This window comes from Colwellia sp. BRX8-5 (assembly GCF_014077325.1).
Taxonomy (GTDB): domain Bacteria; phylum Pseudomonadota; class Gammaproteobacteria; order Enterobacterales; family Alteromonadaceae; genus Colwellia_A.
Map to the genome: position 1 here is coordinate 1 of NZ_JACGVR010000004.1, position 115,343 is coordinate 115,343.

A 115,343-nucleotide genomic window follows, 5' to 3' on the forward strand; every position below is an offset into this window, starting at 1 on the left:
GAAAATATAGGAAAAATTTTTTATGTTCATTTACGTAAATCACACTAAAAAGACCTTGGCAGTAGTACATAAAAATGGTCGGTAAATTAATTATCTAAGGCTCACTAATGCCACAGAGCAGACCTAATTTAGACACGTATTTATCACAATAAATAGTCCGCTTTGTTTGGCGGTCATTCGACAGAATGTTTTTGGGCTAAAACTATAAACTAGATACAAAAAAAACACCAATCATTACAATTGATGTTTTCTAGGATAAACAATTTTAAATGGTTAAGATTGTTTTTTAAATCGACGCGATGCTAAACCAATAATTCCTAACGCAAAAATAGCAAGTGTTGATGGCTCTGGAACCTGTACACCTACGTCAACCGCATCGAAACTAAATAAGTGTGCATTGAGGTGAGAAAATGCGAATCCCGAACCGTAACCAGCTCTTCTAATTACGGTTTGAGTCGTATTGAAATTTGAGGCTGCATCGGCCCATGTCACATTTGAGAACGCATTTTGCACATCCGTTAGACTAGCGTTGTATGCTCCTGCCGCTACTGCTGAGGCGTTGTAACCACTAAGGTATGATGTGAGGTTAGAGCTCATTGAAACTGATACGGATGTCATATTCACACCGTTAACCAAACCACTAATGTCCTCTTGACCACCACCTCCCATCCCTAAAACATAGAATTTGTTATCACCGGCAGCAAGAGTAAAGCTGAGAGTGGATAAATTTCCTATTTGGGCACCCCAACCAACGTTGTTTTGATACAAAATGTTGTTGATATTTGTGCCGTCTCCACTAAACACTGCAAAGTCATTGTCAGCCACAATTGACATTTCAAAGGTGATAAGGGAGGCATTTGCAGAACCAATCGACATAAGTCCGGCAAGCAAAGTGGCCATTGTCATTTTTAATAATTTAAATTTCATTCGTTGTTCCTTTTTAATCCCTTTCCATTAGTTTTGGTAGGTAATCGTTAAAATAAATATTTATCAACTTTTGTAACTAAATACAAAAAATGTGCCAAGCTTTAAATGTCATTTTATTTCAATGTGATGGGGATTCGATGGAGTTTATATGTAATCATACTGTAAAATATCCTGACACAAAAAAAACTCATCAACCACTTGATTTTATAATATTATTTTTGGCTTCTTGAATTTATGTGAGCTTTAAGCAATAAGTGAACTAAGACCGTTTAATTTATAAGGTTGTGTAGGTAAATACCTAAGAAACTGGATAGTAATAGTCAGTAAAACTAGCCTTCATGATGATAAATTAGTTAGAACTAATCTTATTATCCTTAGTAACCAACCACTAGAGTGAGGGGCAGTAATGAGCTTGCCGCAGTCATATATATTGTTCTCGTTCTATAACTGTATTTTGATTTTTTGATTTTTTGATCATAATATTAGTCTAAAACCAATTTGGGGAACGTCGGCTATGCCAATGATTATCAAGTTAGCTACCTACATGCTTAGGTCAACTAACGGTGTGCTGTTGACCTCGATAAATACTCAAAACTTCAAATGCTAACTTCTTCAATGCACACACAGAAGACGTTAACACCGTCATTTCAGGATGTGCTTTGAATGATGATTAAGGTTCACTTATGCCAGTTGAAGTCAGGTTCCAACTTTATTTGGAGTGTTTCTGGTACTTTATTAATAAATAAAAACTTACTACCCCCATTTGTTTCGATCTTTATTTAGCTTATTCAGATACTCATAAAATTAAATCGTTGCAGGCCAAACACCGCTAATTAATGATAAAAAAGTAACGTCGGTAGCATGGACTTATACCTAAATCATTAAGATAGAATTAAAATGTTATGAGTATATTCATTTAAATCGTAATTATTTATTGACAGATAGAGCAAAACATCTTAAAAATAGGGGCATAAATAACTTTTCTTCGGATTCAATTTACAATGAATGTTACATTTTTACTCATTACACTCCTCTCTGTCGTCGTGGTCATTAAACCATTGCGGAGTTGGTGTTATGTGTAAAAAAAGTTATTAAATAACAAATACAATAAACCCTCGCTCTGCACAAGACCGAGGGTTTTTTTATTGTTGAAACTTAGTTTAACCATACTTTATAGAAGGCAAGCTCATGACAAAGAAGCAATTCACTGGTGCACAGATGGTAGTAAAAGCATTAGCGGCACTCGACGTGAAGTACATTTTCGGCTACCCAGGTGGTACTGTTTTAGATATTTACGATGCCTTATTTCAGCAAACAGACGTTGAGCATATCTTAGTACGTCATGAACAAGCGGCAACCCATATGGCTGATGGGTTTGCTCGGGCCACCGGCGAGGTAGGTGTCGTGCTTGCCACATCAGGTCCTGGGGCAACAAACTGTATAACGGGTATTGCTACCGCTTACATGGATTCAATTCCTATGGTGGTACTTTCAGGACAAGTACCGACCACACTTATTGGCGATGATGCCTTCCAAGAAACTGATATTGTCGGCTGCTCTCGTCCCATCGTTAAGCACAGTTTTAACTGCCGGGTGGTTGAAGATATCCCTAATATTATTGCTAAAGCTTTTTATATTGCTAGTACTGGAAGACCGGGACCTGTGGTTATTGAGCTGCCCAAAGACTTATTAATGCCAACCAGCATGGGCGAATTTCATATTGAAACTGATGTTAAGATGCGTTCATACAATCCAAGCATTAAGGGTCACCCTAAACAAATAAGAAAAGCCGTTAAAGCAATGACTACGGCTAAAAAGCTGGTTGTTTATTCGGGGGGTGGTGTCATTATCGCCAATGCATCAGGCTTGTTAACAAAACTTGTTGAAAAGTTAGATGCCCCAATTACTAATACCTTAATGGGTTTAGGTGGCATTTCAGGCACTCATAAAAACTATATTGGTATGTTAGGCATGCATGGTTCAGTTGAAGCCAACAAAACGATGGCAAATGCTGATGTCATTCTTGCACTTGGTGCTCGCTTTGATGATCGTGTCACAAATAATGTTAAGAAATTTTGTCCCGATGCCAAGATAATTCATGTTGATATTGATCCGACTTCTATTTCGAAAACCATAAATGCTCATATCCCGGTTGTTGGCCAACTTGAGGTCGTGTTACAACAGTTATTAGATGAATTAGCGGCAACAGACTTCGAGCCTAATAAAGAAGAAAGAATTCAGTGGTGGCAAGAAGTTAATAACTGGCGCGACATTAACCGCGTAGCTTATGTCCAAGAAGGAGACCAAATAAAACCCCAGCGTGTTATCGAAGCTATGTATAAAATTACCCAAGGTGAAGCATATGTTTGCTCTGATGTCGGTCAACATCAGATGTTTGCCGCACAATACTACCCGTTTGCTAAACCTCGTCAATGGATAAACTCTGGTGGTCTAGGCACAATGGGCTTTGGCTTACCTGCTGCTATGGGGGTTAAATTAGCCTTCCCTGAAAGTCATGTTATTTGCATAACGGGTGATGGCTCTATTCAAATGAATATTCAAGAGCTTTCAACGTGCCTACAGTACAACTTACCTGTGGTTATTATTTCATTAAACAACCGCTCATTAGGTATGGTTCGCCAATGGCAGGATATGGTTTATGGCGGTCGTCATTCATCTTCCTATATGGAGTCGCTTCCTGACTTTGTAAAACTTGCTGAATCATATGGTCATGTAGGTATGCAGATAAACCATTTAGATGAATTAGAAGATAAGCTAACCGAAGCCTTTGCGATTAAAAATCGTTTAGTTTTTGTAGATGTATTAGTTGACGAAAACGAACATGTTTACCCAATGCAGATAAGATTGGGCGCAATTGATGATATGTGGATAAAAAAAGGAGTAAAAGCATAATGCGCAGAATTTTAGCTGTTTTATTAGAAAACGAACCGGGCTCTTTATCACGTATTGTTGGCTTATTTTCTCAACGAGCCTTTAATATTGAAAGTTTGACAGTGGCTCCCACTGAAGATCCAAGTTTGTCGCGTATTACTATAGCAACACGAGGCGACGATAGAGTACTAGAGCAGATCGTCAAACAAGTTAATAAACTCATTGATGTCATCAAAATTACCGACTTAACCGAGCGTAGCCATGTTGAACGTGAACTACTGCTGATCAAAGTTTTGGCGATGAATGATAAATCACGCACTGAAGTTAAGCGTATTACCGATATTTTCAGGGGTTCAATTATCGATATTGGTAAGCAAGTTTATACCATTCAATTAACCGGCGATGCTGAAAAGCTTAATGCTTTTATCACGACACTCGCCAATGAAACAGAGATAATTGAATCGGTGCGTTCTGGCTGTGTCGGTATTGCCCGTGGTGAAAAAGCGCTTAGGATATAACGAACACTGAAGTTTAAAAACCAAGCAACCTGCTTGGTTTTTTGTTTTATAATAAGCAGCCAATCATCAAAAGACAGATAATGAAAACGACTTTTTCTCTCGCAACTAAAAGTGATAAAAAATCACTGATGCGTTTTTATAAACAGCAAAATTACAGCGCAGGCCTAATGGGTTTAGACAACGCTTACTTGCTTAAGTGCTCATCAGAGATTATTGGCGCGGTTATAATTTCAACGCTGTCAGAAAATAGCCAACAATCGTTTTTACATGCATTGGTTATTGAACGGGCCTTTCGACAACAAACGTTAGCCTCACAGCTATTAACCTCTGCTTTCACTCAACACCAACACCAAGAAATCTTCTGTTTTGCTGATGAAACGCTAAATCACTTTTATCTGCAAAATGGCTTTGAAAAAATATCTGAACAACAATTACCTGAGCCACTGCTAGGAAGATTTCTAAGAGTAAAGAAAGCTAAAAAAAATTTATTAGCTTTCACTTGTAAGCCGCTTATTTTATAGAAAATTAACCATTAGTGCTTGCGGCTATAAGGGTGTTTTTTAATAAGCAGGCAATGGTCATTGGGCCAACGCCACCCGGTACCGGTGTTATCGCACCACAAACCGGTGCAACATTAGCAAAGTCGACATCACCAACAAGTTTAGCTTTGCCGTTCTCATCTTCTATATGGTTAATACCGACATCAATAACAGTTGCGCCTGGTTTTACCCAACTGGCTTGAACAAAATTAGCTCGGCCAACCGCCGCAATTAAAATATCGGCTTGCTGACAAATACCTGCTAGGTTTTTAGTGCGGGAATGAGCAATGGTTACTGTGCAATTTTCTTGTAGAAGTAACAAAGCAACAGGCTTACCAACGATATTAGAGCGACCAATGACAACCGCATGCAATCCTGATAAGTCTTCGCCTAAATGTTGTTTAACCAATATAATGCAGCCTTGCGGCGTACAAGGCACTAATGCGCCTGGCTCGCCATTTAACAAGCGACCCGAGTTCATCGCATGAAAACCATCAACATCTTTATGTGGAGCAATAGCCGCAATAATAACGCTTTCATCAATGTGCTTTGGCAAGGGTAATTGTACTAAAATACCGTGCACCGCATCATCACTATTTAACTGTTGCAGCTCGGCTAATAATTGTATTTGGCTAGTGTCATGAGGCAATTTAATTTCGTTAGAAATCATGCCGACATCACGTGTCTGCTTTATTTTATTACGCACGTAAACTTCACTTGCTGAGTCTTCCCCAACGAGTACCACAGTTAAGCCTGGTACAATTCCCTTATCTTTTTTAAGGTGGGCGACTTGAAGCGTTAGTGTTTTTCGTAAATCAGCAGCTGCCTGCTTACCATCAATGATCATCTATATTTCACTTTATTAGAATTATAATTAGCGTTGGAACCATGGGCAACGAGTCACGACTCAATTAAGCGTTAGCCGTCAATCCTTGTTGCTATCACTCTTTGCACTTACCTTTTAGATAGAGGAAAGCAAAGCATAAAATTAATCGATATCATTTAGCGGCCATGAAACAATAAAATCTTCAAAATATTCTATCGCAACATCGTCATCTTTAACTATTTTTCCTCGAACCGACATCCCCGCTTTATGCATGGCTGTCTTTTTGCCGTTGTTAAGCAGTGGATGCCACGAAGGCATGCCACGTCCCTCTTTTAGACGACGATAGGTACAACTAGGCGGCATGAAAAAAACACCGTCTAAATTTTCTTGTGTTAAGCGCACACAATCAGGCACTAAAGTGGTACGTTGTTCGTATTTTGAACATTGACAACTTTTTTCATTCAGTAAATGGCAAGCAATATTGGTGTAATGAATCTGCTCACCTTCGTTGATATAAGTGGTTGGCAGTAACTCAGTTTCCTGGGTTGTTTCATCATCATCAATAAATTTGTTTAGACAGCATTTAGCACAACCATCGCAAAGAGACTCCCACTCAGGTCGACTCATTTCTTCTAATTTTTTGGTTTGCCAAAAAGGAGCTTGTTCGCTCATAAATATCTTCTCTTTTATTTTCTCTGGTGAATCGAATGAATTTTACTGAATAGGTGGAAATTTTATTCTGTCTGATAAATGACCGACCGAGCTAACAAAATAATAAGATAGATTCCAATGCATTAGACTCTTATAATTATTATAAGCTAAATAAACACGGCCATTTTCGTCATCAGGAAACACTAGTGCAGCCTTAATATCGACTTTAGGTAAGTGAGTACCATCGGCACGCCTAACACCTAAAGCTTGCCACTGTGCTAAGGTTTTTTCTGTTTTTTCCCAAGCTTTTAACCAGTTTGCTCGACTACCCGTATTTTTAGGAATAGCCAACGACTTATCGAAATCTGCTGGTAATTTAACCTGTCTACCCCAAGTTAATTCGTCGCTCCAACCTTCTTTTTTAAGATAGTTAGCCATAGACGAAAACACATCGTCTAAATTACCCCAGATATCTTTCTTGCCATCGCCATCTCCGTCGACCGCAAAAGCAACAAACGAGGTTGGCATAAACTGATTTTGCCCCATAGCACCCGCCCAAGAGCCTTTCATCTTTTCAACACTGATATGTCCTTGCTGAACAATAGTTAACGCAGCCCAAAGTTGTTTCTTAAAAAACACTTCACGGCGGCCTTCATACGCAAGCGTGGTTAATGCCGAAATAACATTATAATTACCCATGATTTTACCGAAGTTTGTTTCTAACCCCCATAACGCCACGATAAAACGGGGTTGAACGTTATATTCTTTACCAATTTTTGTTAACAAGGGTAAATGTTCTTTATACAGTGCACGCGCTTTATTAACTTTCCAGTCAGGAACACGTTTTGGTAAATAAGTATCTAAAGTTTCAACAGTTTCTGGCTGAGAACGATCGGCTTTTACCGCACGCTGGTGAAATTTGACCTGTGAAAAGGCGTTATTAACAAGTGCCGTGTCATAGCCCTTGTCCAGCGCTTCTACTTTGAGTTCGGCAACATATATCTCAAAACCCGCTGCGCTTAGATTTTTTTTTGCCGCTTGAGCAGAGCTAGTTAAACAAAGCAAAATACAACAACTCATTAGCACACTATATTTTTTAATATCAAAGCAAAACGACATGTAACACTCCTTAATCATCATTATTATTTTTTATTTTCATTTCCGTTTTATGTTGGTCAAGTAAGTTTTCTACGGGTGGTGGAAGCTGTAAGTAAAACCCTTGCTCATTTAAATTTGCTTTTACTTTTTCAATGTCTGCTAGTGCCAGCTTTTCTTTTTTTGCTAAATTCATCACAGTAACAAGTGTTGGCGTACCAAAAATCGACATCAAGGGTGCCGGTACTGATGAGAAATCATTACGTTGTTTAACAAAAAGATATGTTTGCGCTTTTTTAGTACTTTTATAAATGGTACACAGCATAAAGTAGACCTATGTTTTTAGTTGTAGTGTTTTAAAATGCCTAATAGACAGTTTATTTAAAATCATTTTTAGCGAATAAATTTAATTGCTCACCGAATAAGGTTTTACGCCAGCCCGACAATATATCAATTGATTCACTATACTCGGGCGCATTATGTAATTTAAAATGCCATGACAAAAATTGATTAATTTGTTTTTTCGAGGCTAAATTTTCAGGGGTAAGTTCAGCGTTTAGCGCTTGTTCAGCGACAAAGTTTTTCACTTTCTTAAAGATTTGTTTATAACCCGGATATTCATCAAGACGAAAAATTTTCTCTGGGTATTGACCACAATCTTCTTGCTCAGCCTTTTTTAAAACCATCAACATTGTTTTGCCCTTGTGGCGAACATCAAGCATTTCGACGCCTTCAAGGTTGGCCATAACCGCAACGTTATCAGGGTTATGAACCGCTAAAGCAAATAAGGTGTGATCTTTGGCAATGAAGCCTATCGGCATATCACGACTCTTCGCTTGCTGAAAACGCCAACTGGCTAAGTGTTGCAAGATGTAGAGTTGCTTGGCGCTGAGTTTCCAGCTTAACTTGATATTACGATATAATTTACTTTCATCGATAGGCGTAAATTTTTTCTCTATCAGTAAATCACTTTCTTCCTGCGCAGCATCGAGCCAGCCTTTTTGCTCAAGTTCATCACGAATACGCGGGTAAAGTTGAAATAGATACTCGACGTCTGCTTGCGCATAATCAAGCTGTTTAGCACTTAAAGGACGCTTCATCCAATCGGTTCTAGACTCTGACTTATCAACTTCTATATCAAGATAATGGTTGACCATTGCGGCATAGCCCATTGATAAACCATGACCAAGAAACGACATCATTATTTGACTGTCAATTAAGTTAACCGGACGACAATTTGCCGCAGTCAGAAAAACTTCTAAGTCTTCTGAGCAAGCATGCAGTACCTTGCAAATTTTTTCATCGGTTAGTAGCTGCCAAAAGGGTGATAAATCATCTATCGCAACGGGGTCAATTAACGCTAAATTTTCCCCGTCGTTCACTTGAATAAGACCTAATTTAGGATACAAGGTACGAGTACGAACAAATTCGGTATCTATTGCCAAAAAGTCTGCTTGCGCAAGTTTCTGACAAAGTACAACCAATGAGGCATGATCTTCTACGTAAGTTTTATTCAAGTTTATCCCTTAAAAAATTAATGACAGCTTATGCAACAATATCAACAAAAGACTAACGGCGACGACGCGTTGCTTGTTGACTTCTTTGTTGATGTTTTTTCACTGAGCGGCGAATACGACGGCTTTTGGCATTATCCATCACTTTTTCGTCCACTTTTACTTTGCTTTGTGTTTCAACAGGCAAACCCACTAATTTACGGTAGTAATTGACTTCAGGTAAAGCTAACTCAGTCCAACCACCATTAGGTAATTGTCGTTTCATTTCCATATCGCCATAGCGCACACGAATTAGACGGCTGACTTGAACTTCTTGGCTTTCCCATAAACGGCGAACTTCACGGTTACGCCCTTCAGAAAGTACCACATGAAACCAATGATTACGGCCTTCACCACCTTTGTAAGTGATCTTTTGAAACTTCGCCGGTCCATCTTCCAATTTAACACCCGCACGCAATGTTTGCAGCATGGCTTCATTGACTTCGCCAAAAACACGCACTGCATATTCACGTTCAACTTTTTGTGAAGGATGCATTAAGCGATTAGCAAGCTCACCATCTGTGGTAAATAACAGCATACCCGAGGTGTTAATATCTAATCGACCAACAGCAACCCAGCGACTATTCTCTAGTGGCGGTAAACGATCAAAAACCGTTGGACGGCCTTCAGGATCTTTACGGGTACACATTTCGCCTTCGGGCTTGTTGTACATAATGACACGACATAAATCGTCTTCTTTAGGTTTTAACTTAACGATGTGACCATCAAGACGAATTTGCTCACTTCCTTCGATGCGATCCCCTAAAAAAGCGGTTTTTCCATCAACACTGATACGACCAGCACTAATGAAGGTTTCCATTTCACGGCGTGAACCTTTACCGGCACGGGCAAGGACTTTTTGTAATTTTTCAGACATGGCTTTAACTCTCTTTACGTCAGTAACTTCACGGTGTTTTCCGCTACGTTGCTGTCTCTAAAATAAATAGTGTTTGTATATTTTTATTAATACGGGTGCTGTTGCTATAACTAAACCAATGCTTGCAAAGGTTTATCTATAGCGCCTAAATCAGCCATAGGCAATAATTCGGGTAACTGGCTTAATGAAGTTAATGAAAAATAATCTAAAAATACTTTTGTGGTCGCATATAACGATGGCCGCCCAGGCACTTCTTTATTACCAACCACTTTCACCCAGTTTCTTTCTAATAATGTTTTCATTATATAACTACTTACCGCTACTCCGCGAATCTCTTCAATTTCGCCGCGGGTTATTGGCTGTTTATAAGCAATAAGGGCAAGCGTTTCTAAAAGTGCTCGCGAATACTTAGGCGTTTTTTCTTTGGTGAGCTTAGCAACAAAATTAGCTAAGTCTTCATTAAGCTCACTAATCGTTTCAAATCGGTAACCTGAAGCAACCTGCACCAAGTTAACCCCTGAATTTTTATATTTTATCACCAATTCACCAATGACATCACGAATTTGCTGGTGATTTAGCTGATAATTAACTAATAACTCTGTTTTTATTTGCTTAACACTCAAAGGTCCATCACTAACAAAAAAAGCCGCTTCAATAAGTTTAGCTATTTTTATTTTTTCAACAGTTGTCATACTGGTAAACGCACTCTTAATTGACCAAAAATGGTAGTTTGTACACATTCTATCAAACTTTCTTTGATCAACTCTAAAATAGCTAAAAAAGTTACCACAACACCTTGTCTGCCCTCAACGACTGTAAACAAAGCGCTAAATTCAACAAAAGCTGAGCTATTTTCGGCAGCACACTTTAACTGCGCTAATATTGATGACATCCGCTCTCTGGTTGATAAAGATTCTTTTTCTATATGGTGATGTTCGAGTGCTTTGGTACGTTTAAGTACTCCTTGTAAAGCACTAACAAGTTCACTTAAGTCGACATCAGCCTGAAAAACGGCGGCTTGAAAATCTTCAGATAATTCAACATTCCCTTGAAAAAAGTCACGTTCAAGGCGAGGGATTTGATCAAGTTGTTGTGCAGCACTTTTGATCACCTCATATTCTTGTAAACGACGTACTAATTCGGCACGTGGGTCTTCATCCTCATCAGCTACCGCTTGTTTTGGTAATAATAAACGTGACTTTATTTCCATTAAAATGGCAGCCATGACTAGGTATTCGGCCGCTAATTCCATTTTAATTTCTTTCATCAATTCAATGTATTGCATATATTGTGTGGTAATGGGCGCAATAGGCATATCTAGAATATCAAATTTTTGCTTACGAATAAGGTAAAGCAATAAATCAAGTGGTCCTTCAAATGACTCTAAAATAACCTCTAAGGCATCAGGCGGAATAAATAAATCTTTTGGCTTATTAACCACCACTTCACCACGGATCAATGCCAGCGGTAATACTTGCTGAACCATCTCTCGTGGCATAGTTTTTTCTTTTGAATTAGCGGGCTGACTCACTCGTTATTAATCCATAATAAGTTGTAGTTATTCAAAAGGGCTTGGGTCGCCTTCACCGACTCGAATAACTTTCACTTCATCATCAGAAAAATCAATGACGGTGGTTGGGTGCTCACCCAAGTGCCCACCATTAATGATTAAATCAACTTGGTGCTCTAAAATATCGCGAATGTGCTCAGGGTCATACTCTGCTCGTTCTTCACCCGGCATAATTAGCGTTGTCGACATAATAGGCTCTTGCAGCTCAGCCAGTAAGGCTTGCACTATGGCATTATCAGGCACCCGAATACCTATGGTTTTTCTTTTCGGATTTAATAACCGTTTAGGTACTTCTTTTGACCCTTTAAAGATAAAGGTATAAGGACCTGGGGTATTACTTTTTAATAACCGATAGGCGCTGTTATCAACACGGGTATACTCAGATAATTCAGATAAATCTCGGCACACTAAGGTGAAATTATGATCTTTATCGATATTTCGGATATTACAAATACGTTCAAGCGCTTTTTTGTCGCCGATATGACAACCTAAAGCATAGCCTGAATCGGTAGGGTAAACGATGACACCACCTTGTTGAATAATAGCCGCCGCTTGCTTCATCAAACGACCTTGCGGATTATCTGGGTGTACATAAAAAAACTGACTCATAAATTTTCTCCACTAAGATGTTGATGTTAATTTCGGTGTTACTTTAGGTGTTACTTTAGGTATTAATACAGTTGTTAAGCTTACTACTCACTTACGACTAGCTCGGGTATACCTATCTTGCTCACTTAGTAACTCACTTAACGGCGTTAGGCCAAAGATCCCAAATGGGTTTCACCTGATCGGGCATACGTAAATTACGACCTAAATCACTCCATCGCGTTGGATAATGAAAGTCTGAGCCCATAGATGCATGTAAATCATATTCTAAACAAAAGCTTAGCATTAATTTTCGTTGTTCGTTAGCCATTTGCGGTAATACTATTTCTAAACCATCACCTTTTGCCGCTTTAAACTGCACCACTAAGCGGCGTAACCATTTGGTTGATAAGTCATATCTAACCGGATGGGCAATCACCGCATTACCACCGGCGTGATGAATCGCGGCAATCGCTTCTTCAATAGAACACCAGTTTGGCTTTACAAACGCGCGTTGGCCTTTGCCAATGTATTTATCAAAGGCTTTTTGCATATGATCAACATGGCCTTCTTGCAATAATATTTTAGCAAAGTGTGCCCGCGTTATAGAGCCTTGCCCTGCAAGCTCTTTCGCTTGCTCGTAGATGCCAGGGAAGCCACATTTGGTGAGTTTTTCACCCATGGTGGTGGCACGTAATTCTCTTGCTGCTTGCTGGCTGGCAATTAACGTTTGTAATTGTTCATTATTTTCATCGATGTTTAAGCCAACAATATGAATTTCAAAACCATGCCAGCTGGTTGATATTTCGATGCCATTGATGATGGTTAATGGATGATTTTTTTCTAGAATATAATCTTTAGCTATAGATAAACCTTTAAGCGTATCGTGATCGGTAATAGCTAAAACATTCAATTGGAAGTTAACTGCCCGTTCAACAAGCTCTTGCGGCGTCAGTGTTCCATCAGAACATTTGGTATGACTGTGCAAATCGACCCGTAGGCTATAATAATCAGCTAAATCAGAGGTTGACAATACAGTCATAATCGGTTCTTCTATAGGGGAATTAATTGCTAAGGCAATTTTACTGAGATGAAGACAATAATGATACAAGTAAAACAAACTATTTCGATGAATTGTTGGTGGCATAAATCTGCATAAGTGGGTTGTGATGTTTACTTGTACGTAAAAATTCAAAAAGCCTGCTTATTTCATAATGAGTGGGCTTTTTACTTTTTAGCTCAAAGCTAAAGTACTATGGCGAGAAAAACATGATTATTACGCGCGTTAAAAGTTGGTTTATATGGTGGCTATTGCCTATTTATGCAGGTTGACCATTAATTTAAATTAGACGTTAAAAGCTAGGAAAGAATATGAATCATCAGAATACGCTTACCATAGATAAGCAAACTGGCAGTGTTACCACACTATCAGAAACCGTTAAATATCAGACCGATCCCCTGGCGATATTTCACCAGTTAAGCCAAAACAGTGATAACAACTTATTATTAGAATCGGCTGAAATTGATAAAAAACATCAATTAAAAAGCTTATTACTTACCGATGCGGCATTAAAAATAACCTGTCATGGTAATCTTGTTACGTTTGAAGCGTTAACAAACAATGGTCAATCGGCCCTTGAGTTTGCTCAACAGCATTTAGCTGAACACGCTACGTTAAGCGTTAAAGATAAAACACTTAGCGCCATTTTCCCTGAACTGACTCAACAACTGGATGAAAAATCGCGCTTACTCGCTATTAATCCTTTTCAAAGTTTGCGCTTATTTAATAAGCTTAAAAATAGCAATAATCACCCTTTTGCGATATTTTTAGGTGGTGTCTTCGCCTTTGATATGATGTCGATGACCGAGCAATTACCGACAGTAAGCCAAGGTGATAATACCTGCCCAGACTTCGTCTATTATTTGGCTGAAACTGTTGTGGTTATCGATCATGAAGCGCAATCAACTGAAGTTATTGGTAATATTTTTTCAGGAGAAGCGGCCAATCATAATCTAGTGACAATTCGTCAACGGTTAGCCGATATAAAAAATATTTTGGCCCAACAATATATTGCTCAAGAAAGACCTTATGACAAGCCGATTGAAAAAAGTGAAGTTAGTAGCGACATCTCAGATCAACAGTTCTGTGACACGGTTAATCAGTTAAAAGAAAATATTCGCGCCGGTGATATTTTTCAAGTGGTACCTTCTCGTACCTTTACGCTAAAGTGCTCAAATACCTTAAATGCTTACAAAGCGTTAAAGCAAAGCAACCCTAGCCCTTATATGTTTTACCTAAAAGACAGCGAATTTTGTATTTTTGGTGCTTCTCCAGAATCTGCATTAAAATATCAACATAAAAATCGTCAAGTAGAAATTTATCCCATTGCCGGAACTCGTCCGCGCGGACTTAATAAAGACGGTTCAATTTCACTTGATTTAGACAGTCGTATTGAACTTGAATTACGATTAGATAAAAAAGAATTAGCCGAGCACACTATGCTGGTTGATTTAGCCCGCAACGATATTGCCCGCGTTAGTCAAGCAGGTACTCGCTATGTTGCTGACTTATTAAAAGTTGACCGTTACTCTCATGTTATGCATTTGGTCTCTAGAGTTTGTGGCACCTTAGCGCTTGATCTTGATGCTCTGCACGCTTATCAGGCTTGTATGAATATGGGCACTTTATCGGGAGCCCCCAAAGTAAAAGCGACACAATTAATTCGAGAAGTAGAAGGCAAACGTCGAGGGAGTTATGGCGGCGCGGTTGGCTATTTAACCGGTGACGGTGAAATGGATACCTGTATTGTTATCCGCTCTGCTTTTGTTAAACACGGTATAGCGCATGTTCAAGCGGGTGCCGGTGTTGTTTACGACTCAGATCCTCAGTCAGAAGCCAATGAAACCAAGCAAAAAGCACAAGCGGTCATTAATGCCATTCAACATGCAGAACGGTTTACTGTTGAGATCACCGCCGCACCGAGTAGCGACAGCGCTAACCTAAACACCCCGTGCAAGGAGAGTAATCATGCATAGTCATCAAGAACCCGCTATTAATGGCAATGTTAGAATCTTCATGCTCGACAACCTCGATTCTTTTACTTACAACTTGGTCGATGAATTTCAATGTTTAGGATTTGAACCGACCATTTATCGAAACACTCTATCGGCAGATTTTATCTTTGAACAAATGCAAAAATCCACAGAACGAGTATTACTCGTATTATCGCCCGGCCCAGGAGAACCCAATAAAGCCGGCTGTTTAATGGCATTAATAGCCAAATGTGCCGGTAAATATCCAATCTTAGGCATTTGTTTAGGCCATCAAGCCTTAGTTGAACACTATGGCGGTAAAGTTATCCGTGCACCTGAAATTGTCCATGGTAAAGCGTCGAGTATTACTCATCGTCAAACCGGTGTTTTTGACCAGATAAATCACCCCTTACCTGTGGCGCGCTATCATTCACTGATAGCAAGTGAAGTCCCTAATACCATTGATATTATTGCTGAATATATAACATCTGAACAAATCAGTTTACCAATGGCCATTGAGCATAAGACGGACGTAGCCTTAGGATTTCAATTTCATCCAGAGTCAATCCTAACGACTTATGGCGGCACGTTATTAGCGCAAACTATTGATTATTTACTGGCTTCACCACACAAAGCAGCGGAAGGTTCTTATGAGTAAAATTTTACAACAACTTGTTGATGGAAATGATATTAGTCAGACTGAAGCTGAAGATTTTTTTAAAAATATGATCAAAGGTGAAGTTGAGCCCGTACTGTTAGCAAGTGTATTAACTGCCTTAAAAATAAAAGGCGAAACGGCTAACGAAATTTCAGGTGCTGCCCTAGCAGTAAGAGGCTCAGCAACACCATTTCCACAGCAAGAGCATAACGTTGCTGACTGTGTAGGTACCGGTGGCGATGGCGCGAATACCATTAATATATCAACTACCGCGGCAATTTTAGCCGCGGCATGTGGCTTAAAAATGGCGAAACACGGTAACCGAAGTGTTTCTAGCATGTCTGGCTCCGCAGATTTATTGGAAGCCTTTGGCGTCAATTTAATGATGTCGCCAACGACAGCAAGTGCGTGTTTAGCGCAAACAAATTTATGTTTCTTATATGCTCCGGCTTATCACCCGGGTTTTAAACATGCAGCTCCGGTTAGAAAATCTATGGGTGTGCGCACTTTATTTAATATATTAGGGCCATTAGTAAATCCTGCTTCACCGAGCACTATGTTACTCGGTGTTTATACACCAGCGCTTATCGATGTAATGGCAAAAAGTTTACTGTTAACTGGGGTTAAACGTGGTTGGGTCGTTCACGGTAGCGGTTTAGATGAAATTGCCTTACACGGCGAAACGCAAATTAGCGAGATAGCCAATGGTCAGTGTACAAGCCGAACCATTTCTCCCGCTGATTTTGGTTTACCCAGTTACACATTAGAAGATATTAAGGGCGGTACGCCACAAGAAAATGCTGACTATATTCGCGCAATTCTTAGTGGTAATGGCAAGGCTGCTCATAATGCCGCTGTCATTATTAATTGTGCCGCATTATTGTACCTACATGATAAAGCAACTGATTTAAAAATAGCCGCTAACATGGCAAGAGAAGTATTAGCTTCAGGTAAAGCATTAACGACTTTAGAAAATATGGTCGTGATTTCAAACTCAAATTTAGACTCAAAGGCAATGGCATAACATGGCAAATGTATTAGAAAAAATTGTTGCTGATAAACGTATCGAAATAGCGCAACGTAAAATTGATTTTCCATTAAGTGAATTTATTGACACTTTAGTACCCACTCAAAAAGATATGTACGGTGCACTTGATAGAAAAAAAGGTCACGCGCATGCTGGCTTTATTTTAGAGTGTAAAAAGGCTTCGCCATCGAAAGGTTTAATACGCGAAAATTTTGACCCTAAGGCTATTTGCCAGATTTACGATAAATATGCTGCCGCTATTTCTGTTTTAACCGATGAAAAATACTTTCAAGGCACTTTTGAATATTTAAAAATAGTGACTGACTCGGTAAATTGTCCAGTACTTAATAAAGATTTCTTTGTTGATGCCTATCAAGTTTATTTGGCGCGATATTACGGTGCTGATGCGATTTTATTGATGCTAAGCGTTTTATCAGACCAAGAATATAAAGACTTATCTGCTATCGCTGAGCAATATAACTTAGCGGTCCTGACTGAAATATCTAATGATGAAGAGCGCGATCGAGCCATTGATTTAGGCGCTAAACTTATTGGCATTAACAACCGAGATTTACGCGACTTATCCACCGATATCGCTCGAACCTTTGACTATGCGCCGACACTGCCTGCTGATCGCATCGTTATATCTGAATCGGGTATTTATACCAACGAACAAGTTCGCGAGTTAGCGCCAGCAGTTGATGGCTTCTTAGTGGGTAGTTCAATCATGGCAGAAGATGATATTGATTTAGCTTGTCGTAAACTCATTTATGGCAATAATAAAGTCTGCGGCTTAACACAAGTTGACTATGCCCAAAGTGCTGTTGATGCCGGCGCACAATTTGGTGGCTTAATTTTCGCTGAAAAGTCGCCAAGGTATGTCAACGAACAACAAGCAAAAATGATTGTCGAGCAGGTTCCCTCTTTACGTTACGTTGGCGTGTTTGTTAATCATGCCATTGAAGAAGTGGCGAAACTTGCACACAAGCTAAACTTATTTGCGGTGCAACTTCATGGTAATGAAACTTCACAATATATCGCTTCATTGCAGCCATTACTTCCAAAAGGCTGCCAAAGTTGGAAAGCTTTGCCGGTCGAAAACGAAGTACCTGAGTTAATAAGTAATGCGCAGTTTTATGTCTTAGACGGCAAAAATGCCGGCAGTGGTGAAACCTTTAATTGGCGAGCGTTAGCCGATTCTGGGCAAGACTTAAGTCATTGTTTTCTAGCGGGCGGGTTGTCTATCGATAATATAGCGCAGGCGGTTAGCCAGAAAACAACACTAGATTTATTTGGTTTGGATCTCAACTCAGGCGTTGAAACAAGCCCCGGCGTTAAAAGCCGCGAAAAACTTCAACAAGTTTTCGCCGCCATTAGACACTATTAATAAGACCGAACACACAAATTAAGTGAATATTTATACGCTATAAATAACTCACTTAATTCATGTAACTCGTATAAAGCATTAGGAATAAAGAAAATGACAGATCAAACAATTAAACAAGAGACAACCCAAGTAAAAGCAACTTTACCAGCCTATTTTGGCGAATTTGGTGGTATGTTTGTTGGTGAATTATTAGTCCCTGCCCTTGAGCAGTTAGAGCAAGCATTTATTGACTCACAACAAGACGAGAGCTTTTTAACTGAGTTTAATGACCTACTAACAAATTACGCGGGACGTCCGACCCCCCTGACCTTAACCCGGAATTTATGTAAAAATCCATTAGCTAAAATATACTTAAAGCGCGAAGACTTATTACACGGTGGCGCGCATAAAACCAATCAAGTCCTTGGCCAAGCATTACTCGCTAAACGTATGGGTAAAACAGAAATTATTGCCGAAACAGGTGCTGGGCAACACGGCGTAGCTACAGCTATCGCTTGTTCACTATTAGGTTTGAAATGTCGAGTATATATGGGCGCATTAGACTGTGAACGTCAACAACCCAATGTATTTCGCATGAAATTAATGGGAGCAGAAGTTATCCCTGTTACTGCAGGCTCCGGCACCTTAAAAGATGCCGTTAATGAAGCTTTGCGTGACTGGTCTGCAAACTATGAAAACGCTCATTACTTGTTAGGCACAGCCGCAGGTCCTCACCCGTTTCCAACTATCGTTCGTGAATTTCAAAAAATGATCGGCGAAGAAGCTAAACAGCAAATCCTTAAACAAGAAGGTCGCTTACCCGATTATGTCATTGCTTGTGTGGGTGGTGGTTCAAACGCCATTGGTATATTCCATGATTTTATTAAAGAGAGCAGTGTAAAATTAATTGGCGTTGAAGCGGGTGGCAAAGGTGTTAATACCAATCAACATGGTGCAACTTTAGTTGCCGGTACAAAAGGTATGTTACACGGTAACTACACTTATATTATGCAAGATAAATCAGGACAAATAGAGGAGTCGTACTCGGTTTCAGCCGGTCTAGACTACCCAGCTGTTGGTCCGCAACATGCCTTTTTAAAAGATACGGGTCGAGCTCAATATGTGCCTATTAATGACGACGAAGCGTTATCAGCTTTTAAACTGTTAGCAATGAATGAAGGTATTATTCCAGCACTTGAACCATCACATGCCCTTGCTCACACGATTAAAATGGCGGAAGCGGTTACTGAGGAAACCGTATTTCTTGTTAATTTATCAGGGCGCGGTGACAAAGATTTAGCGCATGTGCAAACAGTGTTACAAGCTGAAAATGAAGCAAAAATTCAAGGAGAAGCAAAATGAGCTTAGACACAACGTCAAACAAGCAGATGACCACACGTTATCAGCAAACTTTTGCTGAATTAGCAAAAAAGAATCAAGGCGCTTTTATTCCGTTTGTGACCGTAGGCGATCCAAGTATTGAGCAGTCATTTGAAATAATCAAAGCTTTAATCGATGCTGGCGCAGATGCATTAGAATTAGGTATTCCATTTTCAGACCCAAGTGCTGATGGTATTACTATTCAAATGGCGGCATTGCGTGCACTCAACGCTGGGGTAGACACTGATGTTTGCTTAACTATTTTAGCAAAAGTTCGTGCTTACGCGCCTGAAATCCCAATCGGTTTACTACTTTATGGAAATTTAGTTTTTGCTCGTGGTATTGATGATTTTTATAAAGATATGGCTGCTGCTGGTGTTGATTCAGTGTTAATTGCTGACTTACCTTTGCGTGAAAGTGCCCCGTTCCGTGCTGCTGCACTAAAGTATGGTGTTGCGCCAATATTTATTGCTCCGCCTAACGGCAGCGAAGAAACATTAAAGCAGGTTGCAAAATATAGCTACGGCTACACCTACGTATTAAGTCGTGCGGGTGTAACGGGTGTGGATACGCCTAAAAGTGCATCGGTAGAAGCTACTAATCCTGCTATTCATTTAATTGAAAAGCTAAAAGCAAATAATGCCTCACCGGGCGTGATAGGATTTGGTATTTCTAACCCAGAACAAGTTAAAGCAGCACTTGCAACCGGTGCCGCTGGCGCAATAAGTGGTTCTGCCGTGGTTAAAATCATTGAAAATAATCTTGATGATAACCAAGCAATGTTAGCGGCATTAACACGTTTTGTTCAAGAAATGAAAGCAGCGACACGTTAATAATAAACGCCTGTTTATTATCTATAAAATTAAATAAAGCCAGCTGAATTAACATCAGCTGGCTTTATTTTTATCACTATGTTTTGTTAACTTGCTAATAAAATCTTATTAACTATCACGTTTAAATAATAAATATAACGCTATTGCATTATTTATCACTAGCGGACTTTTTAACTTCGTTAGTTTTTCAAAAATAGCTCGTCTGTTATCTAAACTTTAAAATCACACACCTAAATATATTAAGAATTACGATACCATTCAAAACAAGCTATATGATGAAAAAATTAAAGTATAAATTTAGATAAAAAAAAACCTTTATATACCGGTAAAATTCCAGTAAACAAAGGTTTTAAACGTAATTGCAGGGTAATTAGTTACCCATTTTAGCCCAAGTATCGCGTAAACCTACCGTGCGGTTAAATACTAACTTATCACCTTGTGAGTCTTTATTATCACGACAAAAATAACCTTGACGTTCAAATTGAAAGGCTTGTTCAGGTTTAGCATTGACCAATGATGGCTCTACTTTAGCGTGACTAATAGTAATTAACGAATCTTCATTCATCACACTCTGAAAATTTTCTGCAGCAGCAGGATTTGGTACATTAAATAAACGGTCGTATAAACGAATTTCTGCATCAATAGATTGCTGAGCAGCAACCCAATGAATAACACCTTTTGGTTTAGTACCATCTTCAGGGTTTTTACCTAAGGTATCGGCATTATAATTACAATAAACGGTCGTAACATTGCCTTCGCTGTCTTTGTCACAACGTGTGGCGGTAACAACATAAGCTCCACGTAAACGCACAGCTTTATCAAGTACTAAACGTTTATATTTTTTATTAGCTTCTTCACGAAAGTCTTCCGCTTCAATATAAAGTTCTGCGGCGAAAGGAACAATGCGAGTACCTTGTTCATCATCACTTGGATGATTTTTTACTGTTAATTCTTCTACTTGATCTGCTGGATAGTTTTCTATTACCAATTTAATCGGGTCAAGTACCGCCATAGCACGAGGTGCATTGTCATTGAGGTCTTCACGAATACAAGCTTCTAAAACTCCAATTTCAACGGTATTGTCCATTTTAGTAACGCCAATACGTTTAGCAAACTCACGTAATGAGCTCGGAGTGTAACCGCGACGACGAAAAGCAGCAATCGTTGGCATACGCGGATCGTCCCAACCATTTACAAGCTTTTCATCAACTAACGTATGAAGTTTACGTTTACTCATCACCGTATATTCAAGGTTTAAACGTGAAAATTCATATTGATGTGGTACAACATCAATCGATACATTTTCAAGTACCCAGTCATATAAACGACGGTTATCTTGAAATTCTAATGTACAAAGTGAATGGGTAATACCTTCAATAGCATCAGATAAACAATGGGTAAAATCGTACATCGGGTAAATGCACCATTTGTCGGCTGTTTGATGATGATGAGCAAAACGAACGCGATAAAGAATCGGGTCACGCAAACACATAAAGCTTGATGTCATATCAATTTTAGCGCGAAGAACACATTCGCCTTCTTTACATTTACCGTCTTTCATTTTGGCAAAAAGTGCTAAGTTGTCTTCAACACTCGTATCACGATACGGGCTATTTTTCCCTGGCGCTTTGAGCGAACCACGATGTTCGCGTGCTTCATCCGCATTTAAGAAACAAACGTATGCCAAGCCTTTCTCAATTAATTCAACAGCAAAACCATGCAATTGATCAAAGTAATCAGAGGAGTAATGAACCTTACCCGCCCAATCAAACCCTAACCATTTTACGTCTTCTTGAATTGAGTTAACGTAATCAATGTCTTCTTTTTCAGGGTTGGTATCATCGAAACGTAAATTACATAAGCCTAGGTAATCTTGAGCAATGCCAAAATTTAAACAAATTGCTTTCGCATGGCCAATATGTAAAAAACCATTGGGCTCAGGTGGGAAACGAGTTTGTACACTCGAATGTTTACCACTTTCAAGATCCGCATCGATAATTTGACGAATAAAATTTGTTGGGCGTTTTTCAGCTTCCGACATCCACAAAACCTCTAAAAAGAATTTAAACTACGTTATTTTTCGGCATTATAACAACTGTTAATCAAAGGGAATAGCGCTTATCTTGGCAAATTATAAATTTTACGCATTAAGGGCAAAAGTTGCTTAATAATTAAATAAATATCGGCTTATTCCTAGAAAAATCAATTAACGTCTGATTATCATCAATAGGTATTTACCTAATCCCCATAAAAAAGAGAAGTACCGAACGGCACTTCTCTTTTATAAAGATTTTTTACTGCAATAAGACTTTAGCTTAAGCTTTTTTATTCGCTATTTTTTATTCGCTATATAGGTATCAACTAATTGAGCTAAAACATTTAAGGGTACTGGACCATTACGAAGTACCACATCATGAAACTCACGAATATCAAATTTCTCAGCAAGTTCGACTTTAGCGTGTTCACGTAGCTCAATAATTTTTAACATGCCAATTTTATATGCGGTTGCTTGTGACGGCATAACAACATGGCGCTCTACCATTTTTACAGCGTCAGACTTAGCATTTGGCGTATTTGCGACATAATATTCAATACCTTGAGCTCGCGTCCATTTTTGTGTATGGATACCGGTGTCAACCACTAAACGACAAGCTCTCCATAACTCCATAGCTAAACGACCAAAATCAGAATAAGGGTCTTGGTATAAACCAATTTCCTTCGGGATCATTTCTGAGTACAAACCCCAACCTTCGGTGTGTGCGGTATAACCACCAAATTTACGAAATTTTGGAATATTTGTTAGCTCTTGTTTTATCGCTATTTGCATATGATGACCAGGGATCCCTTCGTGATAAGCAAGCGCTGCCATTTGATAAGTTGGCATCGCTTGCATATCGTAAAGGTTAGCGTAATAAACTCCTGGACGAGAGCCATCAGGTGCAGGCTGTTGATAAAAAGCTTTACCTGAAGATTGTTCTCTAAAAGCTTCAACCGCTTTAACCTTTAGCTTAGCTTTAGGTTTGGTTAAAAATAAACTGTCTAAACGTCCTTCCATATCATCAATTAAAGCAACAGCTTCATCTAAGTAACGTTGTTTACCCGCGTCATCAGCAGCGTAATAAAATTGTTTGTCATTTCGCATGAATTCAAAAAACTCGCCAAGTTCGCCTTCAAAGCCAACCTTTTCCATAATTACGCGCATTTCACCGTGAATTCGAGCCACCTCACTTAAGCCAGTTTGGTGAATTTGGTTAGCGGTTAAATCTGTTGTGGTGGTGCGTTGTAATGCATTATTAAAGAATGCTTCACCTTCTGGGAATTTCCATGCGCCGTCTCTGTTGTCTGCTTTTTTTGCTAGCGTTTCTAAATAACTGACTAATTGCTGATATCCAGGCTTTATGCTGCTCATTAATGCGGTATTAACCTCTGCTAACAGCGTGCTTTTTTCAGCGGCATTGATCTCAAGTTTATTCACCTTTTTAGTGAAGTCAGCTAAAATCGTACTGTCTTTTCCTTCTTCAAATGGAGCACCTGCAAGAATATTTTGAGAGTCACGAATAACGTGAGGAAAAACAAACTTAGGGGCGATAATACCTAAGTCTTCACGCAATTTTAGTTGTGTCGTTAATTGTTCTAAAAGTACTTTAGCACCCTGCACTCGAGCAATATAATCTTGTGCTTCTTTGACATTGCTAATGGAATGCTGATTAATTAAAAATGCAGGTAAACTTGAGTGTAAGCCACGCATTTGATTTACAGGATAGTTATGAAAACGCCACTTATGGTCAGCAATTGTATTTTCTAATTTTTGTACCAATAAGTGATAGCTGATCATTGTCTGCTCATCGAGTTTTTGACTATCGATGGCTTTAACACGTTGGAGGTTTTCATGAGTAATCGCTAATTCTTTTAGCGTGTTTTCTTCTGAAATATCATCCCATTTATCATAATCTGTTTTTATGCCTAAATAAGTTTGCATCATCGGGCTTCGTGCAACACCTTCATCAAAAATAGCATCAAATATTTGGTTAGCTTTTTCTGATTCAGACAGTGCTTTAATCGCACTTTTTTTCTCAGCTTCCTTTGAGCTTGTTTGTGGTGTATCAATACCTTTTTGTTCTGTGCAAGCGGCAAGTAATGAGCTAGAAATAGCCACTACCAGTAATGTACTTTTGAAAGTCATAAGTATCTCTTTTTATAGGAATATATAGTTACATTACAATAACTGTAAATGTTCTGAATTTAAAATGCTTTTATCTAGTCTTGATCAAAAATGATAGTGTTGGCAATAGCTGTTCGACAAATCGCATTGTAATTACGATAAAAGGAACTTTACCTTTTTTATTTTTTATAAGACATAAAAAAGAGCTTATACCGAGGTAAAAGCTCTTTTCAATTAGAGTAGAATTTATATTTTTATGATTAACAAAGGAAAATTTATTCTCAAGAATTACTGAATATAAATAACCACGCCTAAAACCTAATTTTTATAAATATCTGAAGGCTTAAGTTTTAACACTGTTCTTTTAGGTTTATCATCGTTATCTGTTGCTTTAGTGGCATTGGGGTTTATGTATATTTTGCTCACTTTAGGCTTAGCTGTTTGATAGTCTTTTTTTGGTAACTCAGGTTTTTTTACCGTTTCAACTTCACGCTTTGGGGTGAATTTTTCAGGTCGATTAACATGATATTTGGTATCAATGGCTTGAATAAAGTTTCTCAAAAACTGATCTTTACACTCGCGGTAATGTTTGTGATCGGGCTTACGAAAAAATGCACTTAATTCAGGTTTAGTCATACGTATACCTGAGGTAGACATCATATCGAGAACATCTTCTGCGCGCAGCGCTAATGCTATTTTTAATTTGTTGAGCACAAGATTGTTATTCATTCGTTTTTCAGCTGGCGGTGTTTCACCATCACGGGCGCCACGTTTGTCAATAATTAAACCGTTCAAAAAAGTTGCTAGCTGAACATCGGTGCAGTTAACAACTTGTGGATCATCTTCTTTTTTCAACCAATAACTGATTTGTTCACGACTTACCGTTAACTTTGCTAAATTAAATAGGTCGATCATCTTTTGATCATTAAAATTAAAGGTATATCTTAAACGACGTAAAACATCATTATTGGTCACGAAACTCTCCAAAAAACACAGCAGGCTCTACCCAATGTAAAGCTGGGCCTTATTATATCACTATAGTTTTTTAAACAAAAAAGTATTTACTCGTTCTTAAAATTTAACCATAACTCATGTTAAGATAATGCGCTGTTTTAGACGCCTTATTAACAATCATTATTTGATAGAGAAATCATGAGTAAAACTGCTAGCTTATTTGAACCTGTATTAACTAAACGTCGTGGCAAACATGCTGATAAAAAGCATTGGACTAATTTACTAGGTAGTAGTGACACGCTAGCTATATACCATGGCGCCCTCAATGCCGACGCTCCGATGTTGTTATTAACCAATGACACCCAGTCAGCATTGCGTTTCGAGCAAGAATTAAAAAGTTTAAATAAAAAGCGGCAACTGCCTATTTGCTTATTTCCTGATTGGGAAACATTGCCCTATGATACCTTTTCACCGCATCAAGATATTATTTCCCAGCGACTAGCAACGCTTTACCAATTATCAAATATGAAAAGTGGCATTATTATTGTGCCGGTTTCAACATTATTACAACGCCTTGCGCCAACGCAGTATTTGCGTACGAATAGTTTGATCGTAAAAGTAGGTGATAAAAAAGACTTACATCAAATGCGACAAAATCTTGAAGCCAGTGGTTATCGCTGCGTAGAACAAGTAATGGAGCATGGTGAATTCTCGGCACGTGGTGCAATTCTCGACATATTCCCTATGGGCTGTAAAACTCCGTTTCGCTTAGATTTTTTTGATGATGAAATTGATGACATTCGCTTGTTCGATCCTGAAAACCAGCGTTCAAGTGATAAAATAGATGAAATAAATTTATTACCCGCACACGAATTTCCGACCGACGAAGCAGCAATAAATTTATTTCGTCGTCAATACCGAGAAGAATTTCCTAACACCATTCATAAAGAGTCAATATATCATCAGGTCAGTGATGGTATTTTGCCGGCAGGTATTGAATATTACCTCCCCTTGTTCTTTGAAGAAACGAGCACTTTGTGTGACTATTTAGGCGAAAACACACGGATAATGCTCAGTGGCGATATTGATAAAGCTATTGAACAGTACTGGCTTGATATTGATTACCGATTTGAAGAACGTCGTTATGATCTGACTCGGCCATTATTACCCCCCAAGAAACTCTTTTTAAATAGTGAAGAGTTTTATCGTGCCTTAAAACCTTTTGACCGAATTTCAATAGAAAAAGTGCCGGTAATAAACGCGTTACAAGAAACTGACAGTGACGACATTGAAAAGTCAAAAGCCGGTCATATCCGTTTTGATGTCACTCCCTTACCTGATGTTACGGTTAATCATCAACTGAAACAGCCTTTTGAATTAATCAATAATTTTATTCGCGACAAAGAAACCCCAGATAAGATTTTATTTGTTGCCGAAAGCCAAGGCCGTCGAGAAAGCGTTTTAGAGTTATTAGAGCGTAACCATATCAAGCCACAATATTTTGACGATATTGAAAGCTTTGTCGCAAGCCCGGACAAACTTGGCATCACAGTGAATACCCTCAACAGTGGTTTTATCTTTCAAAGTAAAGGCACCGCTAAGAAAAATGCGATAGCCCTAATCACCGAAGATGAACTTTTAGGAGAGCGGATAAAACAAAGTCGCCGCCGTACCAAACAACAAACTATTCAAGCGGATGCTATTTTTAAAAACTTAGCCGAGCTTTCAATGGGACAACCTGTTGTCCATTTTGAGCATGGTATTGGTCGCTACATGGGCTTACAAACCATTGAAAACAGTGGCATAACCACTGAGTTTCTAGTTTTAATTTACGCAGGTGAATCAAAGCTTTATGTACCGGTTGGCTCATTGCATTTAATTAGCCGTTATTCGGGCGCCGACGCAGAAAGTGCACCGTTACATAAATTAGGTAACGATACTTGGAGTAAAGCAAAACAAAAGGCCGCTGAAAAAGTGCGTGACGTGGCGGCTGAACTACTCGATATATACGCCAGCAGAGCCAGTAATAAAGGTTATCAATTCAAACGTGACAAAGCTGAGTATCAAGCTTTTTCAGACAGTTTCCCGTTTGAAGAAACCTTTGATCAAGAGCAAGCCATTAAAGCAGTAGTGTCTGATATGCTCAGCGATAAGGCCATGGACAGACTCGTTTGTGGAGATGTCGGTTTTGGTAAAACTGAAGTTGCGATGCGTGCCGCTTTTGTTGCCGTTAACGACGGCAAGCAAGTGGCTATCTTAGTGCCAACAACCTTGCTTGCCCAACAACATTATGAAAACTTTCGCGACCGTTTTGCTAATTTACCGGTTGCTATAGAAGTATTATCACGTTTTAAAACAGCCAAAGAGCAAAACGTTGTTATTGCCGATGTTGAATCAGGCCAAATAGACATTCTGATCGGCACCCATAAGTTATTGCAAAATAGTATTAAATATAAAGACCTAGGTTTATTAGTGGTCGATGAAGAACATAGATTTGGTGTAAAGCAAAAAGAAAAAATCAAACAATTACGCAGCAATGTTGATATTTTAACATTGACCGCAACCCCTATTCCACGGACCTTGAATATGGCGATGGGCGGCATGCGCGATTTATCGATTATTGCCACACCGCCGGCAAAACGCTTAGCGGTAAAAACCTTTGTTCGCGAACGTGACGACGCCCTTATTCGTGAATCTATTTTACGTGAAATCCTTCGTGGTGGTCAGGTTTACTTTTTACATAACAACGTTGATACTATCGATAAAACCGCTGCAGATATTCAAAAACTGCTGCCAGAAGCAAAAGTAACCACCGCCCATGGGCAAATGCGCGAACGTGAACTTGAACGCATTATGGGCGACTTTTATCACCAACGTTACAATGTATTAGTTTGTACAACGATTATAGAAACAGGTATCGATGTGCCAACAGCTAATACCATTATTATGGACAGAGCCGACCATTTAGGTCTAGCGCAACTCCATCAATTACGAGGCCGAGTGGGTCGTTCACATCATCAAGCTTATGCTTATTTATTAACACCACATGTTAAACGTATTACTAAAGATGCGAAGAAACGTCTTGAAGCTATTGCGTCTCTTGAAGATTTAGGCGCTGGTTTTACCTTGGCCACACACGATCTCGAAATTCGTGGCGCAGGTGAATTATTAGGTGAGGGACAAAGTGGTTCGATGAGCCAAATCGGCTTTACCCTTTATATGGAAATGCTCGATCAAGCTGTTTCAGCGTTGAAGCAAGGCAAACAGCTTTCGCTTGAAAATATGACCGCTAAGCAAACTGAAATTGAATTGCGGGTACCGGCGTTACTACCAGACGATTATATTTTTGATGTCAGCTTACGGTTAAGTATTTATAAACGTATCGCCAGTTGCGGCAATAAAAATGAACTTGACGAAATTCAAGTAGAATTAATTGACCGTTTTGGCTTATTACCGCAGGCTGCTAAAAATCTAGTCCATATTGCGAAGTTACGTTTAAAGGCCCAAAAAATAGGGGTTTCTCGTATCGAAGCAGGTCCAGCAGGTGGCTCTATTGAGTTTAGCGATGAGACAAAAGTTGATCCTATGCTTATTATTGGTCTTATTCAGCAACAGCCAAAAGTTTATAAATTAGTTGGCGCTAATAAACTCCAATTTAAAATTGCCACTGAAGACAGTAAATCACGCTTTATTTTAGTGACATCTATGTTAAATGATTTAGTAAAAACAAAAAAATAACCGTAAGATAACAGAGTAGACTCAATGCCTTAGTTTACAATAACAAGGCAGGTTATAACTCTTTGGATGATTAATGAATTTAAAACATTTAGCGCTGCTCTGTGCAGCCTTAATATTTTCACAACAAACCAGTGCCGCTGATAAAGATAATGACGACCGCTGGTTTGAAGTGGAAGTGATCCTGTTTAGTCAACTGGGCGATAAAGCGCAATTAAAAGAGAAGTTTCCAAATAATACGCTTTTACCCCAATACCGAAATATTATTGACTTGTTAGGCCCCTACCTTAACCCTGATATCGCCAGCTTAAAACAGCAATTACCCCGTTGTGATAATCCTACTTATGCTCAATCACTCCTTGAGCAAGCTATAACGGCCATAAAAGAACAGCCTTACTATGTTGCTAAAAGCTTAGCTGAATTACAAACGCTTTCAGCCCAAACGATAGACGAGTCGTTAACCGATCCATCAATATCAAAATTTAGCGATGGCACACATAGACAAGTGGCTTTAGACAATATCGATGATAGCCCAGCGTCGATAAATAATTCATTAAAAGCGTATGACAACAGCAGCTTAGCTATGCCATTACCAAAACAAGTGATGAGTGAAAAAGAATTAACGCAACGCTTAATGTTACTTGAGCAAGCAGCGGCTGAATTTTCAACTTTGCCCTTAACTTATACCAACGAAACTGCCTCATTTACCGACGGTATTTGTACTATTTCTGTAGAGGAATTTCAGCACTTTAATCAATCAACCGATGCTTATGCTTATCAAAGTTATAACGCTTTTAATATTGAGCAAGTACCGCCTACTATTAATAATATTGAAAATATCTATAGTGATGAAGACTACTTACTTAATAAAGAATCATTACAACTTGACGATATTGTTAAAGAAATAGCCCGCAGTCGAAATTTCAAACCATTACTGCATTTTGGCTGGCGTCAAAAGACAAAAACTAAACAATTAGCTGTGCCACTGAAAGTTATTGCCGGTGAAAATTTTGCTGAACAATACCAAAAAGAATTGCAACAATTTCAACAGCAACGCAAACAAGCACAAAGGCAAGAAGAGGCCCTGCATAGCGTATTATACAAAGATACTTCGGCCCAAATAGAAGGGTCAGATGAAACAGTAAAAGAAAAAATAATGGCAGAACGTTTACAAGAGCTGCTGATAAAGCTACCCAATTTACCTACTGAGACAAAAAGTTTACTCGCTGAAATAGAGCAAGATATAAACGACACAGCGGTAATATTGAATACTAACACAATGCAGGCAGCCCCAATAAAGCCTCCTCAAAATTGGACAGTAGAGGGTTTTATCAAGGTAGAAGTTGACTTTTATTTACATATTACCGCTGATCTTAATGTAATGAATATGTCGTTAGCCGAACAAGCAACGCAAAAGTTATTACCTGGTGATAAACAAAAGTCATCGGCAATTTTAAAAACGATAAACTTTAAACAAGACAGACGAGTCAGAAGCACAGAAATACACTATTTTGATCATCCTTATATCGGTATGATTATTCGTATTCTGCCTTATGACAAACCCACTAAGGAAGTTGAACAGTCAACTCCACTTAACTAAATAAAGAGATGAATATGGACAAAGAAATAGAAATACAAGCTGCTGTTTTTCGTCGATTACTGGCTCACTTAGACAGTAGAAAAGATGTACAAAATATTGAGTTAATGAATTTAGCGAGTTTTTGTCGTAATTGTTTTTCTAAATGGACCGTTGCTGAGGCTGAGAAGTTAGGTGTTGAAGTAGATATCGAGACCGCTCGTCAGCAAATTTATGGTATGCCCTATAGCGAATGGAAAGAAAAACATCAATTGCCAGCAACAGCAGAGCAAATGGAAAAATTTAATCAGTTACAAAAGAAGTAAACAATTTAGCGCAATTAAATTTTCACTGATATTGCATATTGAGTCGTTCGGCGATCATTTCTGTCGCGTGACTCTAACCAACGTCCGCGTTTATTTTTTAAATGACGTCGATCAGCAGATGAGCGGCGTTCAGGTCCTGTCCAAAGCACTTTTTTTATTCCCACTCCATTTTTCACATCATCTGCTACATCGGGCAGACTTGCTGCTGAGTTCATTTGACGATTATATTTATTAGCTTGGCGCTTATCTTTTTTTGATTGAGCGATTTTTACTTGATTGGCCGCAGGCAATAAATCTATCAGTACATCCACTTTACTTGTCCGTTCATCAGTAATTGTCTTGTTGTACATTTAATCGGCAACTAAGAATAAAAGTTTAATCTTTTATATAAATAGTACTGCTAGGCTAACTGACGATTATTTTCAGCCATGGTTTTGATACAAATCAAATAGATGTTCTTCAGCAAGCCATTTAAAAATATGCTCAGGTAAAATGCTGTTATCGTTATAAATAAGTAAAGACTCAGTATTATGGATAAAGCCACGCCATCAATAAAAAAATGGTTAGCATTTGGTTGGTCAAGTTTCATCAAAACTAAAACCATCAGTATAGTATTTAGCAGCTTTTTTTGCATTATCGCCGGTCTACTCTATTGGTTATTATTACGCATTGGTGCCGATTTAGTTATCTTTCCTTTTATCGCCGGTTTTTTCATTGTTGCTCCTATTCTTATTATTGGTTTTCAGCAAGTTGCAGGTCTATTAGAAAAAAATAAAATACCTACATTTAAAGACTTAATTGCGATTAAGGGACAAAAAAATAAAGGCATTTGGTTTTTAATCTTTATTCTATCCTTGTGTTATTTTATTTGGATAACCGATGCTTTAGTGATTTACGGACTGTATTTTGGCATAGAGCCCTTACCTTTAGACCACACTTTCATTACTGATCCAGCGTTAAGAGAATCATTACTTTGGTTTTTACTTTACAGCGGTTTAATCGGCTGGGTAACTGCAGTGATTGGCTTTTTACTCGGTGTGTTTTCTATACCCTTGATTATTCACCAACAGTTAAATTTTGTTGATGCGGTAAGTATCAGTGTTAAAACCGTATTTAAACATAAAAAATTAATGTTTAAATGGGCGCTAACCTTAGTCATGATAACGTCTTTAACTTTAGTGGTAGCACTACCGCTATTAATTATTGTCTTTCCTGTGTTGGGTTATGCAAGTTATGCGGTTTATGCTGACTTGTTAATCAACAAGGATAATAGCCCGTAATATTGTCAACACTCGAAAACAATACCTTGATAATTCAAGTAAAGCTATTTACCTCAGCATTCGCTAAATAGCGCCACTTGCCCACTTCAATACTCAATTAATTTTACCTGTTAATTGACGAACTAAACCAACCCCTTTATTAGCAACACCGGCAAATATTTGTTTAAGCTAATGGTGTTTACCTTCGGTGATAGTCGTTAATACTTATTTTTCATTTCCCCTTTATAGCTCGACATCTAAGTTAGTTGCTCATGTTTTTCAAGAGGCTTCAGGGTAAAGTGGTTAATTGGCTAAGCTGACTTGTCTGACCATATGGCCTTACGTAAATTGTTTGTCTTATAGTGAATAAGTAAAATAACGATGCTGCAGTTAATTGTTGATGCTAGGATATATGACACCCCATCAGAATTGTTTAATATAAAATAAAAATTCATAAAAATTAAATATTTTAAGTGTTTATTATGAAAGACTTAAAATTGTGTCTATACTTCTCAGGACATTAACTAACGGCGCGGTAATATCACTTGAGTCTCCTATCAAAGAATAAGAATCAAACTCATATTTTAATTATTCTCATTCTTATCTTCGTTGCCATTGGCTTTACCCAATTTTTAATTATGCAGTTCTTGCCTTGGATACAAACCTTATTTCCATTTTTACCTGAAGCGTTATTGAACGCTATATTACTGAGCCTATCGATTACACCGATTATTTATTTATTAATTAGAAAGCATATTATCGATGTATCATCTGACGAATCAAACATTCGTAAAAAGCTTATAATTTCTGCCGGCTTACCTCTTATTATTGCTATTACATTAATGCTAAATATTGTTCACAATAAACAACAAGATATTTCAATTTTACACAATACTGAAAGCATAATAGCGTTGGATAGTAATATTGCTAAGCTCATTGATGCCCTCAACAAAGAATTAGAACTCAGTGCGCTTTTTTTAATTAGTCTTGATGAAAAATCAGCAAAAATTTCGTCAAATACTCGATCACTAGATGACTTGAAAGTACTCCGTATCGCTGTTGATACATTGCTGTTGTCAATAAAGAAAAGCATGACATCTGAAGACATTGTTGTTGGCGAATTTAATCAACAATATGTTGCTGAGCTAAAGTCAGCGTTAATAACTCTTAGAGAAGGGATTGATGCTAACAATATATCTTGGCAGCAAATCATTGATTTTCATATTGATTGGAAAAATGATTTTTTATCAAAATTACAATCATTTTCAGATCAAATAAGAAATAAAAATATTGCAAAGATGCACAGTAATTTCCTTATTTTATTGAAGTTGAAATCTTTAAACCTGCTCAATAGTACTATTTTAACAGTGACCCTTGAAAATGAAGAAACAAATGATAATACCATTGACATACGTCCACTTAAGCTAAGTATCCGCCAACAAAATAGTCAAGAAAGACTGTATAATAATATATTTATCTCTTCACTATTTAAAGACAACGAAAGCCATGTAATTCAATTACTTGATAATAAAACAATAAGTGAAGCTAATCGACTTCAAAATGTTTTGCTCGAACGGAATACTGAGGAGCTTGTCGCTCAACTAAAAACTTCTATAGGCTATAATGGACTGATACATCAATTTAAAAATTATCTACTGCGTGATGATGAAAAATATCGAATCGCTTTTTTAACGCTTCATAGTGATGTAGAACAACTTATCAGTAAGTTACGAACGCTTAAACAATATAATCGTAAAGCCTTGTATCAGCTTGACAGTTTTTCAGCTGTATTGAATCAATATAAACAAACGTTGTCAGATATTTCTCAATATAGACAGCAAGGAAAATCGGCATCAGAGATTGACCAATTGGTTATTATTAATGATGACCCCGCCAATGAAGCATTAGAGTATTTGCAAAACCATTTATGGGAGAATGATCCTTTATACACCTTAGGGGTGCTTAAAAATAAAAACCTAATATTACAAAGTATTGAAAATCATCTCTCTGCACAAATACAAAAAACGCTCACCCATTTGTTGGTAGAAAAGCGAAATGATTCTTACATATCCGCAGTAACTGCACTTTTACTCAGCCTTTTCGTTATTGCACTTTTATTGCTTATTAGCCGAAATATTAATGACTCATATCAAGAAAGAATTGCTGCACTTAATAAAGCGGAAGAAGGCGCGAAATTAAAGTCAGAGTTTTTAGCAAATATGAGCCATGAAATACGCACCCCCATGAACGGTGTATTAGGCATGCTAGGTTTATTACTTAATAGTAAACTTGATGATGAACAAAAACACCGAGTTAATATCGCAAAATCTAGTGCTGACTCCTTATTAACTTTAATTAATGACATTCTAGATTTTTCAAAAGTTGATGCGGGTAAACTCGAACTTGAATACTTAGATTTTAATTTAAGAAACTTATTAGGTGACTTTGCTGAAGCTATGGCCTTACCTGCTCAAGATAAAGGTTTAGAAATAATCCTAGATCTTACGGGTATAAAAGAATCGATGATCAAATCAGATCCGGGCAGAATTAGACAAATACTGACGAATCTTGTCGGCAATGCAATAAAGTTCACAAATCATGGAGAGATAGTTATTACCGTAAAACTCATCACTAAAAAGAGTAATTATGGTGATGAATTAATATTACATTGTCAGATATCTGATACAGGAATCGGCATTCCGGCAGATAAAAAAGAAGGGCTTTTTTCAGCATTTAGTCAAGTAGACTCATCGACGACACGTAAATATGGGGGCACAGGGCTTGGGTTAACAATAACGAAAAAACTCTGTAATTTAATGCACGGCGATATTAATGTAGTTGATAAAATGGGTGAAGGTAGTTGTTTTGAATTTAGCTTATTAGTTGAGAAAAGTAAAAATTCGACCCTAGTTATACCCGAAATAGATATTTCGGCATTGCACATTTTAATTGTTGATGACAATAAAACCAATCGCGATGTCCTTCGCTCACAGTTACAGCTGTGGGGGGCAAATATTGAAGAAGCTGATAGCGGTGATGCAGCATTGGCTCTATGTAAAAAGCGATATGAAGATACCGGCACACCCTTTTTTGATATTGCCATACTTGATATGCAAATGCCTAATATGTCAGGAGAAACCTTAGCGAAAAAATTAAAAAACCAACAAGAATTTAAAGCAATGAAACTCGTTATGATGACCTCTATGGGTGAAAGAGGTGACGCAAAACATTTTGCAGATATTGGTTTTAGTGCTTATTTCCCTAAGCCAACAACAACATCAAATCTATTTAAAGCCTTATCTGTAGTTGCTCATGGAGGAGAAATACTAAAGCAAGCGTCACCATTAGTTACTCATGATTATGTTAATGCAATGAAAATAGTAACAACAGAGGATAAAAAACCATTATTCGTTTCATCTGCCAAAAATATAAGAATATTAATTGTTGAAGACAATCGCATAAACCAAATGGTCGCTTTGGGTGTTTTAGAAGAATTAGGATTCACAGCTGACGCAGTAGCAAACGGCTTAGAAGCACTGATAAGCTTAAAAGAGTCATTAAAAAGCCACCCTTACTCTTTGGTCATAATGGATTGCCAAATGCCAGAAATGGATGGCTATGAAGCAACACGACTTATTCGCAAAGGAGATGCAGGCCAAAAGAATAAAGTTATTCCTATCATTGCGATGACAGCAAATGCAATGCAAGGAGATAAAGAGAAATGTTTAATAGCAGGCATGGATGACTACTTAACAAAACCTATAGAAATAAATAAAGTTAAAGCTAAATTAAAGTTATGGCTTGGAGTAACAGCTGATAAAGAAGAGCGTTTCGATACTGATACCTTAAATTCAGACCACCTCACCTTAAGTAGTCAATCAATTGAAAAATCTAAAAGTGAGCATGATAGCCCTTGGCACAAAGCTCATTTATTAAAACGGCTGGGTGGAAACCCTAAAAAAATGACATTATTGGTAAAATGTTACCTAGATGATAGCGAAGAAAAAACACGCGAACTGCAAGAGTCAATAAAGGCAGAAAATTGGCAAAAGATAAATTATAACCTGCATTCAATTAAAGGTGCAGCAGGTAACTTAGGTGGAGCTCAAGTACAAAACTTAGTCACTAAGATAGAAATACTATCAAAAGAAAAGAATATAACGGCATTGAATGAGAGCATAAGTGAATTATATACCGCATTGGAGACGTTTAATTCATTACTTGCTGACCACTTAAAAGCGCATTAAATTTTCATCACTTAACTTGGTGAGAAGCACCATGAAAACTTTATCAGCTTGACTATTAATCAGAACAATTGATTACTGAGTTTCTGTATCACTAGTGGCTAAATCCGCTTTTATGTCCCAATAAATATTAAGCCAAGATAAGCCACTGTTTTACATAAATATATAAAAATCAGTTGCAGCCCTGATAGATAATTAATATGGAAAACGCTCAAAAAACGCCTAGATATCTTATTGCATTCTTATACTGTAAAACTTCCGGTGATGGCTATTTGGCTGACTTTTTCTTCATTTGAGATAGCTTTGTTACTCGAGGCAAAGACAAAGATAACAGTCAGTGAGGGTCACAACACCAAAGTAGCCAACTAAAAGCTATTTACCTCGGCATCCGTTAAGTAGCGCCACATGCCTAATTCAACATCTAAGTTAATTTCGCCGATTTGCTGGCGATGTAAACCAATCACTTTATTACCAACAGCAGCAAACATTCGCTTAACTTGATGGTACTTACCTTCGGTGATGGTCAGTAATACTTCTTTTTCATTGAGTATTTCTAATTTAGCTGGCAGAGTCAGTTGATCTTCTCCTTGTAACTGTAAGCCAGCTGTAAAGCGCTCAATTAGCTCCGCTGACTTTTCAGATAATATTGCATTACGTAAATTAACGCGGTAAACCTTGGCGCAGTTTTTTTTGGGTGAAATAATATTATGCGACCAACGGCCATCATCGGTAACTAATACTAAACCTGTGGTATCTGCATCTAAACGTCCAGCAATGTGAAGATCAAACACTTTATCCACTTCAATATAATTGAGTAAAGACGGATAAACTTCATCGATATTACTGCAAATAGTATCTAAGGGTTTATGCATCATGATATAACGAGAAGTGCGCGCCGTGAGCGCTTCACCGTTAACAGTAACGCTGTTATTTTCATGCACTTGTGTTGCTGCGTTCTTAATCACCTCACCATTAACTAGAACATCCCCCATTTTTAGCAGTTTCTTCGCTTCACTTCGGGTCAGTTCAGTGCTCTTACATATAAATTTATCAATACGCATGGTTAATTAGGTCAGTGTTTAGTCATTATAAGTATCGCTATTATCCTTCATAGTCAGTAAGAATCAACAAAGAAAAATAAAAAGCCAGTAAGCGAAATCAATTTAACCAATTTTAAAAAGCACTTGTCAGGTTAATAAATCAATATTGCTTTTTTATAAGCTTAAAAAGTGAGCTCAACTCATTAAACACTTACCCTTTTTTATCAGTATTGAAAGTTACGATTTACAGCATAAGATCAGATATCATGCTAACGACATGCCTGCAATTTTATGCCAGTAACCATTACATTCTTCAACACCATTTAGTGGATAATGTTTAGCTTGATTAAGCTGTTCTCTAAAGGTAGATATTTTAGTAAAGGCGTTCACACTGTCTGCACTTATACGGACAATATCGACGCCTATTTCCGCCATATTCGGTACTTCATTTATTAAGTTATATTGATAGCCCGACATTGTCTGTATGCCATTTAGTACAAAAACACGTTCACCTTCACGACTGTTCATTTTCCTGCCTAATGGGTATTTAATACAACAGAGCTCGCAATTGTCTTTAGCTTTGTCTTCAGAACGAGCGGTAAAACAACGAGCAGAATAAGCCAATGGCATATAACCCCAAGCAAAGACTTCACACTCAAATTGTGAACGAACATTATCTTCCTCTGCCTGTAGTAATAATGTTTTTAGCCAATCACCTGATAACTCAACAGGCATAACCCAACGACTCATCCCTTGCTTAATTAAGACTTTCAATGTTGATAAGTTATAACAATTGATTGCTGGACCCACAACAAATGGCATTTTCAACTGATGCATAATTTGTACAGCGCTAAGGTCATTCGCTTCAATAAGCAGGTCGCCATTATCACAAAGTTTTCGCATGGTTTGGATTTCAGCAGGTGATTCAAGTAGGGTCATGGTTGATAGAACGATTTCTTTATCAAGGTCACACGCCAAGTCTTTTGCTAAGCCAATCCAATCTTTAGCACGCAACTGGCGGCGTTTAGAACAGACTGTTTCACCTAAATAAATAATATCCGCTGCGCTATCTTTAGCTTGTTGATAATAAGTTTCAACTTCAGCTTTGGGCCAAAAAAACTGACTAGGTCCAAGAGAAAATTTCATAGTATTTCCAATTTTTATTATGCTGTTTAAAATAAGGCTATCGTGCAAAGTAAGTTCGTTTAACTGCCGTCATTAATGCCTATGCAAATAATGGCAAGCTACGAGCATGGATAAACAAATATTTAGCGCTAAGCGCTTACCTTATTGCCATTTACGATGGTAAGCGCCAAGTGTCGTCTGCGTGCCTTCTGAAAGGTTCGCTAAGGTGTTCATCCACGCACCTTCAACGGCAAAATTGTCTGGGTTTTGTTTAAATCGGTCAATGGCACTACGCCATGTTTTAGTAACCTGTTCAACATATGCAGGGCTTCGCTGTCGTCCTTCAATTTTAACTGAAGCGATCCCCATTTTACTGAGATCAGGAATAAGCGCTAAAGTGTTCAAACTGGTTGGCTCTTCAAGCGCATGATAAATATTATTATCAACCTCAAAACGTCCTTTACACAATGTTGGATATCCTGCTTTTTCATTGGGTTGATAACGGTCTATTAGCACACCATTTAAACGACTCTCTAAACCTTTTGTTGTTTCTTGCCAGCGAACATATTTTGCTGGTGAGCAAGCGCCCGCAGTATTTGGTGACTCACCCGTCATATAAGAAGACAAATAGCAGCGCCCTTCCGACATAATACATAAGCTACCAAAAGCAAAGACTTCAAGCTTTACCGGGCTTATTTTTGCTAATTGTCTAACTTGCCCAATCGAGAGTACGCGTGGCAAGACCACGCGTTCAACGGCGAAGTTATTGGCAAAAAAGTTTATTGCTTCAATGTTAGTGGTTGAGGCTTGCACAGAAACATGACGTTCAACATCAGGGTACTTATTCGCAGCATAATCAAGCACGCCCAAATCGGCGATAATCAAAGCATCCGTTCCAATAGCCACGGCGTTATCAACAGCTTTTCGCCATCGATGTTCACCGCCAGCATGAGCAAAAGTATTAATGGCAACGTGTAATTTTTTACCATGACGATGTACATAATCAGCAGCTTTTTCAAGCTTGCCATCATTAAAGTTTAATCCAGCAAAATGACGGGCATTGGTATCATCTTTCATCCCAATATAAACGGCATCAGCGCCATTATCTATGGCAGTTTTAAGTGCAGGCAGGTTACCTGCTGGGCATAAGAGTTCCATAAGGTAGACAATATAATTAATAAGAATAAATGTACGCGAAGTGTAGCGCTAAAAAATTTGTACTTTTTTGACCTGAAATAACTTCTTTGTTTTTAATGCTGTTTGATAATATTTGTCCCTAAACTTGATCTACCCCCAAATAATAAATAAACAATTAGGTAAACTTCTCTTATGACTCCTTTTAAATGTTGCCTCAATTTTGCTTAATATTACTGAATGTTCAAACTTACTTAGCGCTGTAAATATTAAAAGAATCCCGCTAGCCTTTAGGGCTACTGTAGTTACTTTAGTGCCTAAAATATTAAAACCAACGTTAAGTGTCGTACCTTACAGCCTTCAAAAAAAGTTATTGTTGACCGCACTACAATCGGTATTTAAAGAAGCCTTAGCCGACAATGACTTCGCGTTTTTAGAAGATAAATGGCTACATATTTCAGTAACCGACTTGGCATTAAATTGGTTACTCAGCTGTAACAACGGTCAATTAATTATGACCGAAGATAACCAAAGACAAACAGCTGACGTAAGCTTTTCAGCCAGTAGTGATGACTTACTATTAATTGCTGGGCGTAAAGAGGATCCCGATACCTTATTCTTTCAACGACGATTAAAAATTGTCGGTGACACTGAGCTAGGGCTTGAAATAAAAAATTTGATTGATGCGCTTGATCTTGAACATTTGCCCAGTATCGTTCATAACGTGGTTAACCGCCTTGCTATTATTGTCCAACAGACAAACAATAAAGTGATTTAATATAAAGACAAAAACATCACGTCAATGCCGAATACTCAAATACAGATCCAAGAGTAACTTTAAAGATACGGGTAAGTTTTTTCAGAAACTAAATAAACCTTAGTTACTCGGCAATTCATTACTTGCTGAACACGTCAAAGAACATTAAAGTTTCACTAATCATATCAATGAGAAACACTATGGAACTTTTACAAGGTTTACTGTTAATTAGTTCAATTCATTTATTAGCTGCCGCTTCACCTGGGCCTGATTTTGTTTTGGTGTCTCAACAAACACTAAGCCATGGCAAAAAAGCCGGTTTTATGTGCAGTATTGGCATTGCACTCGGTTTATCGATACACATAATTTATTCTGCTTTAGGCTTAGCTGCTGTTATCGCTAACTCAGCAACAACGCTATGGGTAATTAAGATCTTGGGGGGCTGTTACTTATTATATTTAGGTATTCAGGGACTCCGTGCAAAAGCCTCGACACAAATCAGTAACAAAGCGGATTCAAAACCCTCGATGAAACGTTCATCCCTCAAAAATATCGGTGTTGGTTTTCTATGTAATGCTTTAAACCCAAAAGCGCCGATTTATTTTGTCGCGCTTTTTACCGTGGTACTTTCTCCTGATTTACCGTTATTACACTTAGTTATTTATGGACTTTGGATGATGGCTATTCAACTCGCTTGGTTTTCGTCTGTGGTCGTTTTGCTATCTCAGCCAATAATAAACGAAAAATTTCAACGCTTGGGTCATTGGATAGACCGAATTTTAGGCGGAGCAATGATACTTATTGGCTTAAAAATATTGACCAGTAAAATTAATTAACATCACTGACGAGAGGAATAACTGATGGCGGTAAAAAAATACCAGACCTTTAGCGAGTTTTATCCATTTTATTTAAGCCAACACCAAAATATTATCTGTCGACGCTTACATTTTATCGGTTCGTCGTTAATAATATTACTGATTATTTATTGTATTAGCTATGCGCTATGGCAAGGCTTATGGTTTATTCCCGTGATAGGTTATGGATTTGCTTGGCTGGGACATGTTTTCTTTGAAAAAAACAAACCTGCCACATTTACCTATCCTTTCTATAGTTTACTCGGCGACTGGGTGATGTTTAAGGATATGTTGACAAGAAAAATTAAATTTTAACTGAATTAAGGCATAACGATAAACACTTGCATTCAAAAAATGCGATAACAAAACCTTAACAATCAGTTAAAACAGCGACTTAGCTATTTTAACTTTAATGTTTACTCCATATTAACCAAGAGTGAAATAGCCAATAACACTAATAACCTGCCTTTTATCGATATTGAACGAGAAGGCAGAAAGTTTTTTGAATGCACTTTATTATATCGCTAACTACCCTATATAATTATCAAAAAATTAAATTAAGATCCGCTAAGATCATTGCTGCCCTTCTCTGTATATAACAAAATGTAAAAAAAACCAATCATGATGTACAAAATATTTGACACTGAGTATGTTAAGTCTTATGCTAACTCATGTCAAATATAGTAGACACAGTGTCAAAATTATCAACCTAGGAAAGCTCATGTCTTACAGAGAAACCAGTATTTTAGTATCACTTTTAATTACCCTCGGTATTTGGAGCAATTATGCATTGGGTGTCGTCAATTTATATCAGCGGCAATTATTCTCAGTAGAGGCTATGTATGGCTTATTGTTTACTGCAGTAATTTATACGATTTTTTTAGAAGTTGTTTTACAAACTATTCTCGCTATTTTTAAGTATAGAGAAGCAAATGATAAAAGTGATGAGCGTGATAAAATAATTTCAAGGCGGGCAAACTCATATGCTTATAAGGTATTGTCCTTGGGTGTTTTCTGTGTGACCTTCTATATTCTATTCCCCGCACTATCAAAATTTACTTTTTCAATGCCTGGTTTAGCTAAAGAGTATGAAGTTATGCATTTAATTATTGCCTTTTCTTTGCTTGCCGAAATTGTTTGTTCGTCAGTTAAATTAGTTTCTTATCGTCGAGGCTATTAATATGGCTAAAGTTATTACCAATAACATTAGAAAATTGCGCTTTGAACATCAAGAAATGACTCAGCAAAAACTTGCTGATAGCGTTTCAGTCTCTAGGCAAACCATAATAGCCATTGAAAAAGGAAAATATTCTCCCTCTTTAGAAGTTGCTTTTAAAATTGCAGATATATTTGAACAACCGATAAACCAAGTGTTTATATATCAAGAGCAGCGTTAGCGGATGAAGACTAAGTGGAATAATCCTACCAAAGCACTTGGTCTATTTCATTAAGTAGGTTTTGCGCCGCTTCACTGATCAGCTGAGAAGAGCCAGTTTTAATATGTTTTTCTAATTTTATCGCACTCACTGAAACCAGTGAAAAACCAAACATTTGTGCGGCGCCAGCAATACGATGAGCCAATTCAGCAAGCTTCTCTAATTCATTATTTTTAATATGAAGAATGATATCTTGCTGTTCTAACACTAAATTCGATTTAAATTCTGTCACTAAATCGGACATATCTACGCTTGAAATGGCTTGTTCAGCTGCACTTTCATCCATTTGTTCACCAAAATATTTAGCTATGGTCGCAATAAATAATTTTCGCTCAATAGGCTTTTTTAAATGTCCATCGAAACCAAGCGCTAAATATTTGTCAACTTCATGAGACATGGCATTGGCAGTTAATGCGACTATTGGGCTAGCGCATCCTTTTTGTCGCAATACTTTAAAAGCCTCAATACCATCCATTTCTGGCATTTGTATATCCATAAGAATGAGTTTAGGTTTGTTTTTTAAACAAAGCTCAACTGCTTCTCGACCGTTTTTAGCTGACAATACCTCTAAGCCTAGCGATGTTAATAAACGAGCGATTAACCGGCGATTATCATCATGGTCATCGGCCAGTAATACTTGCCCTTCAAACTTAATATCACTAGCATCTGCAGTGAATGCAGAGGCGATAATTTTAGTGGGAGGAAACTCGGCTAATTGAATCGATTCGAGTTGCTTGCAAGGTAAGACTAAAGTAAAAGTACTGCCCTTATTTAGCGTACTGATAACGGTGATTTTTCCTGACATTAATTTGGCCAATTGCTCTGATAGACATAGACCTAAACCTGATCCACCAAATCGTCGGCTAATGCTGCTGTCGCCTTGAGTAAAGCTGCTAAAGACTTCCTGCAATTGTGTTTCACTCATACCAATACCGGTATCGCTAACCGCAATAGTTAACGCGGCGTTTTTGACCGATATATCAAGAGTAACTGAGCCTTTACTGGTAAATTTAATGGCATTGGAGCATAAGTTAATTAAGATTTGTTTTAAGCGAAAGCCATCAATGGTCAGCATAAACTTGTTTGGCAAGGTGTGTACTATCTGAAATTGTAATCCTTTGACTGTCGCTGATTTAATAAAAATATTAGCAATGTCATGCAAAATAACGTGTAAGTCTTGCTCGACAAGTTCTAACTCTAACTTATTGGCCTCAACGCGACTTAAATCTAAAATATTATTAATAAGCTCTAATAAATGTAAACTATTGCCGTGAATTATTTTAACTTCTTTTTGCAGGTAACTTTCATCAACATCACCATTTATTATTGCCTCTGCTTGGCCAATAATTGACGTTAAAGGGGTCCTTATTTCATGGCTCATATTGGCGAGAAATTGACTTTTAATGGCATTAGCTTTGACCAACTCGCTGGTTAGAAGCTCTAGCTCTTGAGTACGGTTTTTAACTCGCTCAGATAACTTTAATTTGGCGCGTCTTTCAACATTTCGGTTGAAAATAAATAAGGCCAAAACAATGATAAAACAAGCGGCTACTAAGCTAAAATTACGTTGTTGATCGGCTTGCTCTGTCTCTAATGCCTGAAGTTGCTCATTTTGCTTGAGCTGGCTAACTTCTTGTCTTAATTTATTAGATTCAAAGTCTGACAATTGACTATTGAGCTGATTGTTCGCTATTTTTCTTGTTCTTTTAATATATTTTTGATGTGTTTCAAAGGCCGCACTTTGCTTGTTTTGTGCCGAATAAATCAACGCCAGCAGCGCCATATTATTCGTCATTTGTTCTTCATGACCAGATTTTTTAGCTATTTCATCAGAGAGCTGCAAGCTTTCATAGGCTTTTTCAACATAGCCCAACGAAAACTCTGCTTGCGCTAGACTATACAAGCCACCCGCATAAGCGGTGTTATGATTTGAAGCTTTAGCCAAATTTATCGCTTGTGTTGCATACTTAATTGCATTTATTGGCTGGTTCATCATATTATAAAGACCGGCAATATTATGACTAAAAGACGCTAAATAATAGTCGTTATTAGATTGTTCAAAATACGCTATTGCCTGTGACAGCAATTTAAGAGATTGCTGATACTCTCCTGAATATTTATAAACAGTGCCCAATTCTCCCCTGGCTTTTGCTAAGGTGAGTTTGTCATCGACAAAAGCAAGCTGTGCAATAACATCGAGATAGAGTTCAATCGCGATATCGTATCTTTTTAAAGTTAAATATAAACCGGCAATGTTATAACGGACATCTATTTTATCTTGCTTAGTGCCCAATTTATTGTAGATGCTTTCGGCTAGTTGAAAATTGACTAAGGTTTTACTGGAATTACCCAGATTAATATAAGCCAAGGCAATATTATTATATATCCCAGCCAATGTAAGCGGCTCAAGTGAGTTTATATAATAACTTAATGCGGCTTGAGAAGCGGCTACAGACTCTGGATAATCACCAATTAAATAGTGATATATACCGATCATTTTATTAGCATTAGCGGCTATTTTTTTTAAGTTATTTTCAGTGGCAATTAATTGTATTCGTTGAGCGCTAGCTAATCCTAATCGAAGCTCGGTTAACTGATAGTAACGTTTTTGTTGAATATCTAAGATGTCAATAATTTGCTTGGGAATTAAAGCTGAGCGCGTTAATAATAAAATTGAGTAATCAACCGCTTCCTGATCATCTTCAATTTTTTTAAGAATTTCAATTTCTTGTGATATCTTTTGCTCATCACTGAGCAGGGTATTTTGATCAGCGGCAAGCGCCGCAGACGAAAAAAATGAAGCTTGAACAATAATAACGATAAAAAAGTAGAAAATTCGCTTGAAAGCAATCATTAAGAACAACCAAAACACTTGAATTAAATATGATTTTTATTTTATACCATCTTATTTAATTAAATCCCACAAGTGTTCGGTTATCTATAAAAATTAATCTCAGCGATGGTTGAGTTTTTCTTTGAGTAAAGTCTTAATTTCGGCAAGCTCACGCTCAAGGTTTTCAATTTGTGCTCGGCTAGCCGGCTCTCCACCTTCACCTGATTCGCCATGTTGTTCGGCGCGATAAATTTCATTTTCTTTGCCCATAACTTCTAGAATAGTACCGACCATCATGTTTAAAAAGATAAAAGCCGTTAAGAAAATAAAGGTCAGGTAAAAAATCCAGCTAAGCGGATAAATCGCCATCGTTTCATACATCACATCCGTCCAATCTTCAAAAGTGGCTATACGAAAAAGGGTCAACATCGATATTGAAACATCGCCCCAAAGCTCTTTATTAATATTATTAAAAACCATACTGCCAACTGCAGCATAAATATAAAAAATAACAAACATGAGTAAGGCGATATAGCCCATACGAGGAATAGCTTTGAGCAGCGAATTAATCAGCAGGCGTAATTCAGGTACCATAGAAACTAGACGTAACACCCGAAACACTCTCAACAGCCGTGCTAATAAGACACCTGAGCCACCTGTTGGTATTAAACTACCAATAACAATTAAGGTATCAAAAATATTCCAACCACTTTTGAAGAAATTCTTTTTATCTTGAAAAGCCATAAAACGTATTGATAATTCGATGACAAAAAATACCGTGATAACACTGTCTAAAAAAACCAATATTCTTAATGCTTGCGGGGGCAAGTTATGGGTTTTTGCGCCAATAAGTAATGCTGACATAATAATAACGGCAATAATTGACCATTGAAAAAACGGGCTAGCGTCAATTTTTTTTAGCCGTTCTTGGACACGCACCACATAGGAATTCATAAATAAAGTTCTCTCAAAATAACATTCAACCGTGTTAACGCCGACAAACGGGTTATTACAACGTTCTTATTAAAATAAACGTAGCTTCGGGGGATAATGTCCAAGCTTATCTTGATAACTTTAACAACACCCACACTTTTCATACGTATTTATAATGACATTAATTTAACTTCAACCTATATAGGGGTAATATTTTTGAAAGCAAGTTTATCAGCCATTAGTTGCTAGGTTTACAGTGTTTATATTTTATCAGAAACAAATTTTTAAAAAACCGTTGCTATATGATCTGAACTCGGTAAGCTCATCACCAAATAAAAATAATTTGCATTCAATACTATATGACACACACTAGAGATTCTTTTCATTCCCGTATCGGGTTTGTCTTGGCCGCTGCAGGATCAGCCATTGGTTTAGGCAATATTTGGGGATTTCCAACCCAAGCCGCTAATAATGGCGGTGGTGCTTTTTTATTCGTCTATTTACTCGTGACACTTTTACTCGCCCTCCCCGCTTTGTATGCAGAAATATATATTGGTAACCAGGCGCAAAAAAATCCGGTAGCCGCATTAAAAGAGGCCTGTAAAGACACTTGGCCCAATGTAGGTAAGTATGCCGGCATAATAGGCCTATGTGGCGCTATAATGATGTTAAGCTTTTACACTATCGTCGCTGGTTGGATGTTAGCGCATGCTCTATCAGCATTTACTGAGCTGTTAGGCCTAACTAATATTTCACAGTGGTTAGCCACATCAAGCACCGAACGTAATTTATTATTTACGCCACTTTTTATCTTACTCGGCGCCGCCATTATACATCAGGGCGTTAATGCCGGTATTGAAAAATGGTCAGGGCGTTTAATGCCGTTATTGTTAGTGATGCTAATTGGTTTAATCATTTATATTTTACGCCAACCCGGTGCAGAAAAAGGCTTAGCGTTATATTTAATTCCTGACTTTTCACAGGTGACTAACCCTAAACTCATCATATCAGCAATGGGACAAGCCTTCTTTTCATTGTCTATTGGCGTAGGCGGTATGATGGTGTACGGCTCGTACATGCAAAAAGGTAAAGATATCGGTAAATTAGCCATCTCTATCACCGCACTTGATACTTTTATCGCTTTTATGGCCGGTCTGTTAATCATACCGGCACTTTTTGTTGCTCAAGAAGCCGGAGTTGAAGTTTTCAGTAATAACGAGTTGATTGGTGAAGGACAGTTAATCTTTAAGATATTACCTGAGCTGTTCAATTCAATGGGTAATGTCGGCTTGATTGTCTCAAGCTGTTTCTTCTTGTTGTTATCCATTGCGGCATTAACTTCAACTATTTCTTCAACTGAAGTACCTGTCTCTTATTTAATGGAAGACAAAAGCTTTACTCGTTCAAAAGCGACATGGCTAGTCTCCTTCGTGGTGCTTTGTGCCAGCATGTTGTTAATTGCTTTTTTTGACGAATTATTTGGTTTAGTGATTCGAGCATTAACAACCATATTGCAGCCATTAAGTTGTTTATTCTACTTTATTGTGGTCGGTTGGTTATGGAATAGAGGTAATAAATTACGTGATAAAGCGCTACAAGAAGGCAGGAAGTGGCTACCCATTTGGGGAAATTACCTTCGTTTTGTCTGCCCACTATTGTTAAGTGTGGTTTTTGTTAACGTTGCGATATTAAATTAAGCGTTAATAACTGGCTTACCCAGCATTATTACAGCCTTTTAACATCAGCCCCTGAAGCAAGTTCAGGGGAGCCGGTACTTTGTGCTCGGTGGCGATTAATAATATCACTGGTCACGTTAACGTCAATAAACAATGCAAGGTTTGCTCAATAATGATGCTTTGCATGAGCGTGGTTCACCTTGCTTGTGAACGATGATTTTTACTGGTCCAGTCTTATACTTGCAAACAATCATCATATTTAGCCCGCTTTAAACACTAACGTTGTTTCGCCCTTTACTCTTAGCTTTGTATAACGCTTGATCCGAGCACTTTAACGCTTGTTCAAAGCTTTGTTTACTTTCCCGTACTGCAACGCCAATTGAAATAGTGACATTGACCGTTTTAAACTCACTATTTTTGCTTACTTTTTTAGCGTTTCGTTGTTGTTTTGTTTTTCTTTGTGGTTGACGAATGACAATTTTATAGGTTTCAATAGCTTGACGTACCGCTTCTAACTCAGTTAAGGCTTGCTCAATAGTTTTACCAGTAAATACGATGGTAAACTCTTCTCCGCCATAGCGAAATGCTTTCCCTCCCCCTTTAACGTTGCCAATTTTTTTTGCCACTAGTTTTAATACTTGGTCGCCAATATCATGGCCATAGGTATCATTAAACTTTTTAAAATGATCAATGTCTAGCATAGCAAGGGTGTAGTTTCGTCCAAGTGATAAGGCTAACTGATTGAGCGCCCGACGCGATGGTAAGCCCGTTAAGTCATCTCGATAGGCAAGAAAATAAGCGTCGACAACAATGACTAACACGAAATACAAACTGAGTAATGCCAGCGTTAAACTTAGCGGTAGCTCAATTAATTGATATTGATAACATAGCCAAAACAGTAAAGAAAGCGCAACCGCTGAAGTCACTAAATCCGCTTTAATCACTGCTCGCCAAACAATAACCATAGTGCATAAAGCTAGTGGTAACTCTAAACGAATAACCTTACTAAAGCCTGCAATATGGGGAAAGGTTTGTACAAAAATGATAATTGGCTCACTCATCGTTAACCAAGCATAACTAATGATAGCCACTAAGGCGATAGCGACTAATCGATAAAGACCATGAATTGAGATGACGCCACGGTCTTTTATCAAAGACAATAAAAGTAAAACACTACAGCCAAATAACGTTAACCAATCACCCTGCTGCAGTAACCAAGTTGACCAAGGCGGTGAAAAAGTAATACTGGCGTAATATAAAAGCCACAATAATGATAAGTAGGCTAACCTGCTACGATTAAAATAACTGGCAAAGACGATCACAACAGCCAAGAACACCACTAATAATTGTTCGACAATCACTACTTGCTTTAGCCAAAAAGCTTGGCTTTTCATCATCAAAAAATAAACTAAGGCAACTGTGCCTAAACTAATAAACAGAGTTTTTAGTCCTTTAATTCTTTGCAACAAGATTAACTCCTTAGATTAAGTTATCGCTAAAGGGTAGAGAAGCAATCAGGTTAAACAACAGGTAGAGCTTGCTCATTATCTATTTTACTGTCTGTACCAGTGGGCTTTTCATCACTTTCATTTTTCAACTCAACCTGTTCAATTTTATCAAAGCGTGACGATATTTTATCTGCAGAGGTATGTATTTGTTTTACGTCACTCGCCGCTTGGTCTATGTGCTTTGCTAAATTGGCAAAACGAGATTTAAAACGACTAAAGTCCTGAGATAAGTGTGAGAGATGCGCTTGAATAACATGTATTTGCTTACGGGTTGCTTCATCTTTTAGTACCGAGCGTGACGTTGTTAATATAGCCATTAACGTGGTTGGCGATGCCAGCCATACTCGCTTTTTATTGGCGTAATCAACTAAGTCACCTTGATGTGCATGAATTTCAGCAAAGATAGCTTCTGCAGGAATAAACATAATAGCGCCGTCGGCGGTTTCTTTTTCAATTAAGTATTTAGAACTAATATCGTTAATATGTTTTTTTATGTCGAGTTTAAACTGACGCTCTGCCGATTTTCGGTCATGTACCCCTAATTGGTTATCCAGCATTTTCTTATAGTTTTCTAAAGGGAACTTAGAGTCAATAACGACATTACCGGTTGGCTCAGGTAAAAATAAAATACAATCAGCAATTTTTCCATTTGATAAAGTGTGCTGTAAAGAAAAGTTTTGCTCGGGGATCACGTTGCGAATTAAACTGTTAAGCTGAACTTCGCCAAAAGCCCCCCGCGAACGCTTATCACTTAATACTTCTTGTAAGCTGACGACGTTTGAGGAAAGTTCCGTTATCTTCTTTTGCGCGTCATCAATCAAGGCAAGGCGTTGCAAAATATCATTAAAGGTTTTTGTTGTTTTCTCAAACCCTTCCGCTAAACGTTTCTCTACTTGCCCGCTAATTTCTTTCAAGCGGTTATCGGTAGAGACGGTTAATCCATCAATACGTTTAGCCATTTGCTCACTCGATGCTTGCAATGACTTAGTTAACTCTTCGCGGCTAATGTGCGTCACTCGATTTAGGTGTTCAACAAGTTGATCAACCGATTTTAGCTGATTCTGATTAAAAACGACTTGGTGCTCGTGTAATGCGCGGTGTAACTTTTCACTACTTGCATGTAAACTCGATGACTGCTTCTCACCTTGCTCAGCATGTTGATACAACAGCTTAATTTTAAAGTCAGAGATTTGTTGTTCAAAATAAGTCTTTAACTCAACTTGTTGGTTTGCCAATTGTTGATGATTAAAGCTAGTTTGCTGCTGTTGTTGCTGTTGATATTTATTTGAGACTTCACTATCAACGGTTAATTTTTCAAACAATAGCTGTAACTTTTCATGTTGCAAAGACAACTGTAGTGACATTTTTTTTATTTTAAAAAATACTATAAAACTGATTAAAAAACACAATACCAATAGAATAACGCTAAACAGCATAAAAATTTCGGTAGGGATTTTCTCTAAAAAAACAAGGAGTTCATCGATAGGCATAAAGTCACATCAGTAACACTGTAAATATTATCAGTATTAAACCATAGAAATATACTCAGGTTAAGTTTATTCTAAGCTTGTTCATTAACAAGTCCATATTTAATAATCATTAATAAGATGAATGCGATCGCCAACTTTATTAAGAATGGTTATTTCTCCATCACACACAGCAACAATCGATTTATCTTCTTTAAATTTTTCCGGAATAATGACCCGCCCACTGGCATTTTCTGCAAATTGTCCAACAAAGTGCATTAACTCAAGTGAATCTTCAATATAATAAATAATAGTAACAGTGCGCAGGTTAGTGTTAGTCATAGTTAATGTTTTCAAAACTTAATTTTATTAATGTTCTTTTAGTATAGACAAAATTTTCAACTTATTATCGTCAATAAAAAAGCGCCCTAAGGCGCTTGTTTTAAAATTATTTGCTTACACAAGCATCAATTAATTTTTTGATTTGGCATCTTGCACTTCAATCTTAGCTTTCCAAATAGCAGGACCCGTGACATGAGCCGACTCTCCTTGGCTATCAACAGCTACAGTGACTGGCATATCTTCAACTTCGAATTCGTAAATAGCTTCCATCCCCATATCTTCAAAAGCAACAACTCTTGCTTTTTTAATAGCTTTTGATACTAAGTATGCAGCACCACCGACGGCCATTAGATAAACTGACTTATGGTTTTTGATGGTTTCAACGGTCTCGGCACCTCGTTCAGCCTTGCCGATAGTGCCAAGTAACCCTGTTTCAGAGAGCATCATTTCTGTAAATTTATCCATGCGTGTTGCTGTCGTTGGGCCAGCTGGGCCAACTGCTTCATCGCCAATAGCATCGACAGGACCTACGTAGTAAATAAACTTGTCAGTAAAGTCTACTGGTAACTTTTCGCCCTTGGCTAGCATATCTTGAATACGTTTATGGGCAGCATCACGTCCGGTTAAGATAGTCCCGCTCAATAATACAGTTTCACCGGTTTTCCAGCTACTGATATCGGATTTTTTCAAGGTATCAACATTAACACGACGTACGTTTTCACCGACTTCCCAAGTTATTTCTGGCCAATCTTCTAATTTTGGTGGTGTTAAGTTAGCCGGACCAGAACCATCTAAGTGAAAATGAACATGACGCGTTGCCGCACAATTGGGTATCATCACCACAGGTTTTGATGCAGCGTGGGTGGGTGCTGACATAATTTTAATGTCTACAACCGTCGTTAAACCGCCAAGACCTTGTGCGCCAATACCTAATTTATTAACACGCTCGAAAATTTCTAGACGCAGCTTTTCTTCGGCTGTTTCAGCACCACGGTCAATAAGGTCTTGAATATCTACCGGTTCCATTAAACTTTCTTTGGCAAGTACCCCTGCTTTTTCTGCTGTTCCGCCGATACCTATGCCTAACATTCCCGGTGGACACCAACCTGCGCCCATTGATGGTAGTGTTTTAACTACCCAGTCAGCGATTGAATCACTAGGATTTAACATCACCATTTTAGATTTGTTTTCACTACCGCCGCCTTTCGCTGCGATCATGATATCGACGCCACCACCGGCAACCATATCGATATGAACAACAGATGGTGTATTATCTTTAGTATTAATACGCGCGCCAGCGGGGTCTTTTACAATAGAAGCGCGCAATGGGTTGTCTGGATTTAAGTAAGCTCTGCGAGTACCTTCATCAACCATTTGCTGAACTGTTAAGTCAGTTTTGTCCCACTGAACATCCATACCCACTTTAACAAAGCAAGTCACTATGCCGGTATCTTGACAAATAGGACGCTGGCCATGGGCTGACATTCTAGAATTAATTAAGATCTGAGCAATAGCGTCTTTAGCTGCGCTGCTTTCTTCTTTATGATAGGCTTTTTCAAGCGCTTGAATAAAGTCTAAAGGGTGATAATAAGAAATGTACTGTAATGCATCGGCAATACTTTCAATTAAATCTTGTTGTTTAATGATAGTCATGAGGGTCTCTTTTTATGCAGATCGACAGATGTAGTTCAACGGCATTTACCTACTTACCTGAAATTATAGATAAACGAGGGAAGCTGAAAATGGTTGAAAGTTATAAATTTGCAGATATCATACCCTTCTTGTTAACGAGCTTCCACAATATTATCGAGTAAAACCTGTCATGTTCACTATTTCTGCCCAGCATTTTACTGTAGAAAAATCTATCGATGTAAAAGCTTTATTTTCAGCTTTTAGTCATCAACCTTGGGCGATGTGGCTTGACTCTTGTGGTGAACAACAGTCACCTGCCCACGTTGATAGCAACTTTGATATTCTGGTTTGGCAACCCGAAATTACGCTAACTACTCGCGGCGATCAAACTGAAGTACGGTGGTTAAAAGAGGACAAAAAACAAATCAGTCATCAAAATCCATTAACGCTGTTAAAAGAAATTCAACAACAATGCTTCAACAACATAACCGTTGCCACCAGCCACTTACCTTTTAATGGCGGCAGTGTCGGTTACTTTTCTTACGATTTAGGCAGACGTTTTGAGAACTTGCCTCATCAAACAACGCAAGATATAGATTTAGCCGACATGTCGATAGGGCTTTATTTTCAGGCCTTAATCTTTGATCACCAAGCTCAACAGTTTTGGTTGGTTTGCCCGCAACCACAACGAGAAAGCCTAACAAAAGCAATAAATCAGCAGTTAGCTTTGATAAAGAAAGCCACACAAGTAAAAGAAAAGTTTTCATTAATGACCGACTGGCAGTCGAATATGAGTAAAGCGCGTTATGATGAAAAATTTAAGCGCATACAAGACTACTTATTGTCTGGAGATTGCTACCAAATTAATTTAGCACAACGCTTTAGTGCTCAATATCAAGGTGATGAATTCGAAGCTTATTGCGCGTTACGTGATAAAAATAAAGCACCGTTTTCTGCTTTTTTACGTTTTGAAAAAGCCAGTATTCTTAGTATTTCTCCTGAACGATTTTTACAAAAAGCAGGGCGTAAAGTACAAAGTAAGCCGATAAAAGGCACTAAACCGCGAAGTGATGATGCCGTCATAGACCAACAAAACTCAGTTGATTTACAGCACTCAGAAAAAGACCGTGCCGAAAACTTAATGATTGTTGATTTACTGAGAAATGATATCAGTAAAGTCTGTATTGCTGGCTCGGTAAAAGTTCCTAAGTTGTTTAATATTGAAAGTTTCCCTGCGGTTCATCACTTAGTTAGCACCGTTGAAGGTGAGTTAGCACAACCTTATCAAGCGACTGATTTATTAGCGGCTTCATTTCCTGGCGGTTCAATTACTGGCGCTCCAAAAATAAGAGCCATGGAAATAATTGATGAATTAGAGCCTCATCAACGAAGTATTTATTGTGGTTCTATTGGTTATATTTCTGCTTGTGGCAATATGGACACTAGCATTACTATACGTACCCTACTGTGCGAAAAAAATAACGCGACCAAAGCGAGTATCATTTATTGCTGGGCCGGTGGTGGCGTAGTAGCTGATTCAAAAGTTGACGCTGAATATCAAGAAACCTTTGATAAAGTAAACAAAATATTACCTGTGTTATCAGCGCTTTAACTTATTGTAGTTTTGGCTTTCGCCATTGATGGATTTATAATGAACAAGCATGATTTTTTACAAAACTTTCAATTTTCAACACTTGATGTTTCCCTCCATCAATACCAGCACCTTGGCGCACTAAAACCTGCAGCCGTGTTAATCGCGCTAATAGAAGAGAATAAACAACTCTCTGTTGTGTTAACAAAACGTGCTAGTCATTTAAAACATCATCCTGGGCAAATCAGTTTTCCCGGTGGAAAAATGGAAGACTTTGATACAAGCTTTATTAGCACCGCCATAAGAGAAGCTGAAGAAGAGATTGGTTTAAATAGTAACAACATTAATATTGTTGGCCAATTACTTCCTTATGAAACAATCAGTGGTTATGTGGTTACGCCCATCATTGCTTTTATTGATAAAAAACAAAATTATGTGATCGATAAAAATGAAGTTGCTGAAATATTTCAGGTGCCATTACAACATTTTCTAGATTTTAATAATCACTACATGGTGACCATTGAGCGTCATCGCAAACCCTTTTCAATTCACTTTATGCCTTTCGAACACCATAATATATGGGGCGCAACCGCGGTAATGCTGAAAGATTTGGCCATTCAATTATCTTGAACCTTTAGGTTTTTAATTAATATCAACTATAATTAAACTATTATTGTTTTTCATGGTGGTAGCTTTCAGTTACAATTACCGAAGATAATTCCATCTTTTGATAATTTTATCAAAATAAATTCAGGTTTTAGTATGATTAGTGTATTTGATATGTTTTCTATTGGCATTGGCCCGTCAAGCTCTCACACTGTAGGTCCAATGAAAGCAGCGAAATTGTTTGTTGAACAACTTAAAGATGAGCATAAATTAACCCAAACAACGCGGGTAAAATGTGAACTTTTTGGTTCGTTAGGGCAAACAGGTATTGGCCATGGTACCGGCAAAGCGGTAATTTTAGGTCTGTCTGGCGAAAATCCGGATACGATTGCCGTCGACGCTATTGATTCAATTCTAGAAGCCGTAGTGGCTAGTCAAAAAATTTCGCTTAATGGCGAGCACTTAGTATCATTCCCTAAAAATGATGCAATTATTTATCATCGCCGTAAAACGTTACCTGCTCATTCAAATGCCATGACTATTTTTGCCTTTGAAGATATCCCAGGAAAAGAAAGTACGTTATTACTAGAGCAAACATATTATTCAATCGGTGGCGGCTTTATTGTTAACGCCCGCGACTTTGAAAAAGAAAAAGATAAAGCATTATCTCTGCACAACAATATCAAACGTCCTCATTATTTCTCATCAGCGACTGAGCTTATCAACGAAGCTAATGAGAAAAATCTCAGGATCAGTACCATCATGATGAATAATGAGAAGTGCTTAGCCGATGAAGCCACGGTTAGGGCTAAACTAGTTAATATCTGGCAAGCAATGAAAGATTGTGTTGACCGTGGTATTAAAACAGAAGGTATTTTACCCGGTGGCTTAAAAGTTGCGCGCAGAGCCCCTGCCCTTTATAAAGCATTATCAGTTGAAAATAACAACGATCCGCTTATAGCGATGGACTGGGTTAACTTATTTGCTCTTGCAGTTAATGAAGAAAATGCCGCAGGTAGTCGTGTTGTAACGGCGCCAACCAATGGTGCAGCCGGTATTATACCTGCCGTATTATGCTACTACGATAAGTTTGTTAGACCTGTTGATGAAGATACCTGTGTACGCTATTTATTAACTGCCGCAGCCATTGGTATTTTATATAAAACTAACGCGTCAATTTCTGGTGCTGAAGTGGGCTGTCAAGGTGAGGTTGGCGTAGCTTGTTCTATGGCAGCTGGCGCATTAACTGAAATTATGGGTGGTTCGCCAAGTAAAGTAGAAAACGCGGCAGAAATCGGTATGGAGCACAATTTAGGATTAACCTGTGACCCTGTTGGTGGCTTAGTTCAAGTTCCTTGTATCGAACGTAACGCTATGGGCTCGGTAAAAGCGATCAACGCATCGCGTTTAGCTTTACGCGGCACCGGTAATCAAAAAGTCCCGCTGGATAAAGTGATTAAAACCATGTGGGAAACCGGCAACGATATGAAAACCAAATATAAAGAAACTTCTCGTGGCGGCTTAGCGGTCAACATTACTGAATGTTAAGACGTTTTTAATCCCAAAGCTGCAACGGACAAAGGGTTAATGGCTGAACATTTGTCGTTCCTTGCTATCGCCGTGCAGCGAAACACTTATGCTTTGAAATACAGGATGTCTGAGAAAGGCCATCCTGAACATTCGTCGTTCCTTGCCATACTTTACATAATTGCCACCACGACATACCCTTCATCCTGAACATTCGTCGTTCCTTGCCATACTTTACATAATTGCCACCACGACATACCCTTCATCCTGAACATTCGTCGTTCCTTGCCATACTTTACATAATTGGCATCACGACATACCGTTCATCCTGAACATAAAAAAGCGACTGATATCAGTCGCTTTTATGTGTTTATTGATTTATATCGCAGCTGCTTTAACGAACAGGCAACTTAATATTTGCAAACATCTCATCTATTTCAGCATTATTTTTCAATAAAACAGCTTTAGTGACTAAATCACGATTTAAATGAGGAGCAAAACGCTCAATAAAATCAAACATGTAACCACGTAAGAAAGTACCGCGTCTAAAGCCTATTTTAGTGGTACTTGAATTAAATAAATGACTGGCATCAATAGCCACTAAATCACTATCAATTCTAGGGTCGATAGCCATAGTAGCAATCACACCAACGCCAACACCTAAACGCACATATGTTTTAATTACATCAGCATCGGTGGCAGTAAAAGCAATTTTAGGCTCTACTCCAAGACTATTAAAAGCAATATCAAGCTCTGAACGTCCAGTAAAACCGAACACATAAGTCACTAATGAATACTTGGCTAAGTCTTCAATAGTAATGCCTTGTTTTTTAGCTAAGGGATGATCGGGTCGCACTATTATACTGCGATTCCAGTGATAACAAGGTAACATCACTAAATCGTTATACAAGTGTAATGATTCCGTCGCAATGGCAAAATCTGCGTCACCTTTGCCTGCGGCATCACTAATTTGCGCTGGCGTTCCCTGAGACATTTGCAAAGAAACTTTTGAATACTTTTTCATAAAGCCTTTGATCACTTCAGGCAATGCATATCGCGCTTGGGTATGCGTGGTTGATATACGTAATTTACCTTCATCGGGTTGAGTATGCTCACGCGCAACCGCTTTAATCGCTTCAACTTTAGAGAGAATTTCTGTGGCAATATTAATAACTTCATTGCCTGGGGCAGTAACATGGGTTAAATGTTTGCCACTGCGGCCGAATATTTGAATACCGAGTTCATCTTCTAGCATGCGAACTTGCTTGCTTATGCCCGGTTGAGAGGTGAATAAACTTTCTGCTGTTGCAGAGACATTTAAATTATTGTTGAGTACTTCAACAATATAGCGCAGTTGTTGCAGTTTCATAATTATACTTCAAAATTTTTGATGCTGATTGCTTATGCAAAAAATATATACTTAAATGAAGACTTATTCCATATTAATTTTCATTATTCTGCTTATATGCGAGATTTAATTTAAAAATGTAGGATTATTACAACAAAAACCACGTAACTAAGTTAAAAATGACTTTTATAGGATAAAATGAAGTTTTTTATTCAAAATAAAAAGTTATATAAATAGCCTTCATTAGTATCAGAGATAAAAGGTTGATATAAGGCTATGCTAATGTGTCCATTTTTTGTAGACTGCATAAAAGATATTTCTATTTTAACAGACGAGTAGTTAACATTATGGGCATTATCATTGCTTTAATTATCGCATTAATCATTATAGTTGTGAGTGTTGGCGCAATTCAACAGCACAAAGAAAAACAAGAAAAAGACAAACGCACAAAAGCGGCTAAGCAAAAAGCAATTATAGATGAAAGTGAAGACCTTATTCTTCATCTTGCTAACCTGCCCAGTAATCCTGGCATCGTCAACATTCTTAATCGACGCAGTTTAACCGCAGCAAAAGCGATGAGATCAATTTTACCTGATTCAAAACAAATTAAAGGTAAAGTGAATGAAATTGAGGCAAGGTTGAAGGCGTCACAAGAACTTGCGGCTTCAACTTCAGGACAAGAGGAACCATTCCTTCTCCCTGATAATGAACAACAACTCGTCAGTATTTTGCAATGTATTAAAAAATTACGAGCTACACTTAAGTCAGAGCAAGTAAAAGGAGCTTTAGACGCACAAACATTTACCCATGAAGATAAAAAGCTTGATGCTATGCAACTACAGATTGGTGTTGAAAGCCTGCTAAAACGTGGCAATATGGCTTACCAAAAAGAAATGTTAGGTTCAGCGCGCCAATATTTTGAGAAAGCTTTGCAAACATTGTCCGCTCATCCTTCGCAAACAGAATATACCGTCAGTAAAAAAGCTGAGGTTGAGATCCAACTTGAAGAAATAACCGATGCACTTAAAAGCACTAATGCTAAAGATGCAGCGAAAAAAGCCAAAGATCAAGAAGATGATTTAGACTTATTATTTCAACCGAAGAAAAAATGGTAATCAACTATTATTAGTAAACTGAAACCAGCATTTTGCTGGTTTTTTTATTCTCTGTTAACGTTACTCGCTCCTTATGAAAACATCGCCGAATCATATACCTGTCATTAATCTGCCCTCATTGCTTAGAAAAGTAATAAAAGCTTATGCGTTAAAAGCAGGAATAAGAGCTAGTGGCTGTGAGCTTTATAGAATTGGCCGTTCACGCAATTGGCAGCTCAAAGCTAGCTTTGAACAACTAGAACACGTTGTCGCTTTTATACAAGACTCAGAAGAGCCGAGTTGGCAGTGGCTAGTTAATTACTTAATGAGTCAAAGGCAGGCACTTAGTCACGATGAACTTATGCGTATTGCTAAATTAAAGTCAGACATTACTGTTAACCAATTGATGGCTCGCACTGATTGCACGATTGCTGAAGCCAGAAAAGTCATTGATGAATTAGAGTGGTTGGTCGAATAAAAGCACTTACCTGCTGTATTCCTTGATGTTATACGAGTATTATAAGCTGAATTAGCATTTCTTACTTTACGGATAATCATGGCACTAAAAGCAACAATAAATAAAGCCAGTATACAACTGTCAGATATGGACAGAAATTACTACGACACCCTCAATTTAACCATCGCCCAACATCCTTCAGAAACAGATATTCGTATGATGGTGCGCTTGTTAGCTTTTATTTTAAATGCAAATGAACATTTGCAGTTTGGTAAGGGTGTAAGTGACGAAGAAGAAGCGGCTCTGTGGCAAATTAATTACTCTGAAGTGATTGAGCTATGGATAGAGCTTGGGCAACTGGATGAAAAACGTCTCAAAAAAGCCTGTAATCGTGCCCAAAAAGTGATTCTTTATGCTTATGGCAGCAGTGCTGAAACCTGGTGGAAACAGTCGCAAAACAAATTACGTCTACTCAATAAACTTTCCATTGAGCTCATTAGCCAAGAAACCTGTGATGCATTAGCAAAACTTGCTGGTCGCTCTATGGACTTTCAGTGCAGTATCCAAGATGGCCAATTATGGTTAACTGCCGGTGATGAAACACTGTTAATTGAGACAACAAAATTACAATAATTAATACCAACATGGATAGGGAAATAATAAGCATGAAAAGTCACCTTACTAAAAGCCGCTTAACTTTAGCTCTTTTTACTGGCATTACACTCCTTTCGGCATGCAGTGAGCCTGAATCACCTAAAGCCAAAATTGCTGAAATGTCATCGGAACAAGTTATTAAAGATATTACTTATCTCGCAAGTGACGATTTAAAAGGCCGAGCCAGCTTCTCTGTTGGTATTGACCAAGCGGGTGATTATATTAGCCAAAGGTTTACCGAAATTGGACTAAGCCCAATGGTAGGCAATAAAGATTTCAAACAAACATTTAATGTAACCAGTATTATGCCAACAGCATTAACGGTGACCTTAAATGGTAAGACTATTGCTGACGCTAACTTAGGCATGGCAAGTACTATGGCCACGCTTTCATGGCAGAGCCTTGAAAATGTTAACACCCATATTATTGCTGAAGCGGATGATATGCGCGCGGCCCTTGGTAAAATGAATAATGACGGTGGCCAGCATCTGGTTATTATCCATAGCGCTCACGCTAAAACCTTTGCCGGTTACCGAGGTTACTTTCAACGAGGCTTAACTAAGCTTAACCTTGAGCACCAAGGGGCTATTGTTATGGTTTTAGCCGATGATAATGAAATTACCACGGTAGACGTTAACGCGAGTACTTCGATAACTGAAAAAACCTTAACCAATATTGTTGCGATACTACCGGGTAAAGATAAAAATCCAGCGACAGCAAAAGAAGTGGTTTTATATTCATCACACTATGATCATTTAGGTGTAACGGCTGATGGTAAAGAGGTTTTTAATGGTGCTGATGACGATGCGTCGGGCACCTCTGCTGTTATTAATCTGGCACAACACTATGCCCATCAAGGTGAGAACAAAAGAACCTTAATGTTTAGTGCTTTTACCGCCGAAGAAATTGGTGGCTTTGGCTCTAAATATTTTTCACAACAACTAGATCCTAACAACGTTGTGGCAATGATAAACATTGAGATGATAGGTAAACCTTCAAAGTTTGGCGCTGGTTCAGTTTGGATGACAGGAATGGAGCGTTCAAATTTAGGTGAATTACTTAACGTCAGCTTAGCGGCTAAAAACAGTGAGATTTACCAAGACCCTTACCCTGAACAGGGTTTATTTTATCGTTCAGACAATGCAACACTTGCCCGTTTAGGTGTTCCAGCTCACAGTTTTAGTAGTACCCAACTTGATAAAGACCAGCATTATCATAAAACGTCTGATGATATTAGCAGCCTAGACTTAGCGTCGATGTATCAGGTTATTGAGTCGTTATCAGTGGCTACGCAAGGACTAGTTGATGGCAGTATTACCCCAACACGTATTGATGTAAACACCGTTCGAGCGAGTGGTAAAATCTACTAAGTTTGACCGTTCATCCTGAACATCGTCACTCCTTGCCATCCATGGCATCGTGACATACCGTTCATCCTGAACATCGTCACTCCTTGCCATCCATGGCATCGTGACATACCGTTCATCCTGAACATAAGGTCAGTGATTTGTTAATTACTGGCCTTATTTTATTGTAACCAGCACATTTGATACTCAACTTTATTCTGGCCAGTGACAACAAAACCATGGCGTAAATATAAAGAAATAACCGGATTTGCTAACAAAACATTTAATGTTATTGGTAGTTTTAACTCTTTTGCTTTTCTTTTAATTAAGGCTAAAACCTTACCACCAATTCCTTTTCCTTGATGTATAGGTATAATTTGTAGCTGCCTGATGTGTAACTTATCCGCTAAAACTGCTATTTTTATTAAGCCTATCGGGGCATTGTTCATCAAGATAATAGTTGAATCTGCAAAAAATTCATTCACTCGTGCAAGGTGTTGCTGATCAGATAAATCCAAACCTGCGGCAATAAGATGTTCACCCATTGAGGCTTTTCTTAATTGTAATAAATAGCCTATATCACTCTGCTGGGCTTGTCGAAATCCTATGGTTACTTTTTCATCAGTGATCATATTTATTACGATGGTGTTTAATCACTAAATCGCCCCATTGATAAATAGCTAAACCAGCAATGATAGCTAATGCGCCAACGATTAAATTAATATTAATTGTTTCATTATTTAATAGTAACCCCAGTGAAATGGCAATCACTGGGGTGATCATAGTGATCAATGCCACCGTACTCGCTTTTAGGCGTTGTAATATATAGAAATAAGCAATAAAGCCCACTAAAGAGCCAATAACACCAAGATAAACGACACTTAATATTGATTTGTTACTCCATGTTTGATGCGCAATATTGCCATCGAAAATAAGCCAAACTAAGATAAATAAAGGCAGACTTAATAATAGTGAACCTAGGGTTGTTGCCATAGGGTTTATAGCAACTTCAACACTTTTTACCAATACACCACTTAAACTAAAAAATGAAACAGCAATCAATACCGCGATAATGCCAATATATCCATCATCTTTAAGTGATATTTTATCAAAACATACCGTAGCTAAGCCGCAAATAGCGATCGCCAATGCTATTTTTTTTGCTGGTGATAATGCAGACTCAGCCAAAATGCGCTGACTTAGTACCCCAGATAAAATAGGTGCCAAGCCGAACATTAACGACATCAGCCCAGAAGAAATGTAGCCAGCGGCTAAATACGCAAATAACATCCCACCAAAAATACCTATCGCTGAAAAACTATAAAGTTTAAGCGCACTTTTATGCCAAGGAAGCTCAATACGAAAAGCTTTCAGTATTAACCAACCAGGTACAACCGCAATCAGCATCCGCAACAAAACCGCTAAGGTTGGATGAATAGTTTCACTGCTCCACACTATCGCTAGAGGTGTTGTTGACCAGATAAGAATAACGGCAAAATAAGCGATGGGGACTGACATTTCATAAATCCTTTATCGGTACTATATTGAAAATTTAACAGGAAGAAAGCTAAAGAAACATAACGAGTATACAAATGAACAATGGCGATATTATCTGACTACGTCAATAACACCTAAAAATAAACTTATCGAATAGTGTGCTTAATAGCCACTAATACCTGCTAAAATAACAGCCAATAAACTTTTTAAGCTTAAGGTAAATCATGGAGTTAAAAGTAATACCCGTTGTGCAGATATTAATAGCCGTGTTATTAATGATGATTTTTTATAAAATATCACCCGATCTCACCTTGAGCTGGCCGGCTCATGTGCCTGTTGCCCTCGCGCTGTTATTTATCGCGATAGTTGTGGGCCTTTGTGCAATAGTCAGTTTTAAAAAACACAAAACAACTGTTAACCCCACTAAACCAGAAACAAGCTCAACCGTGGTAAGTTCTGGTATATATTCATTTTCAAGAAATCCAATGTATTTAGCCATGCTGATTTCACTGATCTCGCTCGCTTATTACTTACAACATTTAGCATCTTTACCTATTATTTTAATATTTATTGGCTACATGACACGTTTTCAAATAATCCCCGAAGAAAAAATGTTAACAAAAATATTTGGTCAACAATACCGTGATTATCAGCTAAAAGTAAGACGTTGGTTATAAACGATATGAGTAAGACAGTAAAACCGCAATGTTGGGGCTTTACTGACTTACTTTGATGCTTTTTTTGACTTTACATAGCTTTTTAAGGCGATTATAAACAGCAAGTTTTGCTTAAGCTTTTTTCAGATACGCCGAGACTAAAACAATACGTGTACCGTTAACTTTTCCTTCAATATGCTCAGGATTATCCGTTAAGGTAATGCCACGCACCATAGTGCCCTGCTTAGCCGTAAAGTTAGCGCCTTTAACTTTTAAATCTTTAATCAAGGTAACATCGTCGCCGTCTTGTAAATCAGTGCCATTACTGTCTCTTGTTGGCCCCTCTCGCTCAGCAGCGGCAATGCCTTGCTCAGCCCAAGTTTTAACATCATCTTCCATGTAAATCATTTCTAAAGCGTCTTGTGCCCAACTCTCTGCTGACAGTTTATGAAGCAAGCGATACGACATAACTTGCACAGCAGGTTCTTGATTCCACATACTGTCGTTCAAACAGCGCCAGTGACTTACATCCATTGCAGTGTCACCATTAATTTGTGCTGTGCATGTAGCACATAGATATACACATTGCTGAGCACTTAAGTCGCTGGTTGGTGGCACAGGAAACACCGCTAATTGTTCAGTTGACGTACATAATTCACAGCTAGCATTACTGCGTGCTTTTAAGGCATTTTCGGTAGGCATAATATTAATTCACTAATTTTTGAAGAAGATTTTTCGCTATTATGCTCCTAATTCAGTGATTTAAAAAGTGCTGATTAAAAACGGGGAATAATTGACCTGAGCCATTATTTAAAGGCTGCACTTTACTCTGGCTAAAACGTGACCATATAGCTTAGTTGCTGAATACTAAAGTGGCGGTATAGCTCTGTTGCTGAATATTAAAGTGAAAGTATAGCTTTGTTGCAGGGCTATAAAGTGGCAAAAAAGCTATCACCCTTAATTAGCTTCAGGGTCTAAAATCAACCACCTCTATATGAGGTGGTTAACGAAGACTTCATTTATTCTAGATTTTTAGTGATGTGATGCGAAGCGGCTGCGGTGAAAATAACATCGGTAGAGCTATTTAAGGCTGTTTCGGCAGAGTCTTGAATAACACCAATAATAAAACCTATCGCGACTACTTGCATAGCAATATCACTGTCTATACCGAATAAACCACAGGCTAATGGAATAAGTAACAATGAACCACCTGCAACACCAGAGGCACCACAAGCTGATACTGAGGCGATGACACTCAATAAAATAGCAGTTGCAAAGTCAACTTCAATATTTAAAGTATTGGCCGCAGCCAGCGTTAATACCGTAATGGTGATCGCCGCACCAGCCATATTAATGGTGGCACCTAAAGGAATAGAAACCGAATAGGTATCTTCATGTAAATCAAGTTTTTCACACAGTTCCATGTTAACCGGAATATTTGCTGCAGAGCTACGCGTAAAGAAAGCGGTAATGCCGGATTCTTTTAAGCAAGTAAAGACTAGCGGATAAGGGTTTTTACGCGTAATAAAATAAACAATCAGCGGGTTAACCACTAAAGCAATAATAACCATAGAACCCAAAAGTAACAGTACTAAGTGTCTAAACTCACCTAAGGTATCAAAGCCTGTGGTCGCAACCGTATTAGCGACTAAGCCCATAATACCTAAAGGTGCAAAACGAATAACCAATTTAACAACACTTGAAATTGCTTCGGCTAAATCATGAACCATAACCTTCGTTGATTCACTGCCTTTTTTCAACGCAAAACCTAAGCCTAAGCCCCACGCTAAAATGCCAATAAAGTTTCCAGTAACAACCGCATTAAACGGATTATCAACAATTTTAAACGCTAAGGTTGATAAGACTTCACCTAGTCCTTGTGGCGGATTAGCACTTGCGCCAATAATATCTAATGTTAACTGTACCGGGAACGCAAAGCTTAGTGCTACAGCAACCAGCGCAGCACTTATTGTGCCGAGTAAATAAAGCCCAACAATCGGTTTTAAGTTAGCATCGCTATTTTGTTTTTGGTTAGCAATAGATGATGCGACTAAAACTAACACCAAAATAGGAGCAACCGCTTTTAGTGCACTAACAAATAAACTGCCGAGTATTGAAAATGACTGTGCAACTTCAGGTAAAACAAGCGCTAAAACAATACCAACAACAAGTGCAATAATGATTTGATTGACGATGTTAATAGCTTTTAGCTTACCAAAAAGTGATGTTTTTTCTACAGAGGTATTTTGTGTTGTCATAGTTTGTCTTATTTTAGTTATTGTTTTTGTTATTAAGATAACGCATCGATGAAAGATTTTTACCACTTATGCACCGACACTGTCTAGTTTATTCGTTACACGGTACCTTTAAAGAGGCAGTTGACCATGCCATGATAGCCTAAATGCTGAGTCACTGTTCTCGGCTAGATAGCGCTGACAAACAAACTGTCCGACTACCGCAACCAACTCATTATCATAAAAGATAAAAGGTAACCTTTTTCTCTGCCATGTTGGTATAGCAAGCTCTTGTAAGACTTTCTTTAATGGTCTTGAATGCTGTCGATATTGTGGCAAACACCTTGGGTTTTCGTGAGAAAAACTAATCGTCACTTTTTGTTGCTCTGCCGGTTTTTTTATCACCGACTGCCAGTCACTGTTTTCTTGTACTTGTGCTGATAAATTCGAAAAACTTAACCAACCTAATTGATCGGGAAGACAAACATCTAACGGTTTATCATCGGCTAACAGCCCTAATGCTAGATTTTGTTGCCACAGCGACAGTTCCTGATAGATACCCGTTAGATGTAACTCACCTTGATAACGTCTGATGCAACACTCAGCTAATTGCACAACTGGCGACTTATCCGCTTGTGCATTAAGCTGCTGGCATATTTGCATTAATTGCTTTTGGCTTGGCATTAAAAATCCATGGCAAGATAAAAAATAGCGCAATAGATTTTTAAGACGTGCTTCGCTGAGCTTATTTAAATCAACAACACTCAGCTTATTAGCTGAAGACTGGCAAGCAATTAAATCTTGCTGCGCTAATTCATCGAGTAATTGTTGTGCTTCAAAGCAATGTTCAGCACTGCGTGCAATCGTCTTATTGATGCTTGGCCAACGTTGATTTAACTTAGGTAAAATTTGATGGCGGAGAAAGTTTCTGTCGAAACGCTCATCCGTATTCGATTCATCTTCTATCCAAACTAAGCCATACTCTTTCGCATAGGCTTCAATATCGGCTCGTGAAATAGTTAATAACGGTCTGACCAGTAATTGCTGCCCCAACATCATTTCACTTTGCATCGCTGAGAGCCCTTTCAAACCTGCGCCTCTTTTTAGGGCGAGTAGAAAAGTTTCAGCCTGATCGTCACTGTGATGACCAGTAACAATTAAATCACCGGCTTTAGCTACTGATTTTAGTGCTTGATAGCGGGCATCGCGGGCAAGCGCTTCTAAGCTTTTTTGGGCAACAGCTTGCACGTTTACTTCAATAATGTCTAACGGCAGGCCAAATAGTTGGCATTGTGCTTTAGCAAAGGCTTGCCATTTAACGGCATTAACACTCAAGCCATGATTAACATGACAAACACGAATATCGCTATTAATAGCATGTTGTGTTTTTAAAGCACCAAGGCAATGTAACAGCACTTGAGAGTCGATACCGCCACTGTAGGCAATAAGCAGTGATTTTTGAGGGTGGTTGGAAAAAAAATCTATTAAGGTCTGTTTAATCATAGAATACTTGGTTAATTGACACTGAAAACAAAAAAACTGTAGCCTTAACTTAGAGATAGAATCAGTAAGATAAGGCTACAACTTCATCAGCAAAGCATTCAATACTACTTTGCTCGTGTCGATTTATAACAACTTAACAATAACCGAAAGACATTAATCTGTCATAACGTTTTTCAATTAACTCTTCTTTTGACAAGCCTTCTAGTTCGGCAAGATTTGATTTTAATTCTTGCTTTAAGTTAGCCGCCATAATATCCATATCACGATGTGCACCACCTAATGGCTCTTCAACGATATTATCGATAAGTTCTAATTCTTTAATACGCGTAGCGGTAATACCCATAGCGGCAGCGGCAGTAGGTGCTTTTTCAGCAGTTTTCCACAAGATTGATGCACAACCTTCAGGAGATATTACCGAGTAAGTAGAATATTTCAGCATGTTGACACGGTCACCAACACCAATCGCTAATGCACCACCAGAACCACCTTCACCAATAACCGTACAAACAATCGGCACGGTTAAACGTGACATAACCTTTAAGTTCATCGCTATCGCTTCACTTTGGCCGCGCTCTTCTGCGCCTATTCCCGGGTAGGCACCAGGAGTGTCAATAAAGGTAATAATGGGCATATTAAAACGTTCAGCCATTTGCATTAAGCGTAAGGCTTTACGGTAACCTTCTGGACGAGGCATACCAAAGTTACGTTTAACTTTTTCTGCTGTTGAACGCCCTTTTTGATGACCAATAATCATCACAGGTTTACCGTCTAAACGCGCAGTACCACCAACAATGGCTCTATCATCCGCATAGTGTCTATCACCGGCAAGCTCGTCGAATTCAGTAAAAATGCGTGGTATGTAATCAAGCGTATAAGGACGCTGAGGATGACGTGCCACACGAGCTGTTTGCCAAGGGTCAAGATTTGCAAAAATCTTTTTGGTTAACTCAGCATTTTTACCGCGTAATTGAGTAATTTGATCTTCAAGGTCAAGATCTAATTCTTGACCGTTATTGACTAATTGTAGCTCTTCAATTTTGGCATCAAGCTCAGCAATAGGCTGCTCGAAATCTAAAAAATTTAATGACATATGATTATTCTTACCTATGTTCTATGCCGTTTTATAACAACAGCATGATTATTCAAATAGAGTACTTAATAATTTTAATTTGACTATTAAGTTGCTAACAAAGCCGTCATCGACCTTGTTATAAATTTTTTATAATGGTTAACAATAAATAACCCTTTAATGCGCCCTAAATTATTTAAACCTTAAAGTAACGTCGCCATCACCTAATAAGGTTCTTAATTCATGTAATAAAGGGTCTGCAGGCGTAACGCGCCATTGTACGCCTAATTCTAGCATAGCTTTTGCTTCATCTCTTTGATAAAACAACCGAACAGGACACGTACCATCCTTATAAGGTGTTAATACCTCGGTAAATTTATCAATAAAACCTGCGCCTGCCTTGTTTTTATTGACATTAATATCTACTGAAGAGACATAGTTTTCACGAGCATCACCAACCGTCATGATATCTCGAGCGGTCATTGTAATGCCTCCGGAGTATTCATCAAAGCTGACCTGTCCGCTACAGACCAAAATAGCATCACTTACCAGCAATTCAGCAAAATTATCATAGTCATCGGGAAAGAGTCTAATGTCCATGCGAGCGCTTTTATCGTCAAGCGTAACTAAGGCCCATCGTCTGCCGCGCTTATTGACCATAACTCTAACACCTAACACTAAACCAACCGCAACCGTGGTTTTGTCTTTACTGGTCGGTTGCAGACTTACTAACCGTCCAGTCGCATAATGCTTTATTTCACTTAAGAAACGATTAATAGGATGACCGGTTAAATATAAACCTAACGTTTCTTTCTCTGCATTGAGCCAAACTTCTTCAGCCCACATCGGCACATCTTTAAAGGCTTGTCGCGGCTCTGCTGACGCTTCATTAATTAAGCCGAATAAATCATTCTGTCCAACTGCCTGTGCTTTTGCATATTGGTCTGCAGCCTTTATTGCTTCAGGTAATGTTTCAAATAAAACAGCACGATGTGGTACTTCTTTACCGTTGATAATTTTTTTAGGCCCTAAACTGTCCATGGCCCCAGCTTTAACTAATTTTTCTAAAACACGTTTATTAATTTTTTTAAGATCGAGTCGCGCGCAAAAATCAAAAAGATCGGTAAATTCACCGCCAGCTTCGCGTGCGGCAATAATGGCATCAATAGGACCTTCACCCACACCTTTTACTGCGCCAATACCGTAGACAATTTGATCTTGCTCGTTAACGGTAAATTTATATTGACCGGCATTAACATCAGGAGGCAGTAAATCTATCCCCATATTGCCACATTCATCAACTAGGGTAACAATTTTATCGGTGTTATCTATGTCGGCTGACATTACCGCTGCCATAAATGGCGCAGGGTAATGTGTTTTCATCCATAAGGTTTGATAAGAAACCAAGGCGTAAGCCGCTGAGTGCGATTTATTGAAACCATAACCCGCAAATTTCTCCACCAGATCGAAGATCTTCATCGCAAGTTCGCCGTCAACACCTCGGTTGATCGCGCCTTGCTCAAAGCCATCACGCTGTTTGGCCATTTCTTCAGGTTTTTTCTTACCCATAGCGCGGCGTAGCATATCCGCGCCACCTAACGAGTAACCCGCCAATACTTGCGCAATCTGCATAACCTGTTCTTGATATAAAATAATACCGTAAGTCGGTTCAAGAATAGGCTTTAAGTCAATATGTTGCCAAGTAGCATCCGGATAGCTTACTTCTTCACGACCATGCTTACGTTCAATAAAGTTATCAACCATGCCAGACTGCAATGGCCCCGGTCTAAAGAGCGCAACCAAGGCGATAATATCTTCAAAGCAATCAGGTTTTAATTTGGCAATAAGTGATTTCATACCACTAGATTCGAGCTGAAACACTGCCGTCGTCTCAGATCTTAATAACACTTTAAAACTGGCTGGGTCTTCTAAATTAATCCGGGTAATATCAATAGGCGCTTTGCCTTGTTTTAACAATTTTGCATCAGCCATTTCGATGGCCCACTGCAAAATTGTTAACGTGCGAAGTCCCAAGAAATCAAACTTAACTAAACCGGCATCTTCAACATCATTTTTATCGAACTGAGTAACCGGGTTTTTACCCTCTTCGTCACAGTAAAGTGGCGCAAAGTCGGTAATGGTGGTTGGTGATATAACCACACCACCGGCATGTTTACCGGCATTACGTGTTGTGCCTTCTAAAATACGGCACATATCAATTAAATCTTTGACTTCACTGTCTTGTGCGTAAGCTTCTGGCAACTTAGGCTCTTCTTCAAAGGCCTTGGCTAGTGTCATGCCTGGTGTTGGCGGTATAAGCTTAGAGATGCGGTCAACAAAACCATAAGGGTGACCGAGTACTCGACCAACATCTCGGATAACCGCTTTGGCTGCCATGGTGCCAAAGGTAATAATTTGCGACACGGCATCACGGCCATATAGTTCAGCAACGTGATCAATAACTTCATCACGCCTGTCCATACAGAAATCGATATCAAAATCTGGCATGGAGACACGTTCAGGATTCAAAAAACGTTCAAAGAGCAAATCGTATTCAAGGGGATCTAAGTCGGTAATTTTTTGGGCATAAGCAACCAGAGAGCCTGCACCAGAACCACGACCAGGACCAACAGGAATATTATTATCTTTACTCCACTGAATAAATTCCATCACGATTAAAAAATAACCGGGAAAGCCCATATTGTTAACCACTTTAAGTTCAATGGCTAAACGTTCGTCGTAGGGTTTACGCTTTTCAGCAAAATCTGCTGCGTCTTTATCAAATAAGGTCTCTAAGCGGTCTTGTAAACCTTCTTCAGACACTTTAACCAAGTAATCTTCTATCGATAAACCTTCTGTTGGAAAATCAGGGAGAACATACTCTCCAAGCCTAACCGTAACATTACAGCGTTTGGCGATTTCAACCGTATTCTCAATCGCTTCAGGGATGTCTGAAAATAACTCACACATTTCCTCTTCAGTTCGAAGGTACTGCTCTTTAGAATATTTTTTCGGGCGACGTTTATCGTTGAGGGTAAAACCATCATGTATGGCAACACGTATTTCATGGGCATCAAAGCGCTTAGGAGAAATAAACATCACTTCGTTCGTCGCTACCACAGGGAGTGACGCTTTTTCTGCCAGCTCGACTGCCAAATGGATATAGTTTTCTTCGTTTTCTCTGTTGGTTCTGATCAGTTCAAGATAAAAGCAATCAGGAAAGTAGCTTTGGTAGAAATCGACCATTTTATTGACCAGCTCGAAATTTCCCTTAATCAGCGCTTTACCAATATCACCTTCGCGACCCGCCGACAATAAAATCAAACCCGGAGCATAGTCAATTAACCAATGCTTATCAATAACCGCCTTGCCTTGAACATGACCCCGAAGGTAGGCTTTAGAAATGAGTTCAGTGAGATTTTTGTAGCCGACATTATTAGTGGCTAAAACAACAATGCGGGAAAGTTCATTCTCTAATTCATCACTTTTAACCCAGAGATCGCAACCAATAATTGGTTTTATACCCGCGCCGTGAGCGGCATGATAATATTTAACCAGACCACAAAGGTTTGTTTGGTCGGTTAGCGCGATGGCTGGCATCCCTAAAGCTGAGGCTTTGGCGACAATAGGTTTTACTTTATTTAAACCATCACATAATGAATAGTCACTATGCACTCGCAAATGAATAAATTTTGGTTGAGCTTTGACTGACACTAATTCGGCTGCATCAACTAATACTTGCTCTGACATTAACACTTCACCTGAGAGTCTTCTTGTTTAGTTTTTGTTGGTAAAACACCCTGCATAGCAATAACTTGTGCTACTGGCTTAAAGCTTGCTCGGTAGCAATCAAGTACACCGTGCTCTACTATTTTTTCTAAATGGGCTTTGGTTGGGTAACCTTTATGTTTTGCAAAACCATACTCGGGATGTAATTCATCTAAAGCGAGCATTTCATCATCTCGAACAACTTTTGCAAGAATTGATGCCGCACTTATTTCACTAACCCGATCATCGCCTTTAACCACAGATTGGCTAGCAATGTTGCCGTTCACCTGCATAAAAATAGGGCAACGATTACCATCAACTAAAACATAATCAGGTGTTACTGATAAATCTTGTACTGCTCGCTGCATCGCTAACATAGTGGCATGAAGAATATTTAAGGTGTCTATTTCTTCCGGGCTTGCTCTTCCAACAGCCCAAGCAATAGCTTTTTCTTTGATTTCCACCGCAAGTAACTGACGCTTTTTATCTGATAGTTTTTTTGAATCCATTAAACCTTCAATAGGGTTTTCGGGATCAAGAATAACCGCCGCGGTAACAACGTCACCCACCAAAGGTCCTCGCCCAACCTCATCGACTCCTGCGATACAGTAAGCAATAGGGTATTCAAAAGGTGGGAAAATCTTTTTAGCTTTTGCCACTTTCTTACGGGGGGTTAAACTGGTATCGCTTACCGCTTCATTACTCATTTTGACATTAGATCCATTACAGCTTTCGCCGCTTCTTGACTGGCATTTTGTTTTAAAGCGAGATGAATTTTCATATATTCATCTTCAAGTGACGATTGGTCTTGGTATAAACGTTCTTTAACTAACGGCACAATGTTATCAACGCTGACTTTACCTTGCAGTAATTCAGGTACCAGTGTTTTTTTCGTCAATAAATTAGGTAATGAAAACCATTCTAATTTTACTAGGCCTTTAAACATGTGATAAGTAAAAGCATTGAACTTATAGCAAATCACCATGGGGCGTTTAACTAAAGCAGCTTCCAGTGTTACCGTACCTGAGGCCATGAGTAAACAATCACTGGCAGCCATCACTTGTTGGGTTTTATTAGTAATAATTGTTACCGCTAAATTTGGCGCTATCTTTTCTTTCAATTGGCTAAATTGTTCGGTTCTCTTATCGCTGATCATCGGCACAACAAAATGTAATTGTGGGTCTTGTGCTAAAAGTTGTACCGCAGAAAGTAAGAAAGGCTCGGTTAATCGAGATAACTCACCACCACGACTACCAGGCATAAGCGCAAGTATTTTTTTATCAAGCGGTAAGTTGAGTGCTTGTCTCGCTTCACGCTTATCCGAATGAAATGGAATGTCGTCTGCTAGCGGATGGCCGACAAAAGTACAGGGCACTTCATATTTATCATAGAAATCTTTTTCAAAAGGCAATAACGACAGCACCATATCGGTAGCCGCTTCAATGGTAAAAATACGCTTTTCACGCCAAGCCCAAACAGATGGGCTAACGTAATGAACTGTTTTAATACCCGCTTTCTTTAGTTGTCTTTCTAGCCGTAAATTAAAATCGGGTGCATCGATGCCAATAAACACATCGGGTCTATTATTTATAAACTGCGCGGCTAAACAGTCTTTGACATGAAATAAGCGTTTGAGGCGGCCCAATACTTCAAAAATGCCCATCACGGAAAGCTCTTCCATTTCAAACAAACTTTCGAAACCCAAAGCTTGCATTTTTGGACCACCAATACCGATAAACTTGGCATTAGGATAGACAGATATTAGAGAGCTCATAAGACCAGCGCCGAGCGTATCGCCAGAATGCTCGCCAACAACAAGCCCAAACACGGGCGATTGTTGAGCAGTTGAACTATTTATAATGGGTGATGTTTGGAGAATAGCCTGTTTTTCTACTGTTTTTGTCATTAACCTTTACTCTATACTTTTAACAATCGTGTTTAGCGGGCAATGCCACGGCTAGAGTTTTTAATAAACTCAGCAAACAAGGTTAACTCTGGCATATCATCGGCTAATGCGGCAACTTTTTCTAAAGCTTCGTTAACGTTTAAACCTTTACGATAAACTTCTTTATAGGCTCGTTTGATCGTTAAAATAACCTCTTTGTCAAAACCTCGGCGTTTTAACCCTTCTGAGTTTAAACCAAAAGGAGAAGCCGGTTGACCAGACACCATCAAATAAGGCGGTATATCTTTTAAAATCAGCGAATTTGCCGCAACAAAGCTGTGCGCGCCAATATGACAAAACTGATGAACGCCTGTCATACCACCTAAAATAGCGTAATCACCTACATGAACATGGCCAGCAATAGAGGCATTATTTGCAAGAATACAGTGACTGCCAACAATACAATCATGGGCAACATGGGTATACGCCATAAACAAATTATTACTGCCTATTTGCGTTAGGCTGTTATCTTGAATCGTGCCGCGATGGACTGTACAAGATTCACGAAAAACATTATTGTCACCAATAATCAATTCGGTTAACTCGCCGGCATACTTTAGATCCTGACAATCTTCACCAATACTGGCAAATTGAAAGAATTTGTTGCCTTCGCCAATTTTTGTTGGGCCTTTAATGACAACATGAGAATTAATCACACAGTTGTCACCAATAACGACATCTTTAGAAATATAACTCCAAGGGCCAATACTAACATTTTTGCCAATGCTAGCGCCTTCTTCGATAATCGCCTGAGGGTGAATTAAGCTCTGCTTATTGGAAGTCACCATTTATACCACTCTTCTTGCACACATAAGTTCAGCGCAGCAAACAACTTTACCTTCAACCCTAGCTTCGCCATAAAATTTCCACATACCACGACGCTCTTTTAAGAACTCGACATGCAAATGCATAGTATCGCCTGGCACAACAGACTTTTTAAATTTTGCCTTATCAATTGAAGCAAATAAGTACATTTCATTTTTATCTCTGCCATCTGTACTTTTAAAGCCTAAAAGCCCAGTTGCTTGCGCTAAAGCTTCGAGGATCATCACACCAGGAAAAATAGGGAGATCAGGGAAATGACCATTAAACACAGGTTCGTTAATACTAACATTCTTAATAGCATGCAATGTTTTCATTGGCTGATAATCTAAAACGCGATCGACCAAAAGCATGGGGTAACGATGTGGCAGTAATGCTTTGATTTCTGCAATTTCAATGGTGTTTTTTGGTAATTCCAACGGACTATTCCTTTTCAATAATATTGTTTAAGTGCTCGATGTCATGCTCTGCACTCTTAATGCGCTTAAGTATACTTTCTAATTTGCGAATTCTGGCATTATTTTTATTCCATTCTTTATTTGGTTGGCACGGCATGCCCGAAGAATAAACACCGGATTCATTAATATCTTTGGTCACCATGGTCATGCCGGTAAAAACACAACCATCAGCAACTTCAATATGACCATTAATACCAACAAGGCCCGCTATCACACAATTTTTGCCAATAACGGTACTGCCTGCAATAACACTACAAGCTGCCATCGCGGTATTTTCACCAATAACAACATTATGAGCAATTTGAATTTGATTATCTAAAATAACACCATCTTTAATCACTGTATTTTCTAGCGCGCCACGATCGATAGTCGTGCTGGCACCAATTTCGACTTTGTTACCAATAATAACGCTTCCCAGCTGAGGTATTTTCAACCATTTACCTTGGTCATTTGCATAACCAAAGCCATCAGAGCCAATAACCGTATTCGCTTGGATTAAACAATCTTGGCCAATTTCAACACGATGATAAATGCTAACATTGGACCATAATTTAGTACTTGCGCCGATTTTTGCTTGAACACCAATAAAACAGCCCGCACCAATGGTAACATTATCACTAATAACTACGCCCTGCTCTATCACAGTATTAGCGCCGATGGCGACATTATCACCTAAAGTAACATCCGCTGAAATTTGAGCCGAGGGATGAATACTGTTAGCCGGTTTTGGAGTGGTATCAAGTAATTGTGCGGTAAGTGCATAACCCAAATAGGGATTATTCATCACTAGCGCATGGGTATTACAGTCATTAAGGTGTTGAGAAGAAATAATAACCGCACCAGCTTTAGTATCAGCAAGCTGTTGGCTGTATTTTTTATTGGCTAAAAATGCAATTTGTTGTGCATTAGCGGTTGATAATGTGGCAAGTGAATGAATGATATATGTTTCATCACCATGAACCTCAGCACCAATTTTTTCAGCTAGCTGTTTGAGAGTATAAGACATAAACACTTAATATTTTTATGGATGCTCAATGAGCATAACTGGAAAAGACGCTAAAACCAATATGATTTTATTAGGCTAGAAAAAAAACTTGCAACTAATATTATTAATAATAGTTGCAAGTTTTATAACGGTAAGGCTTCAATTAACCTTATATCTACTACTTAGCGGTAGACTTAGTTAAGTTTACTAACCTGTTCAACAACCTTATTAGTGATCATTGCATCTGGCTTAGCAAAAATAACGGCTTGCTGTTCTAAAACAAGGTCATATTTGTCTTTTGCAGCAATGCTGTCGATAGCTTGACGAACCAAGGCTATAATTTTGTTTGTTTCTTCGTTCTTACGCAAGCCAGTTGCTTGTTGGAACGCTTTACCTTTAGCTTGGTAATCTTGATATAATGTTGCGATTTGAGTATCAAGTTCTTCGATATCTTTAGCGCTCATTAATGAACCGTCACGCTGTTTCTTTTCTTGGTAGTACTTAATGTCTTTTTCTAACTGAGCTAAAATAGCTTTATCATCTTTAAACTCAGCTTCTAGTACCTGCATTACTGCCGTTGTTTGTGGGATTTTACTCATCACTTCTTGGAAATTAACCACGGCGATTTTTTGATCAGCAGCCATTACAGAGCTTGCTAATAACAACGTTGACGCTACTGCAGAGCAAGTAACTGTTTTAATGAATTTTTTCAATTTTATCTCCAAAATATTATTACTTCACAACTTTGATATAAGTTGCATTAATTTTTATAATTGTCATGTAATAGCTATGGGGGCTAACTATAAGAATTAAACCCCCTTAGTAAATTTATACGCACTATGCCTGAAAGTTCTCTTTATTAAAATGTTTTACCTATATTAAAACTAAAGAACTCTTTATCATCGTCTTTTTCTGATTTTAGTGCTTTCGCGAAACTAAAGATCATTGGGCCCATAGGAGATAACCACTGCACTGATAAACCGGCAGAGCTTCTATAACGACCAACATCTGAATAATCATCAATCTTTTCAAATTCAGAGGTTACTAAATCGTTGTAGTCTTCTAAGTTGAACTCTGTATCCCAAACATTACCAACATCGACAAAAAAGCTGGTACGAACACTGTTCGAGAAACCTTCATCAAGTAATGGTGTTGGTACAATAAGTTCGATACCCGCGACAATAATGGCATTACCACCAACAGAACGCTGTGAGACGTTAATAAAATCGTGATCTTGCCCTAAACAACAACTACTTCCACCCTCGACCGGATCAGGAGTACCTGTGATTTGTGTTGGATAGCGAAATACCGCACGTGGGCCAACAATGTTATTTTCGAAGCCACGTAATGTATCAGAACCACCCGCTCTAAAGTTTTCCCAGAAAGGCAATATCTGGTCATTACCATCTATGGTGCCATAACCATTACCGTAACCGGCGTTTAAACGTGCTAGCACTGTCCAACGTTGATCTTGTGTTAATGGGAAGTACCATTTAGTGTCTAAGTTAATTTTAAAATAATCAACATCTGAATTTGGCGTTGTCATTTTATAAGTCAAACTTTGACTTGAGCCGTCTGTTGGAAAGGTACCACGGTTCAATGTCGTGCGAGATATAGCCATCGATAAATCGAAACTTTTAAATTCTAAACCACCATCAGGGTTATTAGGATCAGAATATATCTCGTAAAATTGTTGAATTTGTTCATAAGTTTGTAAACGTGTAATACCGTTACTTTTGTAACCTACGCCAAAGTTTAAACGAACATATTCATTAATAGGAAAGCCTAAGTTAAGCCCAACACCATAAGTTCTATTGTTGTATTCAACTAAGTTCGCATTACCCGCATTAAACTCGCTGTAATATATTTGCCCGCCTAAAGAAACAGCATCTACAGTAAAGTATGGGTCGGTGTAAGAAATACTCGCACTTTGCTGATAACTCATGGTATTAACATTAAATGCCAAGCGGTTACCCGTTCCTAAAAAGTTGTTTTGCTGTATACCTGCACTTAAACTTAAATTAGTCGTAGAACCATAACCAATACCGGCAGTAAAAGACCCTGAAGGTTGCTCTTTAACCGTAAAGTCAATATCAACTAAGTCATCATCACCTGGTAACTGTTTAGTTTCGTATTCAACATCTTCCAAATAAGGTAAACGCTGTAGCCATGCTTTTGAACTTTCGGCAGCATTGTTCGATAACCAAGCACCTTCCATTTGACGCATTTCACGGCGTAGTACTTTATCGGCAGTAACATTATTACCTTCGAAGTTAATACGGTTAACGTAAACACGTTTGCCAGGGTCAATAGAAATAGTCAGTTTAACCGTTTTTTCTTCTTCATTAATTTCAGGAATAACGGTTACTTTCGGGTAAGCATAACCATAACGGCCTAGATAACGGCTGATAGTTTCTTCGGTATACGTTACCTCTGCACCATTATAAAGTTTACCTGGTCGTAATGGGTTAATAGCTCGGATCGTACGTTCAAACCCAACCATATCACCAATAAAATCTATTTCACTGACTTTAAATTGTTCACCTTCAGTGATATTCAAGGCAATATAAACCGCTTTTTTATCAGGGGTCATTGACACCTGAGTCGAGTCTACTTTGTATTGCAGATAACCACGGTCTAAATAGTAACTTTTAATCGTTTCTATATCACCTTGTAAGGTTTGTTTTTGATAGCGGTCTTGCGCCATAAAATCCCACCAAGGAGAATCAAAGGTAAGTTCTATGCGTTCAAGAAGCTCAACATCAGAAAATATCTCATTACCAACGACGTTAATCTGCTCTATTGCTGCAGCATCGCCTTCGGTGAAAACAAAATTTATGTCAACACGGTTACGAGGCAAGTGAATAATTTCAGCTTTTACATCGGCATTATATTTACCAATACTGTGGTAGAAATCTTCTAAGCCTACCTCAATACCGGAAATTATAGTCATGTCGAGTGTTTCACCGACTCGAATATTACTGCCGTCAAGACTCTCAGTTAGTTGCTCTGCTTTTAAGTCTTTATTGCCATCGAAGGTGATTTCACTGATCGTTGAACGCTCATGAACACGATAGATAACTCTGTTACCTTCACGATAAACGACAACATCATTAAAATGTCCTGACTTGTAGAGAGACTTTATCGACTGAGAAATACGGAATTCATTGAGCGTATCTCCCGTATTAAAAGGGATATGAGTCAAAGCAGCGCCGAGTGCGACACGCTGTAACCCTTTTACTTCAATATCTTCTACTTGAAATTCTTCAGAGGCTTGTGCTGTTGTACCTAAGGCACCTAATAATACCGCAAGGGCAATTTTTTTAATTATCATAAATGCTAACTTTTATTACTTCTTTTGTTATAACCGCGAAAAATCGTTAAATAATGCGATACTCATTAAGCCTAAGAGGGCTAGTGTACCAAACTTAAAACCTATTTCTTGTATTTTTTCTGATACGGGTTTACCTGTGACAATTTCCACAAGATAATAAAATAAATGCCCGCCATCAAGCACTGGTAAAGGTAATAAATTTATAATACCTAAGTTAATGCTAATTAAAGCCAGAAAACCTAGGAAATATACCAAACCATATTGTGCACTACTTCCTGCTCCTTGTGCGATAGAAATAGGCCCACTTAAGTTCTTAACAGAAATATCACCCGTCAAGAGCTTGCCTATCATGTCAAAACTCAATACTACTAAGTTCCAACTACGCTGTAAGCTTTGTCCTAAAGCATCAACAACGCCGTAACGTAACTCAAATAAATATTCTTTTGGGTAAGAGTCAGATTTTGGAACCACACCCAAATAACCTATTTTCTTACCCGCACGTTCAATTAAAGCCGGTGTTACCATTATCTCTTTGTTTTCACCAAGTCTTTCGACGACTAAAATAACGTTTTGTTCCGGAAGTTGACTAATATTTTTTGAAAACATCACCCAACTGCCATTAATACTTTCGTTATTGATGCTAATTAACTTGTCATCAACTTTTAGGCCGGCCTTATCTGCAACACTACCTTCTTCAATAAAAGCTAGCTCAGCATAAACAGCGGCTCTATAAGGAGCAATACCTAAACTACTAATGGCTGATTCTTTATCGGGTGAAAAAGACCAGTTAGCCGCATCCAAATTATAAGTTTTCGGTGAAGCACTACCTTGTTCTTTTGTTTTTATAGTAAAAGCGCTCTCACCTATTTGCGAGACTAACGCTAGATTGACATCTTGCCAATCTAAGGTCTTTTGACCGGCAACTTCAATGATTTCACTGTTACTGGTAAGATTCGCCCGCTGCGCTATAGATTCTGGCATTATTTCACCAACAATCGGTTTTACACTCGGCACACCAATTAGAAACATCAGATAAAAAGCAAAAATAGCAAAAGCAAAGTTTGCTAGAGGCCCAGCAGCAATAATCGCTATACGCTGATAAACTGTTTTATTATTAAAAGTTTTATCGATATCTTCGGGTTTGACCTCATCAACGCGGCCATCAAGCATTTTAACGTAACCACCCAATGGAATTAAGGCGATAACAAACTCTGTACCTTCTTTATTAACTTTTCGCCATAATACTTTGCCAAAGCCAATTGAAAAACGCTCTACTTGCACGCCGTTTCTGCGGGCAACCCAATAATGGCCGTATTCATGCACCGTAATTAAAATACCTAAAGCGACAACAAAAGAGGCTAAATTCCAAAAAAAATCAAACAACTATAGATTACCTTTTTCGTTAACTTCATTAATCGCCACATCATTGACTACAAAGCAGCCACTAGCAATTAAATTACGTGAAAATTCTCTAGCACTTGCATCAAGCGCAACGACATCATCAATTGATGCCACCCTTTCTGAGACAAATTTATTCACAGAAGTTTCATTTATTTTTGCAATATCAGTAAATTTTATTTTTTCGTTCAAAAAAGCATCAACGGCAATTTCATTAGCAGCATTTAAAGCTGTACATGCACCTTGGCCACTTTTACAAGCCGCTATAGCTAATTTTAAATTAGGATACTTTTGATAATCGACATCTTCAAATTCAAATGATGGCGTATTGAAAAAATCTAAGGGTGCGACACCTGAATCAATTCTCTGCGGATAAGCCAAGGCATGAGCAATGGGGGTACGCATATCAGGATTACCCATTTGAGCTATCACGCTACCGTCTTTATATTGCACCATTGAATGAATGGTACTTTGCGGATGTAAAACAACGTGGATATCGTCAGGGTCGATATTAAATAACCATTTTGCTTCAATAAATTCTAGGCCTTTATTCATCATGGTCGCAGAGTCTACAGAAATTTTACGGCCCATCTCCCAATTAGGGTGGGCACACGCTTGTGCTGGGGTTACTTCTGCTAACTGTTCGACTGAAAAAGTTCTAAACGGACCACCTGAGCCGGTCAGTAATATTTTACTGACGCCATTACTTGCTAAGTCGCATCGACCTGGCTTAGCTTGTACATTAGCGGGTAAACACTGGAAAATAGCATTGTGTTCACTGTCTATCGGCAATAATTCTGCACCATACTTTTCAACCGCATCTATAAACAAAGCGCCTGAAGTCACTAAAGCTTCTTTATTTGCTAACAGTACTCTTTTACCCGACTTAACTGCAGCCATAGTAGACAAAAGACCTGACGCTCCAACAATAGCAGCCATAACAGTATCTGAGGTATCAGCTTGAGCAATATCAATTAAGCCTTGTCCGCCACTGAGTACTTCAATATTTTGTAAACCGTTTTGGTCGAGTTTTACTTTTAAAGCTTGTGCCGCATGCTCCGCCACCATAACGACAGTGCTCGGTTTAAATTCCAGACACTGCGCCAACATTTCATCAACCCGGGTATTCGCCGATAAAGACTCAACAGAAAATAACGTGGGATGAAGCCTAACAACCTCTAAGGTGCTAACACCTATCGATCCTGTTGAACCTAAAATACAAAGTTTACGCATCGTTTATATCAACCTACTGCCAGCCTAATAAGGCATAACATAATGCATAAATCGGCGCAGTAGCCGTTAAACTATCAATTCTGTCCAAGATACCGCCATGACCAGGTAAAATTGCGCCACTGTCTTTTATGCCTGCTTGGCGTTTAAACATACTTTCATTTAAATCACCTAGCACTGACACTGTTGTGATGATAGCGGTGACAATTAACGCTAACGTAAACTGATGTTGCTGCCATCCGAGCGAGTAACCGGCAATACTGATAAAGATACAGGCACAAACAACACCACCAATAAAGCCTTCGAGGGTTTTGCCTGGACTGACATTGGGTAAGAGTTTACGTTTACCGATAGATTTACCGACAAAATAAGCACCTACATCAGCACTCCACACCATTAAGAATAAAAACATAATGAGCTGAGCGCCATTATACGGATCTTGGTTGTAATCATTACTACGCAGCACCATAAAAGCGAGCCAAGTAGGAATAAGCGTTAACCAGCCAAATACACCACGAATAGAGCGATGGCTTGACCAAAACTTACTGTAGCGAGGATAAAGAAAGGTCAGCGTTGCAGATAGCACCCACCAAGCGACAGCAATCCATAATACCAGCGACACACCTGAATGAAGCTGTCCATCAATAGACCAGAGTTGTAACAATGGTAGTGCGTACCAAAGCGCTGATATGAGAATAATCGTCGCACAGACAAAAGCAAGACGACGGCGCTTATTGGCAAAGCCCATTAAAGGTCCCCACTCCCATGCACCAATAGCCATAACAGCCATAAACAAAGCCGCAAATTGATCTAGAGGTAAATAGAAAATGGCGAAAATAGTTAAAGGCGCTAAGATAACAGCGGTAATAATACGTTGTTTTAACAAATGGAAACCCTTATAAATGCTATTTAATTTTATTGTTATTATTGTTTTTAATTTATAGTCTTAATTTTTTATTTGTTCACCTGTTTGACCAAAACGTCGTTCTCTTTGGTCAAAGCATCCCATTGCGTTAATGAGCGCTTGTTCATCAAAATCAGGCCATAGTGTTTCTGTAAAATAAAATTCTGCGTAAGCTGCTTGCCATAATAAAAAATTACTTATACGAAAATCACCACCGGTACGAATAAGTAAATCAAGTTCAGGTAAGTTAGCTAAACAAGTATATTGATGGAGTGTTTCTTCGGTTATATCATCAACAGACATGGTGTTATTGGATACTTTTTCAGCTAAAACTTTAGCGGCATTAGCGATGTCCCAACGTCCGCCATAGTTAGCTGCAACAGACAATACCATACCTTTATTGTTTGCGGTTAAATCTTCTGAAACTTTTATTTTTTTCTGTAACGTTTCTGAAAAACGTGAAACATCGCCAATCACTTGGAAGCGCACATCATTTTTATGAAGCTTCTTCACTTCTCGTGTTAGCACAAACATGAATAAATCCATCAATACGCTAACTTCTTGTTCTGGACGTTGCCAATTTTCACTACTAAAGGCAAAAAGTGTTAATGCTTTCACCCCGTATTTTATCGCAGTACTCACTGATGTTCGAACTGATTCAACACCTGATTTATGACCTGCAACCCGTGTTTTTCCACGTTGTTGTGCCCAGCGTCCATTACCATCCATTATAATGGCAACGTGTTGCGGCACTTTGATTAAAGTATCTGTTATTGCTTCAGTCATAATCGTTCCGTCATACTAATCAAGCTAGATTCAAATTTTCTGTAAAAAAAACCGTAGTGATCATTTAATAACTACGGTTTATATTATCGGTTAAAGAAGTTATATTTCCATTAACTCTTTTTCTTTAATAGATAAGATATCATCAACCTGTTTTACATAAGTATCGGTTAATTTTTGAATATCATCTTCAGACTGATGCATCTCATCATCATTAATTTCTTTTTCTTTATTCAATGATTTTACATCTGAATTAGCATCGCGGCGAATATTTCGAATAGCGACCTTGCCATTTTCAGCTTCATTTTTAACCACTTTAACAAGATCTTTACGACGCTCTTCTGTTAAAGGTGGTAAAGGAATACGAATAAGTGTTCCTTGAGATGATGGGTTCAAGCCCAAATCAGATTTCAAAATTGCTTTTTCTACCGCGCCGATCATGCCTTTATCAAAGACAGTAATCGCTAAAGTACGCGCATCAGGTGTAGCAATGTTGCCCACTTGACTTAATGGTGTTTCCATACCGTAATAATCAACAACAATATTATCAAGTAAAGAACGATGTGCTCGCCCTGTTCTTACTTTGTTTAAATTGCTTTTTAATGATTCGATACTTTTACTCATACGGTCTTGAGCATCTTGTTTTATTTCATTTATCACGTTGAATTTCCTTTAAATCAAAAATTAAACTAAATTTTCTGAATGGTCGATAGTTGTACCTTCATTACCGCCCATTACCACTGCTTTTAGTGCACCTGGCTTATTCATATTAAAAACACGAATAGTCATATTGTGATCACGCGCGAGCGTAAATGCGGCTAAATCCATTACTTTGAGTTCTTTTTCTAATACTTCGTTATAACTTAATTGGCTATATAAGGTAGCATCAGGGTTTTTAACAGGGTCATCTGAGTAGATGCCATCTACCTTAGTCGCTTTTAAAACCACATCAGCTTCAATCTCAATGCCGCGTAAACAGGCTGCTGAATCTGTGGTAAAGAAAGGATTACCGGTACCGGCACTGAAAATAACAACACGGCCAGATTTTAATAAACTGATGCCTTCAGCCCAGTTATAACGGTCACAAACACCTGCCAAGTCAATAGCAGACATTAATTTAGCATTAACAAAAGCGCGATGTAAGGCATCACGCATCGCAAGACCGTTCATTACGGTTGCTAACATACCCATTTGGTCACCAACAACGCGGTTCATTCCTGCTTCTGCAAGACCAGCGCCACGGAACAAATTACCGCCGCCAATAACTAAACCCACTTGGATGCCCATTTCAATCAGTTCTTTAATTTCTTGAGCCATACGATCCAAAACTTTAGGGTCGATACCGAAACCCTCTTCACCCATTAAGGCTTCACCACTAAGTTTTAATAAAATTCGACGATATATTGGTTTTGGACTGATGCTCATAAAAAACATTCCTGTATTTTGTCTATAAATAGGCGAAAAAAATAGCCGTGATCAATTTGACCGCGGCTATTTTAATACGTTTAGCTGACTATCGAAAGTCTAAACTGAAAAAAGAACTGTTTTACTGAATTAAATGCTTAAAAATTAAGCTTTTGATGCAGCAATTTGTGCTTCAACTTCAGCAGCAAAATCTTCTTCTTTCTTAGCAATGCCTTCACCAACTTCTAAACGAACAAAGTTAGAAACCGTAATGCCTTTCTCTTTAAGAACAACACCAACAGTTTTCTTAGGTTCCATGATGAATGCTTGACCTGTCAAAGAAATTTCACCGGTAAATTTCTTCATACGACCTATGATGATCTTTTCAAGTAATTCAACAGGTTTTTTCTTTTTATCATCAAGAGCATCGTTTTCAGCTTTTAAGATATCTAGTTGAATACGCTGTTCATTTTCTACAACACTATCAGCAACATCTTCAGGTGTTAAAAATTCAGGCTTACTTGCAGCAACGTGCATAGCAATGTGCTTTAATGATTCAGCATCGCCTTCACCAGCAACAACAACACCAATACTAGCGCCATGGCTGTATGAAGCTAATGCAGCACCTTCAACGTATGAAACGCGACGGATATTGATGTTTTCACCAATTTTAGTCACAAGCGTAATACGCTTTTCTTCGAATTGAGCTTGTAACTCTTCGATTGTCGCTTTTGATGCTAAAGCAGCGTCTGCAACTTCGTTAGCAAAACCTAAGAAGTTAGAATCTTTTGCAACAAAATCAGTCTGACAGTTAACTTCAAGAAGTGCAGCAACGCCATCAGCGCTTTTAATTAAAATAGCACCTTCAGCAGCGATGTTACCGGCTTTTTTAGCCGCTTTTGCTTGACCGTTCTTACGCATATTTTCAATCGCAAGTTCCATGTCGCCTTCAGCTTCTTGTAAAGCTTTTTTACAATCCATCATGCCCGCAGCTGTGCGTTCACGAAGTTCTTTTACCATTGCAGCAGTAATTACCATGAGAGAATTCCTCAAATTTTGTTATCCCCTAAACTATTTAAAGCCGGGCATAAATATTAATATGTTGCCACAAGCGCTAACACGCTTGTGGCAATAGCAAAAAAGATTATGAAAAACTGAAATTATTCAGCTTCTACAAAACCGTCTTTTTCAGCTTGAACAACAATGTTCTTTTCACGACCAGCTAAAACTGCGTTAGCAGCAGAATCAGTGTATAAAGTCACAGCGCGAATTGCATCGTCGTTACCCGGGATAATGAAATCAATGTTATCTGGGTTTGAGTTTGTATCAACTACAGATATTACTGGAATACCTAAGTTTTTAGCTTCTTTAATAGAAATGTGTTCGTGATCAGCATCAATGATGAATAAAACGTCAGGTAAACCACCCATGTTTTTGATTCCACCAAGACTTTTGTCAAGTTTTTCCATTTCACGTGTACGCATCAAAGCTTCTTTTTTAGTAAGAGCTTCAAAAGTACCGTCAGAGCTTTGTGCTTCAAGATCTTTTAAACGCTTGATTGATTGACGAACTGTTTTCCAGTTAGTCAACATACCACCTAACCAACGGTGATTAACGTAAAACTGATCACATTTGATAGCAGCATCTTTAATTGCATCGCTTGCAGCGCGCTTAGTACCAACAAATAAAACTTTACCTTTTTTCGCAGAAACACCTGATAAGAAAGCAAGGGCTTCATTGAACATAGGAACAGTTTGTTCAAGGTTGATGATATGAACTTTATCGCGTGAACCAAAAATGTAAGTTTTCATTTTTGGGTTCCAGTAACGGGTTTTGTGACCGAAATGAACACCTGCTTTAAGCATATCGCGCATAGAAACGTTTGGCATGATTTTTCCTTTATTTGGTTTAGGGGGTTAAGCGTTCATACATTCAAATATACCTGACTCTTTATTGTTCGATTATTTGCTTATAATTAAGACAAATTCAAACTGAGCACCCCGACATATTCTTAATAAATGTATGTGAATTTATAATAAGTATTATTATTTTTAATAATACAAGTTTAAAAGCTAAACACTATCGATAACAACAAGTTAGTAATCGGATAACCGAAAACACTGAGTAATACTTAGATAAAATCTAAATAACTATGCTATTCAATCGACAAATTTAACGGCGCACTTTATACCATATTAATTTACCAAAGGCTAGAAATTAACAATTAAAGGTCAATATTTCTTAATTAATATAGTAATAATATTACTGGGATAATTTTACTGTACGCGCTAAAATTAGCGGTTCTATATTTTATTAAATTTTTGACTTAACACTACGGCGATATATGACCATGTCTACTGAACTCTTTTTTATTTATGACACACACTGCCCTTGGAGCTTTGCGACAACTTCTTTAGTTAAAGAAATTGCTGATGCTTATCCAAATATCACTTTAAATTTATGGCACAGTGCTCACTATGAAGGAGATGAGAAAGTCAGCCGAAAAACTATTGATGCCGTTGAAGATGACGCTAACATTGAATTTAGTCACGAATATGTGAAGACACTTAACGTAGAGAAAGACTCAACATTAAGTGCTAATTTAATAGGATGGGTCAGTCAAAAAGTGCCTCACTTAACTTTAGAGCTTATTACCGCTATCCAAAAACAGCATTTTGAACAAGGCACAGCGTTTACGCACGAAAGTGATTTTCAGCCTATCATTGATGAACTTAAGCTATCACCGCCTGCAAAAGTATTTAAAGAAGGTAAAATAGCTAAGGAAGCCGAATTTGTTTTACAAGAAATTTATGACTTTCAAGAGTATATTGGTACAAAAGCGATCCCCGCATTACTAATTGCTCATAATGAAAACCTAACCTTACTCAATCATAACTTATATTTACAAAACCCTAGTGCAATAATAGAAGCTGTTGAGCTTGAACTTGCAAAAAACTAGACCAATAGACAATAACGACACTTTTAGGCAAAATAACAACCGTAGCCTTTACACTAAACAGACAATAGAGGAATAAATGGGTATTACAATTAAAACTCAGCAAGAAATAGAAAAAATGCGTATAGCAGGAAAACTTGCCGCCGACGTATTAGAGATGATCACACCTTATGTAAAAGCGGGTGTGACAACCAATGAGTTAAATACCCTATGCGCTGATTATACTGACAAAGTGCAAGATGCCATTTCAGCGCCATTAAATTATCATGGCTTTCCTAAATCAATTTGTACCTCAGTTAATCACGTGGTGTGTCATGGTATTCCTAACGACGTGCCATTAGTTGATGGCGACATCGTTAATTTGGACATCACTGTTATTAAAGATGGCTATCACGGTGATACCAGTAAAATGTTTCTTATTGGCGAAGTAAGTCTTGAAGACAATCGTTTATGTCGTATCACCAGAGAAGCTTTGTATGTCGGATTGAAAAAAGTAAAACCTGGCAACACCTTTGGTGAGATTGGCACTGCTATTCAAAAGTTTTTAAAAAAATCAGGTCGTTACTCTATTGTAAAAGAATATTGTGGCCATGGTATTGGCAGCGTTTTTCATGAAGAACCACAGATCGTTCATTATAAAAATACCGACAAAGAAAAAATGCTTGAAGGTATGTGTTTTACTATCGAACCTATGGTTAACCTTGGTCGTGCTAATACACTACTAGATAAAGAAGATAATTGGACCGTTTACACCTTAGACGGCAAAAAGTCGGCACAATGGGAACATACACTTGTGGTTACTCGCACAGGCTGTGAAATTTTAACATTACATAGCGATGATACGATTCCAAGACATCTACATAACTAGTTTTATTACTGGTTTTGTTAACAAAGTATAAGTTAGCGATAGTCGTTATTTGCTTTTTAATGGCTAAATAAAGCATGATGTCTATCGCCTTAACTTATTGAGTAAAATATTCAGCTATGCAAACTCTTTTTCCGATAGAATATAGTACCCCATTAGCCGTTAGCTCCCCTTTTATTTCTACTCAAGATATTTGTCAACTTAGCCGCGATTTTCAGCAATGGCAAAAAGATAAATTTCCTTATGTAGAGGTATCCATATTAGTGTCAACGCGTTCAGAGTTTGTTGACAAAATTCTCCATAAACTTTGGTGCCAGCACAATTTAGATGAAGATCAAATTAGCTTACTTGCTGTTGGTGGTTATGGTCGAGGTGAATTACACCCTTATTCTGATGTCGATATATTATTACTGACTAAAGAAAAGATCAGTGATGCCTTATCCGAAAAAATATCCGCTTTTATTACTCAGCTATGGGATGTAAAGCTCGATATTGGTCACAGTGTCCGCAGTGTTAAAGAATGTGTAAAACAAGCAAAAAGCGACGTTACCATAGCGACAAACCTGATGGAAATGCGCCAAATTTGTGGCAATGAAGCACTCACTCAGAATTTATATCCGTTATTGGCAAAAGATGGCTTTTGGACCTCAAAAAAATTCTTCTTGGCCAAACGCGAAGAACAATACGAACGCCACCAACAATACCATGGTGCATCTTATACGCTAGAGCCCAATTTAAAAGCTAATCCGGGTGGCCTGCGAGACATTCAAACCATAGCTTGGGTTGCCAAACGACATTTTGTTGCCGACTCACTTGAAGAACTTGTTGCCCATCACTACTTAACACAAAACGAATTTTTTGAATTATTAGAGTGTCAAGACTACCTATGGCGGATGCGTGCCGCTTTGCACATTATTGCGGGTCGTAATGAAAACCGTTTACTCTTTGACTACCAAGGTGAAGTTGCCAGTTTAATGGGCTTTGGTGATGAAGGTAAATTTGCTATTGAACGCATGATGAAGCGATTTTTTCGTATTATTGGCCGTGTTGCTGAACTTAATAAAATGCTATTACAGCATTTTGAATATGCCATTATCAAAAAGAATCATCCGGTTGAAAAGATCCCTCTGACTAAAGATTTTATTATTATTGATGGCCAAATAAATGCAGTAAATGACAGAGTTTTTATGAGTTCAGTAAAAATTATGGAACTGTTTTTACTGGTTGCTCAAAATGAAAATATTACCGATTTACACCCTCAGACACTAAGATTATTAAGAAATGCCCGTAGACGTTTAATTTCAGGGCTGATGGATTACGCCGAATGTCGACGAATCTTCATCGAAATTATGAAGCATCCTAATGGCTTAGGATTAACCTTTAGCTTAATGCATCGCCATTCGATTATTGCCGCTTATTTACCACAATGGCGAAGTATTGTTGGGCAGATGCAGTTTGATTTATTTCATGCATATTCAGTTGATGAACATAGCTACCGCTTAATTAAAAATATTTACCGTTTTAGCCAACCTCAACACGACAATGATTATCCGCTTTGTAGCAAGATAATGCAGCGTATTCGTAAGCCAGAAGTATTATATATTGCAGGCATTTTTCACGATATTGCGAAAGGTCGTGGTGGTGACCATGCAAAGTTAGGTGCAGTTGATGCCTTAGAATTTAGCAAGGTTCACCCGATAAGTGATCACGATGGGCGCATGATAGCCTGGTTAGTCAAAAACCATTTAGTGATGTCGGTAACCGCACAACGTCGAGATATTGCTGATGAAGAAGTGATCAGAAATTTTGCTGCTATTGTCAGGGATGAAGCTCACTTAGATTATCTCTATTGTTTAACCGTTGCTGATATGCGTGCAACCAATGAAAGTTTATGGAATAGCTGGAAAGCAAATTTACTGCAAGAGCTTTATTTTAATACCAAAAGAGCCTTTCGCCGCGGACTCGAAAAACAAGTTGATTTACGTGCAAAAACACGAGAAAACCAAGAAAAAGCACTTGAACTGCTCAAAGATTACGAGTGCGATGCTAATCAAATTAGAACCTTTTGGAAAAAGCTTAAAGCCGAATATTTTTTACGTTATTCACCGGTACAAATTGCTTGGCATAGCCGTCATATAATAAAACATAGTATCGTAAAACCTTTAGTGTTGATCAGTCCTAAGCCTTATCGAGGCGGTACTGAAATATTTATTTATACCAAAGCCTCAGCAAATATTTTTGCAAAAATGGTGACCTTACTCGACGCGCAGCGTTTATCGATTCATGATGCTAAAATAATTAGCAGTAAGAAAGGCTATACCTTAAATACGTTTGTGGTATTAGATCAAAAAAACAGAGCGATTACGGACAGCAGTCGGGCATTAGATATAGCAAACAAACTCACTAAATCATTAATGAAGCCACTGCCAAAAGTAAAAAACAAACCTGCTCCCGCTTATATTGATAACTTTAAAGTTCCCACTAAAGTGAGCTTTATCGAAACAGCAACCGATAAAACTACGGTATTAGAAATAATTGCGCTTGATCATCCCGGCCTATTAGCTAAATTTGCCAAAATTTTTCAAGAAAACAAACTAAATATTCACTCAGCAAAAATCACAACTTTTGGTGAAAAGATAGATGATGTTTTTACGGTTTCAAACACTGATAATTTAGCGTTAACACAAGAACAACAGCAAAAACTTTCAGCGATGCTATGTGAAAAACAATTTAGCATTTAACACTTTAGACCATAAATTTAAAAGAATAGGAATTACCATGTCAAACTTACAAAGCACCATAGAACAAGCTTTTGAAGATCGAATGAACATCACGCCAAAAACGGTTTCAACTGAAGTAAAGCAGGCGGTGTTAAACGCATTAGCCGCCTTAAATGATGGTTCAGCACGTGTTGCAGAAAAAGTAGCCGGTGAATGGGTTGTTCATCAGTGGCTAAAAAAAGCAGTTTTACTCTCTTTTAGAATTTGGGACAACGCAGTCATCGACGGCGCCGAAAGTACCTTTTTTGATAAAGTTCCGATGAAATATACTGATTACACACAAGCAGACTTTGAAGCTGACGGTGTTCGTGTCGTTCCTGGCGCATCTGTGCGCACGGGTAGTTTTATTGGTAAGAATGTAGTGGTTATGCCAAGCTTTGTTAATATCGGCGCTTATGTTGATGAAGGCTGTATGGTTGATGCATGGGCAACTGTCGGTTCATGTGCTCAAATTGGTAAGAATGTACACTTATCTGGTGGTGTTGGTATCGGTGGAGTTTTAGAGCCTTTACAAGCAGGACCAACCATTATTGAAGATAATTGCTTTATTGGTGCACGATCGGAAATTGTTGAAGGTGTAGTTGTTGAAGAAGGCGCTGTAATCTCTATGGGCGTTTACATTGGTCAAAGTACTCGCATTTTTGACCGTGAAACGGGTGAAATACATTATGGACGTGTGCCAGCAGGCTCAGTAGTCGTACCGGGCAACTTACCTTCTAAGTGTGGTACCTACAGTTTATACGCAGCGATAATCGTTAAAAAAGTTGATGCTAAAACACGCGCAAAAGTTGGTATTAATGCTTTACTTCGTTCGGTATCAGAAGAATAAAGCGATAAATTCTTTGTAAAAATAGCGGTGAATTTATCACCGCTATTTTTTTGACAGCTGAACAGTCTTTGCTATAGCTTGGCTGTCAAAGTTAATGTTCTTTACAAAAACACCTGCTTTCATTAAATAAAAAATTTAAAAATTCTTTATAAATAACAGTTAATTAATTATTCTCACTTCATTTAGCTCAACTGATTTAACAATCAATAAAACACTTGGCATACCATTTGCCATCTAGAGGTATCACTTGTTTTATTATTGACTGATCATGAAAAATATTTTAACTTTGCTTGTTGTTCTTAGTGCTTTATTTCTGACGGCTTGTCGCTCGACCCCTCAAGTAGCAATAGAAAAAAAACCATTGCTCTCTGACCATCATTTGATGATGTCATTGCTTCATCGTCCAGTAACGGAAGATCAGCAAATGATGTTAGCATTTGCTCAGCAACGCGAACGTTATAGTAATGATATTTTTGTTAATACTGTCAATATTAAAGGGCCAAAAATTAGCGACGATAATAGCCAACGAACCACACATGTTTATGCTGCTTTAATTGCTAGAGATGTAAATTCTATTCGTATTATTACCGCTGAATAAGCTAATGTAATGATTACGTTAAGGTCTTTATTATTTTAGTCTCCCAAGATAGTTCATCAAAAACCTCTAGCCATTGCTGATCAAATTCAGCTTCAATTGTCAGCTGTACCTTGGTAATAGGGTGAATAAATACAACTTTTTTAGCGATTAACATCAGCCGCTTAAAGCCAAAATGTTCAATGAAAAATGGATTTTGTTTATTATCCCCATAATTAATATCACCTAAAATAGGATGGCGTAAATGCGCTAAATGACGGCGAATTTGATGTCTTCTTCCCGTGGTAGGCAGTAATTTAATTAATGAATAACGCACACTATCAAATTTACCGACCTTAATAGGTAAACTTGCAGTTAATAAAGACTCGTAGTGAGTAACAGCATCTTGCGGCGCTTTATCAAGGCTAACATTTTTATCACCTAATTTATCGAGCTTCTCTTTAAGGGGATAATCTATTTCGCCTGCACCCAGTAAATGACCACGCGTCAAAGCAAAGTATGTTTTTTGAATTTTTTTATCAATAAACACTTGCCCCATTAATCGGGCTACTTCTTCGTTTAAACCAAATAATAGAACACCTGATGTCGGGCGATCTAATCGGTGAAGGGGATAAACATATTTACCCACTTGGTCACGCACCAATTGTAAGGCAAAATATATTTCATCTTTATCCATATAACTTCTATGAACAAAAAGTCCTGCTGGTTTGTCAACGGCAACAATGTAATCATCTTGATATAATATCGTTAAGATGGGTTTTTCATCAAAAGGCATGATTATCTCTAGGTTTCTTATCTGCTATGCAAAAAGCAAATAGTATTGATCTATTATTATCTCTATAATGCCAACATTATTCGATTATTATTTTATTTATTATTTAAGCTATGAATACTATTTCTTCTATTTCTGAATTATTAAAGCTTTCTGGCTCTCAATATCGGGTATTTGATATTGGCCGAAAAATAGATAAATTATCAAAAGATAGTTTTACTAAAATTGAAGCAAACCAGATCCCTTATCCATTCCCTTCTCAAGGCCATGCCTTTATAGCAATAGCTTTTTGGCAAAAGCAAAACGCTTCACCATATTTATGGTTTGTAAAGATACCTCTTGATGAGCGTGGTTTACTTAACTTAGCCGCAAGGGATCATTTTATAGCTATTATTATTGAAGCATTAGGTGCTGAACTTAGTACGGCGCCAAGCGAGCAACAAGAAGCCTTACTTAAAAATAATCCTTATCATTTTACTCCGCCACAATACAAACTAGCCTATATGAACAGTTTAATTTCGCTAGAAACAAAAAATAATAGTAGCCAATATTTTTCAGGCGCATTAAGTTATTTATCGGGCGAAAATTCTTGGCAGGATTACCACAACGTAGGCGTGCAAGGCTTAAATGATTTTGCCGTACGTTTATCAGCTAAAGAAATACAAAAAATAATAGTCAACGCTCTTCCTCAATTACCTTCGCAGGTTCTTAAGCCATTATGTTCAGCATTAGAAAATGTTAAGTTATCAGTAGATATTATTGATAGACTCATTGCAGAATTTAAGCTGCGTGAGAGTGCAAAAGATGAAGACAGTAACGCTGAGCTGAGTTTTATATTACGAAGTTTATCATCAAGTTGTGAACACCCTCATGTGGTAATATTTATTAATACCCTGATTAAGCAAGCGTCGCCTGCACAAGGAATGTCTGAAGAAATAGCGATAGTGATTGCTGGAAGATGTTGGCAAGTTTTCACCAGTGAACCGCAAATCATGTCTTTTTTGGAGTTATTAGTAACTCAGCATGATATTGCCGTTTTCCAAGCTATTTTTAAAGATTTAGTGGCTATTCCTACTTTACGGCCATTAATATTTCAATGTATGAGAGCGCCAAACCGTAGCGATGAGTTAAGTAAAGCTATTGGTATGTTATTTCAACGCTAATGATAGAGAGCTAGAATGGAAAATATTTATTTATTACTGATTGTCTGTTTATTTTTGTGGTATTTCATTTACCTTAGAAAAGTTTCAGAATTCGCTTTACGCCACATAACAGCATATTGTGAAAAAGATGGTTTGCAGTTCATTTCGCTTTCGCGGCGATCAAATCGCTTAACCTTTAGCAAAGCTTTAGGACCCCATTGGATCAGTATTTTTGATTTTGAGTTCAGCGGTGACGGTGAGTCAAGTTATCAAGGTCAAGCAACATTAAAGGGTTACAAATTAGAAAACACCCATGTTCCCATGTACAAAATATAAGTACTTACCAACGAGTGACCTAGCGACTAAAAGCTAAATAATAAACACAGACCGCCATTGGCCGCTCGGTAACTGCTGCTGCGTTACCCTACTCTCTACTCCCTGCATCCATGCAGTTCTGAACATATACGTTCCTTGGCAGCGAAGGTATCGATACCTAAGAGCTGTCATGACCGTTGACGTGCATCTATGCACTAATGTATCAAAAGACAGGATGTCTGAGAGAGGCCATCCTGAACAATAAAAGCTAAAGTGCTACTTTTTAGTTGCTGAATTAATATTTTGAGCAACTTGTTGAGAAAGCCCCGTTAATGCATCAACCACTTTAAAACTCGCATTTTCCATAACAGTAAGGGCTTTTAATGCACGAGCCGAGTCTCCAGCCTTATGAGCCTTTAACGCCTCAAGCCCATGACTATGAACATCGATATGTGGGCCTTCTATTTGTTTAAAAGCGCTTTGTGTTGCATATTTTTCAGCGCCCTCCCCTTGATAAAACCATTTCCCTAATCGACACATAGTATGATCAGCAAAATCTTCAAGGCATTTATCAGACATACCTAACATCACCTTATAGACGTCAAGTTTCCAAACAACGTGATCCATTTTAACCGTCTGTAAAAATGCATCGGCTGTTGAATGAGTAATAACCGAATACATATTTTTTGATAATGACACAATACGATTCGCGGTATCTTCAATAGAAGAAGTACTGGCGCTTATTGCTTGGCTCTTCTCGCCTACTTGGCCAATACCATTAATAACATCGCCCATTTGTGTATTAACTTGCTCTATTAAGTTAGATATTTCATTGGAAGCCTCCGCTGAGCGTTGGGCTAATGTTCTAACTTCGTCAGCAACGACAGCAAAGCCTCGGCCTTGTTCTCCAGCCCTTGCTGCTTCTATGGCGGCATTTAACGCTAATAAGTTAGTTTGATCAGAAATACCTTTAATGATATTAACAAAGTCATTAATGCCAGAAGTCACTGTTTTCAATTGGTCAACTGATGTTGATGCCGATTGCGTCTCATTAGAAATCTCTGACGTGGAAATAATATTTGTTGCTAACATATCCATGATTTGATCAAAGAGTTGCTGCGACGACTGAAAGGTATCACGATGCTCAATCATACCGGTAGATGAAGATGCTAACTCTTGACGAATTTGGTCAATTAAACTTGAAGACTGCATCCAAAGCTTATTCAGATCTTCATGTGTACGAGCACGACTATCGTTAGTAGACATATCTTCAGCTAACTGAGAATTATCATTTTCGGCTAATAATAATTTTTCTTCTAGTGATTCAATACGATTTTTTAATTGGTTATTCTCAATTTTCAAACGAGAGATTTCTTCTTTGTTTTTTGCACCAAAAATCATTTTATTTTGCTACCTTTAATATCAAGTTTTATACAATTAATATATATTAAAAAACTGCTATGACTAGCGTTTTTTACATCTTTTCATAAAGTATGTTCAAAACAAAAATCATATAAAGTTAATTCGCCAATTGGAAGTACACTAATGAATAAACAAGCAAGCGTAGTTTTTATCTTTTTAATTTTAATGTTCACTTTATCTGGTTTTAGCCAAGCTAATGACGTTAGTGATAAGCTCTCAGCCAAAAATGCTACACAATATAGCCAGCAATTTATTATTGGTGGGCAACCCAGCGAAAATGATCTCATTATGCTGTCAAAAAGTGGTATTAAAACGGTAATAAATTTACGGGGTACTGGTGAATTTGACGATTTTGACGAACAAGTTAAAGTAGAAGCCTTGGGCATGAATTATATTGCGATACCTATTCGTGGTGCCAGTGATATCAATAAAGAAAATCTCGCATTATTTACTGCTGCCATCACAAATAAAGAACAAGCTTTTGTTCATTGCGCCAGCGGTAACCGTGTTGGTGCTATGTTCGCATTAGATGCGCACTTCAATCACAATAAAAGCATTGATGAGGCGATTGTTACAGGAAAAAAAGCGGGGTTAACTAGCTTAGAAGCTACCGTTAAAAAAGTGTTAAAGACTCAATAAGGTTAACAATCCAGCTGTCTTTATGTCGTAAAGGCTCAAGAAATACTTGAGCCTTTACTCTTTGTCAGTTACAGCTAACTAAGATGTTCTATTATAAAAAATTTTTAATAGAACATCTTAGTTATGAGTAGAAACTTACAAAATATCAGTTTTTACTCATTTAACTTATAGCTTTCACTAACTGATATTAACAACCACTCGACCACGCACTTTACCTGCCATTAAATCACTGGCCACATCGACAGCTTCTACCAAGGTGATGTCGGTAGAAATATCTTCAAAAATATCGGGGTCTAAAATATCAGCAAGTCGTTGCCATGCTTCAATCCTGTCTGCGAGTGGGCGCATCACACTATCAATACCCGCTAAAGTTATGCCACGTAAAATAAAAGGTGCAACAGAGGCAGGAAAATCCATGCCTTGCGCTAAACCACAGGCTGCAACAGTACCACCATATTTCATACTCGCACAAACATTCGCTAACGTATGACTACCTACTGAGTCAATTGCGCCAGCCCAACGTTCTTTTGTCATTGGGCGACCAGGTTGCGATAACGTTTCACGGTCGATAACGGCTGATGCACCTAGTTTTTCTAGATATTTCACTTGATCAACGCGACCTGTTGAAGCAACAACTGTATAGCCTAATTTCGCTAGGATTGCGATTGAAAAACTGCCGACACCACCGTTTGCTCCGGTCACTAAAATTTCACCTTTATCTGGAGTGACGCCATTTTTTTCAAGTGCAATGACACAAAGCATCGCGGTATAACCTGCCGTACCAATAGCCATGGCTTGGCGTGGTGTAAATGCTTTTGGCAATGGGATCAACCATTCACTTTTTAATCGAGCTTTTTCAGCTAAACCGCCACAGTGCACTTCACCGACACCAAAACCATTGAGTAGTACACTATCGCCAACCTCAAACTTATCACTCTCAGTGTGTTCAACTGTTCCGACTAAATCGATACCGGGAACCATAGGGAATTGTCTAACTACCGGACCTTTACCTGTGATGGCCAAAGCATCTTTGTAATTAAGCGTGCTATGAGAAACTTTAACGGTAACATCACCTTCTGGCAGTAAGTTGTCGTCAATATCTTTAACTGTCGCGCGGTAACCTTGGTCGTCTTTTTCAATTAAAATGCCTTTAAACATCTGCTATTCCTTATTTAGACCGATCGTCTATAAATGATGAAAAAATTATCGGGGTAAACCGACTATGTAAAAATTCAGGTAATTATCTAAGGGTGAAGTATTTTGAACTAGCTTTGCTCTACTAACCGCGCCTTCCCAACCCATCCAAAAGTATTCAGCCAGTCGATCGCAATCTGCGTTTGGTGAGATTTGACCTTGCTTTTGTGCTGCTCTGAGACATGTAGCCAAGCGATGCTGCCAACAAAGGAATATATCAATCAATTGCTGTCTAAAACTTTCAGGAAGTAAATCAATTTCTTGGCCTAGATTGCCGATTAAACAACCACGCTTAAATTGATAGCGGACCATGCCTACTTTGGCGCTTTCAACGAAATGACTAATACGTGTTAAAGGAGGAAATGCTTCATCCAACAAACATGCATCTAACTTGTTAGCAAAATAATTAGCGTAGTTTTCAATGACCGCCTGACCAAAAGCTTCTTTGCTGGCAAAATAATGATAAAAAGATCCTTTGGGTACAGCCACTTTCTTTAAGATCTGATCAATTCCTGAAGAGGCAAAGCCATTTTCAGTGAGTTGTTCTAGACCACTGCGAATTAACTCCGCTTTGGTATCTTGATTTTCACGCGCTACTTTGGGCGGTCTACCGCGGCGTGCTTTAATTGCTGGAATATTCATTTATTAATAATAGACCGATCGTCTAGTTAATGCGAGTATTATTATTTTAACTGGTGGTTTATTTACATTTTGTTATGTTTTTATCGCTAAATCATTGACTACTAGGTCGAGTAATTCCATAAGTTGGCTGGCTTGTGTGCTGTTAATATGGGTAAATTTGCAACTGATTGTATTAGGAATACTTGCAGCCTTTATTTTTAATTCTTGCCCTTGTTGTGTTAATTGCACTAGGCGCTTGCGCTTGTCGTTGTCGTCTTTAATTATTTCTAGAAGGCGCTTATCAACCATTTTCTTTAAAATTTGTGTCATCGCCCCACCATCAATCATGGTTTTATCTAAAAGCTCAGCAATAGTTATTTTGTCATGCTCCCACAATGCCATCATGACCACATATTGGGGGTAAGTAATATTGAGTTCGCTTAGTGGCTCACGGTAAGCGCGAACAATACTGTTTGATGCCATATATAATCGATGGCAAAGCTGGTTTTTAAGTTTTAATTGATCAAATGACATAATACTCTCCTGAAGGTTACATTTTAATTTGCATACAAAGTATTTGCAATCAGTATTTGTTTCCTATATATTTTGCATACAAAGTAAATATTAATGACTTGGAGTTTATTATGAACGTATTAGAAAACATTGCTTACACAGCAAAAGCAACAGCAACGGGTGGCCGCGCAGGTACAGCAAAATCTGATGATGGTCGCTTAGACATAACCTTATCTACGCCAAAAGGTTTAGGTGGAGATGATGGACAAGGTACAAACCCTGAGCAATTATTCGCTGCTGGTTATGCTGCTTGTTTTATTGGTGCACTTAAATTTGTTGCTGGTGAAGAAAAAATCAGTTTGCCGAGCGAAACTTATATTAATTCAGAAGTCTCTATTGGTGCTATTGAAGGTGGTTTTGGTATTGCGGTAAAATTAGCGATATCATTAGGTGATATGGATAAAGCACAAGCGCAAACAATGGTAGATAAAGCGCATCTTGTGTGCCCTTACTCAAATGCGACACGTGGTAACATTGAAGTCGTACTTTCAGTAATTTAATATCCGACATAGTTTGACAATAAAGCACGCCTTTATAAAATAAAGCGCGTGTTTTTTTGCTATAAAATATCACTGAGTGAGATGCCAATACCAAACCTAGTTTGACTATAGTTATAATCGATAAGGCTTTCACCATAACCAGTAAACACCATTGCGTAGCCCCTTAGTTTACCCCACAGCGGAAAAGTAAAACCAAGCTCAGCAGCGCCGTAATGACTACTGAAATTTTGTCGACCTTTGAAATTGAATTCATAGTCACGCCATTTATAGGCCATGCTTAACTCAAAGTTACCCATGTAATCTTCGATATCAGGGTTATCGTCTCCGTCGGGATCTAAAGCAAAAGTTTTTTCCTTCTCAGATAACCTTATCCAAGGTTTAATCGATAGCGCAAATTTTTCTTTCTCAAAAAGGATATGTGTGTAAATACGATTCCAACTACGTGATAAGTCTTGTGCTCGCCCGTTAGATTCGTGCTCTACCCCGACAATAAAGCCCGTATTACCTCCAAACGGATGCCAGTTAAGCGGTGCAAGATAGAATATTTCTGGCTGATAATTTGTTTCTCGAAAGGGTTTAGAAATGCCACTCGCATAAATTTGCCACCAGGCACTTAAGGTAAAAGCTGCGTAAAGCCCATCGCCTTCTATAAATATTTTGTCATAATTTAAGGGGACTTTAAGGCTTAGTTGAAATTTTGCTTCAACATTTTCTAAGTTGTCTTCATACCCTTCAAAGGATCTATATGCTTGCTTGTTCACTTTATTTGTTGTCATTGCTGGCAATACAAAATTCATTCTATGAGGAGTAAGCACATAAGGTTCAAACTCAGTCATTTTCTCACGTTTTATTCTATCGGTAATACCGCCTGTTCTACTCTGTAATTCTGTTTGCTCGGTCTTTTTTTGTTGTCTAGTGATATCATTTTCTTGGCTAGCACAAACAGATCTAATTTCGCCAAGCGTCATCGATTCAGCGCCAAGGGTAAACAACTTCATGACGCATGACGCTTTATCTTGCTTAGCACTTACGTATGTCGAAACAAAAATTAATATAAATGCCAATGGCAGCGGATTTTTCATTAGAGTATTCCTTTAAGTAGACAAACAAAGCGAACAGTTACAGCCGTTTTAAAAGCCAATAAGTCGCTAACGCTAAACTTTCTCGATGTAGGCAAAGTCAATGCGCTTTAAAAATTTAGGGCTATCCTGATGATAAAGGCATTAGTAATATCAACAAAAAATGCACCGACCAAAGGTAATATAATGAAAGCCATTGGTGCAGCGCCATGCGCTTTAGTCACCGCCGTCATATTCGCAATAGCGGTTGGTGTTGCCCCCAGCGCAAAACCACCAAAGCCGGCACTTAAAACAGCGGCTTGATAGTTTCGCCCCATTAATGGAAATAAAATATAAATAATAAATAACACCGCAACACAGGTCTGTACACCTAAAATTATAAATAATGGTCCGGCTAAATCAGCTAGGGTCCAAAGTTGCATACTCATCAGTGACATAGTTAAAAATAGGCTCAATGAAAAGTCAGAAACGATGGCCAATGAGCGAGTTCTAGCGGGCCAATGTAATTTAGGTAAGAGATGAGGAACCGTGTTGGACAGTAAAATTCCTGCTAACAGGCAAGTCACAAAAAGCGGTAATTTTAAACCCATCTCCATAAACATCTTATTGGCAAAAAAACCAATAATGATACAAATATGAATAACCAGTAATACCGCCATAAAACTCAGGTGGCTAAAGGACTCTGTATCCGTTTTATGATAAGCAATACCGATAGAAGGCTTTGCTGTTGATTCACTTGAAAGCTGATACTTAGCCAATAAATATTTAGCAATAGGTCCACCAACTAAACTCGCTACAACAAGTCCAAGCGTAGCAGCTGCAACACCTATTTCAAGAGCATTAGGTACTCCAAGTTCAACAGCATCGGGAGCCCAAGCTATTGCTGTGCCATGACCGCCAATTAAAGAAACCGAGCCAGCCAACACGCCAATGGTTGATGGTAAATCAAGAAGTATTGCGCTGGTTATGCCAACAACATTCTGGATCACAATAAAAGACAGGGTTAATACTAATAATATCAGCAGAGGTTTTCCCCCTTTAACTAAATCAGAAAACCTAGCGTTGAGCCCAATAGCGGTAAAAAAATAGACTAACAGTCGATCTCGGGTTGATAAGTCAAACGCTATTTCGCTACCCGTGAAAATATAGACTGCATAGATAAATAAAGCAGCCAGCAAGCCCCCCGTGACTGGCTCTGGAATATTAAAATCTCGGAGAAACTTAATATTTTTTGTTAAATACACACCCATAAAAAATACCACTATACCTATAGTGTAAGACATATAATTATCAAAGGGCATTTCAATCATAAGGTATATCCAATTATACTTTTTCTATCCATGGCAAGACTAAAAATAAGCGCGTCAATAAGGCTAATGCTCATCTGACAAAATATCTCAGCTATATTGACTGATATTCTTTACGTGTTCAATAAGCAGTCACCTTAAAAGTTATTAGATTTGCTCTACCGACGACAAAGCACTTTTTACACACGTAAATATAAAGCGACTTGGCCATTGAGAAACACTTATAATTCAAATAAAACATCACTGCGAATGATATATTTAATCCCCTCAGTAATAGGTAGAGAGCTATGAATACATTGTAAAGGATGCATACCATGAGGAAAGCATAATATACCGCCTACTGGGGTTCGAACATCGACATTATTAACCCTGTCATTTCTTGATGCTGGCTGGTTGGGATCATCAGCATTCACTAAAAAACGTGTCTCTCCACCTTGAAAGTCTTCACTTAATAAGATTAAAAAAGTCATTTCACTATATCGGTCAGAATAAGCATTAGTGACTAGCTCGTCACCAATAATGCGACTACCCGGCCAAGAGCCATCAGAATGAGGCTTAAAGTAGTCAGCAGGGTTATAACGATAGAATCTAAAACGTGCATTGATCCCCAACGCTTTACGACCACCAAAAATAGCCTGTCGGTCGTCCATTAAATGCGCAATACGTTGCCAAATAGTGCCATCAGTTTGTTCATCAACTATCCAGGTTAAACTGTCATTGTGTCGAACACTGCGCGGCAAAGAAACGGCAGCATCTGGCAAGAAACCTAATTGTTCACTAATATCGATAAGCTGCGCACACTCATCTTTGCTCAAGACATTCAATAATTGAAATGCTCCAGGCACCTCTATCAGTTCTCGACGTTCAATATGACTGATATCAAAATCTTTGCTCAAATTAGCAGGATTAACCTGACGGTTCCCCCATGCAGGTAAAGCCGGGTGCTCTGCGCCGGCTTCTAATGCGGCGACAAAAAAGTCAGTGTTTGTGTCTATTGTTTGTTTCATATTTTACTCTTTTAATAATGGGTATACTGGCCTTAACGCATTTGCTTAGTTAAAGGGTTGTGCTGACCATAGTGTATTGCTATTGGTTGATAATGCGTAACTGGGTAAACTGGCGATGACCAGCTGCCGTGCCATGAAAACCAAAACCACTTTGTTTCGCCCCAACCCAAGGTCCAAGGCCTCCAGCGCCTTGATTAATAGCGACCATCCCCGCTTCCATTTGCTCTGCAACCTTATTAGCACCATCATGACCAAAAACCACAGCACCTAAACCATATGAGCTGGCATTGGCTCGTTCAACTGCTTCAGACAACTCATTAAAGCGACTAATAGCCACCACAGGACCAAAGGTTTCATCTTGCTCTAAAAGCATATTAGCGGTAATACCAGTAACAACAGTAGGCTGTATATAAGGCAACTCATAGTGATGTGTCCCTAATAAAAATTTTGCACCTTTAGCGTGTGCATCTTTAAGTTGCGATAAAACATGAGCATGCTGCTTAGGATTAACAATCGGGCCAAAGTTGACATGTTTTTGATCCCAAGCGCCCACTTGATAACGATTAGCTAAAGCAGTAACTTTCTGCTCGAATTCATCGGCGATTTGCTCATCAACATAAATGCGTTCGGTAGACGTACACATTTGCCCGGCATTTTCAAAAGAACTTGCAACAGCAAATTGTACCGCTTTGTTAATATCTGCGTTTGCCATCACAATAAGCGGATCGTTACCACCCAACTCCATAACTAAGCGTTTAAGCCCTGCTGCTGCACTTGCCATAATATGCTTGCCAGCCGCGAGTGAACCGGTAAAGGCGACCATATTAATATCGGCTTCAACTAAAGCTTTGCCGGTATCTGCATTACCGTGCACTATTTGTAATACGTTTTCAGGTAATAATTTATTGAGTGTATTAACAAAAAGTTCAGCAACCAAAGGTGTTTCATCTGATGGCTTTAACACCACGCTATTACCAGCAATTAATGCAGGTAATAGCAAGTTATTCGCCATGGCCAGTGGATAATTCCAAGGCGATATAACCGCAACTACACCTAAGGGGCGATATTGCATTTGTGCATTGTTTGTTATCGCCTCACTTTTGAGCGCTTGCACTATTTCTTCAGTAAAATAAGAGGCGTTCTGAACGGTGCCAGCCACTTCATAACTTGCTCTTCGGTGATCTTTGCCCATTTCTTGGCTAATTAATAATGCCAGTTCGTCTTCAACCATAGCCAGCCCTTTATAGGCCTTGTTTACACTTTGTTGGCGTTGTTCAAGAGACAGTGCTGACCAAGCTTTTTGTGCTTGCTTTGCACGTAACACAACCGCTGCCATTTGTGGGGCTTGAGTAACAGGGACTTCGCCTAAAGGCGCTCTATTAATTGGATCGTATGAGATAAGTTTTGGCATAAAATAGTTTCCTAAGATTGCATTAACATTAATGCATCGAGAGAGTAAATTGGTTATATACTCACATTATGCTAGAGTGGTTAATTAAAGCAACCAGTATACTTTTAGTAACCACTAAGATAAAAATAGAATAATGATTACAAAAACAATAAAAACAACAAGTAACGTAAAAAAAATAAATTCACAAAGCTGTGAAGAACCCTGTCTGATTGAGCGAGGTATGCGCGTTTTAGGGGGGAAGTGGAAAGCCTCTATCCTTTGGCATTTAAAAGATGGGCCCGTACGCTTTAACGAATTATCTCGCATGTTAGGGGGCGCAAGTAAAAAGATGGTTGATCAACGCCTTAAAGAATTAGAAGTTCAAGGCTTAGTAACGCGTGAAGTTATTAGCGATCGTCCTATTGCCGTCGCGTATGAAATCACCGACTTTGGCCGTACCGCATTAGATATTTTAGAAAAGCTCAAAGATTGGACACAAGCAAACAATATTTAACTATAAAGCGGCGCAGTTGCCACGGCATTACAGTAAATTATAGCCCTTTATATGGAAAAATAGACGGCGCTATGCTTTAACCTGGGCCTGGGACTAATAAACAGAATGCTCCAAAACGCACTAAACCGACAGTTTATTGAAACTCTATTATAAACGACGTGCCAAAACGTTAAAGAATCTATTTGAGTGTTATCTTAAATCCTTGCCTAAACAAAAATGGCACCTTAAAGGTGCCATTTTTATTAAGAGTAAAGCTTAAAAAGGCATTTTCATCCCAGGAGGTAACTGCATACCACCTGTTAGAGCGCCCATTTTTTCTTTATTTTGTGCTTCAACGCGACGAACGGCATCGTTAAACGCGGCTGAAACTAAATCTTCAAGCATATCTTTATCGTCTGCCATTAAGCTGTCGTCAATTTCAACACGTCGAACACTGTGTCCGCCTGTCATAGTCACTTTAACCATGCCAGCACCTGACTCACCAATAACTTCCATTTTAGCTAATTCTTCTTGAGCTTTAGCCATTTTATCTTGCATTTGTTGGGCTTGTTTCATTAAGTTGCCCATGCCACCTTTCATCATAATTTTTTCTCCAAAGTTCTGTTGCCGCCAAAGATAGATCTTAACGCGACAAATATCAAGTAGCAGTTACAATGCTACAATCGAATTTTCATCTAATTGTGCTTGAAAGTGAGTTTTCAAACCAATAATGATTTCATCATTTTGTAATAATTCTTTCGCATAGTCATAACGTTTATCATTAATATGTGATTGAATTTGATACGGATCATGAGAGGTCTCATCGACAATTGTCAATTCTACCGTAATTTTTCGTTGTAAAAAATCAGAGATACATTGTTCTAACTTTTTATGAGCAACATCACTGTTTAAATGTTTAGTCGCTTGATTCAAGTTAAGTAGCAATAAATCGTCGGTAGACCTTTCATCAACGGTTGCATGTATTGCCAATTGACGCAGTCGCCCTGTTAACGACATGGCGTCAATCATATTTGCCCATTTGTCGACTTGATTAGCAGAGCGTATTTTTGCTGGATCTATCGCACTAACATCAAAAGCTTGCTCAGAAATAGATGTTAATGCAGGAACATCTGAACGAGGCTCTTCTTGAGTTATTGCTTCAAGAACATCTGGACTCTTTGTGTCTTGACGCCCTTTAGCGTCATTTGACTTTTTTGCGCTATTTTCCAACCCTTTTTTTCGACTACGTAACATGTTCCGGGTCGCTATAGCTTTTTCTATAGGCGATTGAGAAGTAGGCGTATCGATATTTGGGGCTATTTCAGCTAAATCTATAGAGGGAGGCATCGCAGGATGCACTTGCTCTGAGGGCGCATCGGGTACAGCAAAGTACTCAGGCGCAGTAATCATAGATTGTTCTTCTAAAGGGCTTGCTGTTGCTGGCGAAGCATTGCCCGTTATAAGGTTAGGTCTACTTTCTTCAGCTGAGTCTATAGAGGGAGACATCGCAGGATGCTCTTGCTCTAAGGGCGCTTCGGGTACAGCTGAGTACTCAGGCGAAGTAATAATAGATTGTTCTTCTAAAGGACTTGTTGTTACTGGCGAAGCATTACCCGTTATAAGGTTTGGTCTACTTTCAGCTAAATCGGCTATAGGCTGATCAACTGATGGTTGCTCGACTAGGGGCTGCTCAACTAAAGAAGACGCAACAAAATTATCAGGTTTATTAATATTGCTTTTAGCAAAGCTTACATCGTCAAAGTCGCTGGTTTGACTGACCTGAGTATCGGGTAAACTTTCGCTATTTTTGATTGGTGTAAATGCTAATAATCTCAGTAAAAGCATATCAAAGGCTGCTTGTTCATCAGACGCATAAGGTAAGTCTTTACGGCCATTGAGCACTATTTGATAATAAAGTTGAATATCTTCAGCACTCATTGCTTTACTGAACTTATCAACCAATTGGTTATGCTCAGGCGACAAATCAAAGTGTTGACCAACAACTTGCGTCATAGCAACTTGATGGAGTAACTGAATAAGCTCTGCGGTTAAGCGGCTGTAATTAGGTGCGTATGAGGCTATATCGAGTGAAAGCAGCATCAGTGCTTTAGGATCTTGCTTTAATAAGCTTATCAGTATTTTAAAAACCCAATTTTGATCGACACCGCCCAACATCTGTTGAACATTGGCGAGAGTAATACTTCCCTGCCCTTGGGCGATACTTTGGTCGGTTAAACTTAAACAATCACGCATACTGCCGCGAGCGGCTTTAGCTAATAAGGTTAAAGCACCGGGTTCAACTGAGACGTTTTCAGCGGTAAGAATTTGCTGAGTCTTTTGCTCAATTTGGCCGACGGTTAATGCTTTTAAGTGAAATTGTAAGCAACGAGATAACACGGTTACCGGTAGCTTTTGAGGATCTGTGGTCGCTAAAATGAACTTCACATGTTCAGGTGGCTCTTCAAGCGTTTTTAATAACGCATTAAAGCTACTACGAGACAACATATGTACTTCATCAATTAAATAAACTTTATAACGGCCACGTGTCGGTGCATATTGAACGTTATCAAGTATTTCACGCGTATCATCAACCTTTGTTTTAGAAGCCGCATCAATTTCAAGTAAATCGATAAAACGGCCCTGGTCAATATCTTGGCATGTATCACAAACACCGCAAGGCGTTGAAGTTATCCCTTGTTCACAGTTCAAGCTTTTAGCAAAAATTCGAGCTATCGTTGTTTTACCGACACCACGAGTACCGGTAAATAAATAGGCATGATGAAGACGTTGCTGCTCTAGTGCGTTAACTAGTACAGTGACAACATGCTCTTGGCCCACTAATTCTGTGAACTTTTTAGGGCGCCATTTACGTGCTAATACTTGATAACTCATATGACTGCCTAATCGCCGTTATATTGCAGTAAAGAATAAATCGATAAGCCAAGATCTGTTAAACGTTTTTCACCGCCTAAATCAGGTAATGAAATAACAAATGCAGCATCTGTAACTTCTGCACCAAGCTTTTTAGCAAGCATGAATGTTGCTTCAACAGTGCCACCAGTGGCAAGTAGATCATCAACTATCAAAACTTTATCATCTGCGGTTAGTGCATCTTGATGAATTTCTAAGGTGTCTGTTCCATATTCAAGTTGGTAACTTTGGCTAATTGTCGCTCTTGGCAACTTGCCTGGTTTGCGGACAGGAATAAAGCTAATACCAAGCGCTAATGCCAAAGGTGCACCAAAAAAAAAGCCACGAGCTTCAGTACCAAGAATCTTAGTAAAGCCAGAATCTTTATATTTAGCAGCAAATAAATCTATGGTTAACTGGTAAGCAGCCGGATCGTCAAGTAAGCCGGTAATATCACGAAATAAAATGCCTGGTTTAGGATAATCAGGTACGGCGTGAATAGAGTTTTGTAAAAGAGAGAGTTCTGTATCGGTCATCGTTAGCATATCAAAAGTAAAAATTTATCATGGCTAAAGAATAAAGCAAAAGTACGATGATTTACAGTGAATAACGACTTGTATTGGTATTATTTAATTGATTTATTTCATTTACTGCATTTAACAAACTGTTTTCATTAATAGGCTTGGCAATAATGGCTTGAAAATGGAGTGAACGAGTTAAAGCGATGACATCAGTAGTGTTTTGAGTTGTCATGAAAATTATAGGAGTGTTAACGGTAAAAGGTTTTTTTTGAAGGTTTTTACTTAACTGAATACCGTTCATAAAAGGCATAAGATGGTCAATAATATATAGGTCAAAATGCTGCTGTTGCGCCTTTTCAAAGGCAGCTAAACCATTGCCTGCAGTTTCAACGATATGACCCTGTTGTTCGAGTAACGGGGTAATAAAATCTAAAACGTTCTGCTTATCATCAGCGAGTAATATAACCATAGTATTAATACTTCTTATTTTAATTAAACGAGAAAATACTAATTTGAAAGCAGAGTGAACCAACCCATTACCATAGGCAAAAGTGGCGCTGAAACTAATACAATAATCGCTGCTAATAAATGAAATATAGATGAGCTGTCTTTGAAGTCTTCGCCGTGTGACATGTTGATCTCGTTAACTTGAAAATATTCAGCGCGCATTCTAGCCGACAACAAGATTTATTTCTAGTAAAAGTTGATCTAGATCAATGATAAATCATGGCCTTTGTGGCTAGGCATAATGATTGATATTAGTCTCATTTACACTTGGTCGTTTTTAAGAGGATGCAGTTAAGATGGCTTTTTGAAAAGACGACTGTTCAGTCATAATACTTGAGATAAACCGGAATATTTAGGATCACTTTGTGCGCATTCCTGACATTAACTATGGTTTGTTCTTTAGGTCACTGATTAGCCATAAGCTGACATTAGGCTATTGCGAAGTCATGAACATATTAGGGGCAATTTTATTATATTGTTTCACTCGAAATTCATTAATATAAGAGAATTTGATTTGTTACCTAAAATCAAAAGATTGAGTTTATAGTCATATCAACTAATGACATATTAAATCAATTTATTACAAGTCCCTTAGTAAATCACATCCCCCTAAAATAAGAAGATAGATATCAGGGGACCTATTACAGCCGAGAAAATAATCGTGGCTACGAGCAGCTTAATAAAACCAAATATATCACTCGGCAAAGTAGGTTCTAACCTTGACCATATATCATACTTATCACCAACTCGAATTGTTATATGCAGCGAATATTCAAAATAAGGCAGGTTTTCATACATTTAAATCTACTTCCTCCCCTCGTCACCGTCTGGCAACAAAACATAGACAGATGAAAACCACGGGAGATTTATAGTATTTAACAGCTAAAAGCTGACATTATTAGTGTTTTACTAAAGCGCTTAATCCACATTTTTTTGTCGCACGAAAAGAATAATCGGTAGTTTTTCGTAAGTAAATATTTCCCAAGTGACTATAATTCTTATAAGTCGGAAACTTGAACAATACGCATCAATTCTGCCACGTGTCCTTCAAATGCTCTTCTACCTGCTTCAGTTAAATACAACCATGTACGTAGCCTACCGTTAACTTTTTCTTTACGTTGTTTCACGTACCCAGCATCCTCTAGTTGTTTGACGTGTTTTGAAAGAACTGAATCGCTAACTCCCAATTGGTCTCGAATTAACTGAAATTCTGCATCTTCAATAGGTACTAACAGCGAGCAAATCTGAAGCCGATTAGGGGCATGAATAATACTGTCAAACTGTGCGATATTCACGAACCTATATCCTGGTCAATTTTATTTTTATGTTCATTACGTTCAGAAACACTTATCCAATAAATGGTAAAGGTCGCTATTAAACTACAAATAATTGGCCCTATCATTGTGCCATATAACGAGCGAACAAAGATTCCAGCGAATATTAATCCAAACATTAATCCTATTAAGCCGACAAGTGCAATGAGAGTCTTTTTGCTTGTTGTCGTCCGAGGTGATACTTTCATTTTACTACGATGTATAGCGATGATTAATGGTAAAGCTATAATTGGAAAAAAATAGTAATCACGGAGTCCCGCCCCAATTAAAAACACTAAAAGCCCTACGACTATTGACATTGCTATCCCAAACCAGGATGAAGGTATGGCGTGTTGTAACGAAGAATTTTCAAATTTTTTAATAGATTTAATTGCAGCTTTAGCTTCTTCTGAATTTATTTGCTTTCTATTATTGTTCATAATCATTACTCATTAGTTTCCGTATCGGAAAGTAATATACACAAAACTTTCCATCTTGGAAAGTTATTTCTTTCCGTGTTGGAAAGTATTCAGTTTATATCTCGAGAAAGCACATCTAAGTTTAGTCTGTTTTCAACTGAAGTGGTCAAGTAATTGTGTTGACCAATAGCATATTCAACATCACAGGATGTGTAATGTTTTTCTTGTTTTATGATAAAAAATTGGCCTCGTTGCATCAAATTATTTATGCCAACAATCACAGGTTAAGTATTGAAATTGAATTTGTGTAAGGTCAGCTAACGTATCAGAGAAGACCTTTTTGGTGCTGATTTAGGGTGTTAGGAAAGCTCTTTTTTATGGCAAAAGTGATCATTAGAAGCCAATCTCATTTAGTGATTGGTAGTCTTAAACATTATGTGCTTTCACACTATACAAGGGCTCAATTATTTTAATGAGGCGGTCAGTCTAAAAATTTATCAAGGATAATCAACTAAATTTAACGAAGTATCTTTTGAATTGAAGGAATTTTAGCGATAAAAAAACCAGCCATAAGGCTGGTTTTTAACGCAAAGACAAAAGAAGTTAAATAGAAACGTTCTTACGTGCTGCGGTATCTTTGATATAAGTAACCCAACCTTTAGCCGTTCTACGTGACTTAGGGTCTTTTAATGCTTTTTGTACATAAACATTGGCTTGCTTATAATTTTCAAGATAAAAGTATGATTCTGCAATACTTTGGTTCAAGCGACCTTCGTTACTAACACCAATCTCGATGGCTTTCTTTAAAGCAACTATCGCTTTAGCAAATTGCTCATCTTGATTTAACAACATACCTTGCTTGCTGTAATGCTTAGATAAATTAGTCATTTTGGCTAATTCACCGTAGTAAGCAGCAGCTTTACCTATATGCTGAGCAGCATGCCAGCTGTTAGCTAAAGTAAAGAGGTTTTTGTCATCACGAGGTACAACGCCCGAATCAATATACTTTTCCATTAAAACAGCTGCTTTATGTGGAATTTGACTTTGAGCATACAAGTTAGCAAGCATCTTAATTTCGTTTTCTTTATCAAGATAGCCTTGCTTATAAGCTAGATCCAATGTCTGTAAACTTTTTGGATAATCTTCAACCATCGCATAAAACGAGGCTAACTGAGTCCAAAATAGTTTAACTTCAGGGAATAATTGCACTGCTGTTTCTAAAACTTCAACACATTCTTTAAACATCTTACGTTCATAATAAGAGTTTAATTTAAGAACATGTGGGTTTTGGTTTTTCTTATCACCAAAAACCGCGATAGCATTATCGGCAGCAGGAATAACCTTAGCGTATTCTTTTAGTTCTAAATTAGCCTGAGCTATTTTGATCCAAACATTACCATCAGTTTCCCCTGTAAATTTCATCCAAGCATCATAAGCAACAAGCGCTTCTTTATAACCTTGTACTTGCATCTGCAAGTCACCCACTAGTTTCAGTGAGTCGGCATGCTCTTTCTCATTTAAGATATCAGGTGCAAGTGCTTTATTAAGGTAGATAATTGCATTCTTTTCATCACTTTTCTGCGCATACATCACGCCAATAAAACGATCTAAAAAGGCAATATCATAATCTTTTTTTGCATTTATTTCTAAAAGCAAAGTCAGAGCATTATCGATGTTAGAACCATCTTCAGCTTCAACGCCGTAAGCTTCAAAAGCTTTGGCTACCTTTTTACCAACAGTTGGACCAACAAGCTGTGTTTTACGCTCTTGTCTCTCGCTCTGTTCTTCCCCTATAGCATAAGCTACAGGAGATAAAGGCAAATGAGCAATCGTTACTGAACCTATGATCAATATAGATATAAAAATCTTATTCATTCTGATTACTCCTTATTCATACTAAAGTCTAGTTGTACCGTTAAACCAGGACGACGTTGAGCAACACCGTCAACAACTTTTGGCTTGTAACGCCATTTTTTCAAAGCGCGTTTAGCCTCTCTGTCAAATATACGTTTCGGTTCTGAATCGATGACTTCAACATCTTCAACACCACCAAGTTCGGTAATGGTAAATGAAAGCTTAACCCAGCCTTCTTTACCATCACGAGCGGCTTGCTGTGGATACTTAGGGTCAATACGTACGATTGGCGATGCATCACCGTCACGTCCAAAACCAGCTCCCGGAGCAGACATACCTGAATTAGCACCAGATAATTGCACACTAGGCATATTAAACGTTAGTCCACCTGAGTTGTTATTAGCTTCAGGCTCTGGAGCTTGAGGCTTAGGTGGCGTTTTTGGCGGCGGTGGCGGCGGCGGCGGTACACGCTGTCGACGTTCTGCTGCTGACTTAGGCGGCGTAGTATTAACTTCTACAATAATATTATCTAATGGATCTTGTTTCGTCATGTCACCACTTGAAACAAGAAAAGCCATAAAAGAAAATAGTGCAAAAGTAACCGCTGCGCCTAGTAGTAATGAAACTAAAAAGCGAACCATAGACTACCCCTTCGCTGCAGCAATAGAAATTCTATCTATACCTGCATCTTTAATCGCATCCATCACTTTAACAACTATGCCATGTTTTGCATCTTTGTCTGCTTGAATGATAACAACATCAGTTGGTTGCTCTGCTAATAATTTTTCAATGTTAGCAGCAACACGTTCGACATCAACGCGACGTTTATCTAACCAAATTTCGCCATTTTCTCTAACAGCAATAAAGATGTTAGCTGATTTTTGCTTACTTTGGTTAGCGGCTTTAGGTTTGTTAACTTCAATACCAGCTTCTTTTACAAATGAAGTGGTTACTATGAAGAAGATCAGCATGATAAATACGATGTCTAGCATCGGTGTCATATCAATTACTGCTTCTTCGTCTTCACGAATACGTTTACGTGCCATTCGAATATCTCTCTAGTGATGAGGTAAACTGTCAATCAGTTTAGCCTTTGCTAGTTTAACTTTAGCGTCTAACCTTGTACTGAAAAACACTCCTGATAACGCAGCAACCATTCCCGCCATTGTCGGGATAGTAGCCATTGATATACCAGCAGCCATCAGACGCGGATTACCTGTACCTTGTTGAGCCATTGTCTCAAACACACCAATCATACCGGTGACTGTACCTAGCAATCCAATCAGTGGACACATTGCCACTAAGGTTCTAATTGTGAGCATACGTTGCTCTAGTAATTCTGTCGCTTCGGAGATCCAAGTATCTCTAATCCGATGGGCATACCAAGATGTAGTATCTTGGCGTG

105 protein-coding genes and 1 pseudogene (1 of these 106 running past the window's edge) are annotated in these 115,343 nt (G+C 38.2%); 38 read left to right on the plus strand and 68 right to left on the minus strand.

The genetic code is table 11. The features are described from left to right. Nucleotides 1-273 precede the first annotated feature (273 nt). The gene (locus H4J62_RS20310) at nt 274-927 is read right to left on the minus strand and encodes a PEP-CTERM sorting domain-containing protein (protein ID WP_259364811.1); all 654 of its coding nucleotides are present in this window, start codon (nt 925-927) and stop codon (nt 274-276) included. Between the two features lie 1,188 nt (nt 928-2,115). On the opposite strand from H4J62_RS20310, the gene H4J62_RS03990 reads away from it, so the two are divergent. The 3 genes from H4J62_RS03990 (at nt 2,116) to H4J62_RS04000 (ending at nt 4,858) form a co-directional block, all read left to right on the plus strand. After that, nucleotides 2,116-3,840, plus strand: coding sequence for an acetolactate synthase 3 large subunit (locus H4J62_RS03990; RefSeq protein ID WP_182215736.1), 1,725 nt, complete (start codon nt 2,116-2,118; stop codon nt 3,838-3,840). Continuing rightward, nucleotides 3,840-4,337 (plus strand): acetolactate synthase small subunit, encoded by a 498-nt coding sequence (gene ilvN, locus H4J62_RS03995; protein ID WP_070373995.1) that lies wholly within the window; start codon nt 3,840-3,842, stop codon nt 4,335-4,337. The genes H4J62_RS03990 and ilvN overlap by 1 nt, the downstream gene beginning before the upstream one ends. Nucleotides 4,338-4,417: 80 nt before the next feature. Next, complete coding sequence (locus H4J62_RS04000) at nt 4,418-4,858, plus strand: GNAT family N-acetyltransferase (RefSeq protein WP_182215734.1); 441 nt, start codon at nt 4,418-4,420, stop codon at nt 4,856-4,858. Between the two features lie 4 nt (nt 4,859-4,862). Here the strand turns inward: H4J62_RS04000 and folD are convergent, their stop codons facing one another. From folD to H4J62_RS04050, 10 genes are all read right to left on the minus strand, one after another. Continuing rightward, nucleotides 4,863-5,723, minus strand: a complete 861-nt coding sequence (folD, locus tag H4J62_RS04005; RefSeq protein ID WP_182215732.1) for a bifunctional methylenetetrahydrofolate dehydrogenase/methenyltetrahydrofolate cyclohydrolase FolD — start codon at nt 5,721-5,723, stop codon at nt 4,863-4,865. Between the two features lie 141 nt (nt 5,724-5,864). Continuing rightward, nucleotides 5,865-6,374: a YcgN family cysteine cluster protein gene (locus H4J62_RS04010; RefSeq protein ID WP_070373998.1), complete on the minus strand. Its 510-nt coding sequence runs from the start codon at nt 6,372-6,374 to the stop codon at nt 5,865-5,867. A gap of 42 nt (nt 6,375-6,416) precedes the next feature. After that, nucleotides 6,417-7,472: a lytic transglycosylase domain-containing protein gene (locus tag H4J62_RS04015; RefSeq protein ID WP_182215730.1), complete on the minus strand. Its 1,056-nt coding sequence runs from the start codon at nt 7,470-7,472 to the stop codon at nt 6,417-6,419. A gap of 10 nt (nt 7,473-7,482) precedes the next feature. Next, a complete protein-coding gene (locus tag H4J62_RS04020) occupies nt 7,483-7,773 on the minus strand; it encodes a YcgL domain-containing protein (protein ID WP_182215728.1) in 291 nt (96 codons plus the stop codon). Nucleotides 7,774-7,825: 52 nt separating this feature from the next. Continuing rightward, nucleotides 7,826-8,965 carry a ribonuclease D gene (rnd, locus tag H4J62_RS04025; protein ID WP_070374001.1) on the minus strand — a complete coding sequence of 380 codons (1,140 nt, stop codon included), beginning with the start codon at nt 8,963-8,965 and terminating at the stop codon, nt 7,826-7,828. A gap of 52 nt (nt 8,966-9,017) precedes the next feature. Then, nucleotides 9,018-9,878 (minus strand): 23S rRNA pseudouridine(2605) synthase RluB, encoded by an 861-nt coding sequence (gene rluB, locus H4J62_RS04030; RefSeq protein ID WP_070374002.1) that lies wholly within the window; start codon nt 9,876-9,878, stop codon nt 9,018-9,020. A gap of 110 nt (nt 9,879-9,988) precedes the next feature. Next, complete coding sequence (scpB, locus tag H4J62_RS04035) at nt 9,989-10,570, minus strand: SMC-Scp complex subunit ScpB (RefSeq protein ID WP_182215726.1); 582 nt, start codon at nt 10,568-10,570, stop codon at nt 9,989-9,991. Then, a complete protein-coding gene (locus H4J62_RS04040; protein ID WP_182215747.1) occupies nt 10,567-11,376 on the minus strand; it encodes a ScpA family protein in 810 nt (269 codons plus the stop codon). Before H4J62_RS04040 ends, scpB begins: the two co-directional genes overlap by 4 nt. A gap of 60 nt (nt 11,377-11,436) precedes the next feature. Further along, nucleotides 11,437-12,057, minus strand: a complete 621-nt coding sequence (locus H4J62_RS04045; RefSeq protein WP_070374004.1) for an L-threonylcarbamoyladenylate synthase — start codon at nt 12,055-12,057, stop codon at nt 11,437-11,439. A gap of 133 nt (nt 12,058-12,190) precedes the next feature. Further along, nucleotides 12,191-13,075 carry an RNase RNM gene (locus tag H4J62_RS04050; protein WP_182215725.1) on the minus strand — a complete coding sequence of 295 codons (885 nt, stop codon included), beginning with the start codon at nt 13,073-13,075 and terminating at the stop codon, nt 12,191-12,193. A gap of 329 nt (nt 13,076-13,404) precedes the next feature. Between H4J62_RS04050 and H4J62_RS04055 the strand changes: the two genes are divergently transcribed. From H4J62_RS04055 to trpA, 6 genes are all read left to right on the plus strand, one after another. Beyond that, nucleotides 13,405-15,069 (plus strand): anthranilate synthase component 1, encoded by a 1,665-nt coding sequence (locus tag H4J62_RS04055; protein ID WP_182215723.1) that lies wholly within the window; start codon nt 13,405-13,407, stop codon nt 15,067-15,069. Continuing rightward, a complete protein-coding gene (locus H4J62_RS04060; protein WP_182215721.1) occupies nt 15,062-15,724 on the plus strand; it encodes an aminodeoxychorismate/anthranilate synthase component II in 663 nt (220 codons plus the stop codon). Before H4J62_RS04055 ends, H4J62_RS04060 begins: the two co-directional genes overlap by 8 nt. Next, the gene (gene trpD, locus H4J62_RS04065) at nt 15,717-16,748 is read left to right on the plus strand and encodes an anthranilate phosphoribosyltransferase (protein ID WP_182215719.1); all 1,032 of its coding nucleotides are present in this window, start codon (nt 15,717-15,719) and stop codon (nt 16,746-16,748) included. Before H4J62_RS04060 ends, trpD begins: the two co-directional genes overlap by 8 nt. Before the next feature lies 1 nt (nt 16,749). Beyond that, on the plus strand, nt 16,750-18,138 hold the full coding sequence (gene trpCF / locus H4J62_RS04070) for a bifunctional indole-3-glycerol-phosphate synthase TrpC/phosphoribosylanthranilate isomerase TrpF (protein ID WP_182215718.1): 1,389 nt from the start codon (nt 16,750-16,752) through the stop codon (nt 18,136-18,138). A 93-nt stretch (nt 18,139-18,231) separates the two neighbouring features. After that, nucleotides 18,232-19,479: a tryptophan synthase subunit beta gene (trpB, locus tag H4J62_RS04075; RefSeq protein ID WP_182215716.1), complete on the plus strand. Its 1,248-nt coding sequence runs from the start codon at nt 18,232-18,234 to the stop codon at nt 19,477-19,479. Further along, complete coding sequence (gene trpA, locus H4J62_RS04080) at nt 19,476-20,330, plus strand: tryptophan synthase subunit alpha (RefSeq protein WP_404842392.1); 855 nt, start codon at nt 19,476-19,478, stop codon at nt 20,328-20,330. The genes trpB and trpA overlap by 4 nt, the downstream gene beginning before the upstream one ends. Before the next feature lie 370 nt (nt 20,331-20,700). Here the strand turns inward: trpA and glnS are convergent, their stop codons facing one another. The 3 genes from glnS to H4J62_RS04095 form a co-directional block, all read right to left on the minus strand. After that, complete coding sequence (gene glnS, locus H4J62_RS04085; RefSeq protein ID WP_182215714.1) at nt 20,701-22,371, minus strand: glutamine--tRNA ligase; 1,671 nt, start codon at nt 22,369-22,371, stop codon at nt 20,701-20,703. 291 nt (nt 22,372-22,662) lie between these two features. After that, on the minus strand, nt 22,663-24,513 hold the full coding sequence (locus H4J62_RS04090) for a DUF885 family protein (RefSeq protein ID WP_182215712.1): 1,851 nt from the start codon (nt 24,511-24,513) through the stop codon (nt 22,663-22,665). 297 nt (nt 24,514-24,810) lie between these two features. Further along, nucleotides 24,811-25,467, minus strand: a complete 657-nt coding sequence (locus tag H4J62_RS04095) for a DUF1456 family protein (protein ID WP_182215710.1) — start codon at nt 25,465-25,467, stop codon at nt 24,811-24,813. A 177-nt stretch (nt 25,468-25,644) separates the two neighbouring features. Here H4J62_RS04095 and mfd point away from each other — a divergent pair, with 177 nt between their 5' ends. The 3 genes from mfd to H4J62_RS04110 all read left to right on the plus strand — a co-directional run bounded on the left by mfd (nt 25,645) and on the right by H4J62_RS04110 (nt 31,083). Further along, entirely contained in the window at nt 25,645-29,184 is a 3,540-nt protein-coding gene (mfd, locus tag H4J62_RS04100) for a transcription-repair coupling factor (RefSeq protein ID WP_182215708.1), read from the plus strand. 73 nt (nt 29,185-29,257) lie between these two features. Continuing rightward, nucleotides 29,258-30,781, plus strand: a complete 1,524-nt coding sequence (locus H4J62_RS04105) for a CsiV family protein (RefSeq protein WP_182215707.1) — start codon at nt 29,258-29,260, stop codon at nt 30,779-30,781. A gap of 14 nt (nt 30,782-30,795) precedes the next feature. Further along, a complete protein-coding gene (locus H4J62_RS04110; RefSeq protein WP_182244405.1) occupies nt 30,796-31,083 on the plus strand; it encodes a DUF1244 domain-containing protein in 288 nt (95 codons plus the stop codon). Between the two features lie 14 nt (nt 31,084-31,097). On the opposite strand, the gene H4J62_RS04115 is transcribed toward H4J62_RS04110, so the two are convergent. Continuing rightward, entirely contained in the window at nt 31,098-31,433 is a 336-nt protein-coding gene (locus H4J62_RS04115) for a hypothetical protein (RefSeq protein ID WP_182215703.1), read from the minus strand. Between the two features lie 180 nt (nt 31,434-31,613). Between H4J62_RS04115 and H4J62_RS04120 the strand changes: the two genes are divergently transcribed. Together H4J62_RS04120 and H4J62_RS04125 are read left to right on the plus strand one after the other, a co-directional pair. Further along, complete coding sequence (locus H4J62_RS04120) at nt 31,614-32,363, plus strand: DUF2189 domain-containing protein (protein WP_182215702.1); 750 nt, start codon at nt 31,614-31,616, stop codon at nt 32,361-32,363. A gap of 524 nt (nt 32,364-32,887) precedes the next feature. Further along, entirely contained in the window at nt 32,888-36,589 is a 3,702-nt protein-coding gene (locus tag H4J62_RS04125; protein WP_182215700.1) for a response regulator, read from the plus strand. A gap of 362 nt (nt 36,590-36,951) precedes the next feature. Here H4J62_RS04125 and H4J62_RS04130 read toward each other — a convergent pair whose 3' ends face one another. The 3 genes from H4J62_RS04130 to H4J62_RS04140 form a co-directional block, all read right to left on the minus strand. Then, entirely contained in the window at nt 36,952-37,647 is a 696-nt protein-coding gene (locus H4J62_RS04130; RefSeq protein ID WP_182215698.1) for a pseudouridine synthase, read from the minus strand. Between the two features lie 243 nt (nt 37,648-37,890). After that, the gene (locus H4J62_RS04135) at nt 37,891-38,772 is read right to left on the minus strand and encodes a U32 family peptidase (protein ID WP_182215696.1); all 882 of its coding nucleotides are present in this window, start codon (nt 38,770-38,772) and stop codon (nt 37,891-37,893) included. Between the two features lie 141 nt (nt 38,773-38,913). Beyond that, nucleotides 38,914-39,909: a peptidase U32 family protein gene (locus H4J62_RS04140; RefSeq protein WP_182215694.1), complete on the minus strand. Its 996-nt coding sequence runs from the start codon at nt 39,907-39,909 to the stop codon at nt 38,914-38,916. Between the two features lie 289 nt (nt 39,910-40,198). Here H4J62_RS04140 and H4J62_RS04145 point away from each other — a divergent pair, with 289 nt between their 5' ends. The 5 genes from H4J62_RS04145 to H4J62_RS04165 all read left to right on the plus strand — a co-directional run bounded on the left by H4J62_RS04145 (nt 40,199) and on the right by H4J62_RS04165 (nt 42,893). Further along, nucleotides 40,199-40,663: an SCP2 domain-containing protein gene (locus H4J62_RS04145; protein WP_182215692.1), complete on the plus strand. Its 465-nt coding sequence runs from the start codon at nt 40,199-40,201 to the stop codon at nt 40,661-40,663. Between the two features lie 179 nt (nt 40,664-40,842). Further along, a complete protein-coding gene (locus H4J62_RS04150; RefSeq protein WP_182215690.1) occupies nt 40,843-41,478 on the plus strand; it encodes a LysE family translocator in 636 nt (211 codons plus the stop codon). Between the two features lie 24 nt (nt 41,479-41,502). After that, nucleotides 41,503-41,811, plus strand: coding sequence for a DUF962 domain-containing protein (locus tag H4J62_RS04155; RefSeq protein ID WP_182215688.1), 309 nt, complete (start codon nt 41,503-41,505; stop codon nt 41,809-41,811). 406 nt (nt 41,812-42,217) lie between these two features. Continuing rightward, complete coding sequence (locus H4J62_RS04160; protein ID WP_182215687.1) at nt 42,218-42,676, plus strand: hypothetical protein; 459 nt, start codon at nt 42,218-42,220, stop codon at nt 42,674-42,676. A gap of 1 nt (nt 42,677) precedes the next feature. Next, the gene (locus H4J62_RS04165) at nt 42,678-42,893 is read left to right on the plus strand and encodes a helix-turn-helix transcriptional regulator (protein WP_182215685.1); all 216 of its coding nucleotides are present in this window, start codon (nt 42,678-42,680) and stop codon (nt 42,891-42,893) included. Nucleotides 42,894-42,918: 25 nt separating this feature from the next. On the opposite strand, the gene H4J62_RS04170 is transcribed toward H4J62_RS04165, so the two are convergent. Together H4J62_RS04170 and H4J62_RS04175 are read right to left on the minus strand one after the other, a co-directional pair. After that, complete coding sequence (locus H4J62_RS04170; RefSeq protein WP_182215684.1) at nt 42,919-45,786, minus strand: response regulator; 2,868 nt, start codon at nt 45,784-45,786, stop codon at nt 42,919-42,921. Between the two features lie 99 nt (nt 45,787-45,885). After that, nucleotides 45,886-46,719, minus strand: coding sequence for an ion transporter (locus H4J62_RS04175; RefSeq protein ID WP_182215682.1), 834 nt, complete (start codon nt 46,717-46,719; stop codon nt 45,886-45,888). 338 nt (nt 46,720-47,057) lie between these two features. Here H4J62_RS04175 and H4J62_RS04180 point away from each other — a divergent pair, with 338 nt between their 5' ends. Next, a complete protein-coding gene (locus H4J62_RS04180; protein WP_182215680.1) occupies nt 47,058-48,395 on the plus strand; it encodes a sodium-dependent transporter in 1,338 nt (445 codons plus the stop codon). Nucleotides 48,396-48,643: 248 nt separating this feature from the next. Here H4J62_RS04180 and H4J62_RS04185 read toward each other — a convergent pair whose 3' ends face one another. The 4 genes from H4J62_RS04185 to H4J62_RS04200 all read right to left on the minus strand — a co-directional run bounded on the left by H4J62_RS04185 (nt 48,644) and on the right by H4J62_RS04200 (nt 53,343). Then, nucleotides 48,644-49,843 (minus strand): diguanylate cyclase, encoded by a 1,200-nt coding sequence (locus H4J62_RS04185; RefSeq protein WP_182215679.1) that lies wholly within the window; start codon nt 49,841-49,843, stop codon nt 48,644-48,646. Nucleotides 49,844-49,893: 50 nt separating this feature from the next. Further along, nucleotides 49,894-51,246 carry a DNA recombination protein RmuC gene (locus H4J62_RS04190; RefSeq protein WP_259364745.1) on the minus strand — a complete coding sequence of 451 codons (1,353 nt, stop codon included), beginning with the start codon at nt 51,244-51,246 and terminating at the stop codon, nt 49,894-49,896. A 225-nt stretch (nt 51,247-51,471) separates the two neighbouring features. Continuing rightward, nucleotides 51,472-51,690 (minus strand): TIGR02922 family protein, encoded by a 219-nt coding sequence (locus H4J62_RS04195; RefSeq protein WP_070374026.1) that lies wholly within the window; start codon nt 51,688-51,690, stop codon nt 51,472-51,474. A gap of 129 nt (nt 51,691-51,819) precedes the next feature. Beyond that, nucleotides 51,820-53,343, minus strand: coding sequence for a fumarate hydratase (locus H4J62_RS04200; RefSeq protein ID WP_182215677.1), 1,524 nt, complete (start codon nt 53,341-53,343; stop codon nt 51,820-51,822). Nucleotides 53,344-53,512: 169 nt separating this feature from the next. Between H4J62_RS04200 and pabB the strand changes: the two genes are divergently transcribed. The 3 genes from pabB (at nt 53,513) to H4J62_RS04215 (ending at nt 57,067) form a co-directional block, all read left to right on the plus strand. After that, complete coding sequence (gene pabB, locus H4J62_RS04205) at nt 53,513-54,934, plus strand: aminodeoxychorismate synthase component I (protein ID WP_182215675.1); 1,422 nt, start codon at nt 53,513-53,515, stop codon at nt 54,932-54,934. Nucleotides 54,935-54,973: 39 nt separating this feature from the next. Continuing rightward, nucleotides 54,974-55,543, plus strand: coding sequence for a CoA pyrophosphatase (locus tag H4J62_RS04210; protein WP_182215674.1), 570 nt, complete (start codon nt 54,974-54,976; stop codon nt 55,541-55,543). Nucleotides 55,544-55,675: 132 nt separating this feature from the next. After that, nucleotides 55,676-57,067 carry an L-serine ammonia-lyase gene (locus H4J62_RS04215; protein WP_182215672.1) on the plus strand — a complete coding sequence of 464 codons (1,392 nt, stop codon included), beginning with the start codon at nt 55,676-55,678 and terminating at the stop codon, nt 57,065-57,067. Nucleotides 57,068-57,440: 373 nt separating this feature from the next. Here the strand turns inward: H4J62_RS04215 and cysB are convergent, their stop codons facing one another. After that, nucleotides 57,441-58,415: an HTH-type transcriptional regulator CysB gene (cysB, locus tag H4J62_RS04220; protein ID WP_182215670.1), complete on the minus strand. Its 975-nt coding sequence runs from the start codon at nt 58,413-58,415 to the stop codon at nt 57,441-57,443. 326 nt (nt 58,416-58,741) lie between these two features. Between cysB and H4J62_RS04225 the strand changes: the two genes are divergently transcribed. The 4 genes from H4J62_RS04225 (at nt 58,742) to H4J62_RS04240 (ending at nt 61,969) form a co-directional block, all read left to right on the plus strand. Next, nucleotides 58,742-59,509 carry a hypothetical protein gene (locus tag H4J62_RS04225; protein ID WP_220465241.1) on the plus strand — a complete coding sequence of 256 codons (768 nt, stop codon included), beginning with the start codon at nt 58,742-58,744 and terminating at the stop codon, nt 59,507-59,509. A gap of 73 nt (nt 59,510-59,582) precedes the next feature. Then, a complete protein-coding gene (locus H4J62_RS04230) occupies nt 59,583-59,966 on the plus strand; it encodes a ribosome recycling factor family protein (protein WP_182215669.1) in 384 nt (127 codons plus the stop codon). A gap of 78 nt (nt 59,967-60,044) precedes the next feature. Next, nucleotides 60,045-60,578 (plus strand): YaeQ family protein, encoded by a 534-nt coding sequence (locus tag H4J62_RS04235; protein ID WP_070374034.1) that lies wholly within the window; start codon nt 60,045-60,047, stop codon nt 60,576-60,578. A 32-nt stretch (nt 60,579-60,610) separates the two neighbouring features. Further along, nucleotides 60,611-61,969, plus strand: a complete 1,359-nt coding sequence (locus tag H4J62_RS04240) for a M20/M25/M40 family metallo-hydrolase (RefSeq protein WP_182215667.1) — start codon at nt 60,611-60,613, stop codon at nt 61,967-61,969. Between the two features lie 158 nt (nt 61,970-62,127). Here H4J62_RS04240 and H4J62_RS04245 read toward each other — a convergent pair whose 3' ends face one another. Then, nucleotides 62,128-62,577 carry a GNAT family N-acetyltransferase gene (locus H4J62_RS04245; RefSeq protein ID WP_259364748.1) on the minus strand — a complete coding sequence of 150 codons (450 nt, stop codon included), beginning with the start codon at nt 62,575-62,577 and terminating at the stop codon, nt 62,128-62,130. After that, complete coding sequence (locus tag H4J62_RS04250) at nt 62,567-63,463, minus strand: DMT family transporter (protein WP_182215665.1); 897 nt, start codon at nt 63,461-63,463, stop codon at nt 62,567-62,569. Before H4J62_RS04250 ends, H4J62_RS04245 begins: the two co-directional genes overlap by 11 nt. A 203-nt stretch (nt 63,464-63,666) precedes the next feature. Between H4J62_RS04250 and H4J62_RS04255 the strand changes: the two genes are divergently transcribed. Further along, the gene (locus H4J62_RS04255) at nt 63,667-64,119 is read left to right on the plus strand and encodes an isoprenylcysteine carboxylmethyltransferase family protein (protein WP_182215663.1); all 453 of its coding nucleotides are present in this window, start codon (nt 63,667-63,669) and stop codon (nt 64,117-64,119) included. Between the two features lie 111 nt (nt 64,120-64,230). Here H4J62_RS04255 and H4J62_RS04260 read toward each other — a convergent pair whose 3' ends face one another. The 20 genes from H4J62_RS04260 to rpsB all read right to left on the minus strand — a co-directional run bounded on the left by H4J62_RS04260 (nt 64,231) and on the right by rpsB (nt 87,824). After that, nucleotides 64,231-64,800 (minus strand): alkylphosphonate utilization protein, encoded by a 570-nt coding sequence (locus H4J62_RS04260; protein WP_070374039.1) that lies wholly within the window; start codon nt 64,798-64,800, stop codon nt 64,231-64,233. 317 nt (nt 64,801-65,117) lie between these two features. Continuing rightward, nucleotides 65,118-66,356 carry a serine/threonine transporter SstT gene (sstT, locus tag H4J62_RS04265; RefSeq protein ID WP_182215661.1) on the minus strand — a complete coding sequence of 413 codons (1,239 nt, stop codon included), beginning with the start codon at nt 66,354-66,356 and terminating at the stop codon, nt 65,118-65,120. 108 nt (nt 66,357-66,464) lie between these two features. Then, complete coding sequence (gene tilS, locus H4J62_RS04270; protein WP_182215659.1) at nt 66,465-67,835, minus strand: tRNA lysidine(34) synthetase TilS; 1,371 nt, start codon at nt 67,833-67,835, stop codon at nt 66,465-66,467. A gap of 133 nt (nt 67,836-67,968) precedes the next feature. Then, nucleotides 67,969-68,925 carry an acetyl-CoA carboxylase carboxyl transferase subunit alpha gene (gene accA, locus H4J62_RS04275; protein ID WP_070374042.1) on the minus strand — a complete coding sequence of 319 codons (957 nt, stop codon included), beginning with the start codon at nt 68,923-68,925 and terminating at the stop codon, nt 67,969-67,971. 171 nt (nt 68,926-69,096) lie between these two features. Beyond that, nucleotides 69,097-72,654 carry a DNA polymerase III subunit alpha gene (dnaE, locus tag H4J62_RS04280; RefSeq protein ID WP_182215657.1) on the minus strand — a complete coding sequence of 1,186 codons (3,558 nt, stop codon included), beginning with the start codon at nt 72,652-72,654 and terminating at the stop codon, nt 69,097-69,099. Then, complete coding sequence (rnhB, locus tag H4J62_RS04285; protein WP_182215656.1) at nt 72,654-73,379, minus strand: ribonuclease HII; 726 nt, start codon at nt 73,377-73,379, stop codon at nt 72,654-72,656. The genes dnaE and rnhB overlap by 1 nt, the downstream gene beginning before the upstream one ends. Then, the gene (lpxB, locus tag H4J62_RS04290) at nt 73,376-74,578 is read right to left on the minus strand and encodes a lipid-A-disaccharide synthase (RefSeq protein WP_182215654.1); all 1,203 of its coding nucleotides are present in this window, start codon (nt 74,576-74,578) and stop codon (nt 73,376-73,378) included. Before lpxB ends, rnhB begins: the two co-directional genes overlap by 4 nt. Before the next feature lie 32 nt (nt 74,579-74,610). Beyond that, the gene (gene lpxA, locus H4J62_RS04295) at nt 74,611-75,405 is read right to left on the minus strand and encodes an acyl-ACP--UDP-N-acetylglucosamine O-acyltransferase (RefSeq protein ID WP_182215653.1); all 795 of its coding nucleotides are present in this window, start codon (nt 75,403-75,405) and stop codon (nt 74,611-74,613) included. After that, nucleotides 75,406-75,858 carry a 3-hydroxyacyl-ACP dehydratase FabZ gene (gene fabZ / locus H4J62_RS04300; RefSeq protein WP_070374046.1) on the minus strand — a complete coding sequence of 151 codons (453 nt, stop codon included), beginning with the start codon at nt 75,856-75,858 and terminating at the stop codon, nt 75,406-75,408. Between the two features lie 4 nt (nt 75,859-75,862). Further along, a complete protein-coding gene (gene lpxD, locus H4J62_RS04305; protein WP_220465242.1) occupies nt 75,863-76,903 on the minus strand; it encodes a UDP-3-O-(3-hydroxymyristoyl)glucosamine N-acyltransferase in 1,041 nt (346 codons plus the stop codon). Nucleotides 76,904-77,076: 173 nt separating this feature from the next. Further along, nucleotides 77,077-77,595: an OmpH family outer membrane protein gene (locus tag H4J62_RS04310; protein ID WP_259364978.1), complete on the minus strand. Its 519-nt coding sequence runs from the start codon at nt 77,593-77,595 to the stop codon at nt 77,077-77,079. A 146-nt stretch (nt 77,596-77,741) separates the two neighbouring features. Then, on the minus strand, nt 77,742-80,216 hold the full coding sequence (gene bamA / locus H4J62_RS04315; RefSeq protein WP_182215650.1) for an outer membrane protein assembly factor BamA: 2,475 nt from the start codon (nt 80,214-80,216) through the stop codon (nt 77,742-77,744). A 27-nt stretch (nt 80,217-80,243) separates the two neighbouring features. Then, entirely contained in the window at nt 80,244-81,599 is a 1,356-nt protein-coding gene (gene rseP, locus H4J62_RS04320; protein ID WP_182215648.1) for a sigma E protease regulator RseP, read from the minus strand. Then, nucleotides 81,600-82,847 (minus strand): 1-deoxy-D-xylulose-5-phosphate reductoisomerase, encoded by a 1,248-nt coding sequence (gene ispC / locus H4J62_RS04325; protein ID WP_182215646.1) that lies wholly within the window; start codon nt 82,845-82,847, stop codon nt 81,600-81,602. A 13-nt stretch (nt 82,848-82,860) separates the two neighbouring features. After that, nucleotides 82,861-83,730 carry a phosphatidate cytidylyltransferase gene (locus H4J62_RS04330; protein WP_182215643.1) on the minus strand — a complete coding sequence of 290 codons (870 nt, stop codon included), beginning with the start codon at nt 83,728-83,730 and terminating at the stop codon, nt 82,861-82,863. Between the two features lie 60 nt (nt 83,731-83,790). After that, a complete protein-coding gene (uppS, locus tag H4J62_RS04335) occupies nt 83,791-84,534 on the minus strand; it encodes a polyprenyl diphosphate synthase (RefSeq protein ID WP_070374053.1) in 744 nt (247 codons plus the stop codon). Nucleotides 84,535-84,633: 99 nt separating this feature from the next. After that, nucleotides 84,634-85,191 carry a ribosome recycling factor gene (gene frr, locus H4J62_RS04340; protein WP_070374054.1) on the minus strand — a complete coding sequence of 186 codons (558 nt, stop codon included), beginning with the start codon at nt 85,189-85,191 and terminating at the stop codon, nt 84,634-84,636. Between the two features lie 24 nt (nt 85,192-85,215). Then, on the minus strand, nt 85,216-85,956 hold the full coding sequence (gene pyrH / locus H4J62_RS04345; RefSeq protein ID WP_070374055.1) for a UMP kinase: 741 nt from the start codon (nt 85,954-85,956) through the stop codon (nt 85,216-85,218). A 144-nt stretch (nt 85,957-86,100) separates the two neighbouring features. Continuing rightward, nucleotides 86,101-86,973, minus strand: a complete 873-nt coding sequence (gene tsf, locus H4J62_RS04350; protein ID WP_070374056.1) for a translation elongation factor Ts — start codon at nt 86,971-86,973, stop codon at nt 86,101-86,103. 122 nt (nt 86,974-87,095) lie between these two features. After that, on the minus strand, nt 87,096-87,824 hold the full coding sequence (gene rpsB / locus H4J62_RS04355; protein WP_070374057.1) for a 30S ribosomal protein S2: 729 nt from the start codon (nt 87,822-87,824) through the stop codon (nt 87,096-87,098). Between the two features lie 461 nt (nt 87,825-88,285). On the opposite strand from rpsB, the gene H4J62_RS04360 reads away from it, so the two are divergent. The 5 genes from H4J62_RS04360 (at nt 88,286) to H4J62_RS04380 (ending at nt 93,963) form a co-directional block, all read left to right on the plus strand. Further along, nucleotides 88,286-88,894 carry a hypothetical protein gene (locus tag H4J62_RS04360; protein ID WP_182215641.1) on the plus strand — a complete coding sequence of 203 codons (609 nt, stop codon included), beginning with the start codon at nt 88,286-88,288 and terminating at the stop codon, nt 88,892-88,894. 76 nt (nt 88,895-88,970) lie between these two features. Then, nucleotides 88,971-89,759: a type I methionyl aminopeptidase gene (gene map / locus H4J62_RS04365; RefSeq protein WP_182215639.1), complete on the plus strand. Its 789-nt coding sequence runs from the start codon at nt 88,971-88,973 to the stop codon at nt 89,757-89,759. 116 nt (nt 89,760-89,875) lie between these two features. Next, nucleotides 89,876-92,497, plus strand: coding sequence for a [protein-PII] uridylyltransferase (gene glnD, locus H4J62_RS04370; protein ID WP_182215637.1), 2,622 nt, complete (start codon nt 89,876-89,878; stop codon nt 92,495-92,497). A 37-nt stretch (nt 92,498-92,534) separates the two neighbouring features. After that, entirely contained in the window at nt 92,535-93,365 is an 831-nt protein-coding gene (gene dapD, locus H4J62_RS04375) for a 2,3,4,5-tetrahydropyridine-2,6-dicarboxylate N-succinyltransferase (RefSeq protein ID WP_182215635.1), read from the plus strand. A gap of 268 nt (nt 93,366-93,633) precedes the next feature. Then, complete coding sequence (locus tag H4J62_RS04380; protein ID WP_182215633.1) at nt 93,634-93,963, plus strand: hypothetical protein; 330 nt, start codon at nt 93,634-93,636, stop codon at nt 93,961-93,963. 13 nt (nt 93,964-93,976) lie between these two features. Here H4J62_RS04380 and truC read toward each other — a convergent pair whose 3' ends face one another. Further along, nucleotides 93,977-94,735 (minus strand): tRNA pseudouridine(65) synthase TruC, encoded by a 759-nt coding sequence (truC, locus tag H4J62_RS04385; protein WP_220465983.1) that lies wholly within the window; start codon nt 94,733-94,735, stop codon nt 93,977-93,979. A 110-nt stretch (nt 94,736-94,845) separates the two neighbouring features. On the opposite strand from truC, the gene H4J62_RS04390 reads away from it, so the two are divergent. Next, complete coding sequence (locus H4J62_RS04390) at nt 94,846-95,895, plus strand: DUF3549 family protein (RefSeq protein ID WP_182215632.1); 1,050 nt, start codon at nt 94,846-94,848, stop codon at nt 95,893-95,895. A gap of 15 nt (nt 95,896-95,910) precedes the next feature. Next, a complete protein-coding gene (locus H4J62_RS04395; RefSeq protein ID WP_182215630.1) occupies nt 95,911-96,210 on the plus strand; it encodes a DUF3301 domain-containing protein in 300 nt (99 codons plus the stop codon). 255 nt (nt 96,211-96,465) lie between these two features. Here H4J62_RS04395 and H4J62_RS20740 read toward each other — a convergent pair whose 3' ends face one another. After that, entirely contained in the window at nt 96,466-96,870 is a 405-nt protein-coding gene (locus H4J62_RS20740; protein ID WP_404842481.1) for a CZB domain-containing protein, read from the minus strand. Nucleotides 96,871-96,918: 48 nt separating this feature from the next. Further along, nucleotides 96,919-97,590 (minus strand): annotated as a pseudogene (locus H4J62_RS20745) (methyl-accepting chemotaxis protein); the annotation flags it as partial. Between the two features lie 144 nt (nt 97,591-97,734). Here H4J62_RS20745 and H4J62_RS04405 point away from each other — a divergent pair. Continuing rightward, a complete protein-coding gene (locus H4J62_RS04405) occupies nt 97,735-98,250 on the plus strand; it encodes a fused DSP-PTPase phosphatase/NAD kinase-like protein (protein WP_182217966.1) in 516 nt (171 codons plus the stop codon). A 177-nt stretch (nt 98,251-98,427) separates the two neighbouring features. On the opposite strand, the gene H4J62_RS04410 is transcribed toward H4J62_RS04405, so the two are convergent. The 3 genes from H4J62_RS04410 to H4J62_RS04420 all read right to left on the minus strand — a co-directional run bounded on the left by H4J62_RS04410 (nt 98,428) and on the right by H4J62_RS04420 (nt 100,599). Further along, nucleotides 98,428-99,408 (minus strand): MDR family oxidoreductase, encoded by a 981-nt coding sequence (locus H4J62_RS04410; RefSeq protein WP_182217968.1) that lies wholly within the window; start codon nt 99,406-99,408, stop codon nt 98,428-98,430. A 45-nt stretch (nt 99,409-99,453) separates the two neighbouring features. Further along, complete coding sequence (locus tag H4J62_RS04415) at nt 99,454-100,086, minus strand: TetR/AcrR family transcriptional regulator (RefSeq protein WP_182217969.1); 633 nt, start codon at nt 100,084-100,086, stop codon at nt 99,454-99,456. 72 nt (nt 100,087-100,158) lie between these two features. Continuing rightward, entirely contained in the window at nt 100,159-100,599 is a 441-nt protein-coding gene (locus H4J62_RS04420) for a MarR family winged helix-turn-helix transcriptional regulator (RefSeq protein WP_182217971.1), read from the minus strand. Between the two features lie 110 nt (nt 100,600-100,709). Between H4J62_RS04420 and H4J62_RS04425 the strand changes: the two genes are divergently transcribed. Continuing rightward, the gene (locus H4J62_RS04425) at nt 100,710-101,138 is read left to right on the plus strand and encodes an organic hydroperoxide resistance protein (protein WP_182217973.1); all 429 of its coding nucleotides are present in this window, start codon (nt 100,710-100,712) and stop codon (nt 101,136-101,138) included. 59 nt (nt 101,139-101,197) lie between these two features. On the opposite strand, the gene H4J62_RS04430 is transcribed toward H4J62_RS04425, so the two are convergent. The 4 genes from H4J62_RS04430 to H4J62_RS04445 all read right to left on the minus strand — a co-directional run bounded on the left by H4J62_RS04430 (nt 101,198) and on the right by H4J62_RS04445 (nt 105,942). Further along, the gene (locus tag H4J62_RS04430; RefSeq protein WP_259364953.1) at nt 101,198-102,220 is read right to left on the minus strand and encodes a phospholipase A; all 1,023 of its coding nucleotides are present in this window, start codon (nt 102,218-102,220) and stop codon (nt 101,198-101,200) included. Between the two features lie 107 nt (nt 102,221-102,327). Continuing rightward, complete coding sequence (gltS, locus tag H4J62_RS04435) at nt 102,328-103,527, minus strand: sodium/glutamate symporter (protein ID WP_182217975.1); 1,200 nt, start codon at nt 103,525-103,527, stop codon at nt 102,328-102,330. Between the two features lie 218 nt (nt 103,528-103,745). Further along, nucleotides 103,746-104,531 carry a 2OG-Fe(II) oxygenase gene (locus H4J62_RS04440; RefSeq protein WP_182217977.1) on the minus strand — a complete coding sequence of 262 codons (786 nt, stop codon included), beginning with the start codon at nt 104,529-104,531 and terminating at the stop codon, nt 103,746-103,748. 79 nt (nt 104,532-104,610) lie between these two features. Then, nucleotides 104,611-105,942 (minus strand): aldehyde dehydrogenase, encoded by a 1,332-nt coding sequence (locus tag H4J62_RS04445; protein ID WP_182217979.1) that lies wholly within the window; start codon nt 105,940-105,942, stop codon nt 104,611-104,613. 136 nt (nt 105,943-106,078) lie between these two features. On the opposite strand from H4J62_RS04445, the gene H4J62_RS04450 reads away from it, so the two are divergent. Beyond that, on the plus strand, nt 106,079-106,435 hold the full coding sequence (locus H4J62_RS04450) for a winged helix-turn-helix transcriptional regulator (RefSeq protein WP_404842393.1): 357 nt from the start codon (nt 106,079-106,081) through the stop codon (nt 106,433-106,435). Nucleotides 106,436-106,690: 255 nt separating this feature from the next. Here the strand turns inward: H4J62_RS04450 and H4J62_RS04455 are convergent, their stop codons facing one another. From H4J62_RS04455 to H4J62_RS04505, 11 genes are all read right to left on the minus strand, one after another. Then, nucleotides 106,691-107,020 (minus strand): YbaB/EbfC family nucleoid-associated protein, encoded by a 330-nt coding sequence (locus tag H4J62_RS04455; protein WP_146798582.1) that lies wholly within the window; start codon nt 107,018-107,020, stop codon nt 106,691-106,693. Nucleotides 107,021-107,083: 63 nt separating this feature from the next. Then, a complete protein-coding gene (gene dnaX, locus H4J62_RS04460) occupies nt 107,084-109,306 on the minus strand; it encodes a DNA polymerase III subunit gamma/tau (protein WP_182217982.1) in 2,223 nt (740 codons plus the stop codon). 8 nt (nt 109,307-109,314) lie between these two features. Continuing rightward, entirely contained in the window at nt 109,315-109,869 is a 555-nt protein-coding gene (gene apt, locus H4J62_RS04465) for an adenine phosphoribosyltransferase (RefSeq protein ID WP_220465244.1), read from the minus strand. Between the two features lie 52 nt (nt 109,870-109,921). After that, a complete protein-coding gene (locus H4J62_RS04470; RefSeq protein ID WP_182217985.1) occupies nt 109,922-110,314 on the minus strand; it encodes a response regulator in 393 nt (130 codons plus the stop codon). Nucleotides 110,315-110,352: 38 nt separating this feature from the next. Beyond that, nucleotides 110,353-110,514, minus strand: coding sequence for a hypothetical protein (locus H4J62_RS04475; protein WP_182221648.1), 162 nt, complete (start codon nt 110,512-110,514; stop codon nt 110,353-110,355). An 836-nt stretch (nt 110,515-111,350) separates the two neighbouring features. After that, nucleotides 111,351-111,647 carry a transcriptional regulator gene (locus tag H4J62_RS04480; protein ID WP_182217987.1) on the minus strand — a complete coding sequence of 99 codons (297 nt, stop codon included), beginning with the start codon at nt 111,645-111,647 and terminating at the stop codon, nt 111,351-111,353. After that, nucleotides 111,644-112,105: a hypothetical protein gene (locus H4J62_RS04485; RefSeq protein ID WP_182217989.1), complete on the minus strand. Its 462-nt coding sequence runs from the start codon at nt 112,103-112,105 to the stop codon at nt 111,644-111,646. Before H4J62_RS04485 ends, H4J62_RS04480 begins: the two co-directional genes overlap by 4 nt. A gap of 582 nt (nt 112,106-112,687) precedes the next feature. Then, complete coding sequence (locus H4J62_RS04490) at nt 112,688-113,959, minus strand: lipopolysaccharide assembly protein LapB (RefSeq protein ID WP_182217991.1); 1,272 nt, start codon at nt 113,957-113,959, stop codon at nt 112,688-112,690. A 5-nt stretch (nt 113,960-113,964) separates the two neighbouring features. After that, complete coding sequence (locus H4J62_RS04495) at nt 113,965-114,579, minus strand: energy transducer TonB (RefSeq protein WP_070374081.1); 615 nt, start codon at nt 114,577-114,579, stop codon at nt 113,965-113,967. Nucleotides 114,580-114,582: 3 nt separating this feature from the next. Next, a complete protein-coding gene (locus H4J62_RS04500) occupies nt 114,583-114,984 on the minus strand; it encodes a biopolymer transporter ExbD (RefSeq protein ID WP_070374082.1) in 402 nt (133 codons plus the stop codon). Between the two features lie 12 nt (nt 114,985-114,996). After that, nucleotides 114,997-115,343, minus strand: the 3' portion of a protein-coding gene (locus H4J62_RS04505; RefSeq protein ID WP_146798594.1) for a MotA/TolQ/ExbB proton channel family protein. The gene runs 178 nt beyond the window's last position; only the last 347 of its 525 coding nucleotides appear in the window; the start codon falls outside the window, past its right edge; its stop codon occupies nt 114,997-114,999.

Coding starts and splice junctions, on each gene's coding strand:
- apt (WP_220465244.1), bottom strand. CDS start 109,869: ATGCTAACGATGACCGATACAGAACTCTCTCTTTTACAAAACTCTATT.
- H4J62_RS04240 (WP_182215667.1), top strand. CDS start 60,611: ATGAAAAGTCACCTTACTAAAAGCCGCTTAACTTTAGCTCTTTTTACT.
- lpxD (WP_220465242.1), bottom strand. CDS start 76,903: ATGTCTTATACTCTCAAACAGCTAGCTGAAAAAATTGGTGCTGAGGTT.
- cysB (WP_182215670.1), bottom strand. CDS start 58,415: ATGAAACTGCAACAACTGCGCTATATTGTTGAAGTACTCAACAATAAT.
- H4J62_RS04485 (WP_182217989.1), bottom strand. CDS start 112,105: ATGAACAATAATAGAAAGCAAATAAATTCAGAAGAAGCTAAAGCTGCA.
- H4J62_RS04110 (WP_182244405.1), top strand. CDS start 30,796: ATGGACAAAGAAATAGAAATACAAGCTGCTGTTTTTCGTCGATTACTG.
- gltS (WP_182217975.1), bottom strand. CDS start 103,527: ATGATTGAAATGCCCTTTGATAATTATATGTCTTACACTATAGGTATA.
- H4J62_RS04090 (WP_182215712.1), bottom strand. CDS start 24,513: ATGACTTTCAAAAGTACATTACTGGTAGTGGCTATTTCTAGCTCATTA.
- H4J62_RS04215 (WP_182215672.1), top strand. CDS start 55,676: ATGATTAGTGTATTTGATATGTTTTCTATTGGCATTGGCCCGTCAAGC.
- H4J62_RS04115 (WP_182215703.1), bottom strand. CDS start 31,433: ATGTACAACAAGACAATTACTGATGAACGGACAAGTAAAGTGGATGTA.
- H4J62_RS04445 (WP_182217979.1), bottom strand. CDS start 105,942: ATGCCAAAACTTATCTCATACGATCCAATTAATAGAGCGCCTTTAGGC.
- H4J62_RS04130 (WP_182215698.1), bottom strand. CDS start 37,647: ATGCGTATTGATAAATTTATATGTAAGAGCACTGAACTGACCCGAAGT.
- H4J62_RS04150 (WP_182215690.1), top strand. CDS start 40,843: ATGGAACTTTTACAAGGTTTACTGTTAATTAGTTCAATTCATTTATTA.
- H4J62_RS04405 (WP_182217966.1), top strand. CDS start 97,735: ATGAATAAACAAGCAAGCGTAGTTTTTATCTTTTTAATTTTAATGTTC.
- H4J62_RS04470 (WP_182217985.1), bottom strand. CDS start 110,314: ATGGTTATATTACTCGCTGATGATAAGCAGAACGTTTTAGATTTTATT.
- H4J62_RS04395 (WP_182215630.1), top strand. CDS start 95,911: ATGGAAAATATTTATTTATTACTGATTGTCTGTTTATTTTTGTGGTAT.
- uppS (WP_070374053.1), bottom strand. CDS start 84,534: ATGACTGAAGCAATAACAGATACTTTAATCAAAGTGCCGCAACACGTT.
- H4J62_RS04120 (WP_182215702.1), top strand. CDS start 31,614: ATGGATAAAGCCACGCCATCAATAAAAAAATGGTTAGCATTTGGTTGG.
- H4J62_RS04155 (WP_182215688.1), top strand. CDS start 41,503: ATGGCGGTAAAAAAATACCAGACCTTTAGCGAGTTTTATCCATTTTAT.
- H4J62_RS04160 (WP_182215687.1), top strand. CDS start 42,218: ATGTCTTACAGAGAAACCAGTATTTTAGTATCACTTTTAATTACCCTC.
- rnhB (WP_182215656.1), bottom strand. CDS start 73,379: ATGAGTAATGAAGCGGTAAGCGATACCAGTTTAACCCCCCGTAAGAAA.
- H4J62_RS04225 (WP_220465241.1), top strand. CDS start 58,742: ATGGGCATTATCATTGCTTTAATTATCGCATTAATCATTATAGTTGTG.
- tilS (WP_182215659.1), bottom strand. CDS start 67,835: ATGATTAAACAGACCTTAATAGATTTTTTTTCCAACCACCCTCAAAAA.
- H4J62_RS04180 (WP_182215680.1), top strand. CDS start 47,058: ATGACACACACTAGAGATTCTTTTCATTCCCGTATCGGGTTTGTCTTG.
- sstT (WP_182215661.1), bottom strand. CDS start 66,356: ATGACAACACAAAATACCTCTGTAGAAAAAACATCACTTTTTGGTAAG.
- lpxB (WP_182215654.1), bottom strand. CDS start 74,578: ATGACAAAAACAGTAGAAAAACAGGCTATTCTCCAAACATCACCCATT.
- folD (WP_182215732.1), bottom strand. CDS start 5,723: ATGATCATTGATGGTAAGCAGGCAGCTGCTGATTTACGAAAAACACTA.
- map (WP_182215639.1), top strand. CDS start 88,971: ATGGGTATTACAATTAAAACTCAGCAAGAAATAGAAAAAATGCGTATA.
- H4J62_RS04045 (WP_070374004.1), bottom strand. CDS start 12,057: ATGAGTCAGTTTTTTTATGTACACCCAGATAATCCGCAAGGTCGTTTG.
- H4J62_RS04440 (WP_182217977.1), bottom strand. CDS start 104,531: ATGAAACAAACAATAGACACAAACACTGACTTTTTTGTCGCCGCATTA.
- H4J62_RS04190 (WP_259364745.1), bottom strand. CDS start 51,246: ATGTCACTACAGTTGTCTTTGCAACATGAAAAGTTACAGCTATTGTTT.
- H4J62_RS04260 (WP_070374039.1), bottom strand. CDS start 64,800: ATGCCTACCGAAAATGCCTTAAAAGCACGCAGTAATGCTAGCTGTGAA.
- trpD (WP_182215719.1), top strand. CDS start 15,717: ATGAGTAAAATTTTACAACAACTTGTTGATGGAAATGATATTAGTCAG.
- H4J62_RS04175 (WP_182215682.1), bottom strand. CDS start 46,719: ATGAATTCCTATGTGGTGCGTGTCCAAGAACGGCTAAAAAAAATTGAC.
- glnD (WP_182215637.1), top strand. CDS start 89,876: ATGCAAACTCTTTTTCCGATAGAATATAGTACCCCATTAGCCGTTAGC.
- H4J62_RS04490 (WP_182217991.1), bottom strand. CDS start 113,959: ATGAATAAGATTTTTATATCTATATTGATCATAGGTTCAGTAACGATT.
- H4J62_RS04475 (WP_182221648.1), bottom strand. CDS start 110,514: ATGCGCGCTGAATATTTTCAAGTTAACGAGATCAACATGTCACACGGC.
- H4J62_RS04060 (WP_182215721.1), top strand. CDS start 15,062: ATGCATAGTCATCAAGAACCCGCTATTAATGGCAATGTTAGAATCTTC.
- H4J62_RS04430 (WP_259364953.1), bottom strand. CDS start 102,220: ATGAAAAATCCGCTGCCATTGGCATTTATATTAATTTTTGTTTCGACA.
- H4J62_RS04010 (WP_070373998.1), bottom strand. CDS start 6,374: ATGAGCGAACAAGCTCCTTTTTGGCAAACCAAAAAATTAGAAGAAATG.
- glnS (WP_182215714.1), bottom strand. CDS start 22,371: ATGTCGGAAGCTGAAAAACGCCCAACAAATTTTATTCGTCAAATTATC.
- H4J62_RS04255 (WP_182215663.1), top strand. CDS start 63,667: ATGGAGTTAAAAGTAATACCCGTTGTGCAGATATTAATAGCCGTGTTA.
- trpA (WP_404842392.1), top strand. CDS start 19,476: ATGAGCTTAGACACAACGTCAAACAAGCAGATGACCACACGTTATCAG.
- H4J62_RS04135 (WP_182215696.1), bottom strand. CDS start 38,772: ATGAAATTTTCTCTTGGACCTAGTCAGTTTTTTTGGCCCAAAGCTGAA.
- pabB (WP_182215675.1), top strand. CDS start 53,513: ATGTTCACTATTTCTGCCCAGCATTTTACTGTAGAAAAATCTATCGAT.
- H4J62_RS04055 (WP_182215723.1), top strand. CDS start 13,405: ATGAATCATCAGAATACGCTTACCATAGATAAGCAAACTGGCAGTGTT.
- H4J62_RS04420 (WP_182217971.1), bottom strand. CDS start 100,599: ATGTCATTTGATCAATTAAAACTTAAAAACCAGCTTTGCCATCGATTA.
- lpxA (WP_182215653.1), bottom strand. CDS start 75,405: ATGGTGACTTCCAATAAGCAGAGCTTAATTCACCCTCAGGCGATTATC.
- truC (WP_220465983.1), bottom strand. CDS start 94,735: ATGCCTTTTGATGAAAAACCCATCTTAACGATATTATATCAAGATGAT.
- H4J62_RS04495 (WP_070374081.1), bottom strand. CDS start 114,579: ATGGTTCGCTTTTTAGTTTCATTACTACTAGGCGCAGCGGTTACTTTT.
- tsf (WP_070374056.1), bottom strand. CDS start 86,973: ATGGTAATTACTGCTGCAATGGTAAAAGAACTTCGTGAACGCACAGCT.
- trpCF (WP_182215718.1), top strand. CDS start 16,750: ATGGCAAATGTATTAGAAAAAATTGTTGCTGATAAACGTATCGAAATA.
- dnaX (WP_182217982.1), bottom strand. CDS start 109,306: ATGAGTTATCAAGTATTAGCACGTAAATGGCGCCCTAAAAAGTTCACA.
- H4J62_RS04390 (WP_182215632.1), top strand. CDS start 94,846: ATGAATACTATTTCTTCTATTTCTGAATTATTAAAGCTTTCTGGCTCT.
- bamA (WP_182215650.1), bottom strand. CDS start 80,216: ATGATAATTAAAAAAATTGCCCTTGCGGTATTATTAGGTGCCTTAGGT.
- H4J62_RS04380 (WP_182215633.1), top strand. CDS start 93,634: ATGAAAAATATTTTAACTTTGCTTGTTGTTCTTAGTGCTTTATTTCTG.
- H4J62_RS20740 (WP_404842481.1), bottom strand. CDS start 96,870: ATGTATTCGGTTATTACTCATTCAACAGCCGATGCATTTTTACAGACG.
- rpsB (WP_070374057.1), bottom strand. CDS start 87,824: ATGCCAAACGTTTCTATGCGCGATATGCTTAAAGCAGGTGTTCATTTC.
- H4J62_RS04415 (WP_182217969.1), bottom strand. CDS start 100,086: ATGAATATTCCAGCAATTAAAGCACGCCGCGGTAGACCGCCCAAAGTA.
- H4J62_RS03990 (WP_182215736.1), top strand. CDS start 2,116: ATGACAAAGAAGCAATTCACTGGTGCACAGATGGTAGTAAAAGCATTA.
- H4J62_RS04020 (WP_182215728.1), bottom strand. CDS start 7,773: ATGCTGTGTACCATTTATAAAAGTACTAAAAAAGCGCAAACATATCTT.
- H4J62_RS04500 (WP_070374082.1), bottom strand. CDS start 114,984: ATGGCACGTAAACGTATTCGTGAAGACGAAGAAGCAGTAATTGATATG.
- H4J62_RS04195 (WP_070374026.1), bottom strand. CDS start 51,690: ATGACTAACACTAACCTGCGCACTGTTACTATTATTTATTATATTGAA.
- H4J62_RS04245 (WP_259364748.1), bottom strand. CDS start 62,577: ATGATCACTGATGAAAAAGTAACCATAGGATTTCGACAAGCCCAGCAG.
- ilvN (WP_070373995.1), top strand. CDS start 3,840: ATGCGCAGAATTTTAGCTGTTTTATTAGAAAACGAACCGGGCTCTTTA.
- H4J62_RS04230 (WP_182215669.1), top strand. CDS start 59,583: ATGAAAACATCGCCGAATCATATACCTGTCATTAATCTGCCCTCATTG.
- H4J62_RS04015 (WP_182215730.1), bottom strand. CDS start 7,472: ATGTCGTTTTGCTTTGATATTAAAAAATATAGTGTGCTAATGAGTTGT.
- H4J62_RS04235 (WP_070374034.1), top strand. CDS start 60,045: ATGGCACTAAAAGCAACAATAAATAAAGCCAGTATACAACTGTCAGAT.
- dapD (WP_182215635.1), top strand. CDS start 92,535: ATGTCAAACTTACAAAGCACCATAGAACAAGCTTTTGAAGATCGAATG.
- H4J62_RS04250 (WP_182215665.1), bottom strand. CDS start 63,463: ATGTCAGTCCCCATCGCTTATTTTGCCGTTATTCTTATCTGGTCAACA.
- accA (WP_070374042.1), bottom strand. CDS start 68,925: ATGTCATTAAATTTTTTAGATTTCGAGCAGCCTATTGCTGAGCTTGAT.
- H4J62_RS04360 (WP_182215641.1), top strand. CDS start 88,286: ATGTCTACTGAACTCTTTTTTATTTATGACACACACTGCCCTTGGAGC.
- H4J62_RS04170 (WP_182215684.1), bottom strand. CDS start 45,786: ATGATTGCTTTCAAGCGAATTTTCTACTTTTTTATCGTTATTATTGTT.
- pyrH (WP_070374055.1), bottom strand. CDS start 85,956: ATGAGCATCAGTCCAAAACCAATATATCGTCGAATTTTATTAAAACTT.
- H4J62_RS04040 (WP_182215747.1), bottom strand. CDS start 11,376: ATGCCACGAGAGATGGTTCAGCAAGTATTACCGCTGGCATTGATCCGT.
- H4J62_RS04105 (WP_182215707.1), top strand. CDS start 29,258: ATGAATTTAAAACATTTAGCGCTGCTCTGTGCAGCCTTAATATTTTCA.
- H4J62_RS04140 (WP_182215694.1), bottom strand. CDS start 39,909: ATGGAACTCTTATGCCCAGCAGGTAACCTGCCTGCACTTAAAACTGCC.
- rluB (WP_070374002.1), bottom strand. CDS start 9,878: ATGTCTGAAAAATTACAAAAAGTCCTTGCCCGTGCCGGTAAAGGTTCA.
- H4J62_RS04410 (WP_182217968.1), bottom strand. CDS start 99,408: ATGTTTAAAGGCATTTTAATTGAAAAAGACGACCAAGGTTACCGCGCG.
- trpB (WP_182215716.1), top strand. CDS start 18,232: ATGACAGATCAAACAATTAAACAAGAGACAACCCAAGTAAAAGCAACT.
- H4J62_RS04210 (WP_182215674.1), top strand. CDS start 54,974: ATGAACAAGCATGATTTTTTACAAAACTTTCAATTTTCAACACTTGAT.
- H4J62_RS04165 (WP_182215685.1), top strand. CDS start 42,678: ATGGCTAAAGTTATTACCAATAACATTAGAAAATTGCGCTTTGAACAT.
- dnaE (WP_182215657.1), bottom strand. CDS start 72,654: ATGTCAGAGCAAGTATTAGTTGATGCAGCCGAATTAGTGTCAGTCAAA.
- H4J62_RS04425 (WP_182217973.1), top strand. CDS start 100,710: ATGAACGTATTAGAAAACATTGCTTACACAGCAAAAGCAACAGCAACG.
- H4J62_RS04200 (WP_182215677.1), bottom strand. CDS start 53,343: ATGACTATCATTAAACAACAAGATTTAATTGAAAGTATTGCCGATGCA.
- scpB (WP_182215726.1), bottom strand. CDS start 10,570: ATGACAACTGTTGAAAAAATAAAAATAGCTAAACTTATTGAAGCGGCT.
- ispC (WP_182215646.1), bottom strand. CDS start 82,847: ATGCGTAAACTTTGTATTTTAGGTTCAACAGGATCGATAGGTGTTAGC.
- H4J62_RS04000 (WP_182215734.1), top strand. CDS start 4,418: ATGAAAACGACTTTTTCTCTCGCAACTAAAAGTGATAAAAAATCACTG.
- mfd (WP_182215708.1), top strand. CDS start 25,645: ATGAGTAAAACTGCTAGCTTATTTGAACCTGTATTAACTAAACGTCGT.
- H4J62_RS20310 (WP_259364811.1), bottom strand. CDS start 927: ATGAAATTTAAATTATTAAAAATGACAATGGCCACTTTGCTTGCCGGA.
- H4J62_RS04050 (WP_182215725.1), bottom strand. CDS start 13,075: ATGACTGTATTGTCAACCTCTGATTTAGCTGATTATTATAGCCTACGG.